Origin of the sequence: Streptomyces sp. NPDC004610, from assembly GCF_040609715.1 — a bacterium.
Lineage (GTDB): Bacteria > Actinomycetota > Actinomycetes > Streptomycetales > Streptomycetaceae > Streptomyces.
This window is the reverse complement of sequence record NZ_JBEXLA010000003.1, coordinates 1-112451: the sequence shown is the minus strand read 5'-3', so window position 1 is coordinate 112451 and position 112451 is coordinate 1. Positions and strand designations below refer to the sequence as shown.

Here is a 112451-nt window from a genome sequence, read left to right as displayed (position 1 = left end):
GGTCGGGGAGGTTCGGTGTGGTCGGCAGGACGGCCAAGACTGGCGGGGCGAGGGCGATACAGAGCCAGGCGTACGGACTCGATCTCGATGCCGCGTGGCCCAGGCTGCGGCTGAACATTCCCAACACCGCCCGCGCGGAGCTGCGCGCCGCCCGCGACGTACGGTGCCGCCGCTCGACTGACCGCCTGGACCGTGACCTATCTACTCCTCGTCTGTTGGTGGTTGCCCCCCGCCGTCCTGCCCGCCTTGGCAGCGGCTCTGATCGGCGTCCGGCGTGGGCGGGCTGGCATGGATGCGTTCGCGGAATCAGTGGATCTCTGCGCGCATGAGCTGGCGGGCCAGATCGGCATCTCCGCGGCACGGCCGCTGATGCCGAAAGCGGGGGATCGGGTGACGCGGGCGCTGCGGAAGGGGGTGTGATGCTTCGGGAGGGACCGCGCACGGGGCGCGGGGTATGGGATGAGTTTCGGGATCGAAGCTGATCGGATGATCACGGGCAAGGTGATCGAGCAAACGGTCGTCCGTGTGCGCTGACGTCGTGTGGGCACATCGGGCCCGTTGGGCAGACCGACAGCCGAGTTGGCCCACTCGCAGGCGCGGCTCAGCTCGGTGTCCGCCAGTACTGCCGTTTCCCGTCGTCCCGTACGACCACGCCGAGGCGGAGCAGTTCAAGGCGGAGTTCGCGGGCGTCCTTGGTGTCGTCGCTCTTGCGTGTCGCTGCGCGGGCGACCAGGAGGGCGTCCGCGCCGGCGGGGAGGCCGGGAGTGCCGGGGACCCAGCGGCGGAAGGCGTCCCGGTACGGGTCTGTGTCGGCCCAGGTGTAGCCGTGTGCGGTGAAGGTGTCGGCCACCTGTTGCCAGCGGAGGCCGCTGTGTTCCCGAGCGATCTCCATTCCGTTCGGGGCGAGCAGGACCAAGTGCTTGCCGTCCCGTACGGCCATGCCGATCCGGTCGCGGGTGAACGTATCGGTGGTTTCCCGGATGTTGAAGGTCACGCGGCTGCGGGAGATGTGGACGGTCAGGGACTCGTGCAAGCCGATGACACCGACCAGGAGGCCGAGTGCCGCACCGACGGCGATGGCTCCGAGGGTGAGGCCCGGTTCCGGGATCGAGGTGAGGAGTTCGGCCGGGCTCTTCAGTGGTGCCCAGCGCAGGGTGGTGAGCCAGTCGGCGAGCAGGGTGATCAACCAGCCACCGACTGCTCCGCACGCGATGCAGACGAGCACGATGGCCCAGGGCGACTCCGCGATGACGGTTGTGATGCCGTCGTCCGTGCCGGGCTTCGTGTCTCTTTCCGTGTCTGTTTCGGGTTTCTTGTTCTGTTCGCGCTTGGCGATGTTCATCTGCCCCGTCCCCCCGGCTGTGCGTATCGCTGCTGCATGTCCGGTCGAGTCTGGGCGCTGGAGTCCGGGGTGTCGTCGGCCGATGGTCTACCCGGCCTCAACTTTGGTCGCGGCGAGCCGTTCAGTCGATTCGGAGGATCAGGCGATCAGGGGAGGCTGATCGTGTGCCGGGGCGGTGCCAGAGGCCCGGCGCGGGTGGGTTGTTCGTTTGGACAGATCGCGGTGTTCACTTGGGCCGCTCACAGCGACGGCGGCTTTGGTCGGCGCGGCCTGCACTAATGTTGCGCGCATGACGCGACGACTCGCCGAGGTGGCCAGGAAAGTAGGGGTCAGCGAGGCCACGGTCAGCCGAGTGCTGAACGGGAAACCGGGAGTCTCCGAGACCACCCGGCAGTCGGTGCTCTCCGCTCTCGATGTGCTCGGATATGAACGACCCACCCAGTTGCGCGGTGAACGCGCCCGTCTGGTCGGTCTGGTCCTGCCCGAGTTGCAGAATCCGATCTTCCCCGCGCTTGCCGAGGTGATCGGTGGATCGCTGGCGCAGCAGGGGCTGACGCCGGTCCTGTGCACCCAGACCAAGGGCGGTGTCTCCGAGGCGGACTATGTGGAGTTGCTGCTTCAGCAGCAGGTCTCTGGGGTGGTGTTCGCCGGCGGGTTGTTCGCGCAGGCGGAGGCTCCTCACGATCACTACAAACTGCTCGCCGAGAGAATGATCCCGGTCGTGCTGGTGAACGCAGCGATCATCGATCTTGGTTTCCCCTGTGTGGCCTGCGACGACGCCGTGGCGGTTGACCAGGCGTGGCGGCACTTGGAATCGCTCGGTCATGAGCGGATCGGATTGGTCTTGGGCCCGATCGATCATGTGCCGTCGCAGCGCAAACTCGCGGCGGCCGAGGAGGCCGCGCGGCAGTCGGGACGGGAGCTGCCCGGGGAGCATGTCGAGCGGACGATGTTCTCTCTGGAGGGCGGCCAGGCCGCAGCAGCTCGGCTGCTGGACCAGGGCGTCACGGGGATCATCTGCGCGAGCGATCCGCTGGCGCTGGGTGCGGTACGGGCCGCGCGGCGGCGCGGACTCTCGGTGCCGGGCGAGGTCTCGGTGGTCGGATACGACGACTCGGCGTTCATGAGTTGCACCGAGCCGCCTCTGACAACGGTTCGCCAGCCGATCGAGGCGATGGGGCGGGCTGCGGTCGAGTTGCTGAGTACGCAGATCCAGGGCGGCGATGTACCGCCGGGCGAGTTGCTCTTCGAGCCGGAGCTGGTGGTACGGGGCTCGACGGGACAGGCGCCCGGCTGAGGTGTTCGGAGCGCGGGGCAAGAGACCGTCGTACAGGGGAGGGCTTGCGGCACCGGCGGTCGGCATCGTCACAATGGCCGGGTTCGTAGGCGCGTCGCGTCCGGGGTACCGGTCGGTCGATCGCTGCGATCCCTATCTGTGGGGCGGCCGAGTGAGGCCGCAGGCAGGCACGAGGGGCGGTCGGCGTCGATCTGGTGTATGCCGTGCAGCACCCTCGGAAGGGCTCAGGCTGTGGCTGGCGCTGCGGCAGTGCCCGGTCGGAATGCCCCGGCTGGCGCATGCCGGGGGGTGCGGGCAGCGTTGATGTGGAGATGCATCGACGCTGAGCGAGGTGGCGTGGTCATGGATTCCTCTGAACCGGTCGGTCGGGTGGTCGTGGGGGTGGACGGGTCACCGACGTCGCATGCCGCGCTGCGCTGGGCGGCCCGGTACGCGCGGACGACCGGGGCGATCGTGGAGGCCGTGTACGCCTGGGACACGCCGTCGTCGTCGGGCTGGACCGGGCCCGCGATCGATCCGGAATTCGATCTCGAACAGGCCCATGAGCGGTTCACGCAGGAACTGCACAGTGTGTTCGCTGACGATCACCCGGCCGGACTACGGGAGCTTCTCGTGGAGGGTGATCCCTCCGAGGTGCTCATTCGCGCCTCGCAGGGGGCTGATCTGCTGGTGGTGGGGCGCAGGGGCATGGGCGGTTTCGCGCGGGCGATGCTGGGATCGGTCAGTCAGCGGTGCGCGCAGCACGCGGCCTGTCCTGTGGTGATCGTGCGGCCCGACCAGGAGTAGGACGTCGCCCGCAGGCATCCGGGCTTGGGGGCGGGACAGGAAGGTGCGAGGCCATCGCGTCTGGGGACGCGGGTGGGCGTGGCCGTACGGCTCAGGGTGCGGCGGGTTCGATCGTGACCTTCAGGTGCTTCATGAGCGGTTGATCGCTCTGTGCGCTGTAGTCGTCGATCGCCACCAGAACGTTCATCTCCGGCATGTACCCGGCCGCGCAGCCGCGCGGGATGTCGTACGGGATCGCCAGGTAGTCGCGGAGGTGGCGGTGGCTGCCGTTCTTCGCGGTGCTGGTGATGTCGACCGGGTCGAACTCGGCGAGGCCGCGTTCGCGCATGTCGTCCTTGTTCATGAAGACAAGGGTGCGCAGGTTCTTGACTCCGCGGTATCGATCGTTTGCGGAGTAGATGGTCGTGTTCCATTGATCGTGTGATCGCATGGTGCTGAGGGACAGTGTTCCGGGTGCCGGGACGATGTCGGGCAGGGGCGCGGTGGAGAACTCGGCGTGTCCCGAGGGGGTGCGGAAGACCAGTTCGCGGGCCGGTTGTTTGATCCGGAAGCCGAGCGGGAGGCGGACGCGGCGGTTGAAGTCCTCGAAGCCGTCGAGGACCTGGGCCATGGTGTCGCGGATCCGGTCGTAGTCCTCGATGTACCACTCCCAGGGCGTCGTACTGTCCGGGAGGGCGGCGCGGGCCATGCCGGCGATGATCGCGGGCTCGGAGAGCAGGTGCTTCGAGGCGGGCCGCTTCATGCCGACCGAGAGATGCACCATGCTCATCGAGTCCTCGACCGAGGTGCTCTGGACGCCTCGGCGCTGCTGATCCTTCTCGGTGCGGCCCAGGCACGGCAGGATCAGCGCCTGCCTGCCGTGAACCAGGTGGCTGCGGTTGAGCTTGGTGCTGATCTGAACGGTCAGTTCGCACTTGCGCAGGGCCGCGTACGTGTACGGCGTGTCGGGTGCGGCGAGGGCGAAGTTGCCGCCCATGCCGAAGAACACCTTCACGTCGCCCTGGTGCATGGCCTGGACCGTGCGGACCGTGTCCAGGCCGTGTGCGCGGGGCGGATCGATGTGACACACCTCGGCCAGCCGGTCCAGGAAGGCGTCGCCGGGCCGGTGATCGACTCCGCAGGTGCGGTTGCCCTGGACGTTGCTGTGGCCGCGGATGGGGCAGGGACCGGCGCCCTCCCGGCCTAGGTTGCCGCGCAGCAGAAGGAGGTTGACGATCTCCCGAACGGTGTCGACGCCGTGTTCGTGCTGACTGATGCCCAGACACCAGCTAATGATCGAACGATCAGCGTCCCGGTAGACGCGCGCCGCTTCGAGGACGCGGTCGCGGCCCAGGCCGGACTGGTGCTCGATCTGCTCCCAGGGGGTTTCCTCGCACAGCGAGCGGTAGGTGTCGAAGCCGCTGGTGTGCGGTCGATGAACTCCTGGTCGAGCGCCTTCGCGTCGGTCTTGGCCTGTTCAAGTACCGCCTTGGCGATACCGCGGATCAGGGCCATGTCGCCGCCGATGCGCGGTTGCAGGTTCAGGGTGCTGGTGCGGGTGGAGCGGAAGGTGGCCATGTCCATGAACTCGTGCGGGACGATCGTCCGGGTGGCCGCCGCCTCCACCAGGGGGTTGATGTGCACGATCTGCGCGCCACGCCGATACGCCTCGGCGAGCGCGGTGAGCATTCTGGGCGCGTTGGAGGCCGCGTTCACGCCCATGATGAACAGGGCCTCGGTGGCTTCCCAGTCCTTGAGGTCGACGGTGCCCTTGCCTGTGCCCAGGGACGCGGTGAGAGCGCGACCGCTGGCCTCGTGGCACATGTTCGAGCAGTCGGGGAGGTTGTTCGTGCCCAGTTCTCGGGCCATGAGCTGGTAGAGGAAGGTGGCCTCGTTGCCGAGCCGACCGGAGGTGTAGAACGACGCCTGGTGGGGGTTGTCCAAGGTGCGCAATGTTCGTCCGATCAGATCGAACGCGTTCTGCCAGCTGATCGGGACGTAGTGATCGGTGGCCGGGTCGTACACCATGGGCTCGGTCAGGCGCCCCTGGTCCTCCAGGTCGAAGTCGGTCCACCCGGAGAGTTCACCGACGGAGTGCGCGGCGAAGAACACGCGGTTCACGCGCTTGGGGGTCATCTCCCAGGTGACGTGCTTGATGCCGTTCTCGCAGATGTCCAGGTGCAGGCCCTTGGTGTCATCGGGCCAGGCACAGCCGGGGCAGTCGAAGCCGCCGCTCTCGTGGTTCATCCGAGTGCCGGTCCGGATGCCGCGCGCGGGGCAGAACCGCTCTGTTCGTGTTCGGTTCCGGGGCCGTCCTGATCGTCTTGTGGAGCGTTCACTCACACTCACCCTTTCACCGCCGTCCGGACATCCGCCCTCCTCAGCAACCCCGACGCGCTACCGGCGGCCCAGGGCTTCCACGATTCCACAGGGGTCCAGGGGACGCGATTCGGCACAGGGAGGGTGTACGGGGCCTGCGCCGGGGACAGGTGGCGTCCGCCGACCGGGGCGGGGCGGGGCGCAGGGCAGCCGTGGGGCCCGGGTCCCCTTGTTGGCGGCCCCCTTCGGAGCGTGAGGCAGCCCACGCCTGCCGGAGTGGCCCCGGTTCTGCCCTGTCAGGTAGACCCGTGACGTGCTCTTCCGTCAACTCGAATACCTTGTGGCGCTCTCCCGCGAGCGTCACTTCGCCCGTGCCGCCGAACTGTGCCATGTCTCCCAGCCCGCGCTGTCCGAGGCGGTCCGCAAACTGGAGGACTAGCTGGGTGTGCCGCTGGTCGGACGGGGCCGCAAGTACGAGGGGCTCACCGCCGAGAGTGAGCGGATCGTCGTCTGGGCCCAGCGGATCCTGGCCGACCGGAACGCCCTCAGGGACGAGGTGGACGCGCTGCGCACGGGCCTGGGCGGGCGGCTGCGGATCGGTTCCGTACCGACGGCGTCCGGGTCGGTGTCGCTGCTGACCGGGCCCTTCTGCGTGGCGCATCCGCTGGTGACCGTGGAGGTCAGCGCGGATATGCAGGCGCGGGACATTCTCCGGCAGCTGCGTGATTTCGAGCTGGAGGCGGGGCTGACGTATCTGCCGGAGGGCTTCCGAGAGGTTCCGCTGTACGACGAGCGGTATGTGCTGCTCACCGCTGGCTCCGACGGGGTGGGGCAGCGGCCGACCGTCACCTGGGCGGAGGCGTCCCGGTTGCCGCTGTGTCTGCTGACCGGTGCGATGCAGGGCCGCCGGACGGTGGACGGGCTGTTCGCCGAGGCCGGGCTGCGGCCGGAGCCGCGGGTCGAGACGGACTCGGCCGGGACGCTGTTCGCGCATGTCCGAACGGGTCAGTGGGCGAGTGTCGTGCCGCACGCGTGGCTGTATGGGTGCGGTGTGCCGCACGGCATGCGAGCGGTGCCGCTGGTCGAGCCCGCGCGGACGGTGCCCGTGGGGTTGGTCACCGTGGCGCGCGGGCTCGAGTCGGTGATGGCCCGCGCCCTCACCGATCTCGCACGCGAGATCGATGTGGCGGAAGCGCTGGAGCGGTTGCCGGGAGCGCGATGAAGTGATCAAACGTGCGTGTGGCGGGATCGAACGGTCAGTTGATCGTTCGATCGCGCTTGCTCACGCCTCCGCGCCGACCGACCGGACGGCATCGGGCGCCTCCACCCGTTCCAGCCGCTCCACCCTTTCCAGCCGCACCAGGACCGCCTTGGATGTCGGCGTGTTGCTGATGTCGGCCACGCTGTCGAGGGGGACGAGGACGTTGGTCTCCGGGTAGTAGGAGGCGGCGGAGCCGGGGGTGGTCGGGTAGGCGACCACGCGGAAGTCCTCCGCCCGGCGTTCGCGGCCGTCGTGCCACCGGCTCACCAGGTCGACCGGATCGCGGTCGGCGAGGCCGAGCCGGTCCAGGTCGGCGGGGTTGACGAGGACGACCTTGCGCGCGTGGTGGATGCCCCGGTAAACGGTCGTTCATGGCGTACGGGATGGTGTTCCACTGGTCGTGCGAGCGCAGCGTCTGGAGCAGCAGATGGCCGTCGGGAACGCTCGGCATGGTGAAGTCGTTGCAGGTGAAGACGGCTTTTCCGCTGGGGGTGCGGAAGATGCCCTCGTTGACGGGGTTGGGGAGGCGGAAGCCGCCGGGGCGGGCGGCGCGCGTTGAAGTCCTCGAAGCCGGGGACGACGCGGGAGATGCGGTCGCGGATGGTGGCGTAGTCGGCCTCGGAGTCCTCCCAGGGGATGTCGGGTGTCCGGCCGAGGACTCGGCAGGCGAGGCGGGCGATGATGGCCACCTCGCTGAGCAGGTGCGGGGAGGCCGGGGCGAGCCGCCCGCGGGAGGCGTGCACCTCGCTCACGGAGTCCTCCACGGTGAAGAACTGGAGGCCGCCGGCCTGGACGTCGCGGTCGCTGCGGCCGAGGGTGGGCAGGATCAGCGCGGTGTCGCCGCACACCGTGTGGGAGCGGTTGAGCTTGGTGGAGATGTGCGCGGTGAGGCGGCAGCCGCGCGGGGCGCTCTCGGTGACCTCGCCGTCGGGGGTGGCGCGGACGAAGTTGCCGGCGACGCCGAGGAAGAGCTTGGCGGCGCCGTCGCGCATGGCACGGATGCCGTCGACGGAGTCGAGCCCGTGCCGGGTGGGCGGGGCGAAGCCGAACTCGCGGCCGAGCGCGTCGAGGAACGGCTGGGGCATGCGTTCCCACACGCCCATGGTGCGGTCGCCCTGGACGTTGCTGTGGCCGCGCACCGGGCAGACGCCGGCGCCGGGTTTGCCGATGTTGCCGCGCAGCATCAGAAAGTTGACGACTTCGCGGATCGTGGGCACACCGTGTTTGTGCTGGGTCAGGCCCATGGCCCAGCACACGATCACACCGCGGCTGTTCAGGACCATTTCATGCACCCGCTCGATCTGGGCGCGATCGAGTCCGGTCGCCTCGGTGACGGCGTCCCAGGAGACCTTGCGGGTCTGTTCGGCGAACTCGGTGAAGCCGATCGTGGAGGTGTCGATGAAGCGATGGTCGAGGACCGTGCCGGGGGCGGTGTCCTCGGCTTCCAGGAGCAGCAGGTTGAGCGCCTGGAACAGGGCGAGGTCGCCGCCAGGGCGGATCTGGAGGAACTCGTCGGCGATCCTCGTACCGCGGCCGATCACCCCGCGTGGCTTCTGGGGGTGCTTGAAGCGGATCAGTCCGGCCTCGGGAAGGGGGTTCACGGCGACGATCCGGCCGCCGTTGCGCTTGGTCTCCTCCAGCGCGGTCAGCATGCGCGGATGGTTGGTGCCGGGGTTCTGGCCCACGACGAGGATCAGGTCGCGGTGGTGGATGTCGTCCAGGGAGACGCTGCCCTTGCCGATGCCCAGGGTCTGAGTGAGCGTGCTGCCGCTGGACTCGTGGCACATGTTCGAACAGTCGGGGAAGTTGTTCGTTCCATAGGCACGAACGAACAATTGGCGCAGGAACGCAGCCTCGTTGTTCAGTCGGCCGGAGGTGTAGAAGAGCGCTTCGTCCGGAGAGTCCAGGCGGTGCAGTTCGACGGCGAGCACGTCGAGGGCCTCGTCCCAGCGATCGGTTCGTAGTGCGTTCCGCCTGATCGTTTGATCATGGGTTCGGTGAGTCGGCCACGCTGGTTGAGCCAGTAGTCGGACTTCGTGTCCAATGCGGCGATCGAATGCTCACGGAAGAAGTCGGCGGTGATCCGCCGGGAGGTCGCCTCGTCGGCGATGTGCTTGGCGCCGTTCTCGCAGTACTCGTTCAGGTGCCGCTTGCCCGGCGCGGCTTCGGGCCAGGCGCAGCCGGGGCAGTCTAATCCCTTGGCCTGGTTGATGTTCAGCAGGGTGAGAGCGGTCCGTCGCAGGGAGGTCTGTTTCAGTGAGTACTCCAGCGCGTGGGCGACCGCCGGTACTCCTGTCGCCCATTGTTTGGGCGGGGTGACCGACAGTTCGTCGTCCGGGTCCTCGATGCCGCTCATCGCATTCCTCTTCCTGCCGCCGCCGGAATGTCCCGACGAGGAAGCATCCAGCGATTTTCGAGGGCGCGTCAAAGAGGTCCCGTCTATGGCGTGACAAGCGGCGCCGATCTTGTCGATCGCACGCCTCCTAGCTGCGCCGACTCCGGTTCGGGCGGCAGATGTGGGGAAAGCCTTCGGACTGGTTTGACGCACATGGTGAAATGCGGCGGAGCGGCGGTCCTCAGGCGCTCACGATGCCGACGACCAGATTGATGGCGGTGGCCAGGATGCTGGTGCCGAAGACATACGACAGCAGAGCGTGCCGCAGTACGATCGCGCGGATGCGGGAGCTGGACACATCGGTGTCGGAGACCTGATAGGTCATGCCGAGGTTGTAGCTGAAATAGAAGAAATCGCGGTACGCGGGCGGCTCGTCGGAGTTGAAGTCGATTCCGCCGCCGTTCTCGTAGTACAGGCTCGCGTAGCGGGTGGCGTACATCAGATGCAGGGCTGCCCAGGCCAGAAAGGCACCGAAGAGGGCTGCGGCGGCGGCGAGTGTGCCGTTGCCGGTTGTGGAGTCGCCGCGCACCAGGAGCAGCACGATGGCGATGAGTCCGCACAGCGCCAGCCCACCGACGAGGATCTCCTCGACCACGGGCCGGAAGTCCTCCCGGCGGGCGTTGCGATGGGTGGCCTCGGCGTCCATCGGCCACAGCACCGCCCAGCCCGACACGACGAAGAACAGTTCCACGGCGGCAATGCCCGCCATCACGCCCAGGGCCGGGTCCGTGGCCACTCCGGCCGCGATCCCGGCGGTGGTGCCGAGCACGATCGCGGCGGAGAGCCGTGGGACGGCGTCCAGGGGCAGTGCAACTCTCATGGGCCAGGACGTTAGTCCCCTCCTCGGTGATTCGATCGTCACCGCGCTGTTCGTTCGATCATGGCCGGGGTGTCCGCCGTGCCGCCGGTGCGGCTTTCGGGGGGGCTCGGGCGGCGTTCCCGTTTCGGTTCGGGAGGCGTTCCCTTTCGACTCGGGCGGCGTTCCCGTTTCGGTCCGGGAGGCGTTCCCTTCTCGGCTTGGGCGGCGTTCCCGTCTCGGCTCGGGCGGCGGAGGGGCGTGATCGTCCGTCATCTGGAGCGACGAGGGGGCGGTGAGGTGCCTGAGTCGTAGGGGCCGGTTCAGGGCGGCGGCGCGTACCCGTTTACCCACGTACCAGTGCGGTGAGGAAATCGGCCGCGAGGGCGTCGTCTGCGGCCATCCGCTCGATCACCATCGCGGGCAGGGATCCTTCGGCAGAATGCCGGTGGGACGGTGCGGGTCGGTGCTGCCGGCCGAGACATCGACCCTGTTTCCGTGAACCATCCGCTCCCCCGACCCGACCCACCCGCTCCCCCGACCGCCCAGACCTCTCCTCCCCCTACCGGCCCACGCCCTCCGCCGCAGCCTTCAGGTCACCCAGCCACGCCTCCAGCCCCTTCCCGAGATACTCCGTCGAGAGCGGTACGTCCGCCTCGACCTGCTCCCCGGTCCAGGTCTCCTCGGTGTGCACCAGCACCCCGCCCTTCACTTTCGTGAACGTCCACAGATGGACACCCCGGTCGATGGTCAGCCCCTCGCCGATCGCCGGCCCGGTCCACAGGACGCACTTCTTCTCCTTGAGCTGCTGCACGGTCGAGGTGATGCCGAGGGTGGTCGCGGGTGTGGTGGGGGTGGCCGGGACCGGGGTCGTCCAGTGGAATCGCGAACCCTTGCGCAGCTTCCCGGAGTCCAGCCGCTCCGCGGAGAGGACGGGCGGCTGCCAGGACGGCCAGTTCTCGATGTCGGTCTGGAGCTTCCAGATGGTGCTGAGCGGCGCGTCTATGACGATGTCGGTCTCGTAACGGATCTTGGCGGACGGGTCGACGCCCTGCCCCCGGCAGGAGGCGGCCGGGGTCCCGTGACGGTCGGGCGAGGACTCGGGCCGGGACTGTGCCTGGGCGGGCACGGCAGTGGCCGTGAGGGCGGCGGCCAGGGCGAGGGTGACGCCGAAGGCGGTGGTGGCACGGACGCTGGACATGGACACAGGCGTGGGCGTGGGCATGGATTCGTTCCCCTGGGGTGAAGGTGAATGGATGTTCGCGGTTGCGATGGACCGGGGCCGGCTGGTCAGCGTCGGCCGGTGCGGTGGACCGCGACGATCAGCGCGACCGACGCGGCGACGATCAGACCGGTGAAGCCGGGGTGCATGTCCTTGGAGAGGCTGGGGGCGCCGTCGGGCCGCACCAGCCAGGTGACCAGCGGGACGGCGTACGCGGCGGTCAGCAGCGCGGAGGTCACCCGAACCGTACGGTCGCGGACCCGCAGCAGGGAGCCGACCAGGGCGATCGTCACCGGCAGCGCGGCGACCAGCGAGAACTGGCCGACCACCAGCACGGGCGCGGCCCAGGCGGAGACGGTGACCGCCAACGGGATGCGCCTACGGGCGGCGGTTCGACGGGCGGGAGACAGAGTGGTCGTAGTCATGGGGGTCCCCTCAGGGGATGCGGGGTCGGGAAAGCGGAGTCGGAAAGCGGAGCTAGAAGCGGAGTCCGGGAGGCGGAACCGGAGCGACGGGAGTTAGAGCCGCTGCCGCTCGTTAGAAGTTATAACGAAGCGGGCGAGTGAGAGTCAAGCGCTCCAGTGATAACCTCTAACCAACTCCCGATATCGACTCCAACTCCCAACCACCGACACCACGCACCACCCGCCACTAGCCACGCACCACCCGCCGCCTGCCACGCACCCCGACCAAGCGCACCCCCGAGGCGCTGGCGCCCCGCCCCACAGAAAGATGACCCCATGGCCGACACCGCCACGACCCCTCGCGAGCGCTACCGCGCCCAGGTGCGGTCGGAGATCAAGTCCCACGCGTGGGAGCAGATCGCCTCGGCCGGTGCCTCCGCGCTCTCCCTCAACGCGATCGCCAAGCAGATGGGCCTCAGCGGCCCCGCCCTCTACCGGTACTTCGCCAACCGGGACGAACTGATCACCGAGCTGATCCGGGACGCGTACCGGAGCCTCGCGGACACCGTCCAGGAGGCCGCCGGGTCCGGCGCGGACCTGGCCGCGCTGGCGCACACCCTGCGCGCCTGGGCGCTGGCGGATCCGCAGCGCTACCTCCTGATCTACGGCACCCCCGTGCCCGGCTACCACGCGCCGGACGACATCACCGCGATCTCCGGCGAGATCATGGCCGTCCTGCTGGACGCCGCCACCGCGCTCGCCCCGTCGGCGAAGGACGGGTCACCCCTCGCGGCGCACCTGGCCGACCATCGGGAGTGGGCGGGCGATCATCCCGCGCCGCCCGCGGCCCTGAGCAGGGCGCTGACCGTCTGGACCAGGTTGCACGGCGTACTGTCCCTGGAACTGTCCGGCCACTTCAGCGGGATGGGGTTCGACCCGGCGATGCTGTTCGAGGCGGAGACGCAGAGCCTCCGTACGCCTTGAGGTCCCGGGCCCCTGCGCCACTCAAGTCAAAACCCAGCCACTGACCCCGAGCCCCTGAGCTCCCTTCTCAAGCCAAGCCGAGTTACTGCTCGGAGCCCCGAGCCATCCCTTCAAGCCAACCCCAGTTACTGCCCCAAGCCCCCAGGCCACCCCCTCAACCAACCCCCAGTAACCGCCCCAACCCCCCATCACCCACCCGCAGCGCGTCCAGCACCACCCGTACCCCCGCCCGCGGCGGAGCCCCCCCCCCGGGATCGCCGCCGTGATCGTGCGCGGTACGGGGGTCGCCAGATCCCGCGTGGTCACGCGATGGCGGCCGTCCACGGCGAGGCTCGGCAGCAGCATGATGGAGAGCCCGGCCTCGACATGCTGGAGCCCGAGCATGTAGTTGCTGAAGCGGCACACCACCCGGGGTTCGAAGCGGGCCTGACGGCACAGGCGCAGCGCCAGGTTGGCCATGTAGGACTGGGGCATGTCGAAGGCCCATGGCTCGTCGGCGTAGGCGGCGAGGTCCACGGGGCCGCGGCCCGCCGTGGGATGGTCGGGCGGCAGGACGAGGACGATCCGGTCGGTGGCCAGCGGCACCAGGTCCAGGTCCGGGCCGAGCGGGAGGTCGTCGACATCGGTCGTGGTGATGATGACGTCCGCGTCGCCGACCCGCAGGGCGGGCACGCTCTCGTGGGGTTCCAGTTGCAGCAGTTCGACGTCCAGGTGCGGGTGGGCGCGCGCGAGCCGGGTCACCGCGGGGACCGCCACCGTATGGATCGCGCTCTGGAAGGCGCCGAGCCGGACGAGCCCGGCGGGCTCCGCGCCGAAGCCGCGCAGTTCGGTCTCGACGCTGTCCATGTGGTCGAGGATGGCCCGTGCGCGCCGGGCGAGGATCAGTCCGGCGGAGGTCAGCCGCACCCGGCGGCCGGTGCGTTCGAGGAGTTGGGTGCGGGTCTCGCTCTCCAGGACCGCGAGTTGCTGGGAGACGCTCGACGGGCTCAGCCGGGCGGCCTGCGCGACCGCGCGGACGGTGCCCAGCGTGTCCAACTGGACCAGCAGCCGCAGCCTCCAGGGATTCATCACCCGGTCCATTGTTGTGCGGTTCTTCCGAACAGGACAGCCGGAATCGTGTGATGGACGAGTCACTCGGCCGGTCCTACGGTCGGCACATGACCACCACGCCCACCTCCCCCGCCCCGGCCTCCTCCCCGCAGGTCTGGGCCGACGCCGAGCGGCATCTCGTGCGCTACGGCGGCGGCATGTTCACCCCGGAGATCATCGAGCGCGCGGCGGGCAGTTTCGTCTTCACTGCGGACGGCCGGAAGATCCTCGACTTCACATCCGGCCAGATGAGCGCGATTCTCGGCCACTCACACCCGGAGATCGTGGCGACGGTCCAGCGGCAGGTCGCCACCCTCGACCATCTCTACAGCGGCATGCTCAGCCGCCCCGTGGTCGAACTGGCCCGGCGGCTCGCCGCGACACTGCCCGCGCCCCTGGAGAAGGCCCTGCTGCTGACCACCGGCGCGGAGTCGAACGAGGCCGCGCTGCGCATGGCCAAGCTGGTCACCGGCAAGCATGAGATCGTGTCGTTCGCCCGCTCCTGGCACGGAATGACCCATGCCGCCGCCTCGGCGACCTACAGCGCGGGCCGCAAGGGGTACGGTCCTGTCGCGCCCGGCAACTTCGCGATCCCCGTCCCCGACGCGTACCGCCCCGGCGTCACCGCCGCCGACGGCTCGCTGGACTGGCGCCGGGAACTGGATCTCGCCTTCGACCTGATCGACGCCCAGTCGACCGGCAACCTCGCCGCGTGTCTCGTGGAGCCGATCCTCTCCTCGGGCGGCATCGTCGAACCGCCGCCCGGCTACTTCGCGGCACTCCGCGACAAGTGCCGGGAGCGGGGCATGCTGCTGATCCTGGACGAGGCCCAGACGGGACTGTGCCGGACCGGCACCTGGTACGCCTTCGAGCGCGACGGCATCGTCCCCGACATCCTCACCCTCTCCAAGACCCTGGGCGCCGGACTCCCCCTCGCGGCCGTCCTCACCAGCGCCGAGATCGAACAGGAGGCGTACGACCGCGGGTTCCTGTTCTTCACCACGCATGTCTCCGACCCGCTGGTGGCCGCCGTCGGCAACACCGTCCTCGATGTGCTGACCCGCGACCGCCTCGACGAACGCGCCCGCTCCCTCGGTACGTTGCTGCGCGACGGGCTGCTGGAGATCGCCACCCGGCATCCGGTCATCGGTGACATCCGCGGCCGGGGTCTGCTGGCCGGGGTGGAACTCGTGGTGGACCCCGAGACCCGGCGCACCTCCGACGAACTGGGCGCCCGGGTCACCCGGCGCTGCCTGGAACTCGGCCTGCACATGAACATCGTCCAGCTCCGCGGCCTGGGCGGCGTCTTCCGCATCGCACCGCCCCTGACGGCGACGGAGGAGGAACTGTCGCTGGGGCTCGCCATTCTGGACGAGGCGATCGGGGATGTGCTGGTGGGGGGTGGGTGGTGAGCGTGAGAGGGGCGGTGATCCGCCGAACTGAGGCCGCTGTGACGGACGGGGTGAGTGGTGAGCGTGAGAGGGGCGGTGATCCGCTGAACTGAGGCCGCGGTGACGGACGGGGTGAGTGGTGAGCGTGAGAGGAGCGGTGATCCGCCGAACTGAGGCCGCCGTAGCGGACGGGGTGGACGGGGTGGATGGTGGGCATGAGAGGCACGGGCTGCTGAACGCCGGCCCCGGACCGGACCGCCACTGAGCCGCCCGCCCGACTCTCCCCCGGCCAGGCCCCGCCCCGCCTCACCCCACCCCGCCCTCGACACCTCACTCACCCCAGAAAGCTCAACCGCACCTGCCGCTCGGGATTGTCCCGGTTCGTGTCCACCAGGCACACCGACTGCCATGTCCCCAGTTCCAGCCGCCCGCCGAGCACCGGCAGCGTCGCGTGCGGCGGCACGAACGCGGGCAGGACGTGGTCGCGGCCGTGACCGGGGCTGCCGTGCCGGTGCTGCCAGCGGTCGTCCGCCGGGAGCAGGGTGTGCAGCGCGGCGAGGAGGTCGCTGTCGCTGCCCGCCCCCGTCTCGATGACGGCGACGCCCGCCGTGGCATGCGGGACAAAGATGTTGAGAAGGCCGTCCCGCCCACCGGACACCTCGCGCAGAAAGCCCTCGCAGTCATGGGTGAGATCGTGGACCGTCTCCCTGGAACCGGTGGAGATACGCAGTACTCGGGTCGTGAACGCAGCTGGCATGGGGCCCATCCTGACCCATCCCCCTGCCTAGTGGCGGGTGCCGCCTTCCGGTGTGCGATATGCGCCGTCCACTTCGCGAGACGCCTGTTGACCGTGAGCACGTCATCTGGCTAGCTTCGACGGCATGTTGCGTTCAGCCCTGCTCACCACGCGCGGTCATATCGACCTGCTGCGGGTGGCCTCCGCCGCGTGTCGCCGCGGTCGCTGACGCCCTTCTCCCGGATCACCCGGCCTCACCACCGAACTCCCCGGCCTTGCCGTCGGCCCTGCCTGTCTCGTCGGTCCCACTCGCCTCGTGGGCCTTACCGCTGACCTGCCCTGCCTGCCCTGCCTGCCCGGCGTTACCGGCCCTCTCGACCCTTCCGGTCTTCCTGATCCCGCAGCACCCCACTCCCCCTCCCGTACGCCAGGGGTGCGCTGACGCGCCCCGCTGACGCGCCGCCCTGACGTGACGGCGCACCCAGGCGTGCCCTTTGGAGCCCTCATGAGCATCAGCCATGCGCCTCCCGACTCCCCGAGCACCCTCTCCCCGTCCAAGGCCCCCACCCTCGAACCCACTCCCGAACCCACTCTCGAACCCATCCTCCCCGCGTCCACCCGCCGCACCCGCGTCCCCCGCTGGCTGCGTCGCACCAGCGGCCCCCTGCTGCTGCTCGCGCTGTGGCAACTCCTCAGCTCCACCGGCGTACTGACCGCCGATGTCCTCGCCTCACCGGGGCGGATCGCGCAGGTCGGCTGGGATCTCGTCCGGGACGGCTCACTGCCCGCAGCCATGGGCACCTCGCTCCAGCGGGTCGCTGCCGGGCTGCTGCTGGGCACGGTCGTCGGGACCGGCCTCGCACTGCTGTCCGGGCTGTTCCGGATCGGCGAGGACCTGGTGGACGCGTCCGTGCAGATGCTGCGGACCGTGCCGTTCGTCGGGCTGATCCCGCTGTTCATCATCTGGTTCGGCATCGGCGAGGCCCCGAAGGTCGCCATCATCACGCTGGGGGTGACCTTCCCGCTCTATCTCAATGTCTACGCCGGTATCCGCAATGTGGACAGCCAGCTCATCGAGGCCGGTGAGTCGCTGGGGCTGTCCAGGTGGGGACTGGTCCGGCATGTGGTCCTACCGGGCGCGCTGCCCGGCGCGCTCACCGGGCTGCGCTACTCCCTCGGTATCGCCTGGCTCGCGCTGGTGTTCGCCGAGCAGGTCAACGCGGATTCCGGGATCGGCTTCCTGATGGTGCAGGCCCGTGACTTCCTGCGCACCGATGTGATCGTGGTCTGCCTGATCGTCTACGCCTTCCTCGGCCTGTTCGCCGATTTCGTCGTCCGCTCCCTCGAAAGGCTGCTGCTGCAATGGCGACCGACCTTCACCGGCCGGTGACCGCGCCGGCCGCGGTGCACGTGGCCGGGCTCACCCGCTCCTTCGACGGCCGTGTCGTCATCGACCGTCTCGAACTCGACATCAGGCCGGGCGAGTTCGTCGCCCTGCTCGGGCGCAGCGGCTGCGGCAAGTCGACACTGCTGCGGATTCTCGCCGGACTGGACCGGGACATCGAAGGCACCGTACTGGTGCCGCGCCGCAAAGCCGTCGCGTTCCAGGCGCCGCGGCTGATGCCGTGGAAGCGGGTGTGGCGCAATGTCGTCCTCGGGCTGCCGGGGCGTCCGGACCGGGCCGTCGCCGAGCGGGCGCTGACCGAGGTCGGCCTCGACCACCGTACGGACGCCTGGCCCAAGACCCTGTCCGGGGGTGAGGCCCAGCGGGCGTCGCTGGCTCGGGCGCTGGTGCGGGAGCCCGATCTGCTGCTGCTCGACGAGCCGTTCGGCGCGCTGGACGCGCTCACCCGGATCACGGCGCAGCGGCTGGTGGGCGAGTTGTGGCAGCGGCGCGGCTGCGCGGTGCTGCTGGTCACCCATGATGTGGAGGAGGCGGTGCTGCTCGCGGACCGTGTCCTGGTGATGGACGACGGGGTCATCGCGCACGAGCAGACCGTCGCCCTCGACCGGCCCAGGGACATCGCCGACCCTCGTTTCGCCGAGATCCGCTCCGCGCTGCTGCGGCGGCTGGGCGTGGACGACGACCCGCCGACCACGGGCTGACCCGCCCCTCCCTTCTTGATCACCGCCACCTCCCCTTCTTTCACCACCGCCGCCTTCTCTCGCATCCTCACCACCCCCACCTGCCCCTGCATCCTCACCACCTCCACCAGCCCCGACATCCTCACCATCGCCTTCTTCCCTCGCATCTTCACCACCGCCCGCTCCCTCGAACGGATCCCCCATGCCGCGACGCCTTCCCCCCTCCGCCCTCGTCCTCCCTCTTGTCCTCCCCCTCGCCCTGCTGACCTCCGCCTGCGGCGGCACCTCGGCCGCCGGCACCTCCGCCGGTGACGGCACCGACGGCAAGGGCTCTCTCACTCTCAACGTCGGAGACCAGAAGGGAGGTTCCGAGGCGGTGCTGCGAGCCGCCGGTGAACTGGACGATCTCGACTACCGGATCACATGGTCCACCTTCACCTCCGGTCCACCCCTGCTGGAGGCGGTGAACGCCAAGGCCGTCGACATCGGCGGGGTCGGCAACACCCCGCCCGTGTTCGCGGCCGGCGCCGGTTCGAAGATCACGGTGGTGGCGGCCTGGCACGGGACGTCGCGGGGCGAGGCCGTCCTCGTCCCGAACGACTCCTCGCTGACGTCGGCCACTCAACTCAAGGGGCGGTCGGTGGCGGTGGCACAGGGGTCGTCCGCGCACTACCAGCTGATCGCGTCCCTGGAGGAGGCCGGGCTCACCCTCTCCGACATCGAGGCGAAGTACCTTCAGCCGGCCGATGCGCTGGCCGCGTTCACCAGCGGGAAGGTGGACGCATGGGCGGTGTGGGATCCGTACACCTCACAGATCCTTCAAGGCAAGCAGGGTCGGGTGCTCACCACAGGTGAGGGGGTGGTGAACGGGCTCAGTTTCCAGGTGGCGGCGCCGTCCGCGCTCGCCGACCGGGAGAAGGCCGCCGCGATCGAGGACTATGTGGAGCGGCTGCGCCGCGCCCAGGACTGGGTGTACGACCATCCCGAGGACTGGGCGAAGGTGTGGGCCGAAGACACCGGTCTGCCCTACGAGGTGGCTCTCGCCTCCGTGAAACAGACCAACGCGTCCCGGGTTCCGGTCGCGGTCGATCAACCGCTGATCGACTCCGAACAACGGATCGCGGACGCCTTCACCGAGTTGGAGCTGATCCCGGAGAAGGTCGACTTCGCCCAGTACGTCGACGACCGCTTCAACGCCGATCTACCGCCGTCCACCGCCGCGCCCCGCGCCCCCCGCGCTCCCCGGGAGTCCTGACATGACCGTACGTCTTCACTGGTTCCTGCCGACGGGCGGGGACGGCCGCACCCTGGTGGACCGGCACGCGTACGCCTCCGACGGTCCCGGCGCGGCCCGCCGGGTCGCCGGGGTGCGCGCTCCCGACATCGAGTACCTCGCCCAGATCGCCAAGGCGGCCGAGCAACTCGGTTTCGAGGCGGTGCTGACCCCGACCGGCACCTGGTGCGAGGACGCCTGGCTGACGACGGTGGCGCTGGCGCAGCACACCGAGCGGCTGAAGTTCCTGGTGGCGTTCCGGCCGGGGGTGATCTCGCCGACGCTGGCGGCGCAGATGGCGGCGACCTATCAGCGGGTCACGCGCGGGCGGCTGCTGCTCAATGTGGTGACCGGCGGGGACTCGGCCGAGCAGCGGCGGTTCGGCGACCATCTGGACCATGACCGGCGCTATGCCCGTACCGATGAGTTCCTGACGGTGGTCCGGGGGGTGTGGCAGGGGCAGCCGTACGACTTCCAGGGGGATCACTTCCGGATCGAGGGCGGGCTCACCGCGCTGCCGCCGGATCCGCTGCCGCCACTGTTCTTCGGCGGGTCGTCGGCGGCGGCCGGGCCGGTCGCGGCGCGGCACGCCGATGTGTATCTGACCTGGGGCGAGCCTCCGGCGCAGGTGAAGGAGAAGATCGACTGGATCCGGGCGCTGGCCGAGCGGGAGGGCCGGGAGGTGCGGTTCGGGGTGCGGGTGCACACCATCGCGCGGGACTCCTCGGCGGAGGCGTGGGCGACCGCGCACCGACTGCTGGACGATCTCGACGCGGACACGGTCGCCGCCGCGCAGTCGGCGCTGAGGCGCAGCGAGTCGGTGGGGCAGCGGCGGATGCTGGCGCTGCACGGGGGTTCGCGGGACCGGCTGGAGATCCATCCGCATCTGTGGGCGGGCATCGGGCTGGTCCGGGGCGGGGCGGGGACGGCCCTGGTGGGCAGCCATGCGGAGGTGGCCGATCTGATCGAGGAGTACCACGCGGTGGGCGTGGAGCACTTCGTGCTGTCCGGCTATCCGCATCTGGAGGAGGCGTACTGGTTCGGGGAGGGCGTGATTCCGGAACTGCGACGGCGGGGGGTGCTGACGCCGGAGGCGGCGGGGGTGGCGGCCGGCGGGGCACCGGTGCTGGTGGCGGGGGGTCGGTGAGGGAAGGGGGGAGGGAGGTAGCGGGGAGACAGCGGGGCGGGGCGGGAGTGAGGTTGGGGCGCATTCCGCGCCGGGTGACGCGGCGCATGGGGAGAGCCGAGGGGACAGCCGAAGGGAGAACCAGGGCTGACCTTGTGGCGGGACAAGCCGAGGGCGATCGTCCGACGAGAAGAGAGCCGGGACCGGTCGTCAGACGTGAAGACTCGGGGTCGGTCGTCCGACGGGAAGAGCCGGGGCCTTCCCACCGTTGGTAGAAGCGTGAACAACACGCACGGGGTCGACAAGGCCGACGACGTCGCCACGCTCGACGAGGTGGACAGCGCCGGCGCGGTGAACAGGACCGGCGACGTCGGCAGGACCGGCGACGTCGACGTGGTCGTCGTGGGCGCCGGACAGGCCGGACTGTCCAGCGCCTTTCACCTGCGCCGGTCCGGTTTCGAGCCGGACCGCGACTTCGTGGTCCTCGACCACTCCCCCGGTCCGGGCGGCGCCTGGCAGTTCCGGTGGCCCTCGCTGACGTACGGCAAGGTGCACGGGATGCATGCGCTGCCGGGCATGGAGCTGACGGACGCGGATCCGGCGCGGCCGTCCTCGCAGGTCATCGCCGAGTACTTCGCGGCGTACGAGAGGGCGTTCGGGCTGCGGGTGCGGCGGCCGGTGGAGGTGTCGGCGGTCCGGGAGGGCGAGGGCGGGCGGCTGCGGGTGGAGACCTCGGCCGGGGTGTGGTCCACGCGGGCGCTGATCAACGCCACCGGCACCTGGGACCGGCCGTTCTGGCCTCGCTATCCCGGCCAGGAGACCTTCCAGGGGCGGCAGTTGCACACCGCGCAGTACTCGGGGCGACCCGAGGAGTTCAGCGGACTGCGGGTGGTCGTGGTGGGCGGCGGTGCCTCCGGCACCCAGCATCTGCTGGAGATCGCGCCGTACGCGGCGGCCACGACCTGGGTGACCCGCCGGCCGCCGGTCTTCCGCGAGGGCCCGTTCGACGAGGACGCCGGGCGGGCGGCGGTCGCACTGGTGGAGGAGCGGGTACGGCAGGGGCTGCCGCCGCGCAGTGTGGTGTCCGTCACCGGGCTGCCGCTGAACGACGCCGTCCGCCAGGGCATCGCGGACGGGGTACTGGACCGGCAGCCCATGTTCGAACGGATCACCCCGGACGGGGTGCAGTGGGCCGACGGGCGGCGGGTGGCCGCCGATGTCATCCTCTGGGCCACCGGGTTCCGGCCGACGATCGACCATCTGGCGCCGCTGCGGCTGCGCGCGCCAGGCGGCGGGATCCAGGTCGACGGGACGCGCGCGGTCGCCGATCCACGGATCCATCTGGTCGGCTACGGCCCCTCGGCCAGCACCATCGGCGCCAACCGCGCGGGCCGCGCGGCGGTACGGGACATCAGACGGCTGCTGGCCAGGGACATCCCCGCCGCCGCGTGAACCGGCCCCCGGGCGGGGTCAGGTGCTGGTCGGCACGTGGTGAGGTCCCGGTCGGCGCGTGGTGATGTCCTGGTCAGCGCGTAGTGAGGTCCCGGTCGGCAGGCGGTGACGTCCCGGTCGGCAGGCCGTGACCTCCCGGTCGGCGCACAGCGGGGTCCCGGGCAGCGCGTCAGGTTCTGGCGCCCGGCTGCGGGCTCGCGCTCTGCCGGGCCTTGTTCAGCTTGTTGAACTCCGCCACATTGCGCTGGTGCTCGGCGTAGTCGGCGGTGAAGCGGGTGTCGCCGGGCTTGACGGTGACGAAGTACAGCCAGTCCCCCGGCGTCGGGCCGATCGCCGCCCGCACCGCCTCCTCGCCCGGATTGTCGATCGGCGTGGGTGGCAGCCCCATGCGCTGGTACGAGTTGTAGGGGCTGTCGATCCGGGTGTCGTCCAGCGTCGTGTTCAGGGTGTTGCGGTTGAGCGCGTAGTTGAGGGTGGAGTCCATCTGGAGCGGCATCCCCCGCTCGAGTCGGTTGAAGACGACCCGCGCGACCTTGCCCATGTCCGTGGCGGTGGCGGCCTCGGCCTGGACAATGCTGGCGATGGTGACGGCCTGGTAGACGTTCATGGCGTTGCGCTGGGCGCCCGCCGCGATGGGGGCCCCGTTGAACTTCTTGTTGGCCGTGTCCACCATCTGCGCGAGCAGCGCCTCCGGGGTGGAGGTGCCGGTGAGCGGATAGGTCGCCGGGAAGAGATAGCCCTCCGGGTTGCCGTCGGCGTCGTTCGGCAGTTTCAGACCGGCCTTGGCGAGGGACTTCTTGGTGGTCCCGGCGGGCAGGGCGAGGGCCTTGTCGACCGCCGGGTAGATCTGGCTCGCCCGGTAGCCCTCCGGGATGACCAGGCTGGTGGGCTTGGCGGGCGCGTCCTCGCCCGTGCTCAGCAGCGGCACCGCCACGGCGGTGCCGGCCACGACGGCCCCGGTCGCGACCAGGGCGATCCGGCCTCTGCGCGTCAGTCGAATCGTGCTCCGTGGCGGAGTGTTCATCTGCATGCGGGCACGGTAACCCGCATATCGTCACAATTCCGGCATATCTTCATCTTGTCGCTCACGGTCTCACACGCGGGGAGGCTGATGGGGGGAGGCTGACAAGGGGGAGGGAGCGGGGTGGAACTCACTGATGCCGGATCCGGGTCCAGGTTCGGGTCTAGGTCCAGGTCCGGGTCCAGGTCCGGCCCTCCTGGCACGCCGGGCGATCGAGCCGCCGACTCCAGGTGTCAGCCCGTCGGCTCCAGTTGGGCGTCCCGGGCGTCGGCCCGCCGGCTCCAGTTAGGCGTCCCGGCTGTCAGCCCGTCGGCTCCAGTTGGGCGTCCCGGCGGACCAGGTCCGCGTAACGGCCGTCCAGCGCCAGCAGTTCGTCGTGCGTCCCCCGCTCCACCGCCCGGCCGGCCTCCAGGACCACGATCTGGTCGGCGCCGCGGATGGTGGACAGCCGGTGGGCGATGGTGAGGGTGGTACGGCCCGCCGACAGCGCGTCGATGGCCTCCTGCACCGCGTACTCGGTCCGGGTGTCCAGCGCGCTGGTGGCCTCGTCCAGCAGCAGCACCGGCGGGTCGCGCAGAATCGTGCGGGCGATGGCCAGCCGCTGCTTCTCACCGCCGGAGAAGCGATGGCCGCGCTCCCCCACCACTGTGTCGTAGCCGTCGGGCAGCCCCGCTATGTGGTCGTGGATCTGGGCAGCGCGGGCGGCGGCGTGCAGTTCCTCGTCGGTCGCGTCCGGCTTGGCGAAGCGCAGATTGTCGGCGACGGAGGCATGGAAGAGGTACGTCTCCTGGGAGACGACGCCCACCCCGCGCGCGAGGGAGTCGAAATCGAGGTCGCGGACATCGGTGCCGTCCAGGGTGACCCGGCCCCCGGTGACGTCGTAGAGCCGGGGCACCAGATGGCCCAGGGTGGACTTGCCCGCGCCGGTCGTGCCGACGACGGCCAGGCTGCTGCCCGCAGGGACGGTGAGGTCGATGCCGTCGAGGACGGGGCCGGAGGTGTCGTCGTAGCGGAACTCGACGTTCTCGAAGCGGACCTCGCCCTTGATGTGGTCGAGGTGGACCGGGCGCTCGCGCTCGGTGATGTCGATGGGCAGGTCCAGGTACTCAAAGATGCGCTGGAAGAGGGCCAGGGACGCCTGGATCTGCACTCCGGTGCCGAGCAGGCTCACCGCCGGGCGGAACAGGCCCTGCTGGAGGGAGACGAAGGCGACGATCGTGCCGATGGAGACATCCGGGCCGCCGGTGTGCAGGGCCAGGCCCGCGGTCCAGTAGATGACGGCCGGCATGGCGGCCATGACGACCGTGATGACGGCCATCCGCCAGCGGCCCGCCATGCTGGAGCGGACTTCGAGATCGACCAGGCGCTCGGACTCACCCGCGAAGGACCGGGTGAGCGAGTCGGATCGGCCCATGGTCCGGCCGAGGAGGATGCCGCTGACCGAGAGCGACTCGGTGACCGTGGCGGCCATCGCGGCCATCTGCTTCTGCCGCTGGTTGGTGATCTTCCGCCGTTCGTCACCGACCCGGCGGCTGATCCACACGAAGACCGGGAGCAGCACCAGGGAGACGATCGTCAGCCGCCAGTCCAGGGCCACCATGGCGACGATGGTGGCGATCACGCTGGTGGCGTTGGAGACCAGCGAGGTGGCGGTGGAGGTGACCGTCGCCTGCATGCTGCCGATGTCGTTGGCGATGCGGGACTGGACCTCGCCGGTGCGGGTGCGCGTGAAGAAGGCCAGCGACATGCGCTGGAGGCGGCCGTAGACCGCTGTGCGCAGATCGTGCATCACGCGCTGGCCGACGGTGGTCGAGATCAGGGTTTGCAGGACGCCGAAGACGCTGGTCAGCACGGCACTGAGGATCATGCCGAGGGCGAGCAGCGTGAGCAGCCCGGTGCGCCCCTGGGGGATCGCGGTGTCGAGAATCGCCTTCAGCAGGAAGGGCGTGGCGACGGAGACCAGGGCGGCGGCACCGACCAGCAGGCCGACGACCGCGAGACGGCCTCGATAGGGACGGAAGAGGGCGAGGATACGGCGGACCTGGCGGGGCTGCTCCTCCGCGCTGCCGTCGGCGCCGGTGGCGCCGCCGGGGCGGGGGTCTTCGCCGTCCGCGCGGGGGAACCGGATCGCTTCGGGACCTCGGCCAGGTCCGCGACCGGGTGCTCGGCCGGGTGCAGTGCGGGGTCCGCGGGGTCCGCGCTCGGGTGCGTGATCGGGGTGCATGGGCTCCTTCGGAGGGGAGTCGTCGATATCGGCGATAGCAGCGATATCGAGCGGAGCATAGCTCATTGTTACCTATACTCACAATGAACGAGGTCCTGATATTGTTCCCGTATGACCTCCCCCGATCCCGACGGCCAGGTAGCCGAGCAGCTGCTCCGGTTCACCCGCCGGGTGCACCGCATCCAGAAACGCCATCTGGAGCAGAGCGCGCTGGGCATCACCCCCGCCCAGTCCCGGCTGCTGCGCACCCTCGCGCACTTCCCCACACCCCCGCGCATGGCCGACCTGGCCACCCGCCTGGAGGTGGTGCCACGGGCCGTGACGAGCCTGGTCGACGGGCTGGAGGCGAACGGCAAGGTACGGCGGGCCCCGGACCCCGACAATCGCCGGGTGATCCGTATCGAGCTGACCGACGACGGCCGCACGACCCTGCGCGCCCTACGGGACGCCCGCCGCGCGGCGGCCCGGGAAATACTGGCGCCGCTGACCACCGAGCAGCGAGCGGATTTCGGGGGGCTGCTGGACAGACTCATCGACGGGGCGCCTCGGCCGGATTGCTGACGCGGGGGTGGTTGTGAGGGGGGGTGGTTGTGAGGGGCGGGACGGGGAGCTTCGGCAACTGTCGAGGGGTGAGAGCCTCAGCGGGGCCGGGCCGGTGAGGTCTCCGGGGAGGGCACGCTCGTAGCGCGGGGGGGCTCTGCTTCGTGCGCTGTGCGACGAATGCCCTGTGCGCTGCGGATCGGGGGCCCGGCCGAACTCGCCGAAGCACCCGCCACCGGCGCGCGCGCCAGCGTCGTCATCAGGGGCGGAGGCCCGCAGCGCGGTCCCCAGCGGAGCGCGTCCGTTCTCCGCCGCACCCGCCGGTAAAACCGTTTGCCTTCGACCACGCGGCGGAGCGAACCTTGCACGGTTTGCTGTCGGCGCGCGCGAGGCGACCGACCGCGCCCGCCCACCGCCGCCCCCTTGCCTCTCCCCATCCCTTCCTACGCCTCGCCCTCCCCCTTCCGACTCCTTCGCCTCGCCCTCCCTCTTCCGACCGCCCCTGATACGAGCCACTGGGACACCATGCAGATCCAAGACCTTCCCTACATCGACCCAGGTGTGCCGGACGCGCGCTCGGGGCCACAGTTCCTGAGGTGGCTGTTCCGGAACCAGCTGGGCGGTCAGCTCAAGGCGCTGGCCTGGGGAGTGCTGCACTTCGTGTCGGTCTCCGCGATGCCGTTCTGCGTCGGGCTCGCGATCGAGGCCGTCGTGGACCGGTCCGGCGCCCGGCTCGCTCTCGCGGGCGGTCTGCTGGCGCTGGCCGGCGTCGGTATCGCCGTCGGTGACACCTTCCTGCACCGCACGGCCGTCACCAACTGGATCACCGCCGCCGCCCGGGTGCAGCAACTGCTGGCCCGCAAGACCGCGCAGCTCGGTTCGGCGCTCACCCGGCGGGTCGCCGCGGGCGAGGTCGTCGCGGTGTCGACCGGTGACGTGGAGAAGATCGGCTGGTTCGTGGAGGCCGTCTCCCGGTTCACCGCCGCGCTGCTGACCATCGTCATCGTCGCCGTCGGCCTGGTCGTCTACCAGCCCGCGCTGGGCGTCGTCGTCGCCATCGGACTGCCGGTGCTGGCGCTCTCCGTGCTGCCGCTGCTGCCGCGCGCCACCCGTCGCGCCGACGTCCAGCGCGAGAAGGCGGGCCACGCCACGGAGCTGGCCTCGGACACGGTGGCCGGGCTGCGGGTGCTGCGCGGCATCGGCGGCGAGGAACTCTTCCTCGACCGCTACCGCCGCGCCTCCCAGGAGGTCCGCCACGCGGCCGTCCGCAGCGCCCGCATGTGGTCCCTGATCGCCGCGATCCAGGTTCTGCTGCCCGGCCTGCTGCTGATCGGGGTGATCTGGTACGGCATCGGACTGGCCCGCGAGGGCACCATCACGGTCGGTGAACTGGTCACCGTCTACAGCGCGGTGATGATCCTCAGCTACCCGCTGCGGCACTTCGAGGAGATCGCCATGGCGTACTCCTTCTCCCGTCCGTCCGCGCGGCGGGCCGCCCGGGTGCTGGCGCTGGAGCGGGCCACCGACACCCGCGGGACGCGCGAGGCCGAGGTGCCCGGCGGCGATCTGCACGACCCGGAGACCGGGCTGCGCGCGCCGTCCGGTGAGCTGACCGCGGTGGTGTGCGGCGACCCGGACGCGGCCGGACGGCTGGCCGAGCGGCTCGGCGGCCACCCCTCCGAGCAGGGCACGTCCGTGCTGCTGGACGGCATACCGCTGGACGAGTTGCCGCTGTCCTCGGCGCGCACCGCCGTACTGGTCCAGGACAAGGACCCGGTGCTGCTCTCCGGCACCCTGCGCGAACTGCTCGACGTACCGTCGTCCGGGAAGGTCGCGCCGGAGGCGGCGCTGTCCGCGGCGCAGTGCGACGACGTGCTCGCGGCGCTGATCCAGGGCTCGCTGGATGTGAAGGACCCGCTGGACGCGCATCTGACCGAACGCGGACGGTCCCTCTCGGGCGGCCAGCGGCAGCGGCTGGCGCTCGCGCGCTCGCTGATCACCGACCCCGAGGTGCTGGTCCTGGACGAGCCGACCTCGGCCGTCGACTCGCACACCGAGGCCCGGATCGCCAGAGGCGTACGGGAGCTGCGCAAGGGGCGCACGACGGTGGTGTTCACCTCCTCACCGCTGCTGCTCGACCGGGCGGACCGGGTGGTGCTGGTGCACGAGGGCACCGTCGCCGCGGTCGGAGAGCACCGCGAACTCGTGCACAGCGAGCCCCGGTACCGGGCGGTCGTGACCCGCGAGACGGACGAGGAGGCGGACGCGGCGACTGCTGATCAGCGCCCGGCGACCCGAGTGGCCGAAAAGACACAAGAAGTGACCGACGAGACCCAAGAGATAATCGAGGAGAGCGCATGATCGGCGTGGCGCCACCGGCGTACGACCCGGCGGCCCCGACGACCGCGAGCACCCTGCCCGTCGGAGCCCCGGCCACCGTGCGCGCGTACGTGCGGGAACTGTTCCGCCGCCACCGGCGGGCCTTCCTGGTCCTGATGGGCGTGAACACGGCCGCCGTGGTCGCCTCGATGGTCGGCCCGTATCTGCTGGGCGGACTGGTGGAGCGGGTCACCGACAACGCCCGTGACCTGCATCTTCAGCTCACCATCGGATTCTTCCTGACCGCGCTCGTCATCCAGGCACTCTTCGTGCGGCAGGTGCGGCTGCGCGGCGCGATGCTCGGCGAACGGATGCTGGCCGATCTGCGCGAGGACTTCCTGGTGCGGTCGGTCGGGCTGCCCCCGGGCGTGCTGGAGCGGGCCGGAACCGGCGATCTCCTCTCCCGGATCACCACCGACATCGACCGGCTCGCCAACGCCATGCGCGAGGCCGTACCCCAACTCGCCATCGGGGTGGTGTGGGCCGCGCTGCTGCTCGGCGGTCTGGTCATCACCGCGCCGCCGCTCGCCGCCGCCGTCCTGCTGGCGCTGCCGCTGCTGATCGTGGGCTGCCGCTGGTACTTCCGGCGGGCGCCCTCGGCGTACCGCTCGGAGGCGGCCGGGTACGCGGCGGTCGCCGCGGCGCTGGCCGAGAGCGTCGACGCGGGCCGCACCGTCGAGGCGCACCGCCTCGGCGACCGGCGCACCGCCCTGTCGGACCGCCGGATCAAGGAGTGGACCGCCTGGGAGCGGTACACCCTGTGGCTGCGCTCGGTGCTGTTCCCGGTCATCAACGCCACCCATGTGACCGTTCTCGGGTCGGTGCTGATGATCGGCGGGGTCTTCGTCCTCCAGGGCTGGATGGACGTCGGCCAGCTCACCACCGGCGCGCTCATCGCGCAGATGCTGGTGGACCCCGTGGGCCTCATCCTGCGCTGGTACGACGAGCTCCAGGTGGCGCAGGTGTCGCTGGCCCGGCTGGTCGGCGTCCGGGACATCGAGCCCGGCGCCGGTGACGCCACCCTGGCACCGGACGGCCGCCATGTGCGGGCCGACCAGGTGCACTTCGGCTACGTCGAGGGCGTGGACGTCCTGCGCAAGGTCTCCCTGGAGGTGGCCCCGGGCACCCGGCTGGCGCTGGTCGGCCCGTCCGGCGCGGGCAAGTCCACACTCGGACGGCTCCTGGCGGGCATCTACGGCCCCCGCACCGGCCGGGTGACCCTGGGCGGCGCGGAACTCTCCGGCATGACCGCCGAACGGGTCCGCTCCCATGTCGCCCTGGTGAACCAGGAACACCATGTCTTCGTGGGCTCCCTGCGCGACAATCTGCGTCTCGCCCGCGCCGAGGCCGAGGACGCGGAACTGTGGGCCGCGCTCGGGGCGGTCGACGCGGACGAGTGGGCCCGCACCCTCGACAAGGGCCTGGACACCGAGGTCGGCTCCGGCAGCCTGGCCCTCACCCCGGCCCAGGCCCAGCAGATCGCCCTGGCCCGCCTGGTGCTGGCCGACCCGCACACCCTGGTGCTGGACGAGGCGACGTCCCTGCTGGACCCCCGCGCCGCCCGGCATCTGGAACGCTCCCTGGCCCGCGTCCTCGATGGCCGCACGGTCGTCGCCATCGCCCACCGCCTGCACACCGCCCACGACGCCGACGTCATCGCCGTCGTCGAGAACGGCCGCATCAGCGAACTCGGCAGCCACGAGGAACTCGTCGCGGCGGACGGGGCGTATGCGGCGCTGTGGAGGTCGTGGCACGGCTGACCTGCTGCCCGCGCGGGTGACCCGCTGCCCCACCCTCCGGGCCACCCTCGCCTCTCCCTTCCCCTCCCCTCCCCGTGCACTCTCCGTCACCCTCCGCCCCGTGGCGTTGCGCGGTCCCGAAGGGGGGTGGAAGGCTGGATATCGGCAACGGCATCGGCTTGCTGGCCAAGCCCGCCCGTCCCGGGAACCATCCGGTTGGTCGGGGCCGTCTCCAGCACCTGGAGGTACCTGTGAACAGCGCCGAGGGATGGGGAGACGACGTCTACCAGCCCGACGGGTCCGAGGTCCAGGACGACGCGGGGCTGCTCGATCCCGAGGACACCCTCGTCGACGACGGCGTCGACGACCCCCTCGATCGCGGCTGGTCCCCGCCGGAGCGCCCCTGGGCGGTGGAGCGCGACGACGTCACCGCCGCCGAGCGCCGGGAGGGCGAGACCCTGGACCAGCGACTCGCCGAGGAACTGCCCGACCTCGCCGCCCCCGACGGCGACGGGCTGGGCGACATCGAGGGCACCGACGGCGAACTCTGGGACAGGGAGGTCGGCGCCGACCGCTCCGGGCGCCTCGTCGCCCCCGACGAGGGCGCCCACGAGGACGAGGAGAGCGCCCTGGTCGCCACGGACGTCGGCATCGACGGCGCGGCGGCCTCGGCGGAGGAGGCGGCTATGCATGTCGTGGACGAGGATGCTTTGGGCTGATCCGGACCGGGGGGCTCCCCCCTCCCCCTCCCTCCCCGCCCCCCGCCTCCACCACCCCACCCCTCCCGCCCCTCCCCCTCCCCGCTGTCCGCCGTCCCACGCCCACCCGGCCACCCCGCCGCCGCTGTGACAGGAGCCGTCATGCAGCAGGACAAGCACCCCGACTACCACTCCGTCGTCTTCCGCGACCGCGCCGCCGGATACGCGTTCCTCACCCGGTCGACCGCGACCAGCGAGACCACCATCGAGTGGGACGACGGCGAGACCTACCCCGTCGTGGACGTCGAGATCTCCTCCGAGAGCCACCCCTTCTACACCGGCAAGGCCCGCACCGTGGACTCCGAGGGCCGTGTCGCCCGCTTCGAGAAGCGCTACGGCACCGACCGCGGGTCCGCCTCCGGCCCGGCCTCCTGAGGTCCGGCGCGCCCTGCCCTCCGCACACCTGGCCCGCCTCGCCCCACGGCTCCCCACCTCGACCGGGGCCGCCACGGCGGTGCTCGGCACCGGCGATGCCCGGGACTCTCCGGTGCCGGGGACTGGCGGTGCTCGGCGTTCTCCGATGCCCTGTGCTGGCAATGCTCGGCGGTTTCCGGTGCTCGGACCGTCAGCGCTCGGCACTCTGCATCGCCCGGCACCGGCGATGCCCCGCCCCTCCCGTGCCCCATCCCTTCCTGTACCCGGGCCCTTCCCGTGCCCCATCCCTCCCGTGCCCCGGCCCTTCCTGTACCGGGGCCACTCCCGTGCCCCATCCCTCCAGTGACTGACCCGCCCCCTCCCGTGCCCAGCACCGGCGATACCCGGCCTGGCACCTCGCCGTGCTCCCCGCCGACGGTGCCCCCGCCAGCAGCGCCCGGCACTGGTGGTGCCCAGCACTGGCGGCGCCCGGCACTGATGGCGCCCCCGCCTCAGATGACGTTGAGCGCCGCCGCCCCGCCCACTCCGCCGAGCAGTATGAACACCGGCATCAGCACCTTCAGCTCCACCCAGCTGCCCGCCCGGAAGCGCAGGGCCTTCGGCGGTCCGAGCGGGTACCAGCGCTTGCGGCCGATGGGGATCGGCCACAGGATCGGGCAGCCGGACACGGTCAGCGCGTCCCCGATGCAGTGCACCAGTGCGCCCAGGACGATCGGCAGCCCGAGCCACAGGTACTCCTGGCCGGGTTCCGTGAACAGCCAGTCCGCCCCGTTGCCCGGCTTGTCCAGGACACCGGCGAGGATCCAGGCGCTGGTCGCCGCGAGCAGCCACACCAGGACATCGCTGCTGGGGCGGGCCGCCCGCCACAGCAGGCCCTCGATGGCGAGCACCATATGCACGAAGAGGATGGCCAGCACCGCCCAGCGTCCGCCCGTGATGGCGAGCGCCGACGCTCCGCCGCCGATCAGTACCGCCCATACCCAGGTGTGGGTGAGGGTGCGGTGGCCGCCGGTGCGGCGGGGGTCGCCCTGCTTCCTGGTGGCCTTGTAGACGGCGAAGGACAGTTTGTCGACGATCTCGCAGAGGGCGCGGGAGATGGGTCCGAAGGCGCGGGAGATGGTGGCGGCCTTGTGGTCGAGGTCGGGGGCGAGGGCGGCCCCGGCGCAGATCAGGGCGCCGACCAGGAGGACCGGCCAGGGCATGGTGTGGCCGGCCGCGGCGGAGGCGGCTCCGACGCCGAGCCAGGCGGCGGCTCCCGACAGTGAGTGTGCTGGTCCCATCATCGCCGCTGCCCGCCCCATTCCTCGTGTGCCGCTGTCCAGTTGGCCGTGTGCGCTGATGCCACGTCGGCGACACAGCGTAGCGTTCGCGATCTTCCCGTCCGCAGCCGATTCCCCGCTGGGCGCCCGGGGCAGGCAAGATGGGGTCGTGACGCTCATCGATCAGCTGCCGCCGACCGCCGACCCCGACGCCCTCTACGACGCTTTCGAGTCGTGGGCCCAGGAGCGCGGTCTCACGCTCTATCCACATCAGGAGGAGGCGCTGATCGAGGCGGTGTCGGGTGCGAATGTGATCGTGTCCACGCCGACCGGTTCCGGGAAGAGCATGATCGCGGCGGGTGCGCATTTCGCCGCCCTGGCGCGGAACGAGGTCACGTTCTACACGGCGCCGATCAAGGCGCTGGTCTCGGAGAAGTTCTTCGAGCTGTGCAAACTGTTCGGCACCGAGAATGTCGGCATGCTCACCGGTGATGCCTCGGTGAACTCCGACGCGCCGGTGATCTGCTGCACCGCCGAGGTGCTGGCGTCGATCGCGCTGCGTGACGGCAGGAACGCGGATGTCGGTCAGGTGGTGATGGACGAGTTCCATTTCTATGCCGAGCCGGACCGAGGCTGGGCCTGGCAGATTCCGCTGCTGGAGCTGCCGCAGGCGCAGTTCGTGCTGATGTCGGCGACGCTGGGTGATGTCTCGATGTTCGAGAAGGACCTCACCCGGCGCACCGGGCGTCCCACCTCGGTGGTGCGTTCGGCGACCCGCCCGGTGCCGTTGTCCTACACCTACCGGCGCAGCCCGCTGACCGAGACGCTGACCGAACTGCTGGAGACCAAGCAGGCGCCGGTCTACATCGTGCATTTCACCCAGGCGCAGGCCGTGGAGCGGGCGCAGGCACTGATGAGTATCAATATGTGCTCGCGTGAGGAGAAGGAGCAGATCGCCGAGCTGATCGGCAACTTCCGCTTCACCACCAAGTTCGGCCGTAATCTGTCCCGCTATGTCCGGCATGGGATCGGGGTGCATCACGCGGGCATGCTGCCCAAGTACCGGCGACTGGTGGAGAAGCTGGCGCAGGCCGGTCTGCTGAAGGTCATCTGCGGCACGGACACCCTCGGGGTGGGGGTCAATGTCCCCATCCGTACGGTGCTGTTCACGGCGCTGACCAAGTACGACGGCAGCCGGGTCCGGACGCTGCGCGCCCGGGAGTTCCATCAGATCGCGGGACGGGCGGGCCGCGCGGGTTTCGACACGGCGGGGTACGTGGTCGCGCAGGCGCCGGAGCATGTGATCGAGAACGACAAGGCGCTCGCCAAGGCCGGCGACGATCCGAAGAAGCGCCGCAAGGTGGTCCGCAAGAAGGCGCCGGAGGGGTTTGTCGCCTGGAGCGAGGACACCTTCGAGAGGCTGATCGGCTCCGAGCCGGAGCCGCTGACGTCCCGGTTCCGGGTCACGCACACCATGCTGCTGTCGGTGATCGCCCGGCCCGGCAACGCCTTCGAGGCGATGCGGCATCTGCTGGAGGACAATCACGAGCCCCGCAAGCAGCAGCTGCGGCACATCCGGCGGGCCATCGCCATCTACCGCTCGCTGCTGGACGGCGGGATCGTCGAGAAGCTGGACAAGCCGGACGCGGAGGGCCGGATCGTCCGGCTCACCGTCGACCTCCAGCAGGACTTCGCGCTCAACCAGCCGCTGTCCACCTTCGCGCTGGCCGCTTTCGAACTCCTCGACCCCGAGTCGCCGTCCTACGCGCTCGACATGGTCTCCGTGGTGGAGTCCACGCTGGACGATCCGCGCCAGATCCTGGCCGCCCAGCAGAACAAGGCGCGCGGTGAGGCCGTGGCCGCGATGAAGGCGGACGGCGTCGAGTACGAGGAGCGCATGGAGCGGCTCCAGGACGTCACCTACCCCAAGCCGCTGGAGGAACTGCTCTTCCACGCGTACGACACCTACCGGCGCAGCCATCCCTGGGTCGGGGATCATTCGCTGTCGCCGAAGTCGGTGGTGCGGGACATGTACGAGCGGGCGCTGTCCTTCACGGAGCTGGTCTCGCTGTACGAGCTGGCCCGCACCGAGGGCATCGTGCTGCGCTATCTCGCCGGCGCCTACAAGGCTCTCGACCACAACATCCCCGACGATCTGAAGTCGGAGGATCTCCAGGATCTCATCGAGTGGCTCGGCGAGACCGTCCGCCAGGTCGACTCCAGTCTGCTGGACGAGTGGGAGCAGCTCGCCAACCCGGCGGAGATGACCGCCGAGGAGGCGCAGGAGAAGGCCGACGAGGTCAAGCCGGTCACCACCAACGCGCGCGCCTTCCGGGTGCTGGTCCGCAACGCCCTGTTCCGCCGGGTCGAACTCGCCGCCCTCGACCAGGTCGGCCAACTCGGTGAGCTGGACGCCGAGGACGGCTGGGACGCGGACGCCTGGGGCGAGGCGATGGACAAGTACTGGGACGAGTACGACGACCTGGGTACGGGTCCCGACGCGCGCGGGCCGAAGCTGCTGGTCATCCGGGAGGAGCCGGAGAACGCCCTGTGGCGGGTCCGGCAGATCTTCGACGACCCGCGCGGCGACCACGACTGGGGCATCAGCGCCGAGGTCGACCTCACCGCCTCCGACGCCGAGGGCCGGGCCGTCGTCAAGGTGACCGCCGTCGGCCAGTTGTGAGCTTCGGCGCCGGACCTTCCCACTCCATCGCAGGACATTTTTGAGGACACCCATGACGAACCCGGCCGAACGGCTCGTGGACCTGCTCGACCTGGAGCAGATCGAGGTCAACATCTTCCGTGGCCGCAGCCCGCAGGAGTCGCTCCAGCGGGTCTTCGGCGGGCAGGTGGCCGGCCAGGCGCTGGTCGCTGCGGGCCGCACCACCGAGGGCGACCGCCCGGTGCATTCGCTGCACGCGTACTTCCTGCGTCCGGGCCGGCCGGGCGTGCCGATCGTGTACCAGGTCGAACGCGTGCGGGACGGCCGGTCGTTCACCACCCGCCGGGTCACCGCGGTGCAGCAGGGGCGCACGATCTTCAATCTCACCGCCTCCTTCCATCAACCTGAACAGGGTCCTTTCGAGCATCAGTTGCCGCCGTCCCGCGAGGTCCCGGACCCGGAGTCGCTGCCGACCGTCTCCGATGAGATACGGGAGCATCTGGGCGCGCTTCCGGAGCAGTGGGAGCGCATGGCCCGCCGCCAGCCCTTCGACATCCGCTATGTGGACCGGCTGCGCTGGACACCGGAGGAGGTCAAGGGCGCCGAGCCGCGCAGTGCCGTCTGGATGCGCGCGGTCGGCCCGCTCGGTGACGATCCGCTGGTGCACACCTGCGCGCTGACCTACGCCAGCGACATGACGCTGCTGGACGCGGTCCGCATCCCGGTCGAACCGCTGTGGGGTCCCCGCGACCTCGACATGGCCTCGCTGGACCACGCGATGTGGTTCCACCGTCCGTTCCGCGCCGACGAGTGGTTCCTGTACGACCAGGAGTCGCCGATCGCGATCGGCGGACGGGGTCTGGCCCGCGGCCGGATCTACGACCGGGAGGGACGTCTGCTGGTGTCCGTCGTGCAGGAAGGGCTGTTCCGCGCGCTGTAGCTCATGCGCGGCGCCGCCGGAACCAGCGCAGCCATCCTCGGGGCCGGCGTTCCTCCCGGCCGGGTGCGTGGGGTGCGGGAGCGATCGTGACCAGGCCGTGGGCCGTCGGACGGGATGAAGCGGTGCCCGCCGGCCCGGATGGCCGGGGTGCCGCCGGCGGGGGCGATGCGGAGCCTGTCGCCCCGCGCGGCTGGGGCGCCGTCTGACGGGGCCAGGCGGTGTGCGTCCCCCCACCACTCGGCCGGGGCGCCGCGCGATGGGGCCAGGCTGTGTCCGGCGCCCCACTCGGCCTGAGTGCCGCCCGGCGGGGCCAGGCGGGGCCCGTCGCCCCGCTCGGCCGGGGCGTTGCCCGGCGGGGCCAAGCGGTGTCCGTCGGTCCGGTCGGCCTGGGTGCCGGGCGCGGTGCGGGGCGTTCGGTGCGGGCCTCCGCGAGGGCCTGGGCCAGATCGGTGCGCAGCCAGTCGATCTCGTCGGCGTCGGTCGCGGTCATGGCCCTCGCCGCGGCGTCCGCGGTCCGTGAGCCCGGCGCCCCGTAGGCGGGTGTCACCGGCCGGAACCGGTTCAGCTGGGCCCGCTCGCAGGGGTCGCGGACGATGTCCGGGATCAGGGAGCGGTCGAGGAGTGAGGCGATGGCCGCGGCCTGGGCCCAGGGGTCCTCGGCCTGGCGGAGCAGCATGCCGAGATGGCGTCCGCGCCAGTTGCGGGCGCGCAGGTCGAGCCCTTCCTTGAGCTGGTTCGCCATGGCCTTCGAGGAGCGTCCCCTGAGATGGCGGGTGTTGCGCTCGTCCGCCCCGAACCGGCGTACCTCGTCGGCGAGGTAGAGCCAGACGAAGGCACGGTAGCGGTTGAAGCAGAAGGACACCGGGACCAGAAGGCCCAGTTTGCCCAGGCGGTGGAACCGGTCCGCGCAGATGTCGAGCATCCGCCCGCCTTCGGGTGCGGCCACGGTCTGGATGGCGGCCCACAGGTTCTGCGGGAACTCGTCCTCCGTGCGCAGCCGGTCGATCTCGGCGCGGGTGACGAGGCGGTGGGGGCCCAGCGGATCGGGGACGGAGCGGACCCGGCCGAGGTTCACGGCGAGTTCGAGGTCTTTGCGGCTCAGGCCCAGTTCACGCGCTGCGCGGCCGGTGGTCCAGAACGCGCTGTCCGGTGGGGCGAAGGTGTTGCCTGACATGATCGGTCTCCCCCGTGGAGTGTGGCGCTCACGCTGTGTGCGTTCGCGGTCACACCACCGTAGCCGCCCCGGCCGATCTCGTGGGGAGCCTGTGGATAACTTTGCGGAGGCGGGAGAATCCGCAGGTCAGCCGTCTGAGGTGGGGGTTTTCTCGGGTTGCCGGATGTCCACGCCGAGGTGTTCGCCGACCCGGTTGACGAGCAGGGTCATCTCGTAGGCGATGCGGCCGATGTCGGCGTCCGCGCCGCTGAGGACGCACAGGCAGCTGCCGCTGCCGGCGGCGGTGACGAACAGGACCGCCTCCTCGAACTCGACCATGGTCTGGCGCACCCCGCCGGCACCGAAGTGCCGCCCGGACCCCTTGGCGAGGCTGTGCAGTCCGGAGGCGACGGCGGCGAGATGTTCGGCGTCCTCGCGGCGCAGTCCGGTGCTCGCGCCTGTGACCAGCCCGTCGTTGGACAGCACCAGCGCGTGCCGTACCTGCTCGACGCGCTCGGTCAGATCGTCGAGCAGCCAGCCGAGTCCCTTGCCGGTCCGTGCCATGGTCCCGCCCTCCCCTGGTGACTTCGCCCCCTGCTGACGGATCTCCGCGGCACCGGGGAAATCCCCTGCCAGCCTTCCCCACCGAACGGGCCGTGGGCAAGCAGGATGGAGGGCATGGCACAGAAGATGACCGACGAGGAATGGCGGGCTTTCGTCTCGCACGGCACCCGCACGGGCAAGCTCGCGACCGTACGCGCCGACGGAAGTCCGCACGTGGCGCCCATCTGGTTCGTACTGGACGGGGACGACCTGGTGTTCAACACCGGCAAGGGGACGGTGAAGGGACGGAACCTGCTGCGGGACGGCCGGATCTCGCTGTGTGTGGACGACGACCGGCCGCCGTTCGATTTCGTGATTGTGCAGGGCCGGGCCCGGATCTCCGAGGATCTGGACGAGCTGCGCCACTGGGCGGGCCGGATCGGGGCCCGGTACATGGGCGAGGAGCGGGCCGCGGAGTTCGGCGAGCGCAACGGTGTGGCGGGTGAGCTGCTGGTGCGGGTCGCGATCGACAGGGTGCTCGCGGAGAAGGAGGTCGCGGCCTGATCCGCGCCGCGCCCGCGGTTACCGGGTGCGGCCGGTGGGGCAGGAGGGGTTGCTCGGCGGCACCGGCCGCGGCCGTCCGGTCAGCTCACCGAGTCCAGCAGCCGGGCGGTGTGCATCCGCCCGGCGTGTTCGACCAGCCGGATCAGGACCTCCTTGCCGGAGTCGCGGTCGCGGGCGTCGCACAGGACGACGGGGGTGCCGCGGTCCAGGTCCAGGGCCCGGGAGACGTCCTGGGCGCCGTAGGAGCGGGCGCCCGCGAAGCAGTTGACGGCGACCACGAAGGGGATGTGGCGGTGCTCGAAGTAGTCCACCGCCGGGAAGCAGGCCTCCAGGCGCCGGGTGTCGGCGAGGACGACGGCGCCCAGCGCGCCCTGGGCGAGTTCGTCCCACAGGAACCAGAAGCGGTCCTGGCCGGGTGTCCCGAAGAGGTAGAGGGACAGTCCGGAGCGGATGGTGATGCGGCCGAAGTCCATGGCGACGGTGGTGGTCACCTTGTGGTCCACCCCGTCGGTGTCGTCCACCAGCTGACCGGCCTCGCTGAGCAGTTCCTCGGTGCGCAGCGGCCTGATCTCGCTGACCGCGCCCACCAGGGTGGTCTTGCCCACGCCGAATCCACCGGCGACCAGGATTTTCAGCGCCAGGGCGGCCGGGTCGCCGTGGACGGTGTCGGATGTCTCGGTGACCATCGATCACTTCTCTCGGGGATGTGCGATGCGGAGGCGGACGGTTCGGATGGGCGTGCGAGGCGAGGCCGGGCGATTCGGGTGGATGTGCGAAGGCAGCATCATGGCAAAGCAGGCGCGTCCGCGCCGGACAGGACCGCTCATCACCCCATGTGACCGGTTCGGGCCTGTAGGGCGCCCGGTTGGGTGCACAAGTCGACAGGTCGGTGACCGGTTGGGACCGCGGGTCCGGGACAACGGGCGCGGCGGTGCCTCGCCCGCCTCCGGCACCGGTGCGTCGGTGATCCATGGGGTTCTGTCCTCCAGAGGCGCGCTGTACCGGCTCGGGCGGCTCACGGGCGGGTCGTCGACTAGAGCGCTCGCAGTCCGGCGATCACCTCGTGCAGAATCCGTTCGTCGGGCAGTTGCGCGGGCGGTACGGGGCGGGTGACGGTCACGTGTCCGCGCTCCAGCAGGTCGCCGAGCAGTACCCGGACGACACCGACCGGGACGTCGGCGCCCGCGGCCAGTTCGGCGAGGGACTGGGTCTCCTCCCGGCACAGTTCGATCAGCACCCGGTGCTCGGGGCCGAGTTCCGGGTCGTCGTCGGGGTCGGGGGCGCCCGGATCGAGGGTGACCAGGGTGATCAGGTCGAAGTGGACGCCGGCCGGGCCGGACTGGGTGCGTCCGCCGGTCATGGCGTAGGGGCGGACCAGGGGCCCGGCCTCGCCGTCGTACCACTGGCTGCCCTGCTCGCGCGGGGCGGCGTTCGTCGCGTCGCTCATGGGGGCGTCTTCCGGGCTCATCCGGCGGCGGGCGGCCGGGTGCCTGCCCGCGGGGCGGTGCAGAGGTGCTCGCCGACCCGCCGTACCAGGCGGGCCATCTCGTAGGCGACCAGGCCGATGTCGGCGCTCTCGGCGGTGAGCACGGCGAGGCAGGAGCCGTCTCCGGCGGCGGCCACGAACAGGAAGCCGTCGTCCATCTCCACCATGGTCTGGCGCACCCCTCCGGCGCCGAAGTGCCGTCCGGCGCCCTTGGCAAGGCTGTGGAAGCCGGAGGCGACGGCGGCGAGATGGTCGGCGTCCTCGCGGCGCAGGCCGTTCGACGCGCCGACGGCGAGCCCGTCATTGGAGAGCACCACGGCGTGTCGTACCTCGCTCACGCGCGTCACCAGGTCGTCCAGCAGCCAGTCGAGTTCGCCGGACCGCTGCGCGGCCCCTGGGCCGTGGTCCTGGATCATGCGGGGTCTCCTTCGGTGCGGGGGCTGCTGGCGGAACGGGGATCGGGGCGGGTGCCGGGACCGGGGCCGGTACCGGTACCGGGGCGGATGCAAGGGCCGCCGGGTCGTCGTCCGCCGCCGCGTGCCCAGCCGTCGCGGTAGGCGGCCATCCGGTCCCGTACGCGTTCCGGGGTGCGCGCCTCGTCGGTGCCCTGGGGCGGTTCCGGTGGGGGCTGTTCGGCGTGTCGCGCGCGTAGTTGCGGGGCGAGGCTGGCCTGACGGACCCGACGGGGCAGGTCGTCGCCCTCGGCCGCCGGGGGCTGCTGCGGGGGGCGGTGCGGACGCAGGGGGGTGACTCCCGCTGGCGGGGCGGTCTCGGGGGTGGCGGAGGGCACCAGGGCGGGGTGACCGCGGTGCTCGTCGGCGGCTCCGGGAACGGGGGGCACGCGCGCGTATGCGGGTTCCGGCAGCCGGGCCCCGGGAGCGGCTGCGGCGACGGCCCCATTGGTGGAACGTTCCTCCTCCGGGGGCGGGCCGGTGTGCAGCAGGGCGGTCGGGAGCAGGACGACCGCGGTGGTGCCGCCGTAGGGAGAGGTCTTCAGATGCACCCTGACGCTGTGCCGGGCCGCGAGTCTGCTGACCACGAAGAGGCCGAGCCGGTCGCTGTCGAACAGATCGAGCGCCTCGGACCGGGCGATGCGCCGGTTGGCCTCGGTGAGGGTCTCCCTGCCCATGCCCAGGCCGCGGTCCTCCACCTCCAGGGCATAGCCGTTGCCCACGGGTTCGCCGGTGATCCGCACGCGGGTGTGCGGGGGCGAGAACTGGGCCGCGTTCTCCACGAGTTCGGCGAGCAGATGGGTGAGGTCGGCGACGGCGGCGCCCGCGACGGACGCCTCGGGCAGCTGACGCACCTCCACGCGCGCGTAGTCCTCGATCTCGGAGACGGCCGCGCGGACCACGTTGGTCAGGGAGACCGGCATCCGCCAGGCCCGGCCGGGGGCGGCGCCGGAGAGAATGATCAAGCTCTCGGCGTGGCGCCGCATACGGGTGGTGAGGTGGTCGAGGCGGAACAGGTCGCTCAGTTCGTCCGGGTCCTCGGAACGCCGTTCCATGGTGTCCAGCAGGCTCAGCTGGCGGTGGACCAGGACCTGGCTGCGGCGGGCGAGGTTGACGAAGACCCCGGAGATCCCGCCGGCCAGTTCGGCGCGTTCCACGGCGGCCCGCAGCGCGGCCCGGTGCACGGTGGTGAGGGCCTCGGCGACCTGTCCGGTCTCGTCCTCGGCGGGCGGTCCGGGCGGGGCCTCCGCGCGGATGTCGATCTCGTCGCCCGCGCGCAGCCTGCGCATCGCCTCGGGCAGCTTGCGGCGGGCGATCTCCAGAGCGCTGTTGCGCAGGGTGACCAGTTCCACGACCAGGCCGCGGCCGATGCGTACGGAGATGACGAGCGAGGCGGCCACCGCGGCCAGGCCCAGCAGCACGGCGGCGCCCGCCGACGTGAGCAGTCCGCGGGTGAAAGGGTCGGCCCGCTCGGCGACGCCACGCCCGGTGTCCCGCTCGATGGCCCGCATACCGCCCTGCACGCGCGCGTGGACCTCGTTCCAGTCGTCCTCGGGGGCCGCCGCCAGCGCGGGGGCGCCGGAGCCGCTCGTGAGGATCTTGTCCTCCAGCGCGGCGAGGGCGGCGTAGGGGGCGCCGTCGGCGAGTCGCTGCCAGGCGAGGCGTTCGGGGCCGCGCAGATCGGCCACGGCGGACTCGGTGAACGCGCGGCGGGTCTCGGCGGCCCCGGTGAACAGCCGCAGCCGCGCGCCCGACAGCCCGTCCGCGAGGCGCGCGCCGGACAGCAGCACGTCCTCCTGGGCCAGTGCCTCTCCCGCGCGGGAGAATTCGAGCAGCACGCGCGCGTCGGAGCCGAGTTCGGAGTCCTGGATGCCGGTGAGCGCGCCTCCGACCGCGAAGGCGGCGGAGACATTGGCGGTGTACGTCCGGTAGGTCCGCTCCCAGCCGGTGCGCCCGTCGAGGACCGAGGTCCGCAGGGCAGGCAGCCGTTCGGCGCCGCTGACGAAGGTCTCCAGGCGCTGCGCCACTCCGGCGGGCAGTTCCCGGGCGTCGGCGACGGTGCCGTCGTCCCCGAGGCGCAGGGCGGCGACCGCGCGGTCGGTCTTCCCGGCGAGCCTTCTGAGGTCGTCTGCGTGGTCGCCGGTGGGGGCGGTGGCGTGGCGCACGGCGGCGGCGCGTTCGGCCTGGAGCGCGGCGACGGCGGTGGCCACGGGGGTGCGCACCTCGGCGTCCACACGCTGCAACTGCCGCAGCCGTGCGACGTCCTGGGCGGTGGTGACGGTGGCGTACGCCCAGAGGGCGAGGAGCGACACCACGGGGACCATCAGCAGACAGATGATCTTGGCCCGGACCGTACGGGGGCGCATACGGCGGCGCCCGGCGCGCGGGGACACTGGCCGGGCGCGGTGCGCTCCGGGTGCGCTTGAGGGGCGGGGTCCGCCGGAGGGGGCGGGGGCGGCGGTGTCGGCCAGTGCTTCTGGGGTGCCGCGTGGACCCGGGGTACCCAGGGGGTCCTTGGTATCCGGGGTATCCGGGGTGCCTGCCGCTCCTGCTGGATGTTCCCGTGCCCCCTCCGCCGTCATGAACCCGTCCGGGGTCTCGTCGGCCGGTGGTCCGGCATGGGCGCGGCGCCCGCGGACGGGGGGCGTGGGCGGTCTGCCGCCGTCCGCGGTGGTGGTTCTGCGCGGTGTACGCATGGCCTGCTCGCTCGTCTGGGGTTGGGGGGCGGTGGTGGTCGGGGCTGAGGGGCGCGGGCGGTCGGCGCACCGGTGTCCAAGAGCGGTGTCCGTCGGTCCCGGCGGGCCACTGCAACCCGGCACAGAGCGGTCCGTACAGGGCACACAGGGGCGGCCTTACGGCGTTCAGTGCGTCGCCGCCCCCACCACCGGCCGTTGCGCGGAGGCGGACTCCCCGCTCTCCCCCGTCGTGGGCGACAGCGCGACGAAGGCCGAGGTCAGGAAGAGATAGGACCCGAGGCCGACGGCGAGGGGGAAGATGAACTGCATGGCCGTGGCCCCGGGCAGTACCCCGTCCGACGGCGTGACCCGCACGTCGACCGCGAACATGCCCGTGTAGTGCATGCTGCTGACCGCCAGACCCATCACCAGGGAGGCGACGGTGACCGCGACGGGCGAGCTGATGTTCAGCGCCGCCCACAGGGCAGCGGTCGCCGCGACCACCGCGATCACCACGGAGAGCACGACCAGGACGGGGTCGTAGCGCACGTCGCCGTGCAGCCGGACCGCGGCCATGCCGAGGTAGTGCATGCTCGCGACGCCGAGCCCGGTGGTCAGCCCGCCGAGCAGCAGCGCACGGCCCCGGTCGCGGCTGTACCCGACGGCGAAGACGCCCGCGCAGACGACGGCCATGGCGACGATCAGGCTGAGAAGGGTCAGGGGTACGTCGTAGCGGATGTCGGTGCCGCTGACGCCGAAGCCGAGCATGGCCACGAAGTGCATGGTCCAGATGCCGGTGCCGAGGGCGGAGGCCGCGGTGAGCAGCCAGTTGCGCCGGGCGCGGCCGGTGGCGGCGAGTGCGCGGACGGTGCAGCGCAGCCCGAGCGCGGCGCCTGTGCAGGCCATCGCGTACGACAGTACGGGGGTGAGCCAACCGAAGGTGGCGTGGTCCAGGTGTCCCATGGCCAAGGGACGCTAGTCCGGACTGTGAGGCACAAAGGGAGCGTGTTTCGATAACTGGTGGAATATGACATAGCTATGTACCCGTTCGATCGGGTCGCGTTCGAACGTGTGCGCACAGACGTCGTCCCTGTCGGTGCGAGATCATGCGGGGATGAGCGACGACCGTACGCATGTGCAGGAGTTCTTCACCGCCCGCGCGGCCGACTGGGACCGCAAGTTCCCCGACGACGGGCCCGCCTACGCCGCTGCGGCAGCCGCGCTCGGTCTGCGTGACGGCGACCGGGTGCTGGACGCCGGATGCGGCACGGGCCGGGCCCTGACGCCGCTGCGCGCGGCCGTGGGGCCCTCGGGGCTGGTCCTGGGGGCCGATCTGACACCCGCGATGCTGGCCGCCGCCGTAGAGGCCGGACGGGACCGTGACGCCTGTCTGCTGCTCGCCGATGTCTCGGCGCTGCCGTTGCGGTCGGGGTCCCTGGACGCGGTGTTCGCGGCCGGGCTGATCGCCCATCTGCCGAACCCAGTCGAGAATCTGCGCGAGTTGCGGCGCGTCGTACGACCGGGCGGCCGGCTCGCCCTGTTCCACCCCATCGGCCGTGCGGCCCTGGCCGCCCGCCAGGGACGCCAGATCACCCCGGACGACCTGCGCGCCGAACCCAACCTCCGCCCGCTGCTGGCCTCTTCGGGCTGGCGCATGACGTCGTACGTCGACGAGGACGCCCGTTTCCTGGCCCTGGCCGAGCGCGACGGCTGACGGCTGACCTCCGGCCCGCCCACCCCTCGGACACCGCGCTTTCACCGCACCGTCCCTCTGTCGCCACCCGCGCCACGACCCGTACGTTGAGAACGGCGGATCGAGGGCTGTCGAACACAGCTACGAGGGGTTGGTGGTCGCATGTGGGGCAAGGTCGGCGCGTCCTGGAGCCGGGTCCGCGAGGTGTTCCGATCCGAGCCGGGTACGGGTCAGCAGGCCCGTGGACACAATCTGTTCGAGGCCGCCGCGGTGTATGTCTCGGCGTGCGCCGAGGACGACCAGGAGCGGATCGACGAGGCTGCGGGCTGGGTGTCGCCGGAGGCGCTGTCGTTCGGGGTGAGCGAGCTGGCCTGCCGTGCGGTGATCGCGCTGGCCCGTGAACGCGACGAGTCCCCACAGACCGTCGCCCGCGACCTGCTGGGACTTCCGGCGACCTGAGGCGGGGGGGGCGGCGGACCGGTTCCACGCGGAGGCACGGGGGGAGGAGGGGGCGGTGGAGGGAGAGAGGGGCGGTGGGGAGTGAGGGCGGGGGGGAGGGGCGGTGGAGGGAGAGAGGGGCAGTGGGGAGTGAGGGCGGGGGGGGTCCGTCGTGTCGGATGGGTGGGGCTGCTGCGTCTGGCGGGCGGGGGTGTCGCGTTGGGGGGGCGGGGCTATCGCGTTGGGCGGGCGGGGCTGTCGCGTTGGGGGGGGCGGGGCTATCGCGTTGGGACGGGCAGGGCTGCCGGGTCGGCGCTGGGGGCGGGGGCGCCGAGTTGTGCAGGGTGTCCGGGCGGCGCGGACAGGTCCACCAAGTCGCGTAGGCGGGCGGTGCGAGTTGGTGCACCGCGTGGGGTGGGCGGGCGGTGGGGGCAGGTCCACCGCGTCGGGTGGACGGTCGGTGGGGACGAGTCCGCCGAGTCGGGTGAGCGGGCGGTGGGGACGAGTCCGCCGAGACGGGTGAGCGGCCGGTGGGGACAAGTCCACCGCGTCGCACGTGGTCGGCGGTGCGGGCGAGTCCGCCATGTCCGGCGGGCACTCGGCGATGTGGGCGCATGCGCCGAGTCCAGCGAGCGGCTGGGCAGTGTGAACGCGCCCGCCGACTCCAGCGAGCGGCCGGGCAGTGTGAGCGCGCCCGCCGACTCCAGCGAACGGCCAGGCAGCGCGGGCAAGTCCACCGACTCCAACGATTGACCGGGCAGCGCGGGCGCATCCGCCAGTCCAGCGAGCAGCCGGGCAATGTGAGCGCGCCCGCCGACTCCAGCGAACGGCCAGGCAGCGCAGGCGAGTCCGCCAACTCCAGCAAGCAGCCGGGCACCGCAGACACCGCAGGCACCGCAGGCACCGCAACGTCCACCGGGCGTACGGGCAGTGCCGGCGGGACGCGAGCGCGGGCGGTGGCAATTCCGCCCGGTCCAGCCAAATCGTCCCAGCTCCACGCGGCCCCGGAACCGTGACAACGAGCCGCCGGTCGCACTAGGGTGCGCGCCGTTGGACGAACCTGGGGAGGCTGGAATGGCCGGAACGGACGAGGACGCCGCCGCCGAGGACGACGCGCTGTATGTCCTTACCGCGGTGCTGCTGACGCCGGCGCAGTTCCCCAGTGTGCTGGGGGACGACTATCCCGAAGCCTGTGCGGCGCTGGGGCTCGCGCCGCTGGCCGCCGGGTACGGCCTGGTGCTCGGGCAGGACGGTGAGGGCGCGCGCTGGACCGTGGCGACCGACGATGTCTCACTGGTTGCCGTGGCCGTCGCCGCCTGGGACTGCGGTATGGAGTACGACCTGTCGCCGGACGAGCGCTCGGTCGTGGCGGCGCTGCCGGGCTGGCCGCTCGCCGTCGCCGTGGCCGCCCCGGGCGTGCCCGCGCCGCACGATCCCGGTCCCGAGATCGCCGGAGGTCCCGCCCTGACGCCGCCGGACACCTCGGTGTGGGGGCCGGCCCAGCGGCGGCTGGGCGCCGACGAGATCGCCTTGCAGTGGGCCATGTGGCGCGAGCAGATCGACGACGCCGACTTCACCCGGGGCGCCGTGTCCCGGACCGACGGGGACGGCTCGGGCGGGGCCGCGCCGGACCCGTCGGCGGGGTCGGACCCGGAACGACCGGGCGCGGCAGGCAGGGAACGGGCTTCCTCCGGGGAAGGGGAACAGGCCGCGGCCGAGGCCGCTCCCGGCCCAGCCCCTGGCACGCCGGGCGAGCGAACCACAACCGCCACCGCGACCACCGGCACCAGAAACGACACCACGCCCGGCACCACGACAAGCGGCACCACAACCGGCACCGCACCCGGCACCACGCCCACCCCCGGCCACACCGGCATCCGCCGCGTCCTCGCCGAGGCCCGCGCCTACGTGGACGCGCCGCCGCCCCTGGGCCGGGTCCGCTCCTCCTTCGCCCCGGGCGACGCCCGCACCCTGCGCGCCGACGGTCCCGGCTGGTCGCTGGTGGCCCGCACCGACGACATCGCCTTCGTGCTGCTGGACGAGGAGCCCGGTGAGGTGCTGCCGGTGGGGCGGGGCCGGGAACTGCCCGGTCTGCTGGAGGCACTGGACCGGATGGCCGTACGGCCCAGCTGACGAGGACGGAGCCGCAGCGGCACGGCGCCGACCCGGCACAACCGCGGCGCGTCCGGCCGCAGAGCACCGCAGCGCACCCCGGCGATGGCGTCGGTGTCGCGTTCGTCGCCCGCCCCCTTCGCCCAGCCCCGTCTCACCCGCCGGATTCCTCCCCGGGAACCCGGCGCACCCGGCGGCGCACCCCGCGGCGCGTCAGCGGCCCAGCTCCTTGCGGGTGACCCGGCGCAGCCTGCGGCGCTGCGCGGGGTCGAGGGTGAGGTACGCGGCGGCCGGCACCCCGAGCACGATCAGCAGCGCCGCCCACCAGGGCAGCCATATCAACAGGATGATGCCGACCGCCACACCACCTGCGGCGATCTTGGCGTTCTTCGACATGGTGTTGCCTCCTCCGCGGCCATTGCCGCTCTCTGTTCTGAAAACGGCTCCGCGCTCCCCGCGGTTCCGGACCACTACCCTGAGACGTCCCTGACTCCTCCCCCTGAGACGTCCCTGACTGTCCTGCCGGAGTCCTTTCCCGGCCCTCTCCCGGTTCTCTCCCAGCCCTGTCACAGTCTTTCCCGAGCCCCGCCCGAGCGCCGCCCGAGTTTTCCCGACGCACCTCCATAGGCGTCTCGTGACCCAGATCACCGCCCGGTCGCTCCGGAGGCTCCCTTCGATCCTGTACCCTCGGCCGCTCTGACGCCATGTAGTCAAATTTGAGGAGTACGGCAGAGCTGTGCACAGCACTCCGATGGCCATCCCGTCCGAGACCGACGAACTGATCCGCTGCTGCTCCTTGTTCCTCCCCGGTGATCCGGCCCGCACCGGAACGGTCGCGTTCTGGCGTGCCGACGGGGGCGCTCCGCCGGCCGTCGGCGCCGGGACGGCCGGGGAGCTGACCGTCGTCGTCCCCACGCCCATCGGTGTGGCGGCGGCCGAGGTGCCCGCGGTGCTGCTGCCGGTGCGCGCCGCGCTGCCGGTGCTCACGCGCGCGCGGGTCGCACCCGCCACCCATCGGTCCACCGCGTTCTGGGGCGCGGCCACGGTGCTGGCGCTGCACTGGGCCGCGCGGGGTCTGCTGCTGCCGGGACTGTCGGCGGCCGACCTGGACGCCTGGCGGGCGGGCCCCTTGCGCGCGGAGGACGCCGAGCGGCTCCGCGCGCTGGCGGCGGCCATGCCGCCCGAGGCGCACGCCGTACCGCTGCCCGGCGCCGACGGTCCGCTGCGGCTGCCCGCCCCGGAACGGCTGCTGCGCGCCTTCCTGGACTCCGTCGCCGACACCCTGCCCCGCACACCGGCCGCCGCCCTCGTCACGGGTGGTCCCGCGTATGCCGTGCCGGAGCCGCAGCAGTTGCCCGGCCGCGCGTGGGCCGACGAGGTCGCCGCCGGTCATGACGCCGGGGTGCGGATCTCGCTGCGGATCGAGGTCGAGGGGCTGGCGGCCGAGCCGGAGGGCGACGCGGCGGGTCCGCGTTTCCGCGCGGTGCCGCAGGTGCACAGTGTCAGCGATCCCGCGCTGGTCGCGGACGCCGTGGACGTGTGGGCGGGCGGTGAGGGCACGGCCGGGTTCGGGGCCCGCGCGCGGATGGACGTCCTCGTCGCGCTGCGCCGCGCGGCGCGGGCCTGGCCGGGGCTGACACCGCTGCTGTCGGCCGCCGCGCCGGAGGCGGTGGAACTCGCCGAGGACGAGGTGGGTGACCTGCTCGGCGGCGGTACGCGGGCGCTGGCCGCCGCCGGGGTCGACGTGCACTGGCCCAAGGAGCTGGCCCGGGAACTGACCACCCGCGCGCTGGTCGGCCCGCCCGACGGCGAGGGACCCGGCCGGGCGGCGTCCGGCACGCCGTCGTTCCTGTCCGCCGACGCGCTGCTCGCCTTCAACTGGCGGTTCGCGCTGGGCGACCAGCATCTGACCCGCGCGGAGCTGGACGGGCTCGCGGAGGCGGGGCGGCCGGTGGTGCGGCTGCGCGACCAGTGGGTGCTGGTCGATCCGGAGGCGGTACGCCGGGCCCGCGAGCGGCAGGACGGCAAGGTCTCCCCCGTCGACGCGCTGAGCGCCGCTCTGACGGGCTCCGCGGAGGTGGACGGCCGCCGGGTCGAGGTGCTGCCCACGGGCTGGCTGGCGGGGCTGCGGGAGCGGCTCGCCGACCCCGAGGGCCAGGACCCGGTGGAGCAGCCCGCCGCGCTCACGGCCACGCTGCGGGACTACCAGCGGCGGGGACTGAGCTGGCTGGCCCGGATGACCTCCCTGGGCCTGGGCTGCTGTCTGGCCGACGACATGGGCCTCGGCAAGACGATCACCCTGATCGCCCTGCATCTGCACCGGCAGTCCGACCCGGCGTCCGCGGGCCCCACCCTGGTGGTCTGCCCGACCTCGCTGATGAGCAACTGGCAGCGGGAGATCGAGAGGTTCGCCCCCGGCACGCCCGTGCGCCGCTTCCACGGCACCCGGCGCGATCTGACGGACCTGGCCGACGGCGAGTTCGTGCTGACGACGTACGGCACGATGCGGCTGGACGCGGGGCGGCTCGCCACGGTGCCCTGGGGGCTGGTCGTCACGGACGAGGCACAGCATGTGAAGAACCCGTACTCGGCGACCGCGCGGGAGCTGCGTTCCATCGGGGCACGCGCGCGGGTGGCGCTCACGGGCACGCCGGTGGAGAACAACCTGTCGGAGCTGTGGGCCATCCTGGACTGGACGACACCGGGCCTGCTGGGCCGCCTGGGGACCTTCCGCACGCGGTACGCGCAGGCCGTCGAGAGCGGCCGGGATCCGGCCGCGGCGGAGCGGCTGGCCCGGCTGGTGCGCCCGTTCCTGCTGCGCCGCCGCAAGGGCGATCCCGGGATCGCGCCCGAACTGCCGCCGAAGACCGAGACCGACCGACCGGTGTCCCTCACCGCGGAGCAGACGGGTCTGTACGAGGCCGTGGTGCGCGAGACGCTGGCGCGGATCGCGGAGGCCGACGACATGGCGCGGCGCGGGCTGATCGTGAAGCTGCTGACCGGTCTGAAGCAGATCTGCAATCACCCGGCGCAGTACCTCAAGGAGGACCGGCCGGTGATCGCCGGACGGTCCGGGAAGCTGGAGCTGCTGGACGAGCTGCTCGGCACGATCCTGGCCGAGGAGGCGAGCGTGCTGGTCTTCACGCAGTACGTCGCCATGGCGCGGATCATCGAGCGGCATCTCGCGGCGCGCGGGGTGCCGACGCAGTTCCTGCACGGCGGGACGTCGGTGACGGAACGGGACGCCATGGTGCGGCGGTTCCAGGACGGCGAGGTGCCGGTGTTCCTACTGTCGCTGAAGGCCGCCGGGACGGGGCTCAACCTCACGCGCGCGGAGCATGTCGTGCACTACGACCGCTGGTGGAACCCGGCCGTGGAGGCGCAGGCCACCGACCGCGCCTACCGGATCGGGCAGACCCGGCCGGTGCAGGTGCACCGGCTGATCGCCGAGGGCACGGTCGAGGACCGTATCGCCGGTCTGCTGGAGCGGAAGAAGGAACTGGCCGAGGCGGTGCTCGGCGGCGGTGAGACGGCCTTCACCGAGCTGACGGACGACCAGCTGGCCGATCTGGTGGAGCTGCGAGGAGGCACCCGGTGACCGGATACGACGACTTCGAGGACATCGGCGACACCGAGGGGGACACCGAGCGCACCTTCTCGCCGCTGCCGCCCGCCCATGGGCGCGGTTTCGCGCAGACCTGGTGGGGCCATGCCTGGCTCGGGGCCCTGGAGGGCGGGGCGATGGACCATCAGCAGGTCAAGACGGGCCGTCGGCTCGCCCGCGCGGGAGCGGTCGGCGCGGTGTCGGTGCGGCCCGGCCGGATCACCGCCGTCGTCCAGGACCGCGACGGTACGCGGCACCGCGCGGACGTGCTCCTGGAGCGGCTGTCCGCCGAACAGTGGGACCGGTTCCTGGACATGGCCGTGGAGCGGGCCGGGCATGTGGCGGCGCTCCTGGACCGCGACATGCCACCGGACCTCGTGGAGGACGCGGCGACGGCCGGTATCGATCTGCTGCCGGGGCTCGGCGAGCTGGAGCCGGAGTGCGACTGCGGCGCCTGGGACCACTGCGGGCACACGGCCGCGCTGTGCTACCAGCTGGCGCGGCTGCTGGACCAGGACCCCTTCGTCCTGCTCCTGATGCGCGGACGCGCCGAACACGCCCTGCTGGCGGCACTCCAGGAGCGCAGCGCGGCCCCCGCGGTGGAGACGGCGGAGCCGGACGGTGTGGACGCGGCGGAGGCATACGCAACCGGTGATGCCCTGCCCCCGCTGCCCGCCCCGCCGGAGCTGCCCGACACGCCCGGGACGCCCCCGACACTGGACACCGAGGCACCGCCGCCGCCCGGCGTGGACCCGGCGGCGCTGGAGTTCCTCGCCGCGCGCACCGCCGCAGAGGCGCACCGCCTGCTGGCCGGGGCGCTGCGGGCCGACGGCGGCGGTGACGGTGTGCTGACGGCCGCCCAGGACGCCGTACGGCTCGCCGTGGGCGCCGACCGGGACGTACGGGGCCGGCTGGCCGCCGGGTCGGGGCGCGGCCCTGGGGAGCTGGAGCGGGCGGTCCGGGCGTGGCGGTACGGCGGGGCGTCCGCGCTGGAGGTGTGCGAGGAGCAGTGGGACCTGCACGGGGAAACGGCGGCCCGCGCGCGGGCGGCCGTCGAATCGGCCTGGGACGACGACGAGCGGCCCCCGCTGCGGGCCGCCGCGAACCACTGGACGGTCGTCGGTGAACCGGCCCAGCTGCGTCTGGGCCGGGACGGCCGCTGGTGGCCCTACCGCGGTGAGGACGGCCACTGGGTACCGGCCGGACCGGCCTCCCAGGACCCCGCCACGGCACTGGCGACGGCGCGTCCGGCGGGGGCGGAGGAGAGCGACTGAGGTACGGGGGACGGTCATGGGTGGGCCGGGCTCCCCGGGTGCCCGGCAGCCTCCGGCCGCCTTGCGCCGCACACCGCGCGGAGCGCGTCCTGCGCTCCGCGCGGTACCGCGTTCCCGGCGTCCCGCGTGCCGTTCCGGGGGCCGTCCAGGTCGTGGTCGTTCCGGACTGATCGCCGTCGTTGGTGATCGCCGTTGCTACTGATCACCGTCGTTCAGGACTGATCACCCAGGTCGATCGACGGGAACCCGGACGGGATGATCGATTCGAGTCCGCTGGGCAGGTTCGTCGGGAAGTCGCTGGGCAGGTTCGTCGGGAAGTCGCTCGGGAAACCGCTGGGCCAGTCGCTCGGCAGGTCGGTGGGGAAACCGGAGGGCAGGGACGGCAGGCCGCTCGGCAGGTCGGTGGGAAGGCCGCTGGGGAGGTCGGGCAGCAGGTCCGAGGGCTCGGCCGGCGATGACGGATCGCCGGAATCCTGGCTGGTGCCGCCCGCCGGGGGCGCCGGGTCGGACGGGTCGTCACCGTCGTTGGCCAGAAACACGATCACCCCGACGGCGGCGACCGCCACCAGGACCGCGAGAGCGAGGAACAGGGGATTGCGCCCCCTTCGGCCGCCTCCGGGGTCGTAGGGGCCGTCGGAGCCGCCGGAGTCGCCGGAGTCGCCGGGTGACGGTCCGAAGCCGCCCGGGGGTGGTGGGTGGCTCGGCGGGGGCGGCGTGTCGCGCGGTGGCTCGGGCGGCTGGGGCGGTACTGGTGGCGTGGCCATGCCGTCCAGGATCGCGGTCCGGGGGATCTCCGTGCGACCCCCGCGGGAAGGTTGCTACGGACCCGTGAAGGTCGGCGGCGGCACGGCCGGGCATGTCGAGAACGGCCGGCCGGCTCCGTCCCAGGGGCGGACGCGGCCGGCCGTGGCCGTACCGGGCTGAGGAGGCCAGTATGACGATCCGGCGGATGGACAACGTCCTGATCGTGGTCGAGGACCTGGACGCGGTGATCGCGTTCTTCGTGGAACTCGGGATGGAACTGGAGGGCAGGGCCCCTCTTGAGGGGCGGTGGGCGGAACGGGTCATCGGGCTGGAGGACGTCCGGCAGGAGGTCGCCATGCTGCGCGTGCCGGGCGGCCCCGGTCGGATCGAGCTGGCGCGGTTCGACCGGCCGAAGGCCGTCCGGCCCGAGCCCGTGGCCCCGCCGGCGAACACTCTGGGCCTGCGGCGCGTCATGTTCGCCGTGGACGACCTCCAGGACGTGCTCACCCGGGTGCGGGCCCATGGCGCCGAACTCGTGGGCACCGTGGAGGAGTACGAGGGCGTCTACCGGCTCTGCTACGTCAGCGGCCCCGAGAACATCGTCGTCGGCCTCGCCGAGCAGATCGGCTGAGGGGCCCTGGGGGCCCACCCCGGGGACGACCCACCGGGGCCTCCCCGGGGTGGGGGACACGCGCGTGCGCCGCACGCCGGACCCGTGAGCCCGTCCCGCGCGCGTGCCCTCCACTTCCCGTCGGCGAGGAGCGCGTCGTCGTCCTCCGCCGCTCGTCCCGCGCGCGTGCCCCTTCGCTCCGGGCCGGGAGGATCAGCCCCCGCTCCGGGCCGGGAGGATCAGCCCCGCGCCCCCAGCAGATGGTCCATCGCCAGCTGGTCGAGGCGCTCGAAGGCCATCCCGCGCGCGGCGGCGCCGTCCACGTCGAAGTCCTCGAACGCCGTCCGGTCGGCCAGCAGCGCCTGGAGGCCGTCGTCGGCCGTGGGGCGGGCCAGTTCGTCCAGACGGGAGTCCTTCAGGGCCTGCTGGACCTCGGGGTCGGCGCGGAAGGCGGCGGCCCGCTCCTTGAGGATCAGATAGTTGCGCATACAGCCGGCGGCCGATGCCCAGACGCCGTCCAGGTCCTCGGTCCGCGGCGGCTTGAAGTCGAAGTGGCGCGGGCCCTCGTAACCGGCCGTCTCCAGCAGGTCGACCAGCCAGAACGCGGCGCGCAGATCACCGGCGCCGAAGCGCAGGTCCTGGTCGTACTTGATGCCGTTCTGGCCGTTGAGGTCGAGGTGGAAGAGCTTGCCGGACCACAGGGCCTGGGCGATGCCGTGCGGGTAGTTGAGGCCGGCCATCTGCTCGTGCCCGACCTCCGGGTTCACGCCGTACAGCTCCGGGCGCTCCAGGCGCTCGATGAAGGCCAGGGCGTGGCCGACGGTCGGCAGCAGGATGTCGCCGCGCGGCTCGTTCGGCTTGGGTTCGATGGCGAAGCGCAGGTCGTAGCCTTGGGTGGTGACGTACTCGCCGAGGAGGTCGAACGCCTCCTTCATCCGGTCCAGGGCGTCGCGCACGTCCTTGGCGCCGCCGGATTCGGCGCCCTCCCGGCCGCCCCAGGCGACATAGATCCTGGCGCCGAGTTCGACGGCCAGGTCGATGTTGCGGATGGTCTTGCGCAGCGCGTAGCGGCGGACGTCGCGGTCGTTGGCGGTGAAGCCGCCGTCCTTGAAGACCGGGTGGGTGAACAGGTTGGTGGTGGCCATGGGGACGGTCATGCCGGTGGCGTCGAGGGCCTGCCGGAAGCGCTTGACGTGCGATTCGCGCTCGGTGTCGGACGCGCCGAACGGGATCAGGTCGTCGTCGTGGAACGTCACCCCGTGCGCGCCCAGCTCGGCCAGGCGCCGGACGGTCTCGGCCGGGTCGAGCGCCGCGCGGGTGGCGTCGCCGAACGGGTCCCTTCCCTGCCAGCCGACGGTCCACAGGCCGAAGGTGAACCTGTCCTCGGGGGTGGGCTGGTAGTTCATGCCGCGGCTCCCTTGTGCTCGCTTCTGCTCACTGGTGATGGTCCTGGCGCTGTGCCGGTGTGCGGTCCCGGCGCCTGGGCGGCGCGGGTACGGGTACGGGTACGGACGGGTACGAACGGGCGCCCCAGGAGTGCGTACCGGGGTACACGGGCGCCCACCGCCTATTTCGTCATGGCGCTTTACAAATTAGTATGCCGTCGCGCTCCTGGGAAGAGACATAGTTGTCCCGGGGGCCGGGAAACAGGCCGGAGCCGGGCCGCCAGCCAGGAGCCGGACGCGCGACACGCCGTACACGGGACACGCGTACGCCACAGCGCGCCGTACAGCCGTACCGGGCCGTAGGCGCCGTACCAGAGGGAGAGCCCATGTCAGCAGCCGATGGTCCGCTCGTCGTCGGCGTGGACACATCCACCCAGTCGACGAAGGCACTGGTGGTGGACGTGGCGACCGGGCAGGTCGTGGCGAGTGGGCAGGCCCCGCACGGGGTCACCACGGGCGAGGGCCGGGAGAGCGATCCACGGCAGTGGTGGGAGGCGCTGGGCGAGGCCCTGCGCCAGTGCGGGGACGCCGCGCGGGAGGCGTCCGCGGTGTCCATCGGGGGGCAGCAGCACGGGCTGGTCACGCTGGACGCGCGCGGGGAGCCGGTCCGGCCCGCGCTGCTGTGGAACGACGTCCGGTCGGCGCCCCAGGCGCGGCGGCTGACGGAGGAGCTGGGCGGCGCGAAGTTCTGGGCCGAGCGGACCGGTTCGGTGCCCACCGCGTCCTTCACGGTCACCAAGTGGGCCTGGCTCACCGAGCACGAACCGGAGGCGGCCCGCGCGGTGAGGGCCGTACGCCTCCCCCACGACTACCTCACCGAGCGCCTCACGGGCCTGGGCACCACGGACCGCGGGGACGCCTCCGGCACGGGCTGGTGGGCGTCGGCGACGGAGGCGTACGAGGACGAGATCCTCGCCCATGTGGGCCTGGACCCGGCGCTGCTGCCCCGGGTGGCCCGGCCCGGCGAGGTCGTCGGCACCGTCCGCGACGGCCAGGGCCTGCCGTTCGCCAAGGGCACCCTGGTCGCACCGGGGACCGGCGACAACGCGGCGGCGGCCCTGGGCCTCGGGCTGCGGCCCGGCACGGCGGTGCTCAGCCTCGGCACATCGGGCACCGTCTACGGGGTGGCGCAGCGCCGCCCCACCGATCCGACCGGCACGGTCGCGGGCTTCGCCGACGCGCGCGGCGACTGGCTGCCGCTGGCCTGCACCCTGAACTGCACCCTGGCCGTGGACCGGGTGGCGACCCTGCTGGGCCTGGACCGCGAGGCCGTGGAACCGGGCACCTCGGTGACCCTGCTCCCGTACCTGGACGGCGAGCGCACCCCCGATCTGCCGAACGCCTCGGGGCTGCTGCACGGCCTGCGCCACGACACGACCGCCGGGCAACTCCTCCAGGCCGCCTACGACGGGGCCGTGCACGCGTTGCTGGGCGCCCTGGACCTGGTCCTGGACGAGGACGCGGACCCGTCGGCGCCGCTGCTGCTGATCGGCGGCGGGGCACGCGGCCGGGCCTGGCAGCAGACCGTACGGCGGCTGTCGGGGCGCCCGGTGCAGGTGCCCGAGGCGAAGGAACTGGTCGCCCTCGGCGCGGCGGCCCAGGCGGCGGGTGTGCTCACCGGCGAGGACCCGGCCGCGGTCGCCCGGCGCTGGAACACCGCGCGCGGGCCGGTCCTGGACGCCGTCCCGCGCGACGAGGCGACGCTGACCAGGATCTCCGGGGTACTCTCCGACGCGGCACCGCTGCTGGAGCGGCGCCCGGAGAGCGGCTGAGGGGCCGGGAGGGGCTCCCGGGTGACCGGGGCGGGGGCCGGGAGGGGCTCCCGGGTGACCGGGACGGGGGGCGGGGCAGGGCGGGACGGGGTAGGCCGGGGCGGTGTCGGTGTCACAGGCGAACGATGGCGACGGCGACGGCGACGGCGACCAAACGGAGACCGGGGGCCGGCGGACAAGGGAGCCCGGCACCCGAAGCACGACCACCCGACGGCTGAACGGACCGAACGGGCTGAACGAGCCGAACGCCCCGACCGACGCCGGTCCGACGACCCGGCGCCCCCGACGACCGAGTGTCGTCCCCGACCGAGTGTCGTCGCCGAAATGCCAACCCGCCCGCGCGCGTGCGCGGGTGGCCGGAGCCACTGAGGACTGACGAAGGCATGACCGCACCGCTGCACGAGGCACACTCAGCCGGTCCCGGACGCGCGCTGCCCGACACCCAGCAAGGCATGCGGCGGCGCAATCTCGCGCGCGTGATGCACACGGTGAGCGCGGAGGGGCCGCTGTCACGTGCCGCGGTCGCCTCCCGTATCGGGCTGACCCGCGCGGCGGTCTCCACGCTGGTGGACGAGTTGGTCCGCGCCGGTCTGCTGGACGAACTCGGCCCCGAGCGGCCCGGCCGGGTGGGCCGCCCCGGCTCGGCGCTGGCCGTCAGCGGGCGCGGCCCCGCTGGTATCGGCGCGGAGATCGGCGTCGACCATCTCGCGGTCTGCGCGGTGGATCTGCGCGGCCGGGTCCGGGCACGGGCCGTGCACCGGGGTCCCAACCGGGGGCGGGCCCCGCAGCCGGTGGCCGAGGAGCTGACCGCGTTGCTGCACCGGGTCGTCGCCGACGCGGAACGGGAGGGGCTGTGGGCGGCGGGACTCGCCGTGGCCGTCCCCGGTCTGGTCGCCGTGGACGCCCGGACGGTCGTGCGCGCCCCGAACCTGGACTGGCGCGACACCGACCTCGCCGCGCTGTTCCCGCCCGAGCTGCCGCCCGTCGTCGACAACGAGGCCAACTTCGGCGGGCTGGCCGAACTCTGGCTCGGCGAGGACACCCCGCGCGACTTCCTGCATGTCTCGGCGGAGATCGGTATCGGCGCGTCCGTGGTCGTCGACGGACGGTTGCTGCGCGGCACCCGGGGTTTCGCGGGCGAGCTGGGCCATGTGCCGGTCCACCCCGACGGGCCCGCGTGCGCGTGCGGCGGACGGGGCTGTCTGGAGCAGTACGCAGGCGAGGAGGCGGTGCTGCGGGCCGCGGGCATCGAACCCGGCGACAATCGCGTGGAGTTGCTCGCCGAGCGGGCCGAACGGGGGGACACCTATGTGCGAGGGGCGCTGCGCGACGCGGGGCAGGCCCTCGGCATCGCCCTGACCGGCGCGGTGAATCTCCTCGACCCCGGAAGTGTGGTGCTGGGCGGCGCTCTCGCCGCGCTGGCCCCCTGGCTGCTGCCGTCCCTCCGCGAGGAACTGGAGGGCCGCACGGCGGGCCGGGCCTGCCCGGTGACGGTGTCACGGCTGGGCTCGGAGGGACCGCTGCTGGGAGCGGCGCACTCGGTGGTGCGCGGGGTGCTGGACGACCCGGGAGCGGTGGCGGGACGGGGCTAGAGCCAGCCCCACACCGGCCGACCCCCGACGACCTGGTCACCGCCCGCAACCGTCAACCCCTCCCCCCACGTCACCCCTTCGGGTGGCCGAGATATCCACAACCCGCCCCCCGTCCACGGATTCACGTCGGCCCCGCCACTCGCCCGCCGGGCGACCTACCGTGAATCGCACGCGGCGCGCACCGACCCGGTGCGCAGGTGAGCCGCGTGGACCAAGGCCCGCCCCGACCGACCGGGCCGCAGAGATCGGAGCAGCGTCAGTGACGAGCGACCGGCGAAATCCCCCCGCACCGCCCGAGCCCCACCCTCCGCCGGCCCCCGCGCCCGGCCGTCGGCGCCTCCTGAGGGGCGCCGCACTCGCCGCCGTCCCCTACGCCCTCCTGCCCACTCCCCGAGCGGGCGCGGTCGCCCAGGCACCCGACTACCCGCCCGGCGAGTGGCAGCCCGCGCACCGCGCCCACTACACCCCGGCCGACCGCCCCACGGACCACCCCGTGGATTTCGTGGTCATCCACGTGGCCCAGGCGAGCTACGGCGGCACACTCTCCGTCTTCCAGCGCCCGGACAAGGAGGTGTCCGCCCACTACGTCGTCCGGTCGCACGACGGCCATGTCGCCCAGTGCGTCCGTGAGTCCGACATCGGCTGGCACGCGGGAAACTGGGACTACAACACCCGCAGCATCGGCATCGAGCACGAGGGCTGGGTCGACCGGCCGGCGTACTTCACCGACGCCCTGTACGACAGCTCCGCCCGTCTGACGGCCTCGATATGCGACCGGCACGCGATACCCCGGGACCGCGCCCACATCATCGCCCACTACGAGATACCGGGCACGGACCACACGGACCCGGGACCGCTGTGGGACTGGGAGCGGTACATGGGACTGGTTCGGTCCGTGTCCGTGTGAGGGTCCGGCACGGAGTGGCCGGTTCGTCCATGGCACTCCCGGTTTCCGGCACTCGGGGCGGGGTTCGGCCCGGCGGCTGCCGTCAGGATTGCCGCAGCGCCAGAGCCGTGACCCGCCATTCCTGGAAGACGGCCACACTTCGGAAGATGACCTGGAGTGACCTGGAGATACGGCGGCCCGGACCACGCAGTTGCCGACTGGCCGCGCCCATCATGCCGATCACCGCCGTCATCTGTTCATAGCCGTCGGCCGCGCCCTGTACGTCGGAGGAGGCCGAGACGACGCTGTCCAGAAGGTGCGGCACACTGTCGGGCCATTCACTGCGCGGGGTGTTCGCGGTCCACTCAAGGAGGGAGCCGAAGGCACCGACGGCGACCCCCATACGCTGGGCGAACTGTTCGGCCGCCGCTTCGAGGTCGATGGCCGGTCCGTCGATGGCCTTGGCCAGACGGTGGATCACCGCACGTTTCATCCTCGAAGAGGCGCCGGGATGGTTGATACGGGCCATCTCCTCTCCGACGAGTTCCACCATGGCCACGAGATCGGCGATAGCGGCCTCCACATCGGCCATGTCGCCAGTGATGGCGTCCAGTTGGGCTTCGGCCTCGAAGGCCAGGTCGAAGAATCCGGGGGCGTCCTCGGCGGGCTCACCCGTCGGCCCGGCGCCGGGCGACGGTGTCGGGCCCGGTGCGGGCAAGGGCGGCGGCACCATGGCCGTCCCGCCCTCCACCCCAACCGCTCCCGCCCTGTGGACGGCGTCGCTCAGCACGGCGATGAGTTGATCCCGGGCCGTGAGCGCATCGGTGGTGCCGGGCGGCAAGGCGATGGAGGGTGTCCCTGTGGTGCCCGGAACGCGGTTGGCACCCTCGGTGACCAGAACCGTGCACCGGCCGAGGGCGTGGCGCATGCCGAGCGCGAAGACCAGTTCCTCGCCGGAACCGCACAGGTCGGCCACGACGACATCGACCTCGGTCGCCAGGCGCAGCAACTGGTCGGCGGGCAGTCCGGCGTTCGAGAGTTCGTCGGCCCGCAGGAGGGTAAGGCCCAGTTGGTCACAGGTGGGCCGTACGACGGTGTCGTAGAAGAGGGTGGATCGATCGTCCCCGGTGGGCAGCGGGGGGCCGGCGGCGGCGGTCGCTGCGATGGCCAGGCAGTTGGGCATGAGGGGCTCCTTGAGCGGGGCGGAAGGGACGGTGGTGTGCCGGGGTTCAGTCGAAGAGGGTGAGGGCGACGCCGTCGGTGATCTCGTCGGCGAAGACGGGGCGTTCCTCGATACCGAGGGCGCTCAGCAGGTCCACGGTGAGCACGCGGTGGCGTCGGCCGACCCGGACCGTGGGGCAGGGGAAGGCATCGTGGGCGATCAGCCGGTAGGCGGTGCCCAGGCACATGCCGAACGCTCGGGCGGCGGTGCGGAGGTCGACACTGACAGGGAGGTTGAAGATCTCGCGGAAGGTGAGGGTCGTGTCGGGGCGGTCGGTCACCGGTTCCTCCCGGCGCGTCGCAGGGCGAGGGTGGCGACTCCACGGCCCCGGCCCGAGTAGCCGGTGCAGGTGGCGTCTTCGGCGAGACCCCATGCCTCGGCGAGCGCGCCGATCCGGACCCCCTCGACCCGCTCGGCGGGCACGAGGAACCGGACGGTGGCCGAGAGTCCGGGCGGGTCGTAGTCGACCTGCCACGGTCCGGACGCGTCGGTCTCGCGACGGCCCTGGGTCTCGATGTCGTCCACGGCGACCTCGGGGCGGGCCCTCCGGAACAGGGTCCATGCCCGGGAACAGGCAGAGCGCAGCACGTACCCGCCGGGGTCCCCGCCCGAGGCATCCGGGTCCATGCTGAGCGGGCTCGGGCCGTCGCCGGTTCCGCCTGGATCCGAGCCCCCGACGCGCCCGCCCGAATCCGTCGTGCGCTCCCTGACCTCCGCCAGCGCCTCCAGGTAGCAGGTGATGAGTTCCGACTCGACGTCGTCGCGTGCGGCGCCGAGGTCCCGCGTGATCCGGTGGGCGGTGCGGAAGAGGCCGGGGAGTCCCAGCCAGACGGCCGCCAGCGGCCAGTCAGCCGGAGCGGCGGCCGGATCGGCGGTGTTGTGGGCGCGTGCGGCGATCTGCCGCCACAGTGCGCCTCGCTCGGCGGGATGCGTGGAGCGGTCGTAGAGCAGACGCCGGGCCTGGTGGAGTGTGAGGGGCGCTCCCCATTCGGAGGGCGGTCCCTGCGCGGGTGACGACCCCTGCGCGGGTGACGGTCCCGGTGTGGGCGGCAGTCCCGGCATGGGCGGCAACCCCTGTGGCGGCGGACTCTGCGAGGGTGGCGCACCCTCGCTCGGGGCCGATGTGCCGGAGTGCTGAAGTACCGGTGTCGGGTGCCGGTCGTCGCACCGGCGCTCGATCGGGCCGATGCGACGGAGTTGCGGCGTCTGGTCCTGGCCGGCGCACGCGCTCTCGACCGAGCCGACACGCCGGAGCGCCGGTGCCGGGTCTCGGTCGGCGCACGCGCGCTCGATGGTGGCGAAAAGCCCCGGTGGGGCGGGAAAGGACATCGGTGCCTCCGATTCAATCCGTCTGGGTCTGGTTCTGGTTCTGTCCGGGCGAGGGCGTGCCGCGCCACTCCCTCAGCAGGCGGCGTGCGAGGTCTTTGCCGGGGAGGGGATCGGGGCCGCGCTCGACGGCGAGGAGCCAGCGGAGGAACCCGGGCTGCCGGGCTGCCGTCAGGCCCCGCAGCAGGGCCTCCACCGTCGGGTCCGGCACGGCCGTGCCGTCGGAGGGTCGGCACCAGAGGATGAGGACATCGCGCATGGACGGGAACGCGGTGGGCTCGTTGAGGGCGTGAGCCGTGAGCACGACGGTCTCTGCCGCGGCCGTCTCCCCGTCCTGGATACGGCTCGTCCACCAGCGGAAATCCGTGGCGGCGGCCATCGCGGGAAAGGCGAGGGCGGCGAGCAGATCGAGAACGCCCTCGGTCTCTGTCCAGTCCCGCAACCGGCCCAGGAGACCGGCCCGTTCCCCAGTACCGCCGGTGGCAAAGCGCTGGGCCAGCATGTCCACGACGGTGATGGCGACGCCCGGGTCTCCCGGACCGCCGTCGAACGTCCCCGACAGCCTTTCCGTCAGCCGCAGCACGTGCCCCGCGGACAGTCCGCCATGGTCGGAGCGGCAAGCCAGGGCCACCGCGGTGCGCAGCGGCGCCTCGGCCGCGACGCTCCACGCGTCGAGCAGGCTCTCGGCCCCCGCCGCCGCCCCGGTGCGGCGGACGGCCGTCCCCAGGCTCCGCGCGGCCACTTCGACGGCGTACCCTCCTGGCACGAGGGCCATGGCGCGCAGATGTTCCAGGCTGCGGCCGCCCGTGCCCGCCGCCATCGCGACGACCGCCCGCGCGGCCCGCTCGACATGGTCCGGTTCATGACCGGTCCCGGCCAGCCAGGTGTGCAACAGCGGCATCAGTTCGACATGGTCACGGCAGAGGGCCTCCCAGAGGGCATAGCCCGTGGCGGGCCAGTGGAACGCCACGGTGTCCGGATCCCCGACCTCCGTCGGCGGTGTCCGTCGCGCGGCGAGCGCGCGCAGATTGTCGGTCAGGGGCCGTTGCCGGGTCGCGACGGCGCCCTGCCCGCCTCCACCACCGAGACCCTGCCCGCCACCACCGGCAAGCCCTTGCCCGCCTCCGCCGCCGGACTTCTGTCCGCACTCCTGCCCGCCTCCACCGCCGGCTCCACCGCGAGGTGCCGTCACGGCCGCCCCCCGGTCCTCGCACTCGGCCAGTCTCAGCAGCTCCGCCGCCCGCTCCTCGACGACACGGAGGTCGAGCCCCCCGTAGACCGTGAGGGCGAGCAATTGCGCCAGATGAACGGGGTCCTCCCGCGCGCGGACCAGCAGTGCCGGGACCTCCGCGCGGGCGAGCACGCACAGGACGTTCCCGTCGGAGCCCTCGCCCGGCCCTGCAGCCGCCACAGCGGTCACGGTCTCGGCCGCGCGAGCCGCGTAGCGCGGTGGCAGGCCCAGCGGCAGCAGCTCGGCGAGCAGGTCCGGCGGGGCGTTCAGCAGTCCGGCCCGCACGCTGTCGTCGGGGCACAGGTCCGACAGGTGCGCGGCGAAGACCTTCCGCGGGTCGGGGGCCAGATGCCGCAGCACTGGTACGCCGATCCTGTCGCCGAGGGTGCTGACCAGCCCGGGGGCGTCGGCCAGCACGATGAGGAGCCGTGCGTCCGCCTCCGTGAGCGAGATCTCCAGCCGGGCCAGGTCCCAGGACCGCCAGGCGAAGGGATCGGGGGGGTCCATCACCAGATAGCCGTGCACCCCGCTCGGCCGGGGGGTCCACCGGGGGAGGTTGACCGCCCCGTCCACCTGGACGAGTACGGGCTCCTCCACTCCGTGGGCCAGCAGGTTGAGGGCGTGGGTCTCGCGTCCGGTCCCCGGGTCGCCGACGAGCACGGCGACACCGGAGCCGAGCGAGGCGAGGACGTCCCCGGATCCGGGCGGTGCGACGAAGCGCCGCCTGGCCACCGCGAGATCCTTCGCCCGTACGGGGCCCTGCCGCATGGGCGTCGGGCCGGTGTCGCCGACTCCCGGGGCGGTGGCCACGACCTGCCGTTGGCCACCGGTCATCAGCCCTGTGTTGATGGTGCCGTTCGGGGCGTTGATCAGCATCGCCCGGCCCGCGGCCAAGGCCGGGGTGAGGACCTCGATCGGGCCTGCGGCGAGCGCCGAGGAAAGGGCGTCGAGATCACGCGGCTGCGGGATGTCAGCTGTCATCGCCGGCCCCGGTGAGACGGCGGCCGGGGCTGCTCGACGGTGGTGTGGTGCTGTCCGCCGTGGACGGTGCCGGTGTTGATGATCCCGCGCTCGGCGTTCAGGACGAGGGGGCCGTGAACCGCCGGTTCGGCAGCTGCGTCCGGCGACGCCTCTGCGGACGCTTCCTGATGCGGGGCCCCACTCGGCTCCTGCTCGGTGTTCGGGACCGGGTGATCCTGAAGAAAGGGAAGAAAAGGAATCACCTTTCCCACCTCATCGGAGTTTTCCGCTCGCATGTGATTCCTCTCCGGACGAACACCCGCAGGTGATCGCGCGTCATTTCCTGGACGCCACGAGACTCCCGCAGTCCGGGGGACAGCACCGCTCGCAAAGTGCGTTCACCGAGGGACGTGCATCACACGCCCGAACCAGCACAAAAAAAGGGGCACGCCGCTCGATCGCGGCGTGCCCAACAAATCCGAGGAAAAGCCCGGGAAAGCGTCCGAGGAACCGGCTCGTACCTCCCCCGCTCACACACCTCCACCCTCAGGAACCCGATGCCCCAGCAGTGCGATCCGGTCGCGAAGCAGCCAGGAGATCTCCTTGCGTTCCTGCTCGCTCAGCGTGCCGAGCAGGACGGCGAGTTCCTCCTGCCAGTCCGTACGCGGCGGGCTGAGCAGGTCCTGATGGCGGACCGCCCAGTCCAGGACCTGGCTCACCTGGTCCGGGTGCCTCAGGAGCCAGAGCGCGGCGAGGGAGACCGGCCCGGCGTGCAGCGCCTGGAGACAGAACTCGTACTCACCGCTGCGGCTGGGCGTCCAGGAGTAGCGGACCCCCTGGTTCTCCTCCTGGCCGAGGCTCAGTTCCTCACCGGTCTCCCGGAGCCGTACATCGAACACGCGGTAGCTGAGTCCGGACTCCTCGACCCGCTGGGGCGCGCTGAGGTGACGCATGATCTCGGGTGCTCCGAGTCCGTTCCCGGCCAGGGTCTGGGCCTCGGCCAGGTGCCTCAGGGTTCTTGTGAGGTGGGTACGGACCACATGCCAGCCATGAAGGGTCCGGGTGCGGACCACACGTACCGGGTCGTGCACCCACCAGGACACCCACAGTTCCACCGATTCGGTGCCGTAGACGGTGGGGAGGCCGACGGCCCGGGTGTCCACGTGTTCGGTGGTGTCCACCCGGAAGACGTCGGGGTAGTCCCCGCCCATCCCGGGGGCCCCGGCGTCTTCGAGCGGGGGCAGGTACGCGCCTGCCTCGTCGGGGTCGCCCCGGCGGCCCTGGACGAAGTAGTCACCGGCGGTGTCTTTCAGGACCAGGCACCAGTCCCGTGTGCCGGACCAGCGGTGTCCGACGATCTCCCGCCAGGGCCGCCGGGCGGTGCGGACGTAGAGAGGTTCGGCCGTCTCCTCGTTCACGCCGCCACCCGCCTGACACCGCTGCGCCAGTCGGAGAGCGCGCTCCGTGCGCTCCGCAGCCCTGCCCAGCCCTCGGCCGCTTCCCGGTTCATCTCGACGAAGAGCCGGAACTCGCCCTTGCGCATCCCGCTTTCCAGTTCATCGAAAAGGGTCTCCACCGCCCGGAACAGGGTGCTGTCCCAGCGTGCCACGTCGGCCCATCCCAGCAAGGCCCGGCACGTGGTCTGGAAGGTGCTATCGGAATTCAGCGCACCCTGGATCATCCGGGTGATGAGAATCCCGTCCTCGGTACCGTCGGCGAGTTGCCGCTGAAACCAGCGGCGGTGGAACAGGAGATCACTGATCAGTACGCGCGCGTATTCCGCGGGGTCCTCGTCGGAGTCCACCATGTCGGCGAGCCAGTGGAACACCCTTCTCTCATGGCCGGCCCGGAACAGCCGCTGGACCGCCGCACGTACGGCGTGGAGGACCGGATCCCCCCGCCCGTCCGCCGCGTCCGGATCACCGTCGGAGACGGCCCGGCGGACGAGCCGGTGGAGCAGCCGCAGGGCGAGACCGGGCCGGGACAGCCCGAACTCGGCGCCGCACGCGAACGCCACCGTGGTCCGCAGCCGCGAGTCGACCACACCGCTCCAGCTCTCGATGCGGTACCGCACCTCCGCGGCCAGTACCGGGTCCTCGGCCGCGATCCCCAGGGCGTGCGCGGCGATGACGCGGCCGGTGGTGCGCTCGGAGTCGGCGAGGGCCTCGATGTGGTGCAGGGCCCGGCGTCCTCCGCCCCAGCTCGCCGCCAGGCCCATGACCCGGCCCACGGGCAGGGTCAGCTCACTGTCGCGGCGCACATCGCGCAGCCATCTCACCAACAGCTCCGACAGCCGTCCGTACTCCCGCCACACATGCCGCAGGACGGCCTCCGCCTGCCCGTACCGGATGAACACGACGGGCTCCACCGCATGCGCGTAGGCGCCCTGGGCGCGGATCTCGCGCGGCTGCTGGATCGCGTGGACCGAGCGGAGCAGTTCGGTGAGGGAGCGCCGGAAGACGAAGTCCGGATTGGGGCGTTCGGCCTTCTCGCCGCCCTGGGGGTCCGTCGCGGGCAGCAGCGCGTCGAGCCGCCCCTCGGAGAGTTGCAGCAGCCGTTCGGCCTCGCTCCGGACGATCCGGTGGTCCAGTCCTTCGTAGACACAGACGGTCAGCAGAAAGGCCAGGGCCTCCGGGTCCTCGCGCAGCGCGGCGACGAGTTCCGGCACTTCCCGCTCGGCCCGGTAGCTGAGCCGGGCGCGCAGATCGCCCAGTGCCTTCGCCTCCCCGTCGGCCGCGACGATGGCGTCGATGAGTTCGGCCACTTCGGCGGGGACCAGTTCGGGGGCCAGGAGTTCGCCGAGTTCCTCGCCGGTGAGCGCGGCCAGCAGCCGTTCCCGCTCACGCTGGTCCGGTACGACCGCCGCGAACCGGGCGCCGAACACCTGGGAGGGCGGTGGCGGCTCGCAGCCGACCGGGCGGACATGGAGGTCCTGTTCCAGGCGGCGCAGCAGAGCGGTGTCGTCGGGCAGGACGATCACCATCCGCGATCCGGCCTCCTGGAGCAGGAACCGCAGATGGCCGAGGACTCCGGGGCCGAGCGGGCGGCTGGGGAAGAGTCCGTCCATCAGATAGCCGCGGGCCGTGGAGTCGGTGGGCCGCCAGCGGTCCAGCTCCGTGACCCCGTCCAGCGCCCGCAGCGGAGCGCCGTCCCCGCCGCACTCGCGGAGCAGATTGAGTGCCGCGGTACGGCGGCCGGAGCCCGGACGCCCGGCCAGGAACAGGACGCCCCGCTCCAGTTCGGCCAGGGCGGCGGGAAACCAGGCCGGCCGGGCGAATCCGAAGCCGGCCGCGCTGACCTCCGTCTCCGGGATCGGGCCTTCGCGCACCCGGGTCCCCCGGGCTTCCCCGGCCGCGCGCCGCTCGTCGCCCGGCCCGTTGCGGACACCCTGACCGCCATGGACGGAGCCGTTGTTGATGTTCCCGCCGGGGGCGTACACCACGAACCGCGCCGGGCCCTCAAGGGAGTCGAGCAGCTCGGGGAAGTCGGGGGCCTCCAGCTCGGGCCCGGTTGACCGCGGCTCCTCCCCGGCCTCCGGGGGCGCCGTCTGCTGCGGAATCACTGCCGCCCCTGATACTTGTCGCCCCGCACCTGGTCCCCCTGGAACCCCCGTACGCGCCCCGCCTTGTTCCCCTGGACCTGGTCCCCGGCGACGTGATAATTGCCGACGCTCTGCCCGCCGTGGACGGTTCCCGTGTTGATGTTGCCGTTGGGCGCGCTGTTGCTGACCTGCGCGCCGGGGACGGCGGCCTCCCGCTCCGGCTCCCGCTCGGGCGAAGCGTCCCCCTCGCCCCCCTTGCCCCGCCCTCCGTCCGCCGTCCCGGACCCGCCCCCGCCGTACTCGTACTCGTACAGCGGTCCCGACGGCTGGGGTACGTAGATCCACGCCTGCTGGGCGAACGGCTTGCCCTCGACCGTGGCGGCCACCTCCACGAAGTGGTCGGGGTGACGGCCGGTGTACCCGCCGGCGACGGTGTCCTCGTAGCAGCGGTGGGAGAGGATCGCGGCGACGTGCGTGATGTTCTCCTTGTGCGAGGCCAGCACGGCCTTGACGGGGCGTGAGTCCAGGAGCCGGTGGGTGTCGTTGCGGGCGGTGCCGTTGCCGCCGTACTCGTCGCCGGTGTCCGGCAGCGGACCGATGTGCAGGCTGGCCCGGAGCCTGATGGGGAGGGCGCCGTGCGACAGGACGTTGTAGTCGGTCAGTACCTCCTGGAGGGTGTGCAGCAGGGGATGGACCACGAAGGGCATCAGGGACGGATCGAACCCGAAGACATATCCGTCGCCGGTCGTGGCGGGGAACCTGCGGTCGTTCCACAGCTCCCGCAGCCCCGCCCTGGCGAAGGCGGTCTCCAGCAGCTCGGGGACGGCACGGCTGATGCCCTCGTGCTCGACGGCGGGCCGGCCCGTGAAGCCCTTGGCGTCCACGGCGAAGATGCCCCGGTACGGGGGCAGGGGGCGGCTGCGGGTGTAGCGGGCCACGCCGTCCTGGGGCGGTGTGCCGATGTGCTGCTCGCGCATGTGTCACTCCTCGGTGAGGCCCCGCCCGGCTGTTGAGGGTGCGGGCGGGGACGACGGTCCGTCGGGTGGTCGTGCGCTTCGAGCTTCTCGGCGGCCGGGCGATCGGTCCGCTTCACGCGTGCGGACCGCATGTGACCTGGGCCACGCAATCAGATCTTCCTCAGCCCCTCCGGACTGATCACCTCGATACGGTTCTTGTCGAACCGCACCAGGTCAGGGCCCAGATGCTCCAGGGCCTTGGTGACGTAGTTCCGGCTCACCCCGATGTGCTGCCCCAGTTCGTCCCGGGTGACCGAGAAGGACCGCTCACCGGAGATCTCGAACAGCCGGAGCAGCGCCAGGGCGAGCCGCTCGTGGACCGCCCCGTCATGGACCTCCGTCTGCTCCCGCAACCGCAGGGACACCAGCTCCGCGATCCGGGGAGCGAGTCCATGACGACCGACGAACTCCCGGAAGTCCGTCGCGAGATGGATGGCGACCTTGCATTCGCTCATGGCCCGTACGTACGCGAGCCGCCCTCCGCCGTGCTGGAGCGCCATCTCCCCGAGGATCTCGCCGGGCCCCCGGAACGCCAACAGCCGCTGTCGGCCGTCCCGGTCCACATGCACCACTTTCACCAGCCCGCTGATCAGGGCGATCACCTGCGTCCCCGGATCACCCTGGCGTAACAGCACCTCGTCCGCCGCACGAGGCCTGGCCGGAGCACGGGTCAGCTCCGCCCATTCCCCGGCCGAGACCAGATCGCGGAAAGTCCTCACCGAGGAGGAAGCGTCTTTGCTCATGCGAGGCAAATTAAGGGACCCGGCGCCCGGCCGACACCGGCACCCCCGTATTCCCGCCCCCCATACGCCGTTCCGTCATGGATTCACGTCGCGTCAGCCCGGCGTCGCCCCCGCCGTCACCCGGGTCTGATTCACTCACCCCGTTTCCTGGCACGGTTGACGGACCCTCGGGGGGCACGGTGGCACGTCGGTGGGAGTGGTCCGGGACGGGACGAGCGGCGCTCGGGGCGGTCGCGGTGGTGGGTGCGCTGGGCGGTGTCGTGCTCGTCGGGTCGGTGCCCGCCGCGGCACTGTCCGGCGCGACGACGGTGGTGGCGCCGGGTGTCGTCTACGAGTCCCGTGAGCTGGAGGTTGCCAAGGGGCCCACCCGGATCCATCTCCTCACCGTCGATCTCCGCACCCCCGGAGTCCAGTTGGGGCTGCTGTACCCGGGGAAGGTCGCCTCGCGGGCCGCGGTGTCGGTGATGGCGGACCGGCAGGGGGCCGTCGCCGGGGTCAACGGGGACTTCTTCAACATCAGCGAAACGCAGCATCCGGGCGTGACGGCGACCGGGGCGAGCGTCGGTCCGGCGGTCGCGCGCGGCAAGGTGCTCAAGGGGGCGGTGCCCGACGGGCAGCGGTTCGGGCCCGCGCCGCCGCCCGGCACCGACACCGAGGACGTGCTCACCGTCGGGCGCGACCGGCGGGTCAGGATCGACCGGCTGACGCTGACGGGGTCGGTCGGCGGTGACGGGGGCTCGATGGCGCTCGGCGGGCTCAACCAGTACGCCCTGCCGGTCGGTTCCGTCGGCGCCTTCACCGACGACTGGGGCAGCGCCTCCCGGCTGCGCGCGACCTGCGGCACGGACACCGACCGGGCCGCGCCGTGCAGCGCGGACACCCACGAGGTCACGGTCCGCGGCGGACGGGTCGTCGGCACCGCCGGGCGGCCCGGCACGGGCGCCATCCCCGCCGGCACCACCGTGCTGGTCGGCCGGGAGGCGGGCGCGCACCGGCTCCGCGCGTACGAGGTGGGTGAGCGGGTCCGGGTCAGCCACCGTCTGACGGGCTCGGGTTCCCGGCAGCCCCCTCGGCTCGCCATCGGCGGCTGCCCGGTGCTGCGGGGCGGACAGCCGCTGCCCGGACTCGACGACCGTACGGCCGCCGTACGGACCGCGGCCGGGATCGCGGACGGCGGACGGCGGCTGTTCCTGTTCGCCGTGGACGGGACGGCCGGACAGGCCGGGCTCACCGTCGCCGAGGTCGCCCGGCTGCTCCGGGACCTAGGCGCCACCGACGGTTTCGGCCTGGACGGCGGCGGATCCTCCACGCTGGTCGCCCGCGACCCGGGCGGCGCCTCCGTGACCGTACGCAACCACCCCAGCGCCGGGGCGGAAAGGGCCGTACCGAACGGGATCGGGGTGTTCTCGGGGGCGGCGGCGGACACGCCCTAGTCTCGGGGCGGGTCAGGAGTCGGGGGGCCCGCCCGTTCAGGAGCAGAGCGGAATCGCCCGACCAGCCTCGGGGCGGGTCAGGAGCAGGGTGGACCCGCCCCACCAGCCTCGGGGCAGGTCAGGAGCAGGGTGGACTCGCCCCACCAGGCTCGGGGCGGGTCAGGAGCAGGAGTACACACGGGACGGGGCTCAGGGGCGCAGGCTGCTCACGATGTCCGCCGTCGCCGTCATACCGCTGTAGATCGTCGGTGCGACGCTCGTTCCCGCGAGGGAGAAGCCGAGCAGCCCGCACACCACGGCGTGGGTGAGCTTCAGGCCGCCGTTGCGCAGGAAGACCGCGGCGAGGATCAGGAGCAGCAGCGTCGCAGAGATGGAAATGGCCATGATGAACCTCCTCCGCCACGTTCACTTCGCGGCGTTCGGCCGTAAGTGTGGCGTAGCGGAGGGTTTGTCCGGGCGGCTGACCTGACCGCCGAACGTGTGGTGTTCAGCGGGCGAGGACGGCCGGGCCCTCAGTCCCACTCGTCGAGGAACGCCTCCAGCCCCAGCAGATCGTCCGTGTTGAGGTGGTCCACGTCCGCCGCCAGCAGTTCCGTCCACAGGGCGTCCCGGGCGGGGCCCGGGAGGTCCGGGGTGGCCCAGAACCGGACCCTCTGGCCTCGGGCGTGGGCCGTGTCGATGATCGTGCGCAGCTTCTGCCGCTCGGCGGCCGGGAACGGGCCGACGCCCCGCCAGGTGAAGTTCAGCGTCCAGTTGTCGCTGATCAGTGGGGCGAAGGAGGCGGGGGCGGGGCCGCCGAGGTCGGCGAGGCGGCCGTCGTAGAAGGCGCGGCGGGTGGTCTGGGCCGCCATCGGGACCCGGGCCGCGCGGTCGCCGGAGATCACGGCGGTGACGGCGCCGGGCCGCACCCGGCCGCGGTGGTAGGTCGTGAAGAGGTTCTTGTACCGCTGGAGATGGCGGTCGAGTTCGAGATAGGTGGCGGCGCCCTCGGTCTTGATGTCGATGAGGAGTTGGAGGGAACCGCGGTGCCCTCGGTACACGGACCCCTTGTGGGCCTTGACCCGCGCGGCGAGCGTGTCCAGGTAGAGGGACTCCAGGGTGCGGGCCGGGTCGAGATCCTCGGGGTCGTGGGCCACGAGGAGCTGGTCGCCGACGAGGAAGATGTCGGCCTCGACGCTGCCGAAGCGGTGGTCGAGGGCGTCGAGGAGGGGGCGGGGGTGCTCGTAGTCGTTGTGGGCGTGGGCCCGCCACAGGGGGCGCGGGCCGCGGTGCTCCTTCTCACCCGCGAGCGCGGTGGCGCCGGGAAGGACGACCGGGCCCGCGAGGGCGGCGCCGAGGGTGGTGAGGGCTCTGCGACGGGTGGTGAGGGCCATGCTCTGCCTCCCTGGTAGCGGACGGAACCGCAAGGAGTATGCGGTGCCGGGCACGCCAAGGGGCAGCAGGGGAGGGTGAGTTGGCCGGACCGCCGCCGTTCATTCACTTCACGCGCGCGGCGGCGCACATCGGATGGTCCGCCCCTGGGGGGGAGGAGGACGGGCTTCGCCGGTACGTCGCCGGTACATCGCCAGTACGTCGGCGGCCCTTCGGCGCAACGTACCTCTGTGAAGATCGGCGCGAGAGCGCAAAGTCCCTCACCACACCGCCCCCACCCCGCCCCACTCCTACACCCCAGCCAGATCCACCAGTTCCCCCACCCACTCCCGGTGCGCCCCCGCCGTCCCGTACGCGATCGAGTCCGCCTTGGCTCGTTTCAGGTAGAGGTGGACGGGGTGTTCCCAGGTCATCCCGATGCCGCCGTGCAGTTGGAGCGCCTCCTCCGTGGCGTGGACGGCGACCCCGGCCGCGTACGCCTGTGCCACCGCAACCGCGAGGTCCGGCTCCTGGCCGGTCGCCAGGGCGTCGGCGGCGGCGCGGGCGGCGGCCCGCAGTTGCGCGGTCTCCAGCCACAGCTGCGCCAGCCGGTGCTTGAGCGCCTGGAAACCGCCCACCGGACGGTTGAACTGCTTGCGTTCCGTCAGATAGCGGACCGTCTCGGTCAGCGCCCAGTCCGCGACACCCAGTTGCTCGGACGCCAGCAGCCCGGCCCCGGCCCGCAGCGCCCGGCGTACGGCGGGCCCGGACTCCCCCAGCCGCCGCCCGGCCGCGCCCGCCAGCACCACGGTCGCCACCGGCCGCGTCCGATCCAGCGACACCTGCGGTACGACGGTGATCCCGGAAGCGGACGGTCCCGGCGCCGCCACCGCGTACAGGGCCCCGTCCTCCGCCGGTACCAGCAGCACATCGGCGGCGCCCGCGTCCGCGATCCCCGGCAGCTCCCCGTACAGCGTCCCGTCCGCCACCCGTACGGTCCGGAAGTCAGCGGTGGGAGCGGTGTGCAGGCCCACGCAGAGCGCGGCGAGGGCCGTACCGGACGCCAGATCGCGCAGCAGATCGTCCGCGCCGCACTCCAGCAGCGCCTCCGTGGCGACAACCGCGCTGGTCAGATACGGTACGGGCGCCACCGCCCGCCCCAGTTCCTCCAGGACGACGGCGGCCTCCCGGTGCGAGGCGCCCTGGCCGTCCAGCGCCTCCGGGATCAGCAGACCGGCGAGCCCCATCCCGGCGGTGAGCGTCCGCCACAGCGCCAGGTCGTGGGACGCCTCCGACTCCACCAGGGCCGGTACCGACGCGGTGGTGCCGCGGTCGGTGACCAGATCCCGTACCGCCGCCCGCAGGGCCTCTTCCTCCTCGGAGTGGAGCAGATCGGCGTGGAGCAGGTCGGAGGGGCGCAGGTCGGTCATCGGGCGAGGTCCTTCCAAGGGACGTCCTTGTCGGTGCGGGGTTCGCCGGGCAGGCCGAGGACCCGCTCGGCGACGATGTTCAGCAGGATCTCGCTGGTGCCGCCCTCGATGCTGTTGCCCTTGGCGCGCAGATAGCGGTACCCGGCGTCGCGGCCGGTGAAGTCGACCAGTTCCGGGCGGCGCATGGTCCAGTCGTCGTAGAGGAGCCCCTCCTCGCCCAGGAGTTCCACCTCCAGGCCGCTGATCTGCTGGTTGAGGTGGGCGAAGGCGAGTTTCAGCCCGGCGCCCTCGGGGCCGGGCTGCCCGACGGCGAGTTGCTGGCGCAGACGTTCGCCGGTGAGGCGGGCGACCTCCGCCTCCACCCACAGGGTCAGCAGCCGCTGGCGCAGCTCATGGGTGCGCAGTGCGGGGCGTTCGCGCCAGGTCCTGGCGACCGGGCCGATCATGCCGCCCTCGCGCGGCAGCCGCATCCCGCCGATGGCGACCCTCTCGTTGTCGAGCGTGGTCCGCGCGACCCGCCAGCCGTCGCCGACCGCCCCGAGCCGCCGGGAGTCGGGAATGCGGACGCCGGTCAGGAACACCTCGTTGAACTCGGCCTCCCCGGTGATCTGCCGCAGCGGGCGGACCTCCACCCCGGGGTCGGTCATGTCGCAGAGGAAGTAGGTGATGCCCCGGTGCTTGGGGACGTCCGGGTCGGTGCGGGCGAGGAGGATCGCCCAGCGGGCGAGATGCGCGCTGGACGTCCACACCTTCTGCCCGTCCACCACCCAGTCGTCGCCGTCGCGGACGGCCCGGGTGCCGAGGGCGGCGAGGTCGGATCCGGCGCCGGGCTCGCTGAACAGCTGGCACCACACCTCCTCACCCACCCACAACGGCCGCAGATAGCGCCGCTTCTGCTCGTCCGTGCCGTACTTCAGGAGGGTCGGCGCGGCCATGCCGAGGCCGATGCCGATCCGGCGCGGGTCGTTGTCGGGGGCGCCCGCGGCGGCGAGTTCGGCGTCCACGACGGCCTGGAGCGCGCGGGGGGCGCCGAGTCCGCCGAGTCCCTCCGGGAAGTGCACCCAGGCGAGCCCGGCGTCGAACCGGGCCTTGAGGAAGTCGAGCGGCGGGGTGGTGGCGGGCGGGTGCGCGGCCAGAAGGGTGGCGGTACGGCGGCGCAGGGCGGCGGGGGTGAGGGGGGCGGGGGGCGGGGCGGTCACGCCGGTCACTCCGGGCACGCCGGGCACGCCGGGCACGCCGGGCACGCCGGGCACGCCGGTGGCATCGGCCACGGAGGCCGCGCCGGCTTCGTCGGCCACATCGGTCACATCGCTCTCATCGGTCATTCGGCAATCCCCTCTCCCTCACCCGGCCGCTCCGGGCGCTCCGGGCGCTCCGGGCGCTCCGGCCATTCCCGATGATCCAGCCGCTCCCGATGCTCCATCCGCTCCCGATGCTCCATCCGCTCCCGATGCTCCGGCCGTTCCGCCCGCCCCGGCCGCTTCATCAGCCTTCCCCCGGTACGACCACGATCCGCCCGGTCGTCACCCCATCCGCCACCCGCCGCACGGCGTCCGCCGCCGCGTCGAACGGGACCCGCTCGCTGACCAGCGGTCTGATCGCGCCACGCGCGGCCAGCTCGGTGAGCCGGTCGTGGCAGTGCCGGACCAGTGCCGGATTCCTGGTGTTGTAGAGGCCCCAGTGCAGGCCGAGGATCGCGTAGTTCTTCACCAGGGCATGGTTGAGCGCCGGGCGCGGTATCGCCCCGCCCGCGAAACCGACGACCACGATCCGGCCCTCGAACGCGATGACCTTGGTGGACTGTTCGTACGCGGTCCCGCCCACGGGGTCGTAGACCACATCGGCGCCCTGTCCCCCGGTGGCCTCCTTCACGGCCGCTATCACGTCCTCGGTACGCCGGTCGATCACCACGTCACAGCCCAGGTCCCGGGCGACGGCCGCCTTCTCGGCGCCGCCGACGACCCCGACGACCCGGGCCCCGGCCGCCTTGCCGAGCTGTACGGCGGCGCTGCCGACCCCGCCGGCGGCGGCGTGCACGAGGAGGGTCTCGCCCTCGCGCAGGGCGGCCCGGCGGTGCAGCCCGAACCAGCCGGTCTGGTAGCCGATGTGCAGCGCGGCGGCCTCGGCGTCGTCCAGCGACTCGGGCGCGGGCAGCAGCGCGGCGGCGTCCGCGACCGCGTACTCGGCGAACCCGCCGTGGGGCAGTACGGGGTTGGCGAGCACCCGGCGGCCGTCCTCGGTCTCGCCGCAGATCTCCACGCCGGGGGTGAACGGGAGCGGCGGGCGCACCTGGTACTGGCCCCGGCAGAGCAGCGCGTCCGGGAAGTTGACGTTGGCGGCGCGCACCTTCAGCAGGACCTGGCCGTCGCCCGGGGTGGGCAGCGCCACCTCCGCCCGCCGCATCACCTCGCCGGGCTCACCGTTCTCGTGCACCTGCCATGCCTGCATGCGGGGCCTCCAGCGACAGTGCCCGACCGGACCGTCCGGACCGGTTCACTCGACTGGGTCGCATGCTAAGCGGTCGCTTGCCGCAAGGGAACCACACGCCCCGCCCCTCACTCCCCTCGCCCCTCTCACTCCTCCGCCCGCTTGGGCCGGGCCCGGACATGCATCCGCTCCCCCTGCGGCCCGAACAGGCTCAGGAACTCCGCCGGCCCCTCCCCCGTCGACCCGAACCAGTGCGGCACCCGGGTGTCGAACTCCGCCGCCTCCCCCGCCGTAAGCACCACATCGTGCCCGCCCAGCACCAGCCGTACCCGTCCGGAGAGCACATACAGCCACTCGTACCCCTCGTGCGTCCGGGGATCCGGCTCGCCCGCGCGGTTCGGCAGCAGCACCTTGAACGCCTGGAGGCCGCCCGGCTGGCGGGTGAGGGGGATGTACGTCCGCCCGTGCCGGTGGATCGGCTCGGCCCGCACCCGGGGATCGCCGACGGCCGGGGCGCCGACGAGTTCGTCCAGCGGCACCTGATGGGCCTGCGCGATGGGCAGCAGCAGTTCCAGGCTGGGCTTGCGCAGCCCCGACTCCAGCCGGGACAGGGTGCTCACCGAGATACCGGTGGCCTCCGACAGCCCCGCGAGGGTCACCTCGCGCTCCTTGCGCATCTGCCGCAGCCGCGGTCCGACCCCGGCCAGCACTTCTTCCGTACTCATCCATCCATTGCAGATTCAGCAAAGAGATTTGTCAATACGGCACCGGATCGATGACGGTCGACATCGGAGGTGGTCACCATGACCGAGACCATGACAACGACCGAGCCGTACGAAGTGATCGTCATCGGCGGCGGCGCGGCGGGCCTCTCCGCCGCCCTCGTCCTCGGCCGCGCCCGGCGCCGCACCCTGGTCGTCGACGCGGGCGAGCCCCGCAACGCCCCGTCCGCCCATATGCAGGGCTTCCTCACCCGGGACGGGATGCCCCCGGCGGAGTTCCTGGCCCTGGGCCGCGAGGAGGTCGCCCGGTACGAGGACGTGGCACAGATCCGTGACCGGGCCGTGGACGTCACCCGGGACGGCGGGACCGGGGATGTCACTCGGGACGGCGGAACCGGGGACGTCACCCGGGACGGCGGAACCGGGGCCTTCGCCGTGACGCTGGAGAGCGGCCGGACGGCCCACGCGCGGCGGCTGATCGTCACGACCGGCCTCAAGGACGAGCTGCCGCCCGTGCCGGGGCTCGCGGAGCGGTTCGGCGAGGATGTGCTGCACTGCCCGTACTGCCATGGCTGGGAGGTCCGCGACCGGGCGTTCGGCGTGCTGGCGACCACCCCGCTGAGCGTGCACCAGGCCCTGATGGTCACCCAGTGGTCCCCGGACGTGACCTTCTTCCTGCACACCGTCGACGAGTCCGAACTCTCCGACCAGGATCTACGGCGGCTCGCCGCGGCCGGGGTCAAGGTGGTGCCCGGCGAGGTCGCCGAGGTGCTGACGGCCGACGACCGGCTCACGGGCGTCCGGCTCGCGGACGGCACCGTGCACGAGCGCGAGGTGCTCTTCACCGCGCCTCGGGCGATCCCGCAGACCGGCCTCCTGGAACGGCTCGGCGCACGGCTCGACGCGACGCCGTTCGGCGCCTACCCGGTGGTCGACCCCACCGGGCAGACCTCGGTCCCCGGGGTGTACGCGGCGGGCAACGCCATGGGCTTCGCCGAACAGGTCCCGCACGCGGTGAGCGGCGGCTACCGGGCCGCTGCCGCGGTCAACGGGGAGCTGCTGATGACGGACCTGGACGGGGCCTTCGGGGAGGGCTGAGCGGGGCCCACCCGGGGAGGGGAAGGGGAGGGCGGGGAGGGGAGAGCGAGGCCCGGGGCCCACTCGACACCTCGTCGGAGCCTGGCCGGGCCCGGCCACTGGCTCCCGCCCGGCCACTGACCCTCACCCAGCCCGGGACCGGCCCGGCCCTGCCCGGCACCACCTTGCCGGACACCGGTCGGCCCAAGCACTCCTGCCGTGGGCCACCCCCACCCCGGAACCGCCACCACCCAACGCCGCCCGGCCAGCCCCGCCCGAGCCCCACACCACACCCACCCCCGACCCGCACCGCAACGGCCCCCGGCACCACAACCACCCCACCCCCAGCTCCCCTCCCTTCCCCCACCAAAATGCCCCCACCCCCACCCCGTAGCACCATGGCCGCATGCTTCTGTCCCGGCTCGCTCAGGTCTCCCGGGAGGTCGCCGGCACCTCGGCGCGCTCCCGCAAGACCGCGCTGCTCGCGGACCTGTTCCGCGAGACGGACGCGGACGACGTCCCGATCGTCATCCCCTACCTGGCGGGACGCCTCCCCCAGGGCCGCCTCGGCATCGGCTGGAAGCTGCTGAGCCGCCCGGTACCCCCCGCCCCCACCCCCACCCTCACCGTCCATGACGTGGACGCCCGGCTCACCGCGCTCGGCGCGGTCGCCGGGGCCGGCTCGCAAGCGGAGCGGACCCGGCTGCTGGAGGCGCTGATGGGCGCGGCCACCGCGGAGGAGCAGCGGTTCCTGATCGGGCTGATCACCGGTGAGGTGCGGCAGGGCGCGCTGGACGCCGTGGCGGTGGAGGGGCTGGCCCAGGCGACCGGCGCCCCGGCCGCCTCGGTGCGCCGGGCGGTGATGCTCGCGGGGTCCCTCCAGCCGGTCGCCCGCGCGCTGCTCGGTGAGGGGCCGGAGGCCGTCGCCCGGTTCCGGCTCACCGTGGGCAGTCCGGTGCAGCCGATGCTGGCGCAGACCGCCGCCTCGGTCGCCGAGGCAGTGGACCGGCTCGGCGGCGCCTGCGCGGTGGAGGAGAAACTCGACGGCATCCGGGTGCAGGCCCACCGCGACGGCCCCGACGTCCGCCTCTACACCCGCACCCTGCACGACATCACCGAGCGCCTCCCCGAGGTGACCTCGGCCGTGCTGGCGCTGCCCGGTGAGCGGTTCATCCTGGCCGGCGAGGTCCTCGCCCTGGGTCCGGACGGGCGCCCGCGCGCCTTCCAGGAGACCGCCGGGCGGGTCGGCTCCCGGGTGGATGTGGCGGGCGCGGCCGGGGCGACCCGGATCTCCCCGGTGTTCTTCGACGCGCTCGGCGTCGACGGCCGGGACCTGCTCGACCTCCCCTTCACCGAGCGGCACGCGGCACTGGCGGCGCTGGTGCCGGAGCCGCTGCGGGTCCGCCGGGCGCTGGTGGAGGGGCCCGGGGACGTTCCGGCCGCCGAGGCGTTCCTCGCCGGGACCCTCGCCCGGGGGCATGAGGGTGTGGTCGTCAAGGCGCTGGACGCGCCCTATGGCGCCGGGCGGCGCGGTGCGTCCTGGCTGAAGGTGAAGCCCGTGCACACCCTGGACCTGGTGGTGCTGGCCGCCGAGTGGGGCCATGGCCGCCGTACCGGCAAGCTCTCCAATCTGCATCTGGGCGCCCGCGCGGCCGACGGATCCTTCGCGATGCTCGGCAAGACGTTCAAGGGGCTCACCGATGCCACGCTGGCCTGGCAGACCGAGCGGCTCCAGGAACTGGCGGTGCGGGACGACGGCTGGGTGGTCACCGTCCGCCCGGAGCTGGTCGTGGAGATCGCCTACGACGGTCTCCAGCGCTCCACCCGCTATCCGGCCGGGGTGACCCTGCGGTTCGCGCGGGTGGTGCGCTACCGGGAGGACAAGCGGCCGGAGGAGGCGGACACCGTGGAGACACTGCTCGCCGCGCATCCGGAGGTCAGGGCGTGACGGGGCGGCGCAGTGCCGGACTGCTGTTGTTCCGGACCACCGGACAGGGCTGCGAGGTGTTGCTGGGCCATATGGGAGGCCCGTTCTTCGCGCGGAAGGACGCGGGCGCGTGGACCGTGCCGAAGGGCGAGTACGGGGACGACGAGCGGGCGTGGGACGCGGCCCGGCGGGAGTTCCGGGAGGAACTGGGGCTGGCGCCGCCGGACGGGGAGCCCGTACCGCTGGGGGAGGTGCGGCAGCGCGGCGGCAAGACGGTCACGGTGTGGGCGATCGAGGCGGATCTCGACCCGGCGGACATGGTGCCGGGCACCTTCACGATGGAGTGGCCGCCCCGCTCGGGCCGGATCCAGGAGTTCCCCGAGCTGGACCGGGTGGCATGGCTGCCGGTGGACCGGGCCCGCGAGCTGATCGTGACGGCCCAGCGCACATTCCTGGACCGCCTGACCGAGCCCCCGCACGGAACCGAACCCACGCACGGAGCCGGGCACCCGCACTGACGTGGGCACCCGCCCGGAACCGAGCCCCCACACCGACATCGGCACCCCCACAGAACCGAGCCCCCGCACTGACGTGAGCACCCGCACAGAACCGAGCCCCCGCACCGACATCGGCACCCGCCCGAAACCAAGCCCCCGCACCGACATCGGCACCCCCACCGCCGCGAAACCCCCACACGTTGCGCTCCCCCGCACCGCGCGGGAAGGTCGAAGCGTCGAAGCACAGTCGCACCCGCGCTCCAGGAGGTCGGCCATGCCCATCGCGACGGTGAACCCGGCGAACGGCGAGACGCTCAGGACGTACGAGGCCATGGGCGAGGAGGAGATCGAGCGGCGGCTCCAGCTCGCCGAGGCCACCTTCCGCACCTATCGCGACGCGACCTTCACCGACCGCTCACGCCTGCTGGTCCAGGCCGCGAATCTGCTGGACGGGGACCGCGAGGACATCGCGCGGGTGATGACCACCGAGATGGGCAAGCCGCTCGCGCAGGCACGGGCGGAGGCGGCGAAGTGCGCCAGGGCGATGCGCTGGTACGCCGAGCACGCGGAGGCGCTGCTCGCGGACGAGGTGCCCGACGCCGCCGACGTGGAGGACTCCGGCGCCTCCCGGGTCCGGGTCCGCTACCGGCCGCTCGGCCCGGTCCTCGCGGTGATGCCGTGGAACTTCCCGCTGTGGCAGGTGATGCGGTTCGCGGCGCCCGCGCTGATGGCCGGGAACGTCGGTCTGCTCAAACATGCCTCGAACGTCCCGCAGACCGCCCTCTACCTGGAGGATCTCTTCCACCGGGCCGGGTACCCGCCGGGCTGCTTCCAGACCCTGCTGATCGGTTCCGGCGCGGTGGACGCCATCCTGCGCGACGAGCGGGTCCGGGCGGCCACCCTGACCGGCAGCGAACCGGCCGGGCGGGCGGTCGCGGCCACCTGCGGCGAGATGATCAAGAAGACGGTGCTGGAGCTGGGCGGCAGTGATCCGTTCGTGGTGATGCCGTCGGCCGACCTGGACCGGGCCGCCGAGGTCGCGGTGACGGCCCGGACGCAGAACAACGGGCAGTCGTGCATCGCCGCGAAGCGGTTCATCGTGCACACGGATGTCTTCGACGCCTTCGCCGAGCGGTTCGCGGCGGGCATGCGGGCGCTCAGGGTGGGCGATCCGATGGCGGAGGACACCGCGGTCGGGCCGCTGGCCACCGAGCAGGGCCGGGCCGACCTGGAGGAACTCGTGGACGACGCCCGGCGCAGCGGCGCGCGGGTGCTGTGCGGGGGCGAGCGGCCCGAGGGGGAGGGCTGGTACTACCCGCCGACCGTGCTGACCGGGATCGACCGCGAGATGCGGATCCACCGCGAGGAGGCGTTCGGGCCGGTGGCGACGCTGTACCGGGCCGCCGATCCGGACGAGGCGGTGCTGATCGCGAACGATTCGCCGTTCGGGCTCAGTTCCAGTGTCTGGACCCGCGACGAGGCGGAGACCGCCCGGTTCACCCGGGATCTGGAGGCCGGGGGCGTGTTCTTCAACGGGATGACGGCCTCGCATCCGGCGTTCCCGTTCGGCGGGGTCAAGCGGTCCGGGTACGGGCGTGAGCTGTCCGGGCACGGAATCCGGGAGTTCTGCAACATCACCACGGTGTGGCACGGCCGCTGAGGGGAGCGCGGTTACCATCGCGTTTGTGAACCGCGAAGTGACCCTGCCGCTGATTGTCGACGACCGCGGGACCTTGCAGGTGGCTGCCGCCGATGTGAGCCGGTTGCTGCGTACCTTGGGCGGGAGGTGGCTGCGGCTTGTCGAGGCCGGTGAGGACGGGCTCGACGAGGACACGGTCGCGGCGTTGACCATCGAGTTGGCGAAGCTCGCGGACCGGATCGATGTCGCCTGCATCGCCCACAGCAGTGGGCAGCGGGGGTAGCGGGCGGGGGTTCGTCGGCCGGTGCGGGTGCATCGTGGCCGGTCGCGCAGTTCCTCGCGCCCCTTTCGGGGGCGTTGTCGCTGTCCCGGGTTTGAAAAGTCGCCGTCCCCGAGACGGAGTAGTTCCGCGCGAAGTCGTCGGGCCGTGGGGTGATCGTGGGGTCATCACCTCTGGTGAACCACCCTCCGGGTGCACCACCTTCTGACCGGGGCGGCGAACGCTTCCGGACGGCGAAAGCAGGCACGGTTCATGGCGACTTTGTGCAGACCCACGGTGTCCGTTCCAGAGCACGTGATCACGATGGAGGAGACGCTGGAGCTGGCGCGCTCCCGCCACGCCGACCACCCCCAACTGCCGCTGGCCCTCCGACTGATCGAGAACACCGGGGTCCGTACCCGGCACATCGTCCAGCCGATCGAGGAGACCCTGAAGCACCCGGGGTTCCAGTACCGCAACAAGCTGTACGAGGCGGAGGCGAAGGCCCGGGTACCGGCGGTGGTGCAGCGGGCGCTGGACGACGCGGAGGTGCTGACCTCCGACATCGACGTGATCATCTACGTCTCGTGCACCGGCTTCATGATGCCCTCGCTCACCGCGTGGCTCATCAACGAGATGGACTTCGACTCCACCACCCGGCAGCTCCCGATAGCCCAGCTGGGCTGTGCGGCGGGCGGTGCCGCGATCAACCGCGCGCACGACTTCTGCCTGGCCTACCCGCAGGGCAACGCACTGATCGTGGCCTGCGAGTTCTGCTCGCTGTGCTACCAGCCCACCGACCTCGGCATCGGCTCGCTGCTGTCCAACGGCCTGTTCGGGGACGGGGTCGCGGCGGCCGTGGTGCGCGGCCGGGGCGGCACCGGCGTACGTCTGGAGCGCAACGCCTCGTATCTGATCCCGAAGACCGAGGACTGGATCTCGTACGACGTGCGGGCGACCGGGTTCCACTTCCTGCTGGACAAGCGGGTGCCCGGGACGATGGAGCCGCTGGCTCCGGCGCTCCAGGATCTCGCGGGGCTGCACGGCTGGGACGCCGCCGACCTGGACTTCTACATAGTCCACGCGGGCGGTCCCCGCATCCTCGACGACCTCAGCAAGTATCTCCAGGTCGAGCCGCACGCCTTCCGGTTCAGCCGGGCCACGCTCACCGAGTACGGCAACATCGCGAGCGCCGTCGTCCTGGACGCGCTGCGCCGGCTCTTCGACGAGGGCGGCGCGGAACACCAGGCCCGCGGGCTGCTCGCCGGGTTCGGGCCCGGTATCACCGCGGAGATGAGCCTCGGCCGCTGGAGCGGCTCCGACGAGACGGCGTGAGATGACCGAAGAGACGATCACCGAGACCGCACCCCCGGTCCGGCCCTGGCCGGCCCTCGATCTGACCGGGGTGGACTTCGACCCGGTGCTGCGCAAGCTGATGAACGAGGGCCCGGTGACCCGGATCCGGCTGCCCAACGGCGAGGGCTGGGCGTGGCTGGTGACCCGCTACGACGATGTGCGGATGGTGACCAACGACCCGCGGTTCAGCCGGGAGGCGGTGATGGACCGGCCGGTCACCCGGCTCGCCCCGCACTTCATCCCGGCTCGGGGCGCGGTCGGTTTCCTGGATCCGCCGGACCACACCCGGCTGCGCCGCTCGGTGGCGCCCGCGTTCACCGCGCGCGGGGTGGAGCGGGTGCGGGAGCAGTCCCGCCGGCTGCTGGACGAGATGGTGGACGAGCTGCTGCGGGCGGGCCCTCCGGCGGATCTGACGGAGACGGTGCTCAGCCCGTTCCCGATCGCGGTGATCTGCGAGCTGATGGGCGTCCCGGCGGCGGACCGGCACGGGATGCATGTCTGGACCCAGCTGATCCTGTCCTCCTCGCACGGCGCCGATGTCAGCGAGCAGGCCAAGCAGGAGATGGGCGCCTACTTCGCCGATCTGATCGGGGCGCGCGAGAACGGCACCGGCGAGGATGTCACCTCGCTGCTCGGTGCGGCGGTGGGCCGGGGCGAGGTGACGCTCCAGGAGGCGGTGGGCCTCGCGGTGCTGCTCCAGATCGGCGGCGAGGCGGTCACCAACAACAGCGGGCAGATGTTCTACATCCTGCTGACCCGGCCGGAGCTGACCGAGCAGTTGCGGGCCGACCCCGGCATCCGCCCGCAGGCCATCGACGAGCTGCTGCGCTACATCCCCCACCGCAACGCGGTGGGGCTGTCGAGGATCGCGACCGAGGATGTCGAGATCGCCGGGCACACGGTCCGCAGGGGCGACGCCATCTATGTCTCCTATCTGGCCGCCAACCGCGACCCGGCGGTCTTCCCGGACCCGGAGACGATCCACTTCGGCCGCTCCCCCAACCCGCATGTCGCCTTCGGCTTCGGCCCGCACTTCTGCCCCGGCGCGATGCTGGGCCGGCTGGAGTCGGAGCTGCTGGTCGACGCCCTGCTGGACCGGTTGCCGGGGCTGAGGCTGGCGGTCCCGGCGGAGAACGTCCCGTTCAAGAAGGGCGCGCTGATCCGCGGGCCCGAGGCCCTGCCCGTCGCCTGGTGAGCGGCCGATGACCGCGACCGAGGGGCTGCTGGTACCACCCGGCCACGGCCGGGTGGTCCAGACTCCGGCCCAGCATGTGACGTTCAAGGTCACCGGCTCGCACTCCCGGACGGCCTCCACCTTCGAGGTGCTGGTCCCGCCGGGCTTCGATGTGGGGGCGCATGTCCACACCCGCAGCGAGGAACTGTTCTACGTCCTGGAGGGGGAGCTGGACGTCCTCGCGTTCGAGCCGCGGATCCGCACCCCGGACAACTGGCAGCGCTGGCGGTCCCCCAGCGGCAACCGGGTGGTGCGGGCGACGCCGGGCACGGTGATCGTCGTACCGCCGGGCTGCCCGCACGCCTTCGCCAACCCCACCGACAGCCCGGCGAAGATGTTCTTCCAGGCGAGCCCGCCGCCGGACCACGAGCGCTACTTCGAGGAGCTGCTGGAGATCCTGCGGGACGGCGGCCCGCCCGACCACGAGGCGATCGAGGCCCTGCGCCGACGCTACGACATCGAGCAGCTGACCCCGCTGAAGCACCGGTGACGCCGCCGTATCCGGCTAGCGGATCGGCATCCCGGACAGCGTCCGGGCGATGACCAGCCGCTGGATCTCGCTCGTGCCCTCGAAAATGGTGTAGATCGCGGCGTCCCGGTGCATCCGCTCCACGGGGTACTCGCGGGTGTAGCCGTTGCCGCCCAGGATCTGGATCGCCTGGCCGGTCACCTTCTTCGCCGTCTCGCTGGCGAAGAGCTTGGACATCGACCCCTCGGCGGCGGTGAACGGCCGCCCGTTCACCGCCATCCAGGACGCCCGCCACACCAGCAGCCGGGCCGCGTCGATGGCGGTGCGCATATCGGCGAGCTGGAAGGCGACGCCCTGGTTGTCGATGATCGGCCGCCCGAACTGCTCCCGGGTCATGGCGTAGTCGAGGGCGGCCTCGTAGGCGGCGCGGGCGGTGCCGACGGCCATCGCGCCGACGGCGGGCCGGGACGCCTCGAAGGTCGCCATCGCCGCGTTCCTGCTCCGCTCGCCGCCGCCCGCCGCGGCCTTCTCCCGGGCACGGGCGAGCCGTTCGTCCAGCTTCTCCTTCCCCCCGAGAAGACAGGACCCGGGCACCCGTACGCCGTCCAGGACGACCTCGGCGGTGTGCGAGGCGCGGATGCCGTGCTTCTTGAACTTCTGGCCCTGGGTCAGCCCCGGTGTGCCGGGCGGGACGATGAAGGAGGCGTGGCCGCGCGAGCCCAGCTCCGGATCGACGACGGCCACGACCACATGGACATTGGCGATACCGCCGTTGGTCGCCCAGGTCTTGGTGCCGTCGAGCACCCACTCGTCGGCGGCCTCGTCGTACACGGCCCGGGTGCGCATCGAGGCGACATCGGACCCGGCGTCCGGTTCGGAGGAGCAGAAGGCGGCGACCTTGACGTCGTCGGCGTCGCCGTACATCTGGGGGATCCAGGTGCCGATCTGGTCGTCGGTGCCGTTGGCGAGGACGCCGACGGCCGCGAGGCCGGTGCCGACGATGGACAGCGCGATACCGGCGTCGCCCCAGAACAGTTCCTCCATGGCCATCGGGATGCCGAGGCCGGTGGGGTCGAAGTACTGCTGGGCGTAGAAGTCCAGGGAGTAGATACCGACCTTGGCGGCCTCCTGGATGACCGGCCAGGGAGTCTCCTCGCGCTCGTCCCACTCGGCGGCGGCGGGGCGGATGACATCGGCGGCGAAGCCGTGCAGCCAGTCCCGGACCTCCTTCTGGTCGTCGCTCAGCTCCATGGTGAACTCGGCCATGTTCCCTCCCGCATCACCCATGCATGTTACTTACGGTAACGGCAGTCTGTTACCAGTGGGTAGGAAAAGTCAACTCGTGAGCATGACCCGGCAGCCCGTTCGATACTTCGGACATCATCAGTGTTACTTTGCGCAGGCGTCACCGAATCAGCACGGGTGGGGAGAGCACATGGACACCACGCAGCGGACCGAGCAGCAACGGTCCGCCGACCGCCGCCGGCGAGAATTGCTGGAGGCCGCCGACCGGGTGGTGCTGCGCGACGGTCCACACGCCTCGATGAACGCGATTGCCGCGGAGGCGGGCATCACCAAGCCGATTCTCTACCGCCACTTCGGTGACAAGGGCGGGCTTTACGCAGCTTTGGCCAAAAGGCATACGGATGCGTTGCTGGCCTCGCTGCGGGCCGCGCTGGACGCGCCCGCGGAGCGGCGTGAGCGGGTGGAGGCGACGCTCGACACGTACCTCGCCGCGATCGAGGCGCGGCCTCAGGTGTACCGGTTCCTGATGCACCCGGCGGACGGCTCCGCCGACGGCTCCGCCGGGGAGCGGGGGTTCGATGTGGGGCGGCACTCGGCGCCGCTGCTCCGGCGGATGGGCGAGGAGTTGGCCCAGGTCATCGAGGAGCGGGTGGATCTGGGGCCGAGCAGCCATGAGCTGGCGCGGGTGTGGGGGCACGGGATCGTCGGGATGATGCATGCGGCGGGGGACTGGTGGTTGGGGGAGCGCCCGTGTTCGCGCCGGGAGTTGGTGACGTCGCTGGCGGACCTGCTGTGGGGTCGGCTGGCCGCCGCGGCGGACCGGGTCGGGGGTCCGGGGTTCTGACCGCCACGCGTCCCCTCCGGGGCGGTGGGGCCGTTTTGCGCAGTTCCCCGCGCCCCTGGAGGGTTCGGGTGCGGGGTTGTGGGGGTTGCTCGCGCAGTTCCTCGCGCCCCTGAGGAGGTCGACTGCGGGCCGGTGGGGGTTGCTCGCGCAGTTCCCCGCGCCCCTGAAGAGGTCGGCTGCGGGGTTGTGGGGGTTGCTCGCGCAGTTCCCCGCGCCCCTGAAGAGGTCCCCTGCGGGCCCGTGGGGGGCATTCGCGCAGTTCCCCGCGCCCCTGGGGAGGTCCGCTGCGGGCCCGTGGGGTTGCTCGCGGTGTTCCCCGCGCTTCTTGGACGCGCGTCGGGGGTAGTTCCGGGTTTTTGGGGGCGCGGGGAACTGCGCGGTCGGGCACGGTCCACCCGCGGGCGCCGGTGCTACCGAGATCCCCAGCGCGTCTTCGCGATCCTCCGCAGCACCCTCCGGCGGCGCCAGCCGGTCACGCGGTCCGTGTACACCCGGCCCTCCACATGGTCACACTCATGCTGAAGGCATCGCGCGAAGAACCCGCTCCCCCGCACCACCACCCGCTCCCCCGTCACCGTGAACCCCTCGACCACCGCCTCGTCGTACCGTTCCGTCCCCGCCTCCAGCCCCGGCAGGGACAGACAGCCCTCCGGACCCCGCACCACCACCCCTTCCGCCGCCACCAGCACCGGATTCACCAGATGCCCGAGGTGACGTACGTCATCGTCATCAGGGCAGTCATAGACGAAAACCCGCACCCCCTCCCCCACCTGGTTCGCGGCCAGACCCACCCCCTGCGCGGCATACATCGTGGCGAACAAGTCCTCCACCAAGCGGGCGAGTTCGGGGCCGAAATCGGTGACTTCCGTGCAGGGTGTGTGAAGGATCGGGTCACCGAGCAGGGTGAGGGGCCGGACGCGCCCGTGGGCACCCGGAATCGAACCGTGTCGCATGATCGAAGGGTACGGTTCCTTCGGTTCACGCCCGCCGCGCAGGCGCAGGCCGCGATTCGGGCAGGTGAGTGTTGCTCGATAGGCTGAGTCCACACCGTAGCCGTAAGGCGTTCGGCGCGGCGCGTACGCAAGGAGGATCGGGAACTGATGGCAGGGAACTCGGACCCGCTCACGCCGCGGGCCAAGCTCGCCGTGACCGCGGGCAAGGCGGTCGCGGCGGCATCGCGCGCCGCGGGACGCGGCAGCGGCTCGGTGATCGGCGGCAAGGTGGCCCTCAAACTCGACCCCGACCTCCTCGCCCGGCTCGCCCAGAGCCTGGACGTGACCCTGGTCTCGGCGACCAACGGCAAGACCACCACCACCCGGCTGATCGCCGAGGCGCTGCGCGCGGCCGGCCCGGTCGTCTCCAACGCGCTCGGCGCCAATATGCCCGCCGGCATCACCTCGGCGCTGGCCGGCCGCTCCGACGCCAAGTTCGGGGTCATCGAGGTCGACGAGAAGTATCTCGCCGGGGTCGCCCGGGACACCGACCCCAAGTGCATCGCCCTGCTGAACCTCTCCCGCGACCAGCTCGACCGCGCCGCCGAGACCCGGATGCTCGCGGAGAACTGGCGCGAGGGCCTCGCCGGATCGAAGGCCGTGGTGGTCGCCAACGCCGATGATCCGCTGGTGGTGTGGGCGGCCTCGTCCTCGCCGAATGTGATCTGGGTCGCCGTCGGGCAGATGTGGAAGGACGACGCCTGGTCCTGCCCGTCCTGCGGCGGTGTGATGCAGCGCCCCGGCGACGACTGGTTCTGCGGTCAGTGCGGCTTCCGCCGCCCCGCGCCGACCTGGGCGCTCTCCGGCGACCATGTCCTCGACCCGCACGGCCAGGCCTGGCCGATCCACCTCCAGCTCCCCGGCCGCGCCAACAAAGCCAACGCGGCGACCTCCGCCGCCGTCGCCGCCGTGTTCGGGGTGCCGCCGCAGGTCGCGCTGGAGCGGATGTACCAGGTACAGGCGGTGGCCGGCCGGTACGACGTGGTCCAGTTCATGAACCGGGACCTGCGGCTGCTGCTGGCGAAGAACCCGGCCGGCTGGCTGGAGACGTTCTCGCTGATCGACCCGCCGCCCACCCCGGTGATCCTCTCCGTGAACGCGCGCAGCGCCGACGGCACCGACACCTCCTGGCTCTGGGACGTCGACTACACCCGGCTGACCGGCCACCCGATCTTCGTCGTCGGTGACCGCCGGCTCGACCTCGCGGTCCGGCTGGAGGTCGCCAATCAGCACTTCCAGGTCTGCGACACCCTCGACCAGGCGGTCCAGCAGGCCCCGCCCGGCCGGATCGAGGTCATCGCCAACTACACCGCGTTCCAGGACCTGCGCCGCCGCGTCGGGAACTGAGCGACCGACCGAGCGCCCGACCGACCGAACCCAGGGGACGATCACTTTCATGAGCGACAACAGCCTCCGGATCGTCTGGATCTATCCGGACCTGCTCAGCACCTACGGCGACCAGGGCAATGTCCTGGTCGTGGAGCGCCGGGCGCGCCAGCGCGGCCTGGACGTGGCCCGCCTCGACGTCCGCAGCGACCAGCCCATCCCCACCTCCGGCGACATCTATCTGATCGGCGGCGGTGAGGACCGCCCGCAGCGGCTGGCGGCCGAGCGGCTGCGCCGGGACGGCGGGCTGCACCGGGCGGTGGCCAACGGCGCGATCGTGTTCTCGGTCTGCGCGGGCTACCAGATCCTCGGGCACGAGTTCATCAACGACCTCGGCCAGCGCGAGCCCGGCCTCGGTCTGCTGGACGTGGTCTCCACCCGCGGCGAGGGCGAGCGCTGCGTCGGCGATGTCCTCGGCGACATCGACCCCCGGCTCGGGCTGCCGCCGCTGACCGGCTTCGAGAACCACCAGGGCGTCACCCACCTCGGCCCCACCGCCCGCCCGCTCGCCCGGGTCCGCTTCGGCAACGGCAACGGCACGGGCGACGGCACCGAGGGCGCCTTCAACGACACGGTCTTCGGCACGTACATGCACGGCCCGGTGCTGGCCCGCAATCCGCTGATCGCCGATCTGCTGCTGAAGCTGGCGCTGGATGTGAACGCGCTGCCGCCGACCGACGACCGCTGGTACGAGGCGCTGCGCGGCGAGCGGATCGCCTCCGCCCAGCAGCAGACGGCGTAGCCGCGTCCCCGTCCATCCGGACGGCCCGTCTGACGGGGTGTCCGCACAGGTGAGCGGGCACGTCCAAGGGCCGGACGCATGGTGGGGCCGGGCCCCCTGGTGCCGCTAGGGTGACGGGGATCGAGCCGGACAGCGCGGTCCGGACCCGGCCCACGTCGAGAAGGTATTTCGGGCTATGCGCATTGGTGTCCTCACCTCCGGCGGCGACTGCCCCGGCCTGAACGCCGTCATCCGGTCCGTCGTGCACCGCGCCGTAGTCGACCACGGCGACGAGGTCATCGGCTTCCGGGACGGCTGGAAGGGCCTCCTGGAGTGCGACTACCTCAAGCTCGACCTCGATGCCGTGGCCGGCATCCTGGCCCGCGGCGGCACCATCCTCGGCTCCTCCCGGGTCCGCCCCGAGCATCTGCGGGACGGCGTGGAGCGGGCCAAGGGGCATGTCGCGGAACTCGGCCTCGACGCGATCATCCCGATCGGCGGTGAGGGCACGCTCAAGGCGGCCCGGCTGCTGTCCGACGGCGGGCTGCCCATCGTCGGCGTGCCCAAGACCATCGACAACGACATCGCGGTCACCGATGTGACCTTCGGTTTCGACACCGCGGTGACCGTCGCCACGGAGGCGCTGGACCGGCTGAAGACCACCGCCGAGTCGCACCAGCGGGTGCTGATCGTGGAGGTCATGGGGCGGCACACCGGGTGGATCGCGCTGCACTCCGGCATGGCGGCCGGGGCGCACGCCGTCGTCGTCCCGGAGCGGCCCTTCGACATCGAGGAGCTGGCGGCGAAGGTCGGCGCCCGTTTCGCGGCGGGCAAGCGGTTCGCGATCGTGGTCGCCGCGGAGGGGGCGAAGCCCGCGCCGGGGACGATGGCGTTCGACGAGGGCGGCAAGGATGTCTACGGGCATGAGCGGTTCGCCGGGATCGCCCGGCAGCTGGCCGTGGAGCTGGAGTCGCGGCTCGGCAAGGAGGCGCGGCCGGTGATCCTCGGGCATGTCCAGCGAGGCGGGACGCCTACGGCGTATGACCGGGTGCTGGCGACGCGGTTCGGGTGGCATGCCGTGGAAGCCGTGCATCGGGGAGAATTCGGGACGATGACGGCGCTTCGGGGGACGGAGATCGTGATGGTGCCGTTGGGGGAGGCCGTGGAGACGCTGAAGACCGTGCCGGAGGATCGGTACGTGGAAGCGGAGTGTGTGCTCTAGGTTTCGTTGCCGGGTGCGGGTGGGGTTGTGGCCGGTCGCGCAGTTCCTCCCCCAGAGGGGGTGCCCCCAGCGCCCCCAAAGAACCCCCACTCACCCCCAGTGAAAACAGGCACCAGCGCGGTTCTAGTCTTGGGGCGGACGTTTTCGTACAACCCCCACGAATCAGGAGCCGGGCATGGAGCACAGCGGGCACGGCATGGATATGGATCTGGCGCCGTTCACGCTGGGGCGCGGGCTGGAGTGGTCGGCCGATCCGTTCTTTCTCATGGCGTGTCTGGTGGGGCTCGGGCTGTATGCGTGGGGGGTCGTGCGGCTGACCCGGCGCGGGGACAAGTGGCCGGTCGGGCGGACCGTGGCGTTCGCGATCGGGGTGCTGAGCATCCTGCTGGTGATGTGCACCAAGCTGAACGACTACGGGATGGTCATGTTCAGCGTGCACATGGTGCAGCACATGGTGATCAGCATGCTGTCGCCGATCCTGATCCTGCTCGGCGCCCCGATCACCCTGGCGCTGCGCGCGCTGCCGCCGGCCGGGCGGGGCCGCAAGGGGCCGCGTGAGCTGCTGCTGGCGCTGCTGCACAGCCGGTACATGCGGATCGTCACCCATCCGGTGTTCACGATCCCGCTGTTCATCGCCTCGCTGTACGGGCTGTACTTCACCCCGCTGTTCGACTTCCTGATGGAGTCCAAGCCCGGCCATATCGCGATGATGGTGCACTTCCTCGCCGTCGGGCTGATCTTCTTCTGGCCGATCATGGGGATCGACCCGGGTCCGCACCGGCCGGGCTATCTGATGCGGATGCTGGAGCTGTTCGCGGGCATGCCGTTCCACGCGTTCTTCGGGATCGCGCTGATGATGGCGTCCGAGCCGATGGTGCGGGCGTACGAGAATCCGCCCGCCTCGCTCGGGATCGATGTGCTGTCGGACCAGAACGCGGCCGGGGGGATCGCCTGGGCGTTCAGTGAGATTCCGTCGGTGCTGGTGCTGATCGCGCTGATCTTCCAGTGGTACGCCTCCGACCAGCGGCAGGCCAAGCGCCAGGACCGGGCGGCCGACCGGGACGGGGACAAGGAGCTGGCGGAGTACAACGCCTATCTGGCCTCGCTGCACGCCCGCGGTCGCTGAACCGGCGGGAACCGGGGCACCATGGGGGGCACCGAACTCTGAGGAGGGTGGCGCGATGCCCGGTTCCACGGACGGTTCCACGAAGACCATGGGAGTGCTCACCGTCGGCGGTCTCGTCGCGGTGACGGCGTACACGGTGACACTCGGTTCCAACGGCTGGCTGTGGTTCGGCTGGGTGGTGCTCGGGCTGATCACGCTGGGGATGGTCGCCATCAAGGGGTGAGGCGGGGTCCGGGTCAGGTGCCGGGCAGGACCGGGGCGGAGTGGACGCCCGGCTGGTACTTGGGGAGCCGGGCGGTGATCCTCATGCCCGCGCCGACGGCGGTCTCGATGACCAGGCCGTGGTCGTCGCCGTAGACCTGGCGGAGCCGGTCGTCGACATTGGACAGGCCGATGCCGCCGGACGGGCTGACCTCCCCGGCGAGGATGCGGCGCAGCGCGGCGGGGTCCATACCGGCGCCGTCGTCCTCGATGACGACCAGTGCCTCCTGGCCTGCGTCCCGGGCGGTGATGCTGATCCGGCAGGTGGCGGTGCGGCCTTCGAGGCCGTGTTTGACGGCGTTCTCCACCAGGGGCTGGAGACAGAGGAAGGGCAGGGCGACCGGCAGCACCTCGGGGGCGATCTGGAGGGTGACGGCGAGCCGGTCGCCGAAGCGGGCGCGGACCAGGGACAGGTACTGGTCGATGGCGTGGAGTTCATCGGCGAGGGTGGTGAAGTCGCCGTGCTTGCGGAACGAGTAGCGGGTGAAGTCGGCGAATTCCAGGAGCAGTTCGCGGGCGTGCTCGGGGTCGGTGCGGACGAACGAGGCGATCACCGCGAGCGAGTTGAAGATGAAGTGGGGGGAGATCTGGGCGCGCAGGGCCTTGATCTCGGCCTCGATCAGCCGGGTGCGGGAGCGGTCGAGATCGGCGAGTTCGAGCTGGACGGAGACCCAGCGGGCGACCTCCCCGGCGGCCCGGACCAGGACGGCGGACTCGCGGGGCGCGCAGGCGACCAGCGCGCCGTGCACCCGTTCGTCGACGGTGAGGGGGGCGACGACCGCCCAGCGGATGGGGCAGTCGGGGGTGTCGCAGGTCAGCGGGAAGGCTTCGCCGCGGCCGGTGTCCAGGGGTCCGGCGAGGCGGTCCATGATCTGGGCGCGGTGGTGGCCGCCGACGCCGTCCCAGGCGAGGACGCGGGTGCCGTCGGTGAGGCAGAGGGCGTCGGTGCCCAGCAGGGTGCGCAGTCGGCGGGCGGAGCGGCGGGCGGTCTCCTCGGTGAGCCCGGCTCTGAGCGGGGGCGCGGCGAGGGAGGCGGTGTGCAGGGTCTCGAAGGTGGCGTGCTCCACCGGGGTGCCGAGCCCGGCGAGGCTGGCGGGGCGGGCGGTGCGTCTGCCGAACCAGAACCCGGCGGCGAGCAGCGGCAGTACGGCGACGCAGAGCCCGGCGATGAATCCGCTCACATCCTCACCTCACGTGCGGGGGCGGGGCCCTGGTTCAGATCCTCGGGGAGATGGAAGCGGGCGAGGATCGCGGCGGTGCCCGCGGGGACGCGGGCGGGGGTGGCGAGGGAGACCAGGACCATGGTGAGGAAGCCGAGCGGGACGGACCAGACGGCGGGCCAGGCGAGCAGGGTGTGCAGCCGTCCGGTGCCGGGGAGCCCGGCCATGGTGGCGGTGACGGCGAGGAAGGCGGAGCCGCCGCCGATGAGCATCCCGGCCGCCGCGCCGGGCGGGGTGAGGCGGCGCCACCAGATGCCGAGGACCAGCAGCGGGCAGAACGAGGACGCCGAGACGGCGAAGGCGAGGCCGACCGCGTCGGCCACGGGCAGCCGTCCGCCGACCAGGGCGCTCGCGGCGAGCGGGGCGGCCATGGCGAGGACGGTGCCGAGCCGGAAGTGACGGACGCCGCGCGCCGGGAGGACGTCCTGGGTGAGGACGCCGGCGACAGCCATGGTGAGGCCGGACGCGGTGGACAGGAACGCGGCGAAGGCGCCCCCGGCGACCAGCGCGCCGAGGAGGTCGCCGCCGACGCCGCCGATGACGCGCTCGGGCAGCAGCAGGACGGCGGCGTCGGCGTCGCCGGTGAGGGTGAGTTCGGGGGCGTAGATCCGGCCGAGGGCGCCGTAGAGCGGGGGGAGGAGGTAGAAGCCGCCGATGAGGGCGAGGACGGCGACGGTGGTGCGGCGGGCGGCGACGCCGTGCGGGCTGGTGTAGAAGCGGACGACGACATGGGGCAGGCCCATGGTGCCGAGGAAGGTGGCGAGGATCAGTCCGTAGGTGGCGTACAGGGGGCGTTCCTGGCGGCCGTCGGTGAACGAGGTGGACAGGCCGCCGCCGGTGTCGCGCTGGGCGGCGGGGACCGGGTCCCCGGCGGTGAAGGTGAGGCGGGTGCCGCGTTCGACGCGGTGGCTGCCGGTGGGGAGGGTCACCTCGGTGCCGGGGTGGCGGCGGCCGTCGACCGTGCCGTCGACGGTGACCGTCAGCGGGCGGTCCAGGCGCAGATCGAGGGTGGCGTCGACGGTGACCGCGCGCTGTTCGCGGAAGGCGGCGGGTTCGTCGAAGGCGTGCCGGGGGGCGCCGTCGCCCTGCCAGGCCAGCACCAGGAACAGGGCGGGGACCAGGAGGGCGGTGAGCTTGAGCCAGTACTGGAACGCCTGGACGAAGGTGATGCTGCGCATGCCTCCGGCGGCGACGGTGGCGGTGACGACGACGGCGACGATGATCCCGCCGAGCCAGGCGGGGGCGCCGGTGAGCACGGTGAGGGTGAGTCCGGCGCTCTGGAGCTGGGGCAGCAGATAGAGCCAGCCGACGCCGACGACGAACGCCCCGGCGAGCCGCCGGACGGTCTGGGAGGCGAGCCGGGCCTCGGCGAAGTCGGGCAGGGTGTAGGCGCCGGAGCGGCGCAGCGGGGCGGCGACGAAGAGCAGCAGGACCAGATACCCGGCGGTGTAGCCGACCGGGTACCAGAGCATGTCGGGGCCCTGGACGAGGACCAGCCCCGCGATCCCGAGGAAGGAGGCGGCGGAGAGGTACTCGCCGCTGATGGCGGCGGCGTTCAGCCGGGGGCCGACGGTGCGGGAGGCGACGTAGAAGTCGGAGGTGGTGCGGGATATGCGCAGGCCGAAGGCGCCGACGAGGACGGTCGCGACGACGACCAGGGCGACGGCGGTGACGGTGTAGCCGGAGTGCACGGGCGGGCCTAGCGGTCCTCGACCAGGCGGACGAAGTCGCGTTCGTTGCGTTCGGCGCGGCGGACGTACCAGCGGGCGAGGAGCACCAGGGGGAGGTAGACGCCGAAGCCGAGGACGGCCCATTCCAGGCGGGCGTCGGGGGCGGCGGCGAACACCAGGGGCAGCGGGGCGACGAGGAGGGCGAGCACGGCGAGGACGGTGAGGGCGGCGCGGAGCTGGCTGCGTATGAGGGAGCGGACGTAGGTGTGGCCGAGGGTGGTCTGTTCGTCGATCTCGGTGCGGGGGCGGTAGTAGCCGCCTGGGTGGCGGCGGCCGGGGCGGCGGGGCGGGCCGGTGACGGTGACCCGGCGTGGGGTGGGCTCGGGGGGCACGGTCAGTCCCTCCCGGCGGGGGTGTTCGGGCGGGGCACCTTCAGGGCCTCCTGACCGAGGTGTCGGTGAACGGCGCGGTCTGCGGGTGCGGCACCTTCAGGGCCTCCTCATCAGCAGATCCCGCAGTTCACGGGCGTGGCGGCGGCTGACCTGGAGTTCCTCGGCGCCGACGACCACGCTGACGGTGCCGGCGTCGAGACGGAGTTCGCCGATGTGGCGCAGGGCGACGAGATGGCGGCGGTGGATGCGGACGAAGCCGCGTGCGCGCCAGCGTTCCTCCAGGGTGGAGACCGGGATGCGGACCAGATGGCTGCCCTTGGCGGTGTGCAGCCGGGCGTAGTCGCCCTGGGCCTCGACATGGGTGATGTCGTCGACGGCGACGAAGCGGGTCACCCCGCCCAGCTCGACGGGGAGGTGGTCGGGGTCGGGTTCGCTGACCGGGATCCGCACGGCGGCGCCGCGCAGTTCGGCGGCCCGGCGGACGGCCTCGGCGAGGCGTTCCCCGCGCACGGGTTTGAGGACGTAGTCGACGGCCTTGAGGTCGAACGCCTGGACGGCGAAGTCCTCGTGCGCGGTGACGAAGACGACGAGCGGCGGCCGGGCGAAGCCGGTGAGGAGCCGGGCGAGGTCGAGGCCGTCGAGGCCGGGCATGTTGATGTCGAGGAAGACGACGTCGATGGCCTCGGGGCCGTGCGGGCCGGACTCCAGGGCGCGGGTGATGCGGCGCAGCGCCTCGGTGGCATCGCCGGCGCCCTCGGCGGCGCCGATCCGGGGATCCGCGTTCAGCAGGTACACCAGCTCCTCCAGGGAGGGCCGTTCGTCGTCGACAGCCAGGGCGCGCAGCATGAAGGTGGAGTCTAGGAGGAATCCGAACGCCTGCACATGTGCCGGGCGTGGGCGTTTGCGCTGGCTAAAGTGCCCGCATGAACAGTGGCTCGGGGTCGTTCGACGTGCTCGACCGGAAGATCATCACCGCGTTGATGGCCAATGCCCGGACCAGCTTCGCCGAGATCGGCACGGCGATCGGGCTGTCGTCGACGGCGGTGAAGCGGCGGGTGGACCGGCTGCGTGAGACGGGGGTGATCACGGGGTTCACGGCGACCGTGACCCCGTCGGCGCTGGGCTGGCGCACGGAGGCGTATGTCGAGGTGTACTGCGAGGGGGCGGCGCCGCCCAGACGGCTGGCGGAGGTGGTGCGCGACTATCCGGAGATCACCGCGGCGATGACGGTGACCGGCGGGGCGGACGCGCTGCTGCATGTGCGGGCGCGGGACGTGGGGCATTTCGAGGAGGTGCTGGAGCGGATCCGCACCGAGCCGTTCATCCGGAAGACGATCAGTGTGATGGTGCTGTCGCATCTGATCCCGGAATCCCCGGAGGCGGGCGCGACCCAGGCGGCCCCGGCGGCACCCTCCGCCGCCGGGGACCGGGCGTGACCGCTCACGCAACACTGCTGCGCAGAGGCTGATCAACACGCAGCGTTCCTGCGCCGACACGCAGCTTTCGTCGCTTGTCGTCCGCATACGGCGCTTTCTACCGTGGACTCACCCCTTCATCACCCGCGAGGAAGCGGAGGCACCCCTCTGTGACCGACACCCGTGTGCCGCGCCGACGGCGCTACCTGGTCTGCGAACCCAGCCACTTCGCCGTGCAGTACGCGATCAACCCCTGGATGAACCCCGATGTCGCCGTCGACATCGATCTGGCGCGGGAGCAGTGGCAGTCGCTGCTCGGCGCCTACCGGGCCCATGGCCACACCGTCGACTCCGTACCCCCCGTGCCCGGTCTGCCGGACATGGTCTTCGCCGCGAACTCGGCGGTCGTCGTGGACGGCCGGGTCTTCGGCGCGCTCTTCCACGCGCCCGAGCGCCGCCCCGAGTCGACCCACTACGACACCTGGTTCAAGTCGGCGGGCTATGCCGTCCACCGCCCCGAGTCGGTCTGCGAGGGCGAGGGCGATCTCGTCTGGACCGGCCGGTATGTGCTGGCCGGGACCGGTTTCCGCACCAGCCGGGAGGCGCACCGCGAGGCGCAGGAGTTCTTCGGCCACCCGGTGATCAGCCTGACCCTGGTGGACCCGCACTTCTACCATCTCGACACCGCCCTGTTCGTCCTGGACGACGACAACATCGCCTACTACCCGGACGCCTTCTCGGCGGGCAGCCGTGAGGTGCTGGCCCGGCTGTACCCGGACGCGGTGACCGCGACCCGTGACGACGCGATGGCGTTCGGGCTGAACTCGGTGTCCGACGGCCGCCATGTCTTCATCGCCCCGCGGGCCGAGGCGCTCGCCGCCCGGCTGGACGCCCACGGCTATGTCCCCGTCCCCGTCGACCTCTCCGAGTTCCACAAGGCCGGCGGCGGCATCAAGTGCTGCACCCAGGAGATCCGCTGATGACCGCGACCGCCGGTACCGACCGCACCTCCCCCATGTCCCGCACCTCCGCCGAGCTGATCCGGGCCGAGGAGCCGGTCCTCGCCCACAACTACCACCCGCTGCCGGTGGTGGTCGCCGCCGCCGAGGGCGCCTGGGTCGAGGATGTCGAGGGCCGCCGCCTGCTGGACATGCTGGCCGGTTACTCGGCGCTGAACTTCGGCCACCGCCACCCGGCGCTGATCGAGGCCGCGCACCGCCAGCTGGACCGCCTCACCCTCACCTCCCGCGCCTTCCACAACGACCGCCTCGCCGAGTTCGCCGAGCGCCTGACCGCCCTGGTCGGCCAGGACATGATGCTGCCGATGAACACCGGCGCGGAGGCGGTGGAGAGCGCCATCAAGGTGGCCCGCAAATGGGCCTACGACATCAAGGGCGTCCCCGCCGACCGGGCGACGATCGTGGTGGCGTCCGACAACTTCCACGGCCGGACGACGACCATCGTCGGCTTCTCCACGGACGAGACCGCCCGCGCCGGTTTCGGCCCGTTCGCCCCGGGCTTCCGGATCGTCCCCTACAACGACCTGCCCGCGCTGGAGGCGGCGGTCGACGGGACGACGGCCGCGGTCCTGATCGAGCCGATCCAGGGCGAGGCGGGGGTGGTCATCCCCGACGACGGCTATCTGACCGGGGTGCGTGAGCTGACCCGCCGGGCGGGCTGTCTGTTCATCGCCGACGAGATCCAGTCGGGTCTGGGCCGCACCGGCCGCACCCTGGCCGTCGACCACGAGGGGGTCGTCCCGGATCTGGTGCTGCTGGGCAAGGCGCTGGGCGGCGGGATCGTGCCGGTGTCGGCGGTGGCCGGGTCCCGGGAGGTGCTCGGGGTGCTGAAGCCGGGCGAGCACGGTTCGACGTTCGGCGGCAATCCGCTGGCCGCGGCGGTCGGCACGGCGGTGGTCGGCCTGCTGGAGACCGGCGCGTTCCAGCGCCGGGCGGCCGGGGCGGGCACGGTCCTGCGGGACGGGCTGACCGACCTGGTCGGCCGGGGCGTGGTCGGCTTCCGCTCCCGCGGCCTGTGGGCGGGCGTCGACATCGACCCGGTGATCGGCACGGGCCGGGAGATCAGCGAACGCCTGATGGCCGAGGGCATCCTCGTCAAGGACACCCACGGCTCGACCATCCGGCTGGCCCCGCCCCTGACGATCACGGACGACGAACTGCGCGGGGCCCTGGCGACGCTGGGGAGGGTACTGACGGCGGGGTGAGGGAAGGGCGCAGCCGGGTTCCGCGCCCCCTCCCTTGCCCATTCGTACCCATCCCTCCCCCATCCGCCGCCGATCACCGCGAGCTGTGTTCCCGCCGCCCGTGCCCCCGCCTACACTGATCGCTCCCCGGGCGAACAGAGGAGCCGGAGCCGCGGTGTTCTACTACCTGCTCAAGTACGTTCTGCTGGGCCCGTTGCTGCGGTTGGTCTTCCGGCCCCGCATCGAGGGGCTCGGGCATGTCCCGGCGACGGGCGCGGCGATCGTCGCCGGGAACCATCTCTCGTTCTCCGACCACTTTCTGATGCCGGCGGTCCTCAAGCGCCGGATCACCTTCCTGGCGAAGGCCGAGTACTTCACCGGTCCCGGCATCCGGGGGCGGCTCATCGCGTTCTTCTTCCGCAGCGCGGGCCAGATCCCGGTGGACCGCTCGGGCAAGGACGCCGGGCAGGCCGCGATCCGCGAGGGCCTCGGGGTGCTCGCCAAGGACGAGCTGCTCGGTATCTATCCCGAGGGCACCCGCTCGCACGACGGCCGCCTCTACAAGGGCAAGGTCGGGGTGGCGGTGATGGCGCTGCGGGCCGGGGTCCCGGTGGTGCCCTGCGCGATGATCGGCACCTTCGAGGCCCAGCCGCCCGGCAAGGTCATCCCCACCCCGCACCCGGTGACCATCCGCTTCGGTGCCCCGCTGGACTTCTCCCGCTACGCCGGGATGGAGAACGAGAAGGCGATCCTGCGCGCGATCACCGACGAGATCATGTACGCCATCCTCACCCTGTCGGAGCAGGAGTACGTCGACCGGTACGCGGCCGTCGTCAAGGCGGAGGAGGCCGAGGCGGCGGCGGCCGAACGGCAGCGCCGCTTCCCGCGCCTGCCACTGCGCTGAGCCGCTCCCGGGCCTCCGCCCGGTTCAGGGAGCCGCGCCCGCCCGGGACGGCCGCGAGGTGCCCGCCGCCTCACGCGGCGACGGGCACGATCCACGCCGCCGGACCCCCCGGGGAGCGGGAGGCCGGCGACCCGGGGGCCTGACGGCTACGGCCGAGGGCCTGAGGGCTACGGCTTGGGGACCGCGTGCGGTGCGCAGGTGACGTCCCTGCTGTCCAGCTTCCCGGTCAGCAGATAGGTGTCGACGCGGTCGTTGACGCAGGGGTTCACCAGCCCGGTGACCCCGTGCGACCCGGCGTTCTTCTCGGTGATCAGACGCGACCCCTTGAACCGCTTGTGGAGCTCCAGCGCGCCCTCGTAGGGGGTGGCCGCGTCGCGCTCGGCCTGCACGATGAGGACCGGCGGGAGGCCCTTGCCGGTGCGGACGTCGACCGGGGTGTTCTGCTGGACCGGCCAGGTGGCGCAGGGCAGGTTCATCCAGGCGTTGGCCCAGGTGAGGAACGGGTGGTCGCGGTGCAGCCGGGTGTTGTCGCGGTCCCAGGTCTTCCAGTCGGTGGGCCACTGGGCGTCGGCGCACTCGACGGCGGTGTAGACGGCGTTGCCGTTCTCGGCGGCGGCGTTCCCGGCGGTGTCGGAGAGGTCGGGCGCGGCGGCGTCCACCAGGGCCTGGGTGTCACCGGCGACGTACCGGGAGAAGACGGTGGCGACCGGCACCCAGGAGGAGTCGTAGTAGGGGGCGCCCTGGAAGAAGGAGATCAGCTCGGCCGGGCCGACGACCCCGCCGATGGGGTTCTTCGCGGCGGTGGCGCGCAGGGCGAGCCACCGGGCCTGGACCTCGGCGCGGGTGTCGCCGAGGTGGAAGGTGGCGTCGTTGCGGGCGACCCAGTCCTGCCAGTCGTTCCAGCGGGTCTCGAAGGCCACGTCCTGGTCCAGGTTGGCCTGGTACCAGATCTTGGAGCGGGAGGGGTTGACGACGCTGTCGGCGACCATGCGCCGGACATGGCCGGGGAAGAGGGTGCCGTAGACGGCGGCGAGATAGGTGCCGTAGGAGACGCCGAGGAAGTTCAGCTTCTTCTCGCCGAGCGCGGCCCGGATGACATCGAGGTCGCGGGCGGTGTTCGGGGTGGTCATGTGGGGCAGCATGGCGGCGCTGCGCTCGTAGCAGCCCTCGGCGTACTCCCGGGCCAGCTTGCGCTGGGCGCGCTTGTCGGCCTCGGAGCCGGGCACGGGGTCCGGCTTCGGCGCCTTCACGAACTCCTGCGGGTCGACACAGGAGATCGGCGCGGACTTGCCGACGCCGCGCGGGTCGAAGCCCACGAAGTCGTACGCCTTGGCGGTCTTCGCCCAGATCGGGTTGGCGGTGGTGACCCGGCGCGGGAAGCGCAGTCCGGAGCCGCCGGGGCCGCCGGGGTTGTAGACGAGGGCGCCCTGCCGCTCGTCCTCGGTGCCGGTGCTGCCGATCCGGTCGACGGCTATCTTGAGCTGCTTGCCGTGGGGCCTGGTGTAGTCGAGCGGCACCGAGACCCAGCCGCACTGGATGGGCTTCTCCAGGCCCCAGTCGGCGGGGCAGTCCTTCCAGTCGATGCCGGTCCTCGCGGCGCGGGCGGCGGCGACGGCGGTGCCGACGGCCTCACGGTCCGTGCCGTGCCCCCTGGTGTCCTGCGCCCTGGCGCCGGCCGTCGGCGCGGTGACGACCCCGGCCAGCAGGGTGACGACGACCAGCGCCCCGGCCGAACCGAACGCCACGGTCCGGCTGTTCGCTCTCTTCTCCCGCACAGAAGACCCTCCCCGTACCTCGATACGAAACGTACGGGGATCCTTCCGGCTGTGAGCCCGCTGAGAACAGACACGGACACGGTTCTTTGCCAATCCGATAACCGGACCGTACCGTCCGCCCACCGAACCGGCGGGCCGTTTCAGCCCAGCTCGGCGAGCGCCTCGTCCAGCACCGCCCGCAGCCGCAGCGCGTCCGGCGCCACCGCGCCGACCAGCACACCGGGCCCGGCCAGCGGCAGCACCGCCGCCCACTCCCCCAGCACCCGCGCCGGTACGGGGGACCGCGCGAACTCCGGCCGGACGACGACCAGTTGCCCCACGGCCCGGTGGCCGCCGAGCCCGGCGGGGCCGTCCCAGCCGGGCGGGGCGCCGGGACCGCAGTGCAGCTCCTGGTCGAGGACGCACCGGCCGCCGATCCGGACCGTGAGACGGCTGCCGAGGCGGCCGGGTTGCTCCCCGGCCCGGCCCAGTACCTGTTCCTCGCGCAGCACCAGGCGTCCGGCCGGGCCCACCTCGGCGACCGTGGTGACATACAGCTCGCTGCCGCCCGCGCTGATCAACTGCTCGGGCAGCCAGTGCAGTTCGGCCCCGTCGGCGACATCGAGCCGGACCTCGTAGCGGGCCTCCTCCTTGCCCTGGCCCGGCAGGGCGAGGGTGGCGGCGGCCGAGCCGACCCGCAGCCGGGCGCCCGCACCGACCTCGGCGCGCACCGCGAACCGGTCGCCGCCGAGCGGCCCGCTCATCGCCCCGACCAGGGTGACCTGAGCACTTCCGTCCCCGCTCCCCCGGGTGCGGCGCAGGGCGAGGGGCCCGTCCCCGGCCAGCACCGGCAGCACGGTCGCGCCGCGTGCGTCACACCGGGCGACGATCCGGGCGGTGGCGGTCACGCCCGCCATACGGCGACCCGCTCCCGGACCCAGGCGGCCACGTCCGCGACCCCGGCCGCAGCGCGCAGCGACTGGAAGACCACCGGCAGTTCGGCGCGCTGCGCCTTGGCGTCGGCGGCCATCCGGGCGAGATCGGAGCCGACGTGGGGAGCGAGGTCGGTCTTGTTGACGACCAGCAGATCGGCGGTGGTGACACCGGGGCCGCCCTTGCGCGGGATGTCGTCCCCACCGGCCACGTCGATGACGAAGATCTGCGCGTCGACCAGCCCCCGGGAGAAGGTGGCGGTCAGATTGTCGCCGCCGGACTCGACCAGGATCAGATCCAGCGGCCCCACCTCGTCCTCCAGATCCTCGACGGCCTCCAGGTTGGCGGAGATGTCGTCGCGGATCGCGGTGTGCGGACAGGCCCCGGTCTCCACGGCGGTGATCCGCTCGGGCGGCAGCACGGCCTCCCGGAGCAGGAACTCGGCGTCCTCGCGCGTATAGATGTCGTTGGTCACGACGGCGAGCGACAGTTCGTCCCGCAGTTCCCGGCAGAGCGCGGCGACGGTCGCCGTCTTCCCGGACCCGACGGGCCCCCCGAGCCCGATCCGCAGGGCCCGCCGACGCCCGTCGGCCCGGTGGGCGTCGGCGCTCAGGGCGGGGGTGTGGCTGTGGGCATGGTCGAGATGCATGGCGTCACCTGTCTGTCTCCGGGGACTCTCAGCCCGTCCGGCGTTTGAGGACGAGGCCCCTTCAGGGCCGATATGGGGGTCCGGGGGCGAGGCCCCGGGGAGGGGACGGGTAAGGGCGGCGGGGGCGACCTGATACCCCTGACCATCAGGACGCGAACAACCGCCCCACCACCCCCGCATGCACCTCCGCCCCGATCTCCAGCAACGGCGACGACATCGCGGGCAACGCGTCGACCACCCCCTCCGCCGCGCTCTCCACCGCCCGGTCGGCGACCCGGTCGACCTCCCCCGCCACCCGCGCCAGCACCCCGCTCGCCTCGAACGGATCCAGCCCCAGCAGCCGCACGACCGCGGAGGCGACCCCGCTCACCGATTCGTACGCCGCGCAGTGCGCCGCGTCCGGCGCGCCCAGCCCGGCGGCCCGCGCCACCACCCCCAGCACCACGGACTGGTGCGCCCCCTTGGGGAACTCCCGGGCCAGCGCCCCGTACGCCTCGGCGCCCTGGGGCCAGGTGGCGCGGGCGGCGCGCAGCAGCTGGCGTCCGAGGCGGCGGGAGGCCGTGCGCAGGGCGGGAGACGGTGTCCGCGCGTCGGCCGCGGCGTCCAGCGCCACCGGGTCCGTCCCGAGCGCGGCGGACGCGGCGAGGGCGGCGGACACCAGCCCGGCGGTGTGCAGCCGCCCCCGGCAGAAGTCCTCCAGGCTCGCCGCGTCGCGCACCCGCCCGGCGCGGACGGCCGCCTCGGCCCCGCCGGAGTGCGCGTGCCCTCCGGCGGGGAACCGGCCGTCGGCCAGCAGCAGCAAGGTCGCTCGGGACATCACGCCCCCTAGAAGAGGAAGTACCGCTGGGCCATGGGCAGTTCGGTGGCGGGCTCGGCCTCCACCAGCTCCCCGTCGATGTGCACGGCGAAGCTGTCCGGGTCGACGCGTACGTCGGGCCGGGCGTCGTTCTCCCGCATGTCCGCCTTGGTGACCGCGCGGGTGGAGGAGATGACGGCGAACCGCTTGCCGAGGTCCAGCCGCTCGGGCAGCCCGTCCTCGACGGCCAGCGGCGCGACGAAGTTGACCGAGTTCGCGGCGGGCGCCCGGCCGATCGCCCCGTACATCGGCCGGGGCAGGATCGGCTGCGGGGTCGGGATGGAGGCGTTGGCGTCGCCCATCTGCGCGTAGGCGATCTGGCCGCCCTTGATGACGAGCTGCGGCTTGACGCCGAAGAACGCCGGGTCCCAGAGGACCAGGTCGGCGAGCTTGCCGGGCTCGACGGAGCCGACCTCCTGGGCGAGGCCCTGCGCGAGGGCCGGGTTGATGGTGTATTTGGCGACATAGCGACGCACTCGGCGGTTGTCGGCGCGGCCGTCGCCGGGCAGGGAGCCGCGCCGCCGCTTCATCACATGCGCGGTCTGCCAGGTCCGCAGGATCACCTCCCCGACCCGGCCCATGGCCTGGGCGTCGGAGGAGATGATCGAGATGGCACCGAGGTCGTGGAGGATGTCCTCGGCGCCGATGGTGGACGGGCGGATCCGGGACTCGGCGAAGGCGAGGTCCTCGGGGACGGCCGGGTTGAGATGGTGGCAGACCATCAGCATGTCGAGGTGTTCCTCGGCGGTGTTGACAGTGAACGGCCGGGTCGGATTGGTGGAGCTGGGCAGCACATGCGGCTCGCTCACCACGGTCATGATGTCCGGCGCGTGCCCACCGCCCGCGCCCTCGGTGTGGTAGGCGTGGATACCGCGTCCGGCGATGGCGGCGAGGGTGTCCTGGACGAAACCGGCCTCATTGAGGGTGTCCGTGTGGATGGCGACCTGGATGCCGGTGCGGTCGGCGACGGTCAGCGAGGCGTCGATGACGGCCGGGGTGGAGCCCCAGTCCTCGTGCAGTTTCAGCCCCAGCGCGCCGCCCCTGATCTGGGACAGCATCGCCTCGTGCGAGACGGTGTTGCCCTTGCCGAGCAGCCCGATGTTGAGCGGGTACGCCTCCATCGCCGCCAGCATCCGGGCGAGGTGCCAGGGGCCGGGGGTGACGGTCGTCGCCTTGGAGCCCTCGGCCGGGCCGGTGCCGCCGCCGACCAGGGTGGTGATCCCGGCGGACAGGGCCTCGTCGGCGATCTGCGGGCAGATGAAGTGGACGTGGGCGTCGATGCCCCCGGCGGTGAGGATGCGCCCGTTGCCCGCGATGATCTCGGTCTCGGGCCCGATCACCAGGTCCGGGTGGACACCGTCCATGGTGTCGGGGTTGCCGGCCTTGCCGATGCCGGTGATCCGGCCGTCGCGGACACCGATGTCGGCCTTGACGACGCCCCAGTGGTCGACGATCACGGCGCCGGTGATCACGGTGTCCGGGGTGCCGTCGGCGCGGGTGGCGCGGGACTGGCCCATGGACTCCCGGATGACCTTGCCGCCGCCGAACACGGCCTCGTCGCCGGAGCGTCCGGGCCCGCCGCAGCGGTCCTCCTCGATCTCGATCAGCAGATCGGTGTCGGCGAGCCGGATCCGGTCCCCGGTGGTCGGCCCGAACAGATCGGCGTACCGGGCGCGGGAGATCTCAGTCATCGAGCACCCCCAGGGCCGCACCGGCCCCGCCGTCCAGCGGCCCCGCGGTCTCCCCGCGCAGTCCGGGCACGATCCGGGCCCCGGCCAGCGGTACGAGCGTGACCTCGACCGGAATACCGGGTTCGAACCGTACGGCGGTCCCGGCGGGGACGTCGAGACGGGTGCCGCGGGCGGCGGCGCGGTCGAACTCCAGGCCCGGGTTGGCCTCGGCGAAGTGGTAGTGGGAGCCGACCTGGACGGGCCGGTCGGCGGCGTTCAGCACGGTCAGCCGGGTGGTCGGGCGGCCCTCGTTGCAGACGACCGGGTCCTCGGCGAAGAGGATCTCTCCGGGGATCATCGCGGCCCCTCAGACGATCGGATCGTGGACGGTGACGAGCTTGGTGCCGTCCGGGAAGGTGGCCTCGACCTGCACCTCGTGGATCATCTCCGGGACCCCCTCCATCACGTCGTCACGGCCGAGCACCGCACGCCCGGACGCCATGAGTTCGGCGACGGTCCGGCCGTCCCGGGCGCCTTCGAGCAGATGCGAGGTGAGCAGGGCGACGGCCTCCGGGTGGTTGAGCCGCAGTCCCCGGGCCCGGCGCTTCTCGGCCACATCGGCCGCGACATGGATCAGCAGCCTCTCCTGCTCGTGCGGGGTCAGTTGCACGTCCCACCTCACATCCTCGCTCCGGGCCGTACGGGGTCCGGGGGCCGTGTCCACCGCGGAAACACCAGGTGGCGTGAGGGGAGGCTAATTGCGGTGCGTTTCGGGCGCGTTAACCGTCATACGATCCGGCTACCGGGGTGTGTCGTCCGCGGGGCGGGTCGGTCCGTGCCGGCGGGGGGCGGTTCCGCGGGCCGGATGCTCATCAGGGCCCGCAGTCCGTCCCTGAGGGTCGCCTCGGGCACTCCGCCGAACATGGCGTGCTGGGAGGCGTAGCCCTGGACGAGGGCGAGCAGGGTGCGGGCCATGGCATCGGTGTCGGCGGCCTCGTCCATCAGCCCGGCGGCCTTGTAGTTGGCGCCGATGGTGTTCCAGGCGGCGCGGATCCGGGCGACGGCGGGTTCGATGATCGCCGCGAGTTCCCGGTCCCGCAGGGTCTCGGTCCAGACCTGGAGCATCAGCCGGGGAAAGAGCCACTGGCCGTTCTCGGTCTCCGGCCGCAGCCGCTGCATACGGGTCACGATCCGCGGGATCAGCACGTCCGGCGTGGGCGGCGGATCCTCCTGGGCGGCGTCCTCGTAGGTGGCGAGGGCGTACTCCAGGACCTCTCCGACGATCGCCGCGATCAGTTCGTCCTTGCCCTTGAAGTAGCGGTACACGGCCCCGGCCGACAGTCCGGCCTCGCTCAGCATGTCCTGCATGGAGGTGGCGTGGAAGCCGTTGCGGGCGAAGCAGCGCCGGGCGGCGTCGAGAATCTGCCGACGGCGGGCGTCGAGGTGCTCCTGGGATACGCGTGCCATGCCGTCCAACGTAAAACGAACGTTCCTTCTTGACAAGCCCGCCCCGCGATGCGCACGGTGGAGACAGTAAAACGAACGATCCTTCTTTTTGGAGCGGCCCGCTTCCCGGCGCCACCCGCCCGGGAACCGCGCCGCCTCCCCGGCTCCCGTCCAAGGGGTACTCCGCATGACCACCTCCCCCTCCACCCGCACCTCGCCCTCCCACCCACAGCACCTCCGACTGCTCGCGGTCGTCGTGCTCGTCCCCGTGATCGCCGCGCTCGCGCTGTGGGCCTTCGCCTGGCCCGCCGCCCGTATCGCGCCCCGCGAGCTGCCCGTGGGCGTGGCCGGACCGGCCACCGCGACCGCCCCGATCGAGCAGCGGCTGTCCGCGCAGCGGGGCGCCTTCGAGATCCACCGCTACGACGACGAGGCCGCCGCCCGTCAGGCGGTCGAGAACCGCACGGTCTACGGGGCCCTCGTGATCACGGACGACGGGCCCGAACTGCTGACCGCGTCGGCGGGCGGCCCGGCCGTCGCCCAGTTGCTCCAGCAGACGGCGGCAGGGCTGACGGCGGCCGACGGCACCCCGGTCCCGACGGTCGACGTGGTCCCGACGCCCCCCAACGACGCGCGCGGGGCGGCACTCACCTCCAGCGTGCTGCCGCTGGCCCTGGCGGGGATGGCGGCCGGGGCGGTGATCAGTCTGCTCGGGCTGCGCGGCGGGCGGGCGGTGGCCGCGCTGCTCGGGTCGGCGGCGCTGGTCGGCCTGGTCGCGGCGGCGGTGGCGCACAGCTGGCTGGAGGTGCTCACCGGGAACTGGTGGGCGGAGGCCGGGGTACTGGGGCTGTCGGTGCTGGCGGTGAGCGCCGCCGTCGCCGGGCTGTCCGCGCTGATCGGGCGGGCCGGGGTGGGGGTGGCCGCGGCGGTGATGATGCTGCTCGGCAACCCGTTCTCCGGCGCCGGATCGGCCCCGGAGCTGCTGCCGGAGCCCGCCGGGACCATCGGCCAGTGGCTGCCGCCGGGCGCCGGGACCTCGCTGCTGCGCTCGGTGGCGTACTTCGACGGCGCGGGCGCGGTCGGCCCGGCCCTCACCCTGACCTGGTGGGCGGTGCTGGGCCTGGGCGCGGTCCTGCTCGGCGCGGCGCTGAAGGGGCGGGGGGCGGAGGAGGGGCGGCCGGCTGAGCGGGAGGCGGTGCCGGCGGGGTGAGGGGTGGGGGCGGCGGGGTGAGGGGAGGCGGTGTCGGCGGGGTGAGGGGCGGGGGCGCGGTCGGGAGGTCGGGCGCGGTCGCCGGACCGTCGGGCGCGGTCGCCGCACCCGGCGCAGTCGCCGCATCGGGCACGGTCGCCGGACCGTCGGCCACAGTCACCACAGCCGGCACGGTCGCCGGACCGGGCGTCTGACGAAGGGCACGGTTCCTCATCGGGAGCCGTGCCCTATCAGGATCCGCGCCCTGTCGGGAGCCCTGCCCTGTCGGGAGCCGTGCCCTATTCGAGAGCCGCACCCTTCGCGTGCCCGCGCCGCGCCCCGGCACCCACGGCGGCGGACCCTAGGACGGGTTCGGCCCCCGGTGCTCCGCCACGATTCCGAACCGCCGGTGCTCGGGCGCCGCCGCGGGGGCGACCTCGCGCACCGCCGCGACGGAGCCGATCACCGGCTCCTCCGCGGGCTCGCCCAGCGCTTCGAGCCGCTCCAGGTCGGCGGCGGAGACCAGGGCGACCAAGGGCTTGCCGTGCCGGGTCACCACGACGCGCTCACCGCCGTAGACCACCCGGTTGATCAGTTCCGCCAGTTCGGCCCGTGCTTGGGTCACCGGAATCTCGTAGGCCATGCCTCCAGCTTACGGAGCGGGGCTCCCGGATGACGGGGCGGTGGAGCGGCCATCGCCAACGGAACGTACGTCCTGTACATTTTTGACAGAAGCGGCGCCCGTATGGAGCGCCGTCGAGCACCCCTGCCGAGGAGGCGTTCGTCATGGACCGCCCGTCCGCCCGTCATGTCCTGCCCGAGTTCACCGAGCGCACCAGCTACGGGCACCGGACGCTGGATCCCTACGCGAAGCTGCTGGAGGAGCGGATCGTCTTCCTGGGCACACCCGTGGACGACATCGCGGCCAACGATGTGATGGCCCAGTTCATGCATCTGGAGTACCAGGACCCGGACCGCGCCATCTCGCTCTACATCAACTCCCCCGGCGGCTCGTTCGGCGCGATGTCGGCGGTGTACGACACGATCCGGTTCGTGCGCTGCGAGGTGGAGACGGTGTGTCTGGGGCAGGCCGGTGCCATGGCGGCGGTGCTGCTGGCGGCCGGGACGCCCGGCAGGCGGCTGGCGCTCCCCGGCGCCCGGATCATGGTCCACCAGCCGTCGCTGCCGGAGCCGATCGAGGGGCGGACCAGCGATCTCGCCCTCCAGGCCGCCGAGTTGGCGCGGGTGCGCACCCGCCTGGAGGAGATGCTCGTACGGCACACCGGGCGGTCGCCGGAGCAGGTGAGCGCGGACATCGAGCGGGATCTGGTGCTCACCGCGCCGCAGGCGCTGGAGTACGGGCTGGTGGACCGGATCATCGGGAGCCGCAAGGCGACGGGGGAAGGGTGAGCCGGGGATGACGCTGCAGCCCGAGTACCCGCCGCTGCCGGCGCTGACCCGCGCGGAGGGCGAACTGATCGACCGTTATCTGGAGGCGGCCGATCTGCTGGGCCGGATCAACCCGGCGCGGCACGAGGACACCTACGCCGCGCTGCGGGCCGCGCAGGCACTGGTCGCGAAGGCGGCCCTGCTGCGGGACGCACTCGCGCTGATGCACCACCGGGGCGAGTCGGAACTGTCGTCGGCGACCCTCGCGCGGGCGCTGCGCGTGCTGGACGGCGAGCGCCGCACCGCGCGGGTCTCGCTTCCTCCGCGCTCCGACGGCTGAGGCGCGGACGACCGGGGACGGCACCCCGGCCGCCCCGCGCCGAACTACTCGGAATGCCGGACTCCGGTGTCAAACGGACCAAATGGATTACGTCCGTTCGGCGTATCGGATGGTCATTTTGACGACCCGGCTCGCTCGCCGAACGCGCCCCCGGATTGGGGTTTGGGAGGGCTCCGGTGCTGGTCCGGGGCGTGCGCGCATCGTGACACGCGTTCGCACACCCGGATGTCCACCCGAACGGGTGAGTGGTGAGTAACACCACAAATCCTCGGTTCCGTTGGGATTTTCGGACACGCGTAGGTGAAGATCCCTGACTGACGACAAGACCCCGCCACCGCGGCGGGGCGGTCCGGGCGGACGCCGAATCCTGCCGCCGCCCGGATGCCCGGTCGACAGGAGTGCATCGGCAGGAGTGGAGGACCCAGGTACGACGGGTCGCCGGAGCGCAGTTCGGCTTCGAGCGGTCCTTGGGGTGAAGCCGCCTTCGGGCGGCCGGGCTACTTCGCCAGCCCGAATCCGACAGGTCATCCTTCATAGGCGGCTGACGAAGGGTTGCGCATGACCGCGCTCAATCGTGTCCCGTCGCTCATGGCCCGCGCCGGTACGGCATCGGCGCTGACGCTCGCCGCGGTGGGCGGCAGCGTGGTGGTCCCGGGGTTCGCCTCGGAGGCATCGGCTGCCACGCACGCGACCAAGGCACTTCAGGTGGCCGCTTCCAAGAAGGGAGCGCCTTACAAGTGGGGAGCCACCGGACCCAGCCGCTTCGACTGCTCCGGGCTGACGCTGTACGCCTTCAAGAAGGCCGGCAAGAAGCTGCCGCGTACGGCCGCCCAGCAGTACAACAAGACGAAGCACATCTCGGCAGGCAGCCGCAAGACGGGTGACCTGGTGTTCTTCCATTCCGGCTCGAACATCTACCACGTCGGGATCTACGCCGGTAAGGGCAAGATCTGGCACTCGCCGAAGTCCGGCGACGTGGTGCGGCTCCAGAAGATCTGGACCAAGAGTGTCTGGTACGGGCGCGTGAAGTGACGGCGGGGGTCTGAGGCGGCCCCCTGGCGGGGCGGTGACGGCATCCGTGACGGGCCGTCACTGCCCCGGTGAACCGGGCCGGTTCCCGGTCCGAGCGCCGCCTTGCCGTGACGGGCGGGCGGTTCTGGTCCCGGGGCGGTGAGCGGCGACTCACCGCCCCGGGACACCGGCTCCGGGACGACCGGCTCTTGCCGGGCTCCCGAGAGGGCGCTCGGGCGCCGAGGGCGGCCTGGATGCCCGGTGGGTGGCTTGGATACCCCGGTGGGCGGCCTGGACCCCGGCGGGTGGCCTCGAACCTGGCAGGCGGTCGGAGCCCTGACAGGCGGTCCGGGTACCCTGCCGGGCGCCCAGCAGGCCCTGGTGGGCCATCCCGGTGCCACCCGGTGCACGCAGTGCACCCGGTGCCTACGGGCGGCTTCCGGGCGCACTGGCCCCGCGACGCACGGCTTCGAGTGCCCTGGGGCGGCTTCGGTGCCGCGGGACGGCTTCGGTGCCGCCGGGGCGGCCTCGGTGCCCCAGGAAAGCCTTGGTGCCCTGTGGGGCCCCAGGGAGCGCCTGTGGCGTGCCTCGGGCGGCGATTTGGGCCGCCGCCCCCGGAGCCGTGCCGGGCGCCCTGAGGCCCGTCGGGGACGCCCTGAGGCCCCTTCCGGGGCCTCTCTCGGTCCCCCGACCTCCCCGGGGCCTCCCCCGGACCTCCCCGGGCTCTCCCGGGGCCTCGCCGGGCCCTCCCCCGGACCTCCCCTCAAGCCGCTCCCCGGCCCCCCCATTACCTTCTTGGTGGCCCCGCAATGGGGCGCCCGGCCTCCGGAGTTGGCATGACTCTCTCCCCCTGTCGAGTTGATGGCTTGGGGGGTGG

100 protein-coding genes, 4 pseudogenes and 1 riboswitch (1 of these 105 running past the window's edge) are annotated in these 112451 nt (G+C 72.2%); of the genes and pseudogenes, 52 read left to right on the top strand and 52 right to left on the bottom strand.

Annotation, left to right across the window (positions count from 1 at the left end; translation table 11 throughout):
* Positions 1-361, bottom strand: partial view of a CHAT domain-containing protein gene (locus ABZX40_RS04580; protein WP_355737108.1) — the 5' end (the start) only. 368 nt of this gene lie to the left of the window's left edge; 361 of the gene's 729 nt are visible here — the first part of the coding sequence; the start codon lies at positions 359-361; its stop codon lies beyond the left edge, outside the window.
* 240 nt (positions 362-601) lie between these two features.
* Positions 602-1342 carry a hypothetical protein gene (locus ABZX40_RS04575; protein WP_355737105.1) on the bottom strand — a complete coding sequence of 247 codons (741 nt, stop codon included), beginning with the start codon at positions 1340-1342 and terminating at the stop codon, positions 602-604.
* Positions 1343-1631: 289 nt separating this feature from the next.
* On the opposite strand from ABZX40_RS04575, the gene ABZX40_RS04570 reads away from it, so the two are divergent.
* Together ABZX40_RS04570 and ABZX40_RS04565 are read left to right on the top strand one after the other, a co-directional pair.
* Positions 1632-2639, top strand: a complete 1008-nt coding sequence (locus ABZX40_RS04570; RefSeq protein WP_355737102.1) for a LacI family DNA-binding transcriptional regulator — start codon at positions 1632-1634, stop codon at positions 2637-2639.
* Positions 2640-2981: 342 nt separating this feature from the next.
* Complete coding sequence (locus ABZX40_RS04565) at positions 2982-3425, top strand: universal stress protein (protein ID WP_355737100.1); 444 nt, start codon at positions 2982-2984, stop codon at positions 3423-3425.
* Between the two features lie 91 nt (positions 3426-3516).
* On the opposite strand, the pseudogene ABZX40_RS04560 reads toward ABZX40_RS04565, so the two are convergent.
* Positions 3517-5651 (bottom strand): annotated as a pseudogene (locus ABZX40_RS04560) (FdhF/YdeP family oxidoreductase).
* Between the two features lie 385 nt (positions 5652-6036).
* On the opposite strand from ABZX40_RS04560, the pseudogene ABZX40_RS04555 reads away from it, so the two are divergent.
* A pseudogene (locus tag ABZX40_RS04555) lies at positions 6037-6945 on the top strand (LysR family transcriptional regulator).
* 60 nt (positions 6946-7005) lie between these two features.
* On the opposite strand, the pseudogene ABZX40_RS04550 reads toward ABZX40_RS04555, so the two are convergent.
* From ABZX40_RS04550 to ABZX40_RS04535, 4 genes and pseudogenes are all read right to left on the bottom strand, one after another.
* Positions 7006-9340, bottom strand: a pseudogene (locus ABZX40_RS04550) (FdhF/YdeP family oxidoreductase).
* Between the two features lie 220 nt (positions 9341-9560).
* Positions 9561-10199 (bottom strand): DUF1345 domain-containing protein, encoded by a 639-nt coding sequence (locus tag ABZX40_RS04545; RefSeq protein WP_355737097.1) that lies wholly within the window; start codon positions 10197-10199, stop codon positions 9561-9563.
* Positions 10200-10737: 538 nt separating this feature from the next.
* A complete protein-coding gene (locus ABZX40_RS04540) occupies positions 10738-11376 on the bottom strand; it encodes an SRPBCC family protein (protein ID WP_355737094.1) in 639 nt (212 codons plus the stop codon).
* An 89-nt stretch (positions 11377-11465) separates the two neighbouring features.
* Positions 11466-11822, bottom strand: a complete 357-nt coding sequence (locus ABZX40_RS04535) for a hypothetical protein (protein WP_355737093.1) — start codon at positions 11820-11822, stop codon at positions 11466-11468.
* A 315-nt stretch (positions 11823-12137) separates the two neighbouring features.
* On the opposite strand from ABZX40_RS04535, the gene ABZX40_RS04530 reads away from it, so the two are divergent.
* Entirely contained in the window at positions 12138-12785 is a 648-nt protein-coding gene (locus tag ABZX40_RS04530) for a TetR/AcrR family transcriptional regulator (protein WP_355737091.1), read from the top strand.
* Positions 12786-12939: 154 nt separating this feature from the next.
* On the opposite strand, the pseudogene ABZX40_RS04525 reads toward ABZX40_RS04530, so the two are convergent.
* Positions 12940-13853 (bottom strand): annotated as a pseudogene (locus ABZX40_RS04525) (LysR substrate-binding domain-containing protein).
* 89 nt (positions 13854-13942) lie between these two features.
* Between ABZX40_RS04525 and ABZX40_RS04520 the strand changes: the two are divergent.
* Entirely contained in the window at positions 13943-15286 is a 1344-nt protein-coding gene (locus ABZX40_RS04520; RefSeq protein ID WP_355737089.1) for an aspartate aminotransferase family protein, read from the top strand.
* 313 nt (positions 15287-15599) lie between these two features.
* Here ABZX40_RS04520 and ABZX40_RS04515 read toward each other — a convergent pair whose 3' ends face one another.
* Complete coding sequence (locus tag ABZX40_RS04515) at positions 15600-16022, bottom strand: secondary thiamine-phosphate synthase enzyme YjbQ (protein ID WP_355737087.1); 423 nt, start codon at positions 16020-16022, stop codon at positions 15600-15602.
* Between the two features lie 124 nt (positions 16023-16146).
* Between ABZX40_RS04515 and ABZX40_RS04510 the strand changes: the two genes are divergently transcribed.
* The 6 genes from ABZX40_RS04510 (at position 16147) to ABZX40_RS04485 (ending at position 21937) form a co-directional block, all read left to right on the top strand.
* The gene (locus ABZX40_RS04510; protein WP_313884353.1) at positions 16147-16230 is read left to right on the top strand and encodes a putative leader peptide; all 84 of its coding nucleotides are present in this window, start codon (positions 16147-16149) and stop codon (positions 16228-16230) included.
* 276 nt (positions 16231-16506) lie between these two features.
* Complete coding sequence (locus tag ABZX40_RS04505) at positions 16507-17391, top strand: ABC transporter permease (protein WP_355737084.1); 885 nt, start codon at positions 16507-16509, stop codon at positions 17389-17391.
* Positions 17364-18107 (top strand): ABC transporter ATP-binding protein, encoded by a 744-nt coding sequence (locus ABZX40_RS04500; RefSeq protein WP_355737081.1) that lies wholly within the window; start codon positions 17364-17366, stop codon positions 18105-18107. The genes ABZX40_RS04505 and ABZX40_RS04500 overlap by 28 nt, the downstream gene beginning before the upstream one ends.
* Positions 18108-18288: 181 nt before the next feature.
* A complete protein-coding gene (locus ABZX40_RS04495) occupies positions 18289-19341 on the top strand; it encodes an ABC transporter substrate-binding protein (RefSeq protein ID WP_355737078.1) in 1053 nt (350 codons plus the stop codon).
* Position 19342: 1 nt separating this feature from the next.
* On the top strand, positions 19343-20506 hold the full coding sequence (locus ABZX40_RS04490; RefSeq protein ID WP_355737075.1) for an LLM class flavin-dependent oxidoreductase: 1164 nt from the start codon (positions 19343-19345) through the stop codon (positions 20504-20506).
* Positions 20507-20836: 330 nt separating this feature from the next.
* On the top strand, positions 20837-21937 hold the full coding sequence (locus ABZX40_RS04485) for an NAD(P)-binding domain-containing protein (protein WP_355737348.1): 1101 nt from the start codon (positions 20837-20839) through the stop codon (positions 21935-21937).
* 169 nt (positions 21938-22106) lie between these two features.
* On the opposite strand, the gene mltG is transcribed toward ABZX40_RS04485, so the two are convergent.
* Positions 22107-22967, bottom strand: coding sequence for an endolytic transglycosylase MltG (gene mltG / locus ABZX40_RS04480; protein ID WP_355737072.1), 861 nt, complete (start codon positions 22965-22967; stop codon positions 22107-22109).
* Positions 22968-23259: 292 nt separating this feature from the next.
* Positions 23260-25182: an ABC transporter transmembrane domain-containing protein gene (locus tag ABZX40_RS04475; protein ID WP_355737069.1), complete on the bottom strand. Its 1923-nt coding sequence runs from the start codon at positions 25180-25182 to the stop codon at positions 23260-23262.
* 111 nt (positions 25183-25293) lie between these two features.
* On the opposite strand from ABZX40_RS04475, the gene ABZX40_RS04470 reads away from it, so the two are divergent.
* The 5 genes from ABZX40_RS04470 (at position 25294) to ABZX40_RS04450 (ending at position 30973) form a co-directional block, all read left to right on the top strand.
* On the top strand, positions 25294-25743 hold the full coding sequence (locus tag ABZX40_RS04470) for a MarR family transcriptional regulator (protein ID WP_355737066.1): 450 nt from the start codon (positions 25294-25296) through the stop codon (positions 25741-25743).
* A 504-nt stretch (positions 25744-26247) separates the two neighbouring features.
* A complete protein-coding gene (locus tag ABZX40_RS04465; RefSeq protein WP_355737063.1) occupies positions 26248-28083 on the top strand; it encodes an ABC transporter ATP-binding protein in 1836 nt (611 codons plus the stop codon).
* On the top strand, positions 28080-29861 hold the full coding sequence (locus tag ABZX40_RS04460; RefSeq protein WP_355737061.1) for an ABC transporter ATP-binding protein: 1782 nt from the start codon (positions 28080-28082) through the stop codon (positions 29859-29861). Before ABZX40_RS04465 ends, ABZX40_RS04460 begins: the two co-directional genes overlap by 4 nt.
* A 230-nt stretch (positions 29862-30091) precedes the next feature.
* Positions 30092-30559, top strand: coding sequence for a DUF5709 domain-containing protein (locus ABZX40_RS04455; protein WP_355737059.1), 468 nt, complete (start codon positions 30092-30094; stop codon positions 30557-30559).
* A gap of 141 nt (positions 30560-30700) precedes the next feature.
* On the top strand, positions 30701-30973 hold the full coding sequence (locus ABZX40_RS04450; RefSeq protein ID WP_355737056.1) for a type B 50S ribosomal protein L31: 273 nt from the start codon (positions 30701-30703) through the stop codon (positions 30971-30973).
* Between the two features lie 491 nt (positions 30974-31464).
* Here the strand turns inward: ABZX40_RS04450 and ABZX40_RS04445 are convergent, their stop codons facing one another.
* On the bottom strand, positions 31465-32256 hold the full coding sequence (locus ABZX40_RS04445) for a metal-dependent hydrolase (protein WP_355737053.1): 792 nt from the start codon (positions 32254-32256) through the stop codon (positions 31465-31467).
* A gap of 145 nt (positions 32257-32401) precedes the next feature.
* Here ABZX40_RS04445 and ABZX40_RS04440 point away from each other — a divergent pair, with 145 nt between their 5' ends.
* Entirely contained in the window at positions 32402-34915 is a 2514-nt protein-coding gene (locus ABZX40_RS04440) for a DUF3516 domain-containing protein (RefSeq protein WP_355737050.1), read from the top strand.
* Positions 34916-34967: 52 nt separating this feature from the next.
* Positions 34968-35834 carry an acyl-CoA thioesterase II gene (locus ABZX40_RS04435; protein WP_355737048.1) on the top strand — a complete coding sequence of 289 codons (867 nt, stop codon included), beginning with the start codon at positions 34968-34970 and terminating at the stop codon, positions 35832-35834.
* A gap of 1 nt (position 35835) precedes the next feature.
* On the opposite strand, the gene ABZX40_RS04430 is transcribed toward ABZX40_RS04435, so the two are convergent.
* Together ABZX40_RS04430 and ABZX40_RS04425 are read right to left on the bottom strand one after the other, a co-directional pair.
* Positions 35836-37008 (bottom strand): DUF6397 family protein, encoded by a 1173-nt coding sequence (locus ABZX40_RS04430; protein ID WP_355737045.1) that lies wholly within the window; start codon positions 37006-37008, stop codon positions 35836-35838.
* 126 nt (positions 37009-37134) lie between these two features.
* A complete protein-coding gene (locus tag ABZX40_RS04425; protein ID WP_355737042.1) occupies positions 37135-37551 on the bottom strand; it encodes a roadblock/LC7 domain-containing protein in 417 nt (138 codons plus the stop codon).
* Positions 37552-37665: 114 nt separating this feature from the next.
* On the opposite strand from ABZX40_RS04425, the gene ABZX40_RS04420 reads away from it, so the two are divergent.
* Positions 37666-38094 (top strand): PPOX class F420-dependent oxidoreductase, encoded by a 429-nt coding sequence (locus ABZX40_RS04420; protein ID WP_355737040.1) that lies wholly within the window; start codon positions 37666-37668, stop codon positions 38092-38094.
* A gap of 80 nt (positions 38095-38174) precedes the next feature.
* Here the strand turns inward: ABZX40_RS04420 and ABZX40_RS04415 are convergent, their stop codons facing one another.
* The 5 genes from ABZX40_RS04415 to ABZX40_RS04395 form a co-directional block, all read right to left on the bottom strand.
* Positions 38175-38780, bottom strand: a complete 606-nt coding sequence (locus tag ABZX40_RS04415; protein WP_355737038.1) for an ATP/GTP-binding protein — start codon at positions 38778-38780, stop codon at positions 38175-38177.
* A gap of 347 nt (positions 38781-39127) precedes the next feature.
* A complete protein-coding gene (locus ABZX40_RS04410; RefSeq protein ID WP_355737036.1) occupies positions 39128-39541 on the bottom strand; it encodes a DUF742 domain-containing protein in 414 nt (137 codons plus the stop codon).
* 17 nt (positions 39542-39558) lie between these two features.
* Complete coding sequence (locus ABZX40_RS04405; protein WP_355737033.1) at positions 39559-39996, bottom strand: roadblock/LC7 domain-containing protein; 438 nt, start codon at positions 39994-39996, stop codon at positions 39559-39561.
* Positions 39993-42398 (bottom strand): nitrate- and nitrite sensing domain-containing protein, encoded by a 2406-nt coding sequence (locus ABZX40_RS04400; protein ID WP_355737031.1) that lies wholly within the window; start codon positions 42396-42398, stop codon positions 39993-39995. The genes ABZX40_RS04405 and ABZX40_RS04400 overlap by 4 nt, the downstream gene beginning before the upstream one ends.
* 495 nt (positions 42399-42893) lie before the next feature.
* The gene (locus tag ABZX40_RS04395; RefSeq protein WP_355737028.1) at positions 42894-43670 is read right to left on the bottom strand and encodes an MHYT domain-containing protein; all 777 of its coding nucleotides are present in this window, start codon (positions 43668-43670) and stop codon (positions 42894-42896) included.
* Positions 43671-43821: 151 nt separating this feature from the next.
* On the opposite strand from ABZX40_RS04395, the gene ABZX40_RS04390 reads away from it, so the two are divergent.
* The 4 genes from ABZX40_RS04390 (at position 43822) to ABZX40_RS04375 (ending at position 46971) form a co-directional block, all read left to right on the top strand.
* Positions 43822-44421, top strand: a complete 600-nt coding sequence (locus tag ABZX40_RS04390) for a methyltransferase domain-containing protein (RefSeq protein WP_355737025.1) — start codon at positions 43822-43824, stop codon at positions 44419-44421.
* Between the two features lie 141 nt (positions 44422-44562).
* Positions 44563-44859, top strand: a complete 297-nt coding sequence (locus ABZX40_RS04385) for a hypothetical protein (protein WP_355737022.1) — start codon at positions 44563-44565, stop codon at positions 44857-44859.
* A 585-nt stretch (positions 44860-45444) separates the two neighbouring features.
* Positions 45445-45591: a hypothetical protein gene (locus ABZX40_RS04380; RefSeq protein WP_355737019.1), complete on the top strand. Its 147-nt coding sequence runs from the start codon at positions 45445-45447 to the stop codon at positions 45589-45591.
* Positions 45592-45912: 321 nt separating this feature from the next.
* Positions 45913-46971, top strand: a complete 1059-nt coding sequence (locus ABZX40_RS04375; RefSeq protein WP_355737016.1) for a hypothetical protein — start codon at positions 45913-45915, stop codon at positions 46969-46971.
* Between the two features lie 192 nt (positions 46972-47163).
* Here ABZX40_RS04375 and ABZX40_RS04370 read toward each other — a convergent pair whose 3' ends face one another.
* Entirely contained in the window at positions 47164-47346 is a 183-nt protein-coding gene (locus tag ABZX40_RS04370) for a hypothetical protein (protein ID WP_355737013.1), read from the bottom strand.
* A 355-nt stretch (positions 47347-47701) separates the two neighbouring features.
* Between ABZX40_RS04370 and ABZX40_RS04365 the strand changes: the two genes are divergently transcribed.
* On the top strand, positions 47702-50548 hold the full coding sequence (locus ABZX40_RS04365) for an SNF2-related protein (protein WP_355737345.1): 2847 nt from the start codon (positions 47702-47704) through the stop codon (positions 50546-50548).
* A gap of 23 nt (positions 50549-50571) precedes the next feature.
* A complete protein-coding gene (locus tag ABZX40_RS04360) occupies positions 50572-51828 on the top strand; it encodes an SWF or SNF family helicase (protein WP_355737342.1) in 1257 nt (418 codons plus the stop codon).
* Positions 51829-52040: 212 nt separating this feature from the next.
* On the opposite strand, the gene ABZX40_RS04355 is transcribed toward ABZX40_RS04360, so the two are convergent.
* Positions 52041-52592, bottom strand: a complete 552-nt coding sequence (locus ABZX40_RS04355; protein ID WP_355737011.1) for a hypothetical protein — start codon at positions 52590-52592, stop codon at positions 52041-52043.
* Between the two features lie 170 nt (positions 52593-52762).
* On the opposite strand from ABZX40_RS04355, the gene ABZX40_RS04350 reads away from it, so the two are divergent.
* Positions 52763-53203: a VOC family protein gene (locus ABZX40_RS04350; protein WP_355737008.1), complete on the top strand. Its 441-nt coding sequence runs from the start codon at positions 52763-52765 to the stop codon at positions 53201-53203.
* A 218-nt stretch (positions 53204-53421) separates the two neighbouring features.
* Here ABZX40_RS04350 and xylA read toward each other — a convergent pair whose 3' ends face one another.
* A complete protein-coding gene (gene xylA / locus ABZX40_RS04345; protein ID WP_355737005.1) occupies positions 53422-54588 on the bottom strand; it encodes a xylose isomerase in 1167 nt (388 codons plus the stop codon).
* Positions 54589-54953: 365 nt separating this feature from the next.
* Between xylA and xylB the strand changes: the two genes are divergently transcribed.
* The 3 genes from xylB (at position 54954) to ABZX40_RS04330 (ending at position 58898) form a co-directional block, all read left to right on the top strand.
* Positions 54954-56399: a xylulokinase gene (gene xylB, locus ABZX40_RS04340; protein ID WP_355737002.1), complete on the top strand. Its 1446-nt coding sequence runs from the start codon at positions 54954-54956 to the stop codon at positions 56397-56399.
* Positions 56400-56782: 383 nt separating this feature from the next.
* A complete protein-coding gene (locus ABZX40_RS04335) occupies positions 56783-57991 on the top strand; it encodes an ROK family transcriptional regulator (RefSeq protein ID WP_355736999.1) in 1209 nt (402 codons plus the stop codon).
* A 259-nt stretch (positions 57992-58250) separates the two neighbouring features.
* Positions 58251-58898: an N-acetylmuramoyl-L-alanine amidase gene (locus ABZX40_RS04330; protein ID WP_355736996.1), complete on the top strand. Its 648-nt coding sequence runs from the start codon at positions 58251-58253 to the stop codon at positions 58896-58898.
* Positions 58899-58980: 82 nt separating this feature from the next.
* Here the strand turns inward: ABZX40_RS04330 and ABZX40_RS04325 are convergent, their stop codons facing one another.
* The 9 genes from ABZX40_RS04325 to ABZX40_RS04285 all read right to left on the bottom strand — a co-directional run bounded on the left by ABZX40_RS04325 (position 58981) and on the right by ABZX40_RS04285 (position 68916).
* On the bottom strand, positions 58981-60060 hold the full coding sequence (locus ABZX40_RS04325; protein ID WP_355736994.1) for a hypothetical protein: 1080 nt from the start codon (positions 60058-60060) through the stop codon (positions 58981-58983).
* Positions 60061-60106: 46 nt separating this feature from the next.
* Complete coding sequence (locus ABZX40_RS04320) at positions 60107-60379, bottom strand: DNA-binding protein (RefSeq protein WP_355736992.1); 273 nt, start codon at positions 60377-60379, stop codon at positions 60107-60109.
* Positions 60376-61161, bottom strand: a complete 786-nt coding sequence (locus ABZX40_RS04315) for a hypothetical protein (RefSeq protein ID WP_355736990.1) — start codon at positions 61159-61161, stop codon at positions 60376-60378. The genes ABZX40_RS04320 and ABZX40_RS04315 overlap by 4 nt, the downstream gene beginning before the upstream one ends.
* Positions 61162-61441: 280 nt before the next feature.
* Positions 61442-63637, bottom strand: coding sequence for a hypothetical protein (locus ABZX40_RS04310; protein WP_355736987.1), 2196 nt, complete (start codon positions 63635-63637; stop codon positions 61442-61444).
* Positions 63634-63912 (bottom strand): S-type pyocin domain-containing protein, encoded by a 279-nt coding sequence (locus ABZX40_RS04305; RefSeq protein ID WP_355736984.1) that lies wholly within the window; start codon positions 63910-63912, stop codon positions 63634-63636. Before ABZX40_RS04305 ends, ABZX40_RS04310 begins: the two co-directional genes overlap by 4 nt.
* A 234-nt stretch (positions 63913-64146) precedes the next feature.
* Positions 64147-65034, bottom strand: coding sequence for a hypothetical protein (locus ABZX40_RS04300; RefSeq protein WP_355736981.1), 888 nt, complete (start codon positions 65032-65034; stop codon positions 64147-64149).
* Positions 65031-67178, bottom strand: coding sequence for a hypothetical protein (locus ABZX40_RS04295; protein WP_355736978.1), 2148 nt, complete (start codon positions 67176-67178; stop codon positions 65031-65033). The genes ABZX40_RS04300 and ABZX40_RS04295 overlap by 4 nt, the downstream gene beginning before the upstream one ends.
* Positions 67175-68134, bottom strand: coding sequence for a hypothetical protein (locus ABZX40_RS04290; RefSeq protein WP_355736975.1), 960 nt, complete (start codon positions 68132-68134; stop codon positions 67175-67177). The genes ABZX40_RS04295 and ABZX40_RS04290 overlap by 4 nt, the downstream gene beginning before the upstream one ends.
* A gap of 149 nt (positions 68135-68283) precedes the next feature.
* The gene (locus ABZX40_RS04285; protein WP_355736972.1) at positions 68284-68916 is read right to left on the bottom strand and encodes a Crp/Fnr family transcriptional regulator; all 633 of its coding nucleotides are present in this window, start codon (positions 68914-68916) and stop codon (positions 68284-68286) included.
* A 179-nt stretch (positions 68917-69095) separates the two neighbouring features.
* Here ABZX40_RS04285 and ABZX40_RS04280 point away from each other — a divergent pair, with 179 nt between their 5' ends.
* Positions 69096-70349: a phosphodiester glycosidase family protein gene (locus ABZX40_RS04280; RefSeq protein WP_355736969.1), complete on the top strand. Its 1254-nt coding sequence runs from the start codon at positions 69096-69098 to the stop codon at positions 70347-70349.
* 189 nt (positions 70350-70538) lie between these two features.
* On the opposite strand, the gene ABZX40_RS04275 is transcribed toward ABZX40_RS04280, so the two are convergent.
* From ABZX40_RS04275 to ABZX40_RS04250, 6 genes are all read right to left on the bottom strand, one after another.
* Positions 70539-70733 (bottom strand): hypothetical protein, encoded by a 195-nt coding sequence (locus ABZX40_RS04275; RefSeq protein WP_355736967.1) that lies wholly within the window; start codon positions 70731-70733, stop codon positions 70539-70541.
* Positions 70734-70861: 128 nt separating this feature from the next.
* Positions 70862-71722: a phosphatidylinositol-specific phospholipase C/glycerophosphodiester phosphodiesterase family protein gene (locus tag ABZX40_RS04270; protein WP_355736964.1), complete on the bottom strand. Its 861-nt coding sequence runs from the start codon at positions 71720-71722 to the stop codon at positions 70862-70864.
* Positions 71723-72010: 288 nt separating this feature from the next.
* On the bottom strand, positions 72011-73129 hold the full coding sequence (locus ABZX40_RS04265) for an acyl-CoA dehydrogenase family protein (protein WP_355736961.1): 1119 nt from the start codon (positions 73127-73129) through the stop codon (positions 72011-72013).
* Entirely contained in the window at positions 73126-74454 is a 1329-nt protein-coding gene (locus ABZX40_RS04260) for an acyl-CoA dehydrogenase family protein (protein WP_355736959.1), read from the bottom strand. Before ABZX40_RS04260 ends, ABZX40_RS04265 begins: the two co-directional genes overlap by 4 nt.
* A gap of 160 nt (positions 74455-74614) precedes the next feature.
* Positions 74615-75577, bottom strand: coding sequence for an NADPH:quinone oxidoreductase family protein (locus ABZX40_RS04255; protein WP_355736956.1), 963 nt, complete (start codon positions 75575-75577; stop codon positions 74615-74617).
* 125 nt (positions 75578-75702) lie between these two features.
* Positions 75703-76281: an XRE family transcriptional regulator gene (locus tag ABZX40_RS04250; protein ID WP_355736953.1), complete on the bottom strand. Its 579-nt coding sequence runs from the start codon at positions 76279-76281 to the stop codon at positions 75703-75705.
* A 78-nt stretch (positions 76282-76359) separates the two neighbouring features.
* Here ABZX40_RS04250 and ABZX40_RS04245 point away from each other — a divergent pair, with 78 nt between their 5' ends.
* From ABZX40_RS04245 to ABZX40_RS04210, 8 genes are all read left to right on the top strand, one after another.
* Complete coding sequence (locus tag ABZX40_RS04245; RefSeq protein ID WP_355736950.1) at positions 76360-77376, top strand: NAD(P)/FAD-dependent oxidoreductase; 1017 nt, start codon at positions 76360-76362, stop codon at positions 77374-77376.
* Positions 77377-77761: 385 nt separating this feature from the next.
* Positions 77762-79303 (top strand): ATP-dependent DNA ligase, encoded by a 1542-nt coding sequence (locus tag ABZX40_RS04240; RefSeq protein WP_355736948.1) that lies wholly within the window; start codon positions 77762-77764, stop codon positions 79301-79303.
* Positions 79300-79800: an NUDIX domain-containing protein gene (locus ABZX40_RS04235; protein ID WP_355736945.1), complete on the top strand. Its 501-nt coding sequence runs from the start codon at positions 79300-79302 to the stop codon at positions 79798-79800. The genes ABZX40_RS04240 and ABZX40_RS04235 overlap by 4 nt, the downstream gene beginning before the upstream one ends.
* A 253-nt stretch (positions 79801-80053) precedes the next feature.
* The gene (locus tag ABZX40_RS04230; protein WP_355736943.1) at positions 80054-81439 is read left to right on the top strand and encodes an NADP-dependent succinic semialdehyde dehydrogenase; all 1386 of its coding nucleotides are present in this window, start codon (positions 80054-80056) and stop codon (positions 81437-81439) included.
* 25 nt (positions 81440-81464) lie between these two features.
* A complete protein-coding gene (locus tag ABZX40_RS04225) occupies positions 81465-81701 on the top strand; it encodes a DUF6213 family protein (protein WP_355736940.1) in 237 nt (78 codons plus the stop codon).
* Positions 81702-81902: 201 nt separating this feature from the next.
* On the top strand, positions 81903-83012 hold the full coding sequence (locus ABZX40_RS04220) for a type III polyketide synthase (RefSeq protein WP_355737339.1): 1110 nt from the start codon (positions 81903-81905) through the stop codon (positions 83010-83012).
* Between the two features lies 1 nt (position 83013).
* Positions 83014-84228 (top strand): cytochrome P450, encoded by a 1215-nt coding sequence (locus ABZX40_RS04215; protein ID WP_355736937.1) that lies wholly within the window; start codon positions 83014-83016, stop codon positions 84226-84228.
* 7 nt (positions 84229-84235) lie between these two features.
* Positions 84236-84757 (top strand): cupin domain-containing protein, encoded by a 522-nt coding sequence (locus tag ABZX40_RS04210; protein WP_355736935.1) that lies wholly within the window; start codon positions 84236-84238, stop codon positions 84755-84757.
* A gap of 15 nt (positions 84758-84772) precedes the next feature.
* On the opposite strand, the gene ABZX40_RS04205 is transcribed toward ABZX40_RS04210, so the two are convergent.
* Positions 84773-86002 (bottom strand): acyl-CoA dehydrogenase family protein, encoded by a 1230-nt coding sequence (locus tag ABZX40_RS04205; protein ID WP_355736933.1) that lies wholly within the window; start codon positions 86000-86002, stop codon positions 84773-84775.
* A 169-nt stretch (positions 86003-86171) separates the two neighbouring features.
* On the opposite strand from ABZX40_RS04205, the gene ABZX40_RS04200 reads away from it, so the two are divergent.
* On the top strand, positions 86172-86825 hold the full coding sequence (locus tag ABZX40_RS04200; RefSeq protein WP_355736931.1) for a TetR family transcriptional regulator: 654 nt from the start codon (positions 86172-86174) through the stop codon (positions 86823-86825).
* A 410-nt stretch (positions 86826-87235) separates the two neighbouring features.
* Here the strand turns inward: ABZX40_RS04200 and def are convergent, their stop codons facing one another.
* Positions 87236-87778 carry a peptide deformylase gene (gene def, locus ABZX40_RS04195; protein ID WP_355736928.1) on the bottom strand — a complete coding sequence of 181 codons (543 nt, stop codon included), beginning with the start codon at positions 87776-87778 and terminating at the stop codon, positions 87236-87238.
* 147 nt (positions 87779-87925) lie between these two features.
* Between def and ABZX40_RS04190 the strand changes: the two genes are divergently transcribed.
* The 5 genes from ABZX40_RS04190 to ABZX40_RS04170 all read left to right on the top strand — a co-directional run bounded on the left by ABZX40_RS04190 (position 87926) and on the right by ABZX40_RS04170 (position 92495).
* Complete coding sequence (locus tag ABZX40_RS04190) at positions 87926-89164, top strand: MurT ligase domain-containing protein (RefSeq protein ID WP_355736926.1); 1239 nt, start codon at positions 87926-87928, stop codon at positions 89162-89164.
* A 49-nt stretch (positions 89165-89213) separates the two neighbouring features.
* Complete coding sequence (locus ABZX40_RS04185) at positions 89214-89945, top strand: glutamine amidotransferase (protein ID WP_355736923.1); 732 nt, start codon at positions 89214-89216, stop codon at positions 89943-89945.
* A 175-nt stretch (positions 89946-90120) separates the two neighbouring features.
* Complete coding sequence (locus tag ABZX40_RS04180; protein WP_355736921.1) at positions 90121-91146, top strand: 6-phosphofructokinase; 1026 nt, start codon at positions 90121-90123, stop codon at positions 91144-91146.
* A 175-nt stretch (positions 91147-91321) separates the two neighbouring features.
* Entirely contained in the window at positions 91322-92272 is a 951-nt protein-coding gene (locus ABZX40_RS04175; RefSeq protein ID WP_355736918.1) for a cytochrome c oxidase assembly protein, read from the top strand.
* A gap of 55 nt (positions 92273-92327) precedes the next feature.
* The gene (locus ABZX40_RS04170; RefSeq protein ID WP_355736916.1) at positions 92328-92495 is read left to right on the top strand and encodes a hypothetical protein; all 168 of its coding nucleotides are present in this window, start codon (positions 92328-92330) and stop codon (positions 92493-92495) included.
* A gap of 13 nt (positions 92496-92508) precedes the next feature.
* Here ABZX40_RS04170 and ABZX40_RS04165 read toward each other — a convergent pair whose 3' ends face one another.
* The 4 genes from ABZX40_RS04165 to ABZX40_RS04150 form a co-directional block, all read right to left on the bottom strand.
* The gene (locus ABZX40_RS04165) at positions 92509-93714 is read right to left on the bottom strand and encodes a histidine kinase (RefSeq protein WP_355736913.1); all 1206 of its coding nucleotides are present in this window, start codon (positions 93712-93714) and stop codon (positions 92509-92511) included.
* Positions 93711-95444: a cation acetate symporter gene (locus ABZX40_RS04160; RefSeq protein WP_355736911.1), complete on the bottom strand. Its 1734-nt coding sequence runs from the start codon at positions 95442-95444 to the stop codon at positions 93711-93713. Before ABZX40_RS04160 ends, ABZX40_RS04165 begins: the two co-directional genes overlap by 4 nt.
* Positions 95445-95452: 8 nt before the next feature.
* Positions 95453-95815 (bottom strand): hypothetical protein, encoded by a 363-nt coding sequence (locus tag ABZX40_RS04155; RefSeq protein WP_355736909.1) that lies wholly within the window; start codon positions 95813-95815, stop codon positions 95453-95455.
* 96 nt (positions 95816-95911) lie between these two features.
* A complete protein-coding gene (locus ABZX40_RS04150; protein WP_355736907.1) occupies positions 95912-96661 on the bottom strand; it encodes a LytTR family DNA-binding domain-containing protein in 750 nt (249 codons plus the stop codon).
* 77 nt (positions 96662-96738) lie between these two features.
* On the opposite strand from ABZX40_RS04150, the gene ABZX40_RS04145 reads away from it, so the two are divergent.
* The 4 genes from ABZX40_RS04145 (at position 96739) to ABZX40_RS04130 (ending at position 100337) form a co-directional block, all read left to right on the top strand.
* On the top strand, positions 96739-97251 hold the full coding sequence (locus ABZX40_RS04145) for an Lrp/AsnC family transcriptional regulator (protein WP_355736904.1): 513 nt from the start codon (positions 96739-96741) through the stop codon (positions 97249-97251).
* A 149-nt stretch (positions 97252-97400) separates the two neighbouring features.
* Positions 97401-98210 (top strand): dimethylargininase, encoded by an 810-nt coding sequence (gene ddaH, locus ABZX40_RS04140; RefSeq protein WP_355736901.1) that lies wholly within the window; start codon positions 97401-97403, stop codon positions 98208-98210.
* Positions 98210-99454, top strand: a complete 1245-nt coding sequence (gene rocD / locus ABZX40_RS04135) for an ornithine--oxo-acid transaminase (RefSeq protein ID WP_355736898.1) — start codon at positions 98210-98212, stop codon at positions 99452-99454. The genes ddaH and rocD overlap by 1 nt, the downstream gene beginning before the upstream one ends.
* A 154-nt stretch (positions 99455-99608) precedes the next feature.
* Positions 99609-100337 (top strand): lysophospholipid acyltransferase family protein, encoded by a 729-nt coding sequence (locus ABZX40_RS04130; protein WP_355736896.1) that lies wholly within the window; start codon positions 99609-99611, stop codon positions 100335-100337.
* A 167-nt stretch (positions 100338-100504) separates the two neighbouring features.
* Here ABZX40_RS04130 and ABZX40_RS04125 read toward each other — a convergent pair whose 3' ends face one another.
* The 8 genes from ABZX40_RS04125 to ABZX40_RS04090 all read right to left on the bottom strand — a co-directional run bounded on the left by ABZX40_RS04125 (position 100505) and on the right by ABZX40_RS04090 (position 107666).
* Complete coding sequence (locus ABZX40_RS04125) at positions 100505-102112, bottom strand: alpha/beta hydrolase (RefSeq protein ID WP_355736894.1); 1608 nt, start codon at positions 102110-102112, stop codon at positions 100505-100507.
* A 140-nt stretch (positions 102113-102252) separates the two neighbouring features.
* On the bottom strand, positions 102253-103008 hold the full coding sequence (locus ABZX40_RS04120; protein ID WP_355736891.1) for an urease accessory protein UreD: 756 nt from the start codon (positions 103006-103008) through the stop codon (positions 102253-102255).
* On the bottom strand, positions 102996-103673 hold the full coding sequence (gene ureG, locus ABZX40_RS04115) for an urease accessory protein UreG (RefSeq protein WP_355736889.1): 678 nt from the start codon (positions 103671-103673) through the stop codon (positions 102996-102998). The genes ABZX40_RS04120 and ureG overlap by 13 nt, the downstream gene beginning before the upstream one ends.
* A 145-nt stretch (positions 103674-103818) precedes the next feature.
* The gene (locus tag ABZX40_RS04110; RefSeq protein WP_355736886.1) at positions 103819-104490 is read right to left on the bottom strand and encodes an urease accessory UreF family protein; all 672 of its coding nucleotides are present in this window, start codon (positions 104488-104490) and stop codon (positions 103819-103821) included.
* An 8-nt stretch (positions 104491-104498) separates the two neighbouring features.
* Complete coding sequence (locus tag ABZX40_RS04105) at positions 104499-106220, bottom strand: urease subunit alpha (protein WP_355736884.1); 1722 nt, start codon at positions 106218-106220, stop codon at positions 104499-104501.
* Complete coding sequence (locus ABZX40_RS04100; RefSeq protein WP_355736881.1) at positions 106213-106557, bottom strand: urease subunit beta; 345 nt, start codon at positions 106555-106557, stop codon at positions 106213-106215. Before ABZX40_RS04100 ends, ABZX40_RS04105 begins: the two co-directional genes overlap by 8 nt.
* A gap of 9 nt (positions 106558-106566) precedes the next feature.
* Complete coding sequence (locus tag ABZX40_RS04095; RefSeq protein WP_355736879.1) at positions 106567-106869, bottom strand: urease subunit gamma; 303 nt, start codon at positions 106867-106869, stop codon at positions 106567-106569.
* Positions 106870-106985: 116 nt separating this feature from the next.
* The gene (locus tag ABZX40_RS04090; RefSeq protein WP_355736876.1) at positions 106986-107666 is read right to left on the bottom strand and encodes a TetR/AcrR family transcriptional regulator; all 681 of its coding nucleotides are present in this window, start codon (positions 107664-107666) and stop codon (positions 106986-106988) included.
* A 166-nt stretch (positions 107667-107832) separates the two neighbouring features.
* Here ABZX40_RS04090 and ABZX40_RS04085 point away from each other — a divergent pair, with 166 nt between their 5' ends.
* Entirely contained in the window at positions 107833-108855 is a 1023-nt protein-coding gene (locus tag ABZX40_RS04085) for an ABC transporter permease (RefSeq protein ID WP_355736873.1), read from the top strand.
* A gap of 340 nt (positions 108856-109195) precedes the next feature.
* Here the strand turns inward: ABZX40_RS04085 and ABZX40_RS04080 are convergent, their stop codons facing one another.
* On the bottom strand, positions 109196-109477 hold the full coding sequence (locus ABZX40_RS04080; protein WP_355736870.1) for a type II toxin-antitoxin system Phd/YefM family antitoxin: 282 nt from the start codon (positions 109475-109477) through the stop codon (positions 109196-109198).
* A 143-nt stretch (positions 109478-109620) separates the two neighbouring features.
* Here ABZX40_RS04080 and ABZX40_RS04075 point away from each other — a divergent pair, with 143 nt between their 5' ends.
* The 3 genes from ABZX40_RS04075 (at position 109621) to ABZX40_RS04065 (ending at position 111595) form a co-directional block, all read left to right on the top strand.
* Positions 109621-110244 (top strand): ATP-dependent Clp protease proteolytic subunit, encoded by a 624-nt coding sequence (locus ABZX40_RS04075; RefSeq protein WP_355736868.1) that lies wholly within the window; start codon positions 109621-109623, stop codon positions 110242-110244.
* Between the two features lie 7 nt (positions 110245-110251).
* The gene (locus ABZX40_RS04070) at positions 110252-110563 is read left to right on the top strand and encodes a hypothetical protein (protein WP_355736865.1); all 312 of its coding nucleotides are present in this window, start codon (positions 110252-110254) and stop codon (positions 110561-110563) included.
* A gap of 348 nt (positions 110564-110911) precedes the next feature.
* Positions 110912-111118, top strand: a riboswitch (cyclic di-AMP (ydaO/yuaA leader).
* Positions 111119-111121: 3 nt separating this feature from the next.
* On the top strand, positions 111122-111595 hold the full coding sequence (locus tag ABZX40_RS04065; protein ID WP_355736862.1) for a C40 family peptidase: 474 nt from the start codon (positions 111122-111124) through the stop codon (positions 111593-111595).
* Positions 111596-112451 lie beyond the last annotated feature (856 nt).

Bases quoted from the DNA above. Each gene is read 5' to 3' on its own strand.
- ABZX40_RS04575 (WP_355737105.1), bottom strand. From the start codon at position 1,342: ATGAACATCGCCAAGCGCGAACAGAACAAGAAACCCGAAACAGACACG.
- ABZX40_RS04570 (WP_355737102.1), top strand. From the start codon at position 1,632: ATGACGCGACGACTCGCCGAGGTGGCCAGGAAAGTAGGGGTCAGCGAG.
- ABZX40_RS04565 (WP_355737100.1), top strand. From the start codon at position 2,982: ATGGATTCCTCTGAACCGGTCGGTCGGGTGGTCGTGGGGGTGGACGGG.
- ABZX40_RS04545 (WP_355737097.1), bottom strand. From the start codon at position 10,199: ATGAGAGTTGCACTGCCCCTGGACGCCGTCCCACGGCTCTCCGCCGCG.
- ABZX40_RS04540 (WP_355737094.1), bottom strand. From the start codon at position 11,376: ATGTCCAGCGTCCGTGCCACCACCGCCTTCGGCGTCACCCTCGCCCTG.
- ABZX40_RS04535 (WP_355737093.1), bottom strand. From the start codon at position 11,822: ATGACTACGACCACTCTGTCTCCCGCCCGTCGAACCGCCGCCCGTAGG.
- ABZX40_RS04530 (WP_355737091.1), top strand. From the start codon at position 12,138: ATGGCCGACACCGCCACGACCCCTCGCGAGCGCTACCGCGCCCAGGTG.
- ABZX40_RS04520 (WP_355737089.1), top strand. From the start codon at position 13,943: ATGACCACCACGCCCACCTCCCCCGCCCCGGCCTCCTCCCCGCAGGTC.
- ABZX40_RS04515 (WP_355737087.1), bottom strand. From the start codon at position 16,022: ATGCCAGCTGCGTTCACGACCCGAGTACTGCGTATCTCCACCGGTTCC.
- ABZX40_RS04510 (WP_313884353.1), top strand. From the start codon at position 16,147: ATGTTGCGTTCAGCCCTGCTCACCACGCGCGGTCATATCGACCTGCTG.
- ABZX40_RS04505 (WP_355737084.1), top strand. From the start codon at position 16,507: ATGAGCATCAGCCATGCGCCTCCCGACTCCCCGAGCACCCTCTCCCCG.
- ABZX40_RS04500 (WP_355737081.1), top strand. From the start codon at position 17,364: ATGGCGACCGACCTTCACCGGCCGGTGACCGCGCCGGCCGCGGTGCAC.
- ABZX40_RS04495 (WP_355737078.1), top strand. From the start codon at position 18,289: ATGCCGCGACGCCTTCCCCCCTCCGCCCTCGTCCTCCCTCTTGTCCTC.
- ABZX40_RS04490 (WP_355737075.1), top strand. From the start codon at position 19,343: ATGACCGTACGTCTTCACTGGTTCCTGCCGACGGGCGGGGACGGCCGC.
- mltG (WP_355737072.1), bottom strand. From the start codon at position 22,967: ATGCAGATGAACACTCCGCCACGGAGCACGATTCGACTGACGCGCAGA.
- ABZX40_RS04475 (WP_355737069.1), bottom strand. From the start codon at position 25,182: ATGCACCCCGATCACGCACCCGAGCGCGGACCCCGCGGACCCCGCACT.
- ABZX40_RS04470 (WP_355737066.1), top strand. From the start codon at position 25,294: ATGACCTCCCCCGATCCCGACGGCCAGGTAGCCGAGCAGCTGCTCCGG.
- ABZX40_RS04465 (WP_355737063.1), top strand. From the start codon at position 26,248: ATGCAGATCCAAGACCTTCCCTACATCGACCCAGGTGTGCCGGACGCG.
- ABZX40_RS04460 (WP_355737061.1), top strand. From the start codon at position 28,080: ATGATCGGCGTGGCGCCACCGGCGTACGACCCGGCGGCCCCGACGACC.
- ABZX40_RS04450 (WP_355737056.1), top strand. From the start codon at position 30,701: ATGCAGCAGGACAAGCACCCCGACTACCACTCCGTCGTCTTCCGCGAC.
- ABZX40_RS04445 (WP_355737053.1), bottom strand. From the start codon at position 32,256: ATGATGGGACCAGCACACTCACTGTCGGGAGCCGCCGCCTGGCTCGGC.
- ABZX40_RS04435 (WP_355737048.1), top strand. From the start codon at position 34,968: ATGACGAACCCGGCCGAACGGCTCGTGGACCTGCTCGACCTGGAGCAG.
- ABZX40_RS04430 (WP_355737045.1), bottom strand. From the start codon at position 37,008: ATGTCAGGCAACACCTTCGCCCCACCGGACAGCGCGTTCTGGACCACC.
- ABZX40_RS04425 (WP_355737042.1), bottom strand. From the start codon at position 37,551: ATGGCACGGACCGGCAAGGGACTCGGCTGGCTGCTCGACGATCTGACC.
- ABZX40_RS04420 (WP_355737040.1), top strand. From the start codon at position 37,666: ATGGCACAGAAGATGACCGACGAGGAATGGCGGGCTTTCGTCTCGCAC.
- ABZX40_RS04415 (WP_355737038.1), bottom strand. From the start codon at position 38,780: ATGGTCACCGAGACATCCGACACCGTCCACGGCGACCCGGCCGCCCTG.
- ABZX40_RS04410 (WP_355737036.1), bottom strand. From the start codon at position 39,541: ATGAGCGACGCGACGAACGCCGCCCCGCGCGAGCAGGGCAGCCAGTGG.
- ABZX40_RS04405 (WP_355737033.1), bottom strand. From the start codon at position 39,996: ATGATCCAGGACCACGGCCCAGGGGCCGCGCAGCGGTCCGGCGAACTC.
- ABZX40_RS04400 (WP_355737031.1), bottom strand. From the start codon at position 42,398: ATGCGCCCCCGTACGGTCCGGGCCAAGATCATCTGTCTGCTGATGGTC.
- ABZX40_RS04395 (WP_355737028.1), bottom strand. From the start codon at position 43,670: ATGGGACACCTGGACCACGCCACCTTCGGTTGGCTCACCCCCGTACTG.
- ABZX40_RS04390 (WP_355737025.1), top strand. From the start codon at position 43,822: ATGAGCGACGACCGTACGCATGTGCAGGAGTTCTTCACCGCCCGCGCG.
- ABZX40_RS04385 (WP_355737022.1), top strand. From the start codon at position 44,563: ATGTGGGGCAAGGTCGGCGCGTCCTGGAGCCGGGTCCGCGAGGTGTTC.
- ABZX40_RS04375 (WP_355737016.1), top strand. From the start codon at position 45,913: ATGGCCGGAACGGACGAGGACGCCGCCGCCGAGGACGACGCGCTGTAT.
- ABZX40_RS04370 (WP_355737013.1), bottom strand. From the start codon at position 47,346: ATGTCGAAGAACGCCAAGATCGCCGCAGGTGGTGTGGCGGTCGGCATC.
- ABZX40_RS04365 (WP_355737345.1), top strand. From the start codon at position 47,702: ATGGCCATCCCGTCCGAGACCGACGAACTGATCCGCTGCTGCTCCTTG.
- ABZX40_RS04355 (WP_355737011.1), bottom strand. From the start codon at position 52,592: ATGGCCACGCCACCAGTACCGCCCCAGCCGCCCGAGCCACCGCGCGAC.
- ABZX40_RS04350 (WP_355737008.1), top strand. From the start codon at position 52,763: ATGACGATCCGGCGGATGGACAACGTCCTGATCGTGGTCGAGGACCTG.
- xylA (WP_355737005.1), bottom strand. From the start codon at position 54,588: ATGAACTACCAGCCCACCCCCGAGGACAGGTTCACCTTCGGCCTGTGG.
- xylB (WP_355737002.1), top strand. From the start codon at position 54,954: ATGTCAGCAGCCGATGGTCCGCTCGTCGTCGGCGTGGACACATCCACC.
- ABZX40_RS04335 (WP_355736999.1), top strand. From the start codon at position 56,783: ATGACCGCACCGCTGCACGAGGCACACTCAGCCGGTCCCGGACGCGCG.
- ABZX40_RS04325 (WP_355736994.1), bottom strand. From the start codon at position 60,060: ATGCCCAACTGCCTGGCCATCGCAGCGACCGCCGCCGCCGGCCCCCCG.
- ABZX40_RS04315 (WP_355736990.1), bottom strand. From the start codon at position 61,161: ATGCCGGGACTGCCGCCCACACCGGGACCGTCACCCGCGCAGGGGTCG.
- ABZX40_RS04310 (WP_355736987.1), bottom strand. From the start codon at position 63,637: ATGACAGCTGACATCCCGCAGCCGCGTGATCTCGACGCCCTTTCCTCG.
- ABZX40_RS04305 (WP_355736984.1), bottom strand. From the start codon at position 63,912: ATGCGAGCGGAAAACTCCGATGAGGTGGGAAAGGTGATTCCTTTTCTT.
- ABZX40_RS04290 (WP_355736975.1), bottom strand. From the start codon at position 68,134: ATGCGCGAGCAGCACATCGGCACACCGCCCCAGGACGGCGTGGCCCGC.
- ABZX40_RS04285 (WP_355736972.1), bottom strand. From the start codon at position 68,916: ATGAGCAAAGACGCTTCCTCCTCGGTGAGGACTTTCCGCGATCTGGTC.
- ABZX40_RS04275 (WP_355736967.1), bottom strand. From the start codon at position 70,733: ATGGCCATTTCCATCTCTGCGACGCTGCTGCTCCTGATCCTCGCCGCG.
- ABZX40_RS04270 (WP_355736964.1), bottom strand. From the start codon at position 71,722: ATGGCCCTCACCACCCGTCGCAGAGCCCTCACCACCCTCGGCGCCGCC.
- ABZX40_RS04265 (WP_355736961.1), bottom strand. From the start codon at position 73,129: ATGACCGACCTGCGCCCCTCCGACCTGCTCCACGCCGATCTGCTCCAC.
- ABZX40_RS04260 (WP_355736959.1), bottom strand. From the start codon at position 74,454: ATGACCGATGAGAGCGATGTGACCGATGTGGCCGACGAAGCCGGCGCG.
- ABZX40_RS04255 (WP_355736956.1), bottom strand. From the start codon at position 75,577: ATGCAGGCATGGCAGGTGCACGAGAACGGTGAGCCCGGCGAGGTGATG.
- ABZX40_RS04250 (WP_355736953.1), bottom strand. From the start codon at position 76,281: ATGAGTACGGAAGAAGTGCTGGCCGGGGTCGGACCGCGGCTGCGGCAG.
- ABZX40_RS04245 (WP_355736950.1), top strand. From the start codon at position 76,360: ATGACCGAGACCATGACAACGACCGAGCCGTACGAAGTGATCGTCATC.
- ABZX40_RS04240 (WP_355736948.1), top strand. From the start codon at position 77,762: ATGCTTCTGTCCCGGCTCGCTCAGGTCTCCCGGGAGGTCGCCGGCACC.
- ABZX40_RS04230 (WP_355736943.1), top strand. From the start codon at position 80,054: ATGCCCATCGCGACGGTGAACCCGGCGAACGGCGAGACGCTCAGGACG.
- ABZX40_RS04215 (WP_355736937.1), top strand. From the start codon at position 83,014: ATGACCGAAGAGACGATCACCGAGACCGCACCCCCGGTCCGGCCCTGG.
- ABZX40_RS04210 (WP_355736935.1), top strand. From the start codon at position 84,236: ATGACCGCGACCGAGGGGCTGCTGGTACCACCCGGCCACGGCCGGGTG.
- ABZX40_RS04205 (WP_355736933.1), bottom strand. From the start codon at position 86,002: ATGGCCGAGTTCACCATGGAGCTGAGCGACGACCAGAAGGAGGTCCGG.
- ABZX40_RS04200 (WP_355736931.1), top strand. From the start codon at position 86,172: ATGGACACCACGCAGCGGACCGAGCAGCAACGGTCCGCCGACCGCCGC.
- def (WP_355736928.1), bottom strand. From the start codon at position 87,778: ATGCGACACGGTTCGATTCCGGGTGCCCACGGGCGCGTCCGGCCCCTC.
- ABZX40_RS04190 (WP_355736926.1), top strand. From the start codon at position 87,926: ATGGCAGGGAACTCGGACCCGCTCACGCCGCGGGCCAAGCTCGCCGTG.
- ABZX40_RS04185 (WP_355736923.1), top strand. From the start codon at position 89,214: ATGAGCGACAACAGCCTCCGGATCGTCTGGATCTATCCGGACCTGCTC.
- ABZX40_RS04180 (WP_355736921.1), top strand. From the start codon at position 90,121: ATGCGCATTGGTGTCCTCACCTCCGGCGGCGACTGCCCCGGCCTGAAC.
- ABZX40_RS04175 (WP_355736918.1), top strand. From the start codon at position 91,322: ATGGAGCACAGCGGGCACGGCATGGATATGGATCTGGCGCCGTTCACG.
- ABZX40_RS04170 (WP_355736916.1), top strand. From the start codon at position 92,328: ATGCCCGGTTCCACGGACGGTTCCACGAAGACCATGGGAGTGCTCACC.
- ABZX40_RS04150 (WP_355736907.1), bottom strand. From the start codon at position 96,661: ATGCTGCGCGCCCTGGCTGTCGACGACGAACGGCCCTCCCTGGAGGAG.
- ABZX40_RS04145 (WP_355736904.1), top strand. From the start codon at position 96,739: ATGAACAGTGGCTCGGGGTCGTTCGACGTGCTCGACCGGAAGATCATC.
- rocD (WP_355736898.1), top strand. From the start codon at position 98,210: ATGACCGCGACCGCCGGTACCGACCGCACCTCCCCCATGTCCCGCACC.
- ABZX40_RS04120 (WP_355736891.1), bottom strand. From the start codon at position 103,008: ATGGCGGGCGTGACCGCCACCGCCCGGATCGTCGCCCGGTGTGACGCA.
- ureG (WP_355736889.1), bottom strand. From the start codon at position 103,673: ATGCATCTCGACCATGCCCACAGCCACACCCCCGCCCTGAGCGCCGAC.
- ABZX40_RS04110 (WP_355736886.1), bottom strand. From the start codon at position 104,490: ATGTCCCGAGCGACCTTGCTGCTGCTGGCCGACGGCCGGTTCCCCGCC.
- ABZX40_RS04105 (WP_355736884.1), bottom strand. From the start codon at position 106,220: ATGACTGAGATCTCCCGCGCCCGGTACGCCGATCTGTTCGGGCCGACC.
- ABZX40_RS04100 (WP_355736881.1), bottom strand. From the start codon at position 106,557: ATGATCCCCGGAGAGATCCTCTTCGCCGAGGACCCGGTCGTCTGCAAC.
- ABZX40_RS04090 (WP_355736876.1), bottom strand. From the start codon at position 107,666: ATGGCACGCGTATCCCAGGAGCACCTCGACGCCCGCCGTCGGCAGATT.
- ABZX40_RS04085 (WP_355736873.1), top strand. From the start codon at position 107,833: ATGACCACCTCCCCCTCCACCCGCACCTCGCCCTCCCACCCACAGCAC.
- ABZX40_RS04080 (WP_355736870.1), bottom strand. From the start codon at position 109,477: ATGGCCTACGAGATTCCGGTGACCCAAGCACGGGCCGAACTGGCGGAA.
- ABZX40_RS04075 (WP_355736868.1), top strand. From the start codon at position 109,621: ATGGACCGCCCGTCCGCCCGTCATGTCCTGCCCGAGTTCACCGAGCGC.
- ABZX40_RS04070 (WP_355736865.1), top strand. From the start codon at position 110,252: ATGACGCTGCAGCCCGAGTACCCGCCGCTGCCGGCGCTGACCCGCGCG.
- ABZX40_RS04065 (WP_355736862.1), top strand. From the start codon at position 111,122: ATGACCGCGCTCAATCGTGTCCCGTCGCTCATGGCCCGCGCCGGTACG.